Below are 115,343 nucleotides of genomic sequence, written 5' to 3'. Positions count from 1 at the left end.
TTGCGGAGATTTTCTTCCGAACTCTCCGGATATCCCTCCTGGTGACGTTGACCAGCATTCTCATCGGTGTGCCGGAGGCGTACATTCTCCGACGCATGCGTGAACCCTGGCGCTCCATGATGATTCTGGTCGTCATCGGGCCGCTGTTGGTTTCCGTCGTGGCTCGAACGCTTGGCTGGGCGCTGATCCTAGCTGGTAACGGTATCCTTTCACAAAGTCTGCAAAAGCTGGGGCTCGTCAACGCGCCTGTCTCGCTGATGTTCACGGAAACGGGGGTCGTCATAGCGCTGACACACGTTCTCGTGCCGTTTATGGTCCTCGCCGTATGGGCCTCGCTCGGGCGCATGGATCCGTCGACCGAGCGGGCGGCCTCGTCACTTGGGGCCGGACCGGCGACTATTTTCAGGCGTATTGTTCTACCCCAAGCAATGCCCGGTATTTTATCAGGCAGTATCGTCGTCTTCACGCTTTCCGCCAGCGCCTTTGCAACGCCTGCGATTATCGGGGGCAGGCGGCTCAAGGTGGCTGCAACGCTCGCCTATGACGAGTTCCTGAATACGCTGAACTGGCCGCTTGGTGCCGCGATCGCCGTCCTATTGCTGATCGGCATCGTGTTCCTTGTCATCGGATGGAATCGTCTCGTGGAACGTCGCTACTCACAGGTATTTTCGTCATGAAAAATGGGCCCATCGCACTTCTGTTCAACACCCTCTTTGTAATTTTCCTTCTGGCACCGATGGTGCTCGTTTGCCTGATCGCGTTTACGCCGGAGAACTATCTCGCATTGCCAACCAACGGTTTCTCATTGCGTTGGTTTCAACGGCTAACCGAACGACCGGAGTTCTTCGAGTCGTTTAAAACGAGCGTCGGAATTGCACTTGCATCAACTGTCATAGCACTGCTGTTCGCTGTCCCGGCTGGCCTCGCGATCGCCCGCTATCGTTTCCTCGGTCGCGCAGCCTTGAATGCGCTGTTTCTGTCACCGTTGATGCTCCCGCATGTGGTTCTTGGTATTGCCTTTCTTCGCTTCCTGACCGAAATCGGCATTTCCGGTACCACGACAGGCCTAATCATCGGGCACATCGTGATCGTGTTCCCGTTCGCAATGCGTATGATCCTTGCAAGCGCCTCGGGGATGGATATGCGGATCGAAGACGCGGCCGCTTCCCTCGGCGCCGGTCGACTGACGATATACAAGCGGATCATTCTGCCGCTGATCGTACCGGGAATTGCAAGTGGCTTTGCATTATCGTTCATTCAAAGTTTTGACGAAACCACGATGACCATCTTCGTCGCATCGCCGACGACAACCACGTTGCCGGTCCAGATGTTCAACTACATTCAGGATAATATCGACCCACTCATCTGCGCCGTCTCCGCGCTGCTTATTCTTTTCACCGTTATCCTCATGGTGATCTTGGATCGGTTGTACGGACTTGAGCGCCTCTTCGTTGGTGAGGGTCAGGCGTGATATCTGCAGCCATGAATTCTAATCGCGACGAGAGTGACGTCGTCGTCATCGGCGGGGGCGTCGTAGGGATGACCCTCGCTTATGGTCTGAGCCAGCGAAACCAGTCCGTCATAGTTCTTGATGAGGGCGATGATGCCTTTCGGGCCTCGCGCGGCAACTTTGCCTTAATTTGGGTTCATGGCAAAGGTCTGGAGAACCCCGCTTATGCCCGATGGAGCGCAACGTCTGCAAACCTTTGGGAGAGCTTTGCAAGTGAGCTTTCGGACGAGGCAGAGATGCCTCTTTTTTACTCCCGGCCTGGCGGTTTCATCGTGTGTCTTAGCGAAGACGAGCTTGAGCAACGGGCCTTTGCTCTTCGGAGGTTGCACAATATCGCTCCTGATACCGCTAGCTTCGAAATCCTCGACCATGCTCAGATGAAAAAGATGATGCCGGGCATCGGCCCGGACGTGGTAGGTGGCACTTACAGCGCCGCAGACGGACACATCAATGCGCTCCGGCTGCTCGGAGCGCTTCACAAGGTAGCGAACCAGCGTGGTGTCTCGTACCGGGCTGGTGAGCATGTCGCGACAATCACGCCCTCGAGCAGTGGATTCCGTGTCCGTAGCGCAAGCGGCGAGGTCTCGTGCAACAAGATTGTCCTCGCCGCGGGGCTTGGCAATAAAGATCTTGCGCCGATGGTCGGACTTACCGCCCCGGTCGCACCTGAACGGGGACAGATCATCGTCACCGAAAAGCTCGAACATTTTCTCGACTATCCGACCGGGTCCGTCCGTCAGACGAACGAAGGGGGAGTTTTGATTGGAGACTCGAAGGAAGATGCAGGATTCGACAAGAGCACTGACAGCAGAACGCTGGCAACGATCGCCAAACGCGCTGTTCAAACGTTTCCGCGGTTGGCATCGGCTCAGATCGTTCGAACCTGGGGTGCTTTGCGAGTGATGAGTCCTGATGGATATCCGATCTACGATGAGTCGATAACCTGTCCAGGCGCTTACGTCGTCACCTGTCATAGCGGCATAACATTGGCGGCCGCTCACACCCGAATTATAGCCGAAGCGATTGCCGCTGGCGATTGGCCGGCGGTTCTCGACCCCTTTAGCGCACGGAGACTTGCCCATGTTCCGGCATCTGAGTGAAGCAAAGGTGACCGTCTGCCTCACCGTCGACGGCCATTTGGTTGCCGCCTCACCTGACGATACAGTCGCCACGGCGCTGCTTATTGCAGGCGTAACCCCTTTTCGGAAGACCCCGGTAAGCGGCGCGCCCAGGGCGCCTTACTGCGGCATGGGCGTGTGTTTCGACTGTCTCGTTACGATCGATGGTGAAGCAAACCGACAGGCATGTCTGACGCCTGTTCGCGAAGGAATGACGGTTACGACCGGCGTTCCCGGCCCAAGCCACAAACGGAATACGCGCGCATGACCCGGGAACTCATTGATATTGTCATCATCGGTGCTGGCCCGGCCGGTATGTCTGCCGCAGTCGAGGCTCGCAATGCCGGACTATCCGTAACTTTGATCGACGAAGGCATTGGAGCCGGTGGCCAGATATATCGATCTGTCTTGAACGAGCGTCCGGACCTGGGGACCATCCTGGGCCCTGATTACCTAGCTGGCCGGCAACTGGCCGAAGATTTCCACGCATGCGGGGCAACCTATTTGCCCCGCACAACAGCATTCATGATCGAGCAAACAAGCGAGCAACTTTCTATTGGCATATCCGCCGCCGGTCGAGCACGCTTCATCGGAGCGCGGTTCGTAATTATCGCAACTGGTGCGCTGGAGCGCCCATTTCCAATCAAGGGATGGACACTGCCTGGCGTCATGACCGCAGGCGCTGCTCAGACGATGTTGAAGGCAAGCGGGACTGTCCCTGGCGGCAGCACGTGCCTCGCAGGCTGCGGCCCGCTCCTGTATCTGCTCGCGGCACAATATATTCGGGCTGGCGTGAATGTCTCAGCTGTTCTGGATACGACGCCATGGTCAAATGCTATCAGGGCTTTGCCATTTGCCCCAGCGTTCCTTGCCACTCCTTACTTCCGGAAGGGCATCAAGCTGATGCGCGAAGTCCAAGCGAAGGTGAGGGTAGTCCGCGGCGTCTCAACGCTCGAGGCGGTAGGCGAAAATGATCTTACCAGTGTAAAATATACGCTGCGTGGCAAGAGCCACACGGTAGAGGCTGAAACACTTCTTCTACACCAGGGTGTCGTACCGCAAGTTAATCTCGCGATGTCGGTCGGTGTCAGGCACGACTGGAACGACGAGCGATTGGCTTTTGAACCTGTCCTCGATGACTGCGGTCAGACTTCGGTGCGAAACCTTTTCATTGCCGGGGATAGTGCCAGCATCAGCGGGGCCGAGGCAGCATCTTGCAGGGGTCAACTTGTGGTGGCGGGCATTCTCAAGATGCTCGACAACAAGTCGCGAGATGCCAGTAAAAGCGAAGCTGCGGCACGGAAACAGCTCCGTAAAGCCAGCCGCGGACGCCTGTTTCTCGAAAAGCTCTATCGGCCCGCGCCTCAGTTCCGAATGCCGGCAGACGACGTGATCGTTTGTCGGTGTGAGGAGGTACGGGCGGGGGAGATCCGCGCAATTGCAGCTCGCGGCGCGAAGGGCCCGAACCAGGCAAAGGCTTTCAGTCGCGCTGGAATGGGGCCGTGCCAGGGTCGATCGTGCGGCCTAACAGTATGTGAGTTGATAGGAGATGCGACCGCTCAACCGCCCGGCCAAGTGGGATACATGAATATTCGAGCACCTGTTAAACCTGTTACCTTGGGTGAAATGGCCCGCAGCCAAGACTATCCGTCTGATTGACCGATGTATCTGGTGCATATCCATAAAGAAAGGATTGTATCGCAAAGGACTTTTTTGTCGTTGTGGAAGAATTGGTAGCCTTCTCTTCCTATCTCCATGCCTTAACTTGCAACGGTTTGCTTAACCGTCCTCTATTTATTTCATTCTGTATATCGCCCTAAGGGAGGGACAATGCTCAACTGTTCCATCTGACAAAATACGGAGATGAATAATGCAGCACTAGCTGGACAAGCTGACTGATCTTGCCGCGATCGAAGGCGATGAGTGCATCCTGAAGACCGGGTTGGCGGACATCGCCGATCATTTCGGCTTCACCGGCTATGCCTACCTCCATATCCAGCACAGGCACATCACCGCCGTCACCAACTATCATCCCGAGTGGCAGTCGGTCTATTTCGACAAGAAGTTCGACGCTCTCGACCCGGTCGTCAAGCGCGCAAGATCCCGGAAGCACATCTTCACCTGGTCTGGCGAGCACGAGCGACCGACACTGTCGAAGGACGAGCGTGCCTTCTATGCCCACGCAGCCGATTTCGGCATCCGCTCCGGCATCACCATACCCATCAAGACTGCCAACGGCTCGATGTCGATGTTCACGCTGGCATCAGAGAAGCCGGTGATTGATCTCGATCGGGAAATCGATGCAGTGGCAGCCGCGGGAACCATCGGGCAGATCCATGCCCGTATCTCATTCCTCCGCACCACCCCTACCGCGGAAGATGCCGCATGGCTCGATCCGAAGGAGGCCACCTATCTGAGATGGATTGCCGTCGGCAAGACGATGGAGGAGATCGCCGACGTCGAAGGGGTCAAGTACAACAGCGTCCGCGTCAAGCTTCGCGAAGCCATGAAGCGCTTCGACGTCCGCTCCAAGGCTCACCTAACCGCGCTGGCAATCCGACGAAGACTCATTTGAGGGGGGTTAACCATCCAAGTTTTGCGAAGCGCCGATCCGAGCGCTTCCATCGCATGGATGGTACGCTCGCTCCTCTCGTTTTCCAAACCCGAGTTCACCTTCTATTTGCACGTGGTCGAAATAGCTTACAAGGCCAAACCGATCGAGCTTTCATCGCTGAATATCGGCGGCTCCATTTGTCACCAATCCGAAACGTATCCCCATTTGTTGAAACGCCAGCATGGTCGTCACTGCCTCGTCTACGAGTTGGATGCTCGCGCTTCTCGCTCTTGTAAAGAGGTCGCTGAACGTAGTCCCCTCGTGCTGCGATCCGAGAGCGGCTATGCTAGCCCGAGCCTCCGTTGTCATAATTTCACGGGCCTGGTTGATCCCGCCGAACGATCCAAGGCGAACTTCTTTCGCTTGCTCGGATGACGTCCAAAATTCGTGCAGCGCGGTTTCGACGCGGAACGCAGCACCAACTAACTTGTGTAGCTGAGATGTTCCAACTCGGTGGCCACACCGAGAATGATTGCCCTCCGATTCCTGCCAGGATAGTATCATCCAGATCAAAAAGGATCGTTTCAGGTCTACGGAGGGTCATAACAACAGACCATGCTTCAGACGTATCCGGAAGAGCCAAAACGCTATTTCGATCGTATGACTGCAACTCTCGGCCGGCTGCAGGAGGGGGAGATCTTCTGCGTTGTCGGTACGAGGCTCAATGCCAAGCGCATACACACCTGATTGGTAGGGCTCGCCGTATCGCCAGCTTGTTGAGGTGCCTGCGGCAGAAGAACAACCCTACCGATATGTCGAGCAACGGGTTTGACAGTAGGATGGGATCGGACTTCGGGATACCACGGTTATCAATGGCATCCACACGTCCGCCGTACCTTTTATGGGGCACAGGTGGATGAACCAGCAGCTTCGCCGCCAGGAGTTTAGGTAAACCTGTTAACTCCGGAGGCCTGAGGCTGTCCGAAACAACGTGCGCCTTCACCTCGTCCGGCCAGTGCCGGGGAACCTCGTGTCCTGGCTTCCTAGGGGTGAGAATCTCCAATGGACTCTCCATGGAGAAACTCCTGTTGCGCGTCCTTTGGAAAAGCGATCACAGATTTGGATGGGGAGGACGACGTTGGGGCAGAACATCGGTTATAGAGTCTTGAAATTATGAACGAATTTACCAATGCACAAACTAATAAAGATGACTTAGCAATAAATCCTGCCAACAAAAGACGTCAGGGCTTACGTGAACCACGAATTCTGCTTGCAATAATTGGTCATTTGAATGTGCTGCTTTTTCTGCTTCTCCCGACCCCACATAAAGATGATTTAGGCCAATAAAGTCATGCGTCTGACGTATGCAGTGATCTATTTTACCGCTAAGTCGCGAAAGTTGGGCCGGCAAATTGGACTTTCCCGCCCCGATCCTTCTATTTAATGGCCAACTTACCGGGGGTCCATACCACAAAATCCTTCCAATTTTACAATGACCAAGATAGCTATTCTCGGCGCAGGGAACCTTGCTCTCACCCTTGCCGGCGATATCGCTCTGAGGCTCAGCGGTCGAGTCCATGCCGTTATCTGGGCACCACCTTCCAACCGAAGCAATTACACTCAAGTCAGAAGCATAGTCACGCTGCAACTGGTAGGCCCGACCTATGGAGGCAGCTTCGAGCCGCAGTTGGAGGATGATCTCCAAGCCATAATCTCGGACGCAGAGTTCGTCTTTCTGACAGTTCCAACGTTGGGACATGAGGGTATTCTACGGCAGTTGCTGAATCCGACCTGAGTCACTCTGTGCTCGTAGCTTTGCCGGGCAGTGCAACGTCTTTGACTTGCAAGAAAATCCTATCCCCCAGTTTGTCGCCTGCTGCAATCATTGAGTCAACCACATCCCCATATGCCTGCCGCCGTGTGGGTAAACGCGTTAATATGCTTGGCGTGAAAACCTGTTTCGAGGTTGCGGCAACACGGCCTCTCAGCGAGGATCTCACAAGTCGCTTTGAGGCGCTTTTCCCAAACCGACTGCAGTGGTACAAAAATACTGCCTCCATATTTTTATCGAATACCAACCCGGTTGCACATCCTCCTGGCATACTAGCGGCAAGAGTCGCGATGAATGCGGGCTGAGCCCTCTCCCGAAATTCTACCGGGGGTTTGTGCCGCAAGCGATCGAGCGTGTTCTCGCATTAGACAATGAACGCCTTGAGATTGTTCGCGCGCTCGGTCAACACTCTGAAACAGATTTCGAATACTCGAAAAAATGGTATGGAGGGCAGGCCCCAGCAATGAACTCTGTTATCGAGGAGGCCGGCCTTGTTCTCGAGGAGAACCTCTTTGAAACTGGCCGAACTCTTGCTTCGCTGGGGTTAGCTCGCGCGCCCCTGAATCGCATCGTTGAGGCACTCAATGGAAACTGAAATCCGTCTCTCAGCTTGATCTGATGTAATATATTGTGATGCATAGAAGCATCCAGGGTGTGTTTTAATTTTCTGTTTTGCGAGAGGTTTGAATAATGTCTGGCACGTTCGATACAATTGGCCAGCACTACTGTATAATATATTATATTGTGAAATATTACGCATTTTCTTATTATAGATTCACAAATAAATTTAGTTTTAAACAAATAATCTACAAACAAAACGAAAACACAATATAATAACAAACTATATCGACAATTCCGATATTTAACATTGCGAATAAACACCAAAAACGCAAATAGGAACATAAAAGCGTTTATTCAAACATACATATTACATTAACGACAATAGAATGTCGCCCTTATACCGGGAAACTTAGCAACAAAGTCCCCGTCAGGTCGCATCATAATAAACACACTGCGTACAATTTTATTAGCTATATAACAGTAGTATTGTACGCCTTAGAAGTAGGGAGCAACGGTATTTTGGAGAATTGCGCAGATAGGCAAGCCTACTGCTACTGAAATGGAGGTCCCTCCCCACCAGCAAGCGAGGGCAAGGGAAGTTCTTGTTCCTGTTGACGGGCGTAGCAGAGATATTCATGCGCCATACCGTGCACCAACTGCTCAAGTTGACGACGGTTCAGGCTTGTAAGTGCATCCATCTCCAGACCCTGCTTCCCAGCAAATTCTATAGCATAACGATAGCCACATATTCCCTCAAGTGTGGCTCTCAGCGCAGTTGTCTTCCAGACAGAGACCAGTTCTCCCAAAAATGAATTTCCCTGCTCATCCGGTTGCATCATCTGATTGATCCTCTTCTTCGCCGCTGCCAGAAAAATCTCTTCACCGCCGAGGTGAAGTCGGGTGACATGCCATGTAAAGCCACAATTCCAATAGCTGCTTTGAGCCATACGTTTGAACAGTGAGATTGAGCCCCCCTCAAGTATCACCCCACCCTCGGGCTTGTGAGCTTCGACTGCTGCGACGAGACATTCATGAGCTCGTTCAGCGCTGATTACACCTTCATCAAGCGATCCTTCAATCAGGTAAATACGCCTGGTTCCTTGAAATTCTGCAGCAGAAGGTCGCCCACCTCCAACAGAAAGCTGGGAGTAGCATTGGATTCGGTCCAGTACTATCACAGGAAAACCAGTTCTTTTAGCAAGAGCTATTGCAACTGAAGTTTTTCCCGTAGATGTCGGCCCGAAGATCAAGTGTGCTTCCATATTTTGTCTGCTCAATATCTTGTAGTTTTGAGCGCTTGGGTTTGGATTTGCAAAATGGCCAATTTATAGAGCGATATCTCATATGGTAACATTCAGTATAACTGATTGACGGTCAAATCGATTAGCTCTCTCAACAACTGGTGGGGACACCATTCGACTTTTGGTAAGGCGCGCCGCATTTGTTGAAATCTCAAAGGTGAACTGAGCAAGTGGCCCAGACAATGAACTGCTGACCTTTATAGTCTGTACAGCGACGATCTGTAAGAAGCAACAATAGTGAAGCGATGACGGAAGTGCTTACGTCTTCCCTACAACGACAAACTTTTTCCAATTAAGTCTTCGGAGGTGGCCCACCCTTCGCATACAGCCGCCCCGCACTAAGAAGGAATATTGACTAATTGCTCCAGAGCGCCAGCAAGCGGGGTCAATCATTCTGTCGTTTTGCAATCACCTACAGACAAAGGCGAGGCATTTGATGTTTCGGCAGGTGGGAAGCACTCGATTGACACTTACACTTTGATATATCCTGCCATCAGCCACTCGATCATATAGGAGGCGAGCAATGATGGTTCTGGCTCAACGATGAACCAGTTGGAAAACGGCGAAGCTGTTCGTCGGATACGCAGTCACCACGACGGGCGAGCCAGGAAAAGCTTCAAGCGCGACGAGAGGAGATGAAAGCTTTCGGAATAATGTTTCACCTCCTTATGTCGATGGCGGATGACGCTTTTTTTCCAATAGAATCAACTACGTGGACTTGGTAGGCACACTTGGCAATATCGAGATCAACAACACTAACTTGAGCATCATGAACCTCCGGGTTGACACGTCTCCATCATTTCTCGCGGCTGCCTCCGGCGGAAGGGGGCCATACCATCATACAAGACGACCGTTCTTCTCCCTGGCGGATCTGGAAGCCAACGCGCCGAAAGGCGGGGCAAAAGCGGCGCCGCGATCTCACCGGCTGCCATCGAGATAGCACGGCGGTTCGATGCACCGTTTACGATCGAGCGTATTAATGTGTCGGCCACGGTAGCGGCGGAATAGTCCAGCCGCGGGTGAAGTAAAAATCGGCGACCTATTTCCTTCTGCAATGAGCGCAGGAGGAACAAGGGATCTACAACTTGGAAATATATCTCAAGGTTCGTCTGGCGGTCTGAGAAGGGATGACGCAGCGTCAGGCAGCGAAGCGTTTCAACGTACCGCCCGACAGCGTGGCTAAGATGGTAGCCTATTCGACGCCCCCTGACTATCAGGGGCGTTCACCGATCCTGCGTCCGAAGCTGGATGCGTTTGTTTCGACGATCGAGCATTGGCCTGATGAGGATCTGAAGGTTCCGCGCAAGCAGCAATGTACGACCAAGTTGGTGTTTGACCGGCTGTATGAGAAGTGCGGGTTAACCGACGGCGCCACGATCATCAAGGATTACATGCGCGAGCGGGATCAGCGCCGTCACGAGGTGTTCGCGCCGCTGTCGCATCCGCCCCGCCATCCGCAGGCCGACTTCGGTGAGGCGACTGGGGACATGCTTCAGCCTGATGTGCTGGTGGCGATGTTGCGGCTAAATGATCTTGGCCGGAGCGCCAAACGCCTTTCGAAGGAGTTCGGATGCGGTCATCAGGACCTCTGGCTCAGAGGATATGTCGACTTATACCAGCCTGCGTTGAGGCTGACTCAGGTTGTGGATTCCCAAAGCGATGAAAGTGTGAATCAATGGCGTCCTGCATCGAAAGGACGTGGCGATGGGACAAGCGATCGGCTTGCGGGAAGATTTTGACGGAGCGTCGCTCCGGCGACTGGCGCGATTATCAAAGAGCGCGCCGCAGGCCCGGCGACTGCTGGCCCTGGCGCAGATCTACGAGGGGAGCAGCAGGAGCGAGGCCGCAAGGATTGGCGGGGTGACCCTTCAGATCGTGCGGGACTGGGTGATCCGGTTCAATGCCCGTGGCCCCGACGGTCTTCTGGACGGCAAGGCGCCGGGCAAGCCGTCGATCCTCAACGATGCCCAGCGTCGTGCGCTGGTCGAGGCGGTCGAGCGCGGGCCGATCCCGGCGATCCATGGTGTCGTGCGTTGGCGGTTGATCGACCTTGTGTATTTGCTGCACGAGGAGTTCGCGGTGTCGCTCGACGAAACCACCGTGAGCCGCGAGTTGAAAAAGCTGGGCTATGTGAAGCTGACCGCGCGACCACGTCATCATGCGCAGAACGAGCTGGCCATGGAGACATTCAAAAAGGGGGCTTTGCTGCCGAAGTGGCAAAGGTCCGGACAAGCCTCCCGAAGGGCACGTCCATAGAAGTCTGGTTCCAAGACGAGGCCCGCGTCGGTCAGAAGAACACCATCACACGGCGCTGGGCCAGACGCGGAACACGACCCTCGGCGCCCAAGGACCAGCGCACGAAATCGGCCTACATCTTCGGAGCCATCTGCCCCGAACAGGGCAAGGGTGCCGGGCTGATCCTGCCCTTTTGCAACACAGAAACGATGTCGCTACATCTCGCTGAGATCGCGCTCGCCGTAGCGCCGGGCGCGCACGCCGTGGTGTTGATGGACCAGGCCGGATGGCACATGACCGACAAGCTCGAGGTCCCCGACAACATCAGCATCATCGCGCTACCCGCCAAGTGTCCCGAGCTGAACCCGGTCGAGAACGTTTGGCAATTCATGCGCGATAACTGGCTTTCCAATCGCGTTTTTACCTCCCACGACAATATTCTCGACCACTGCTGCGAGGCTTGGAACAAGCTGGTCGATCAGCCTTGGCGCATCATGACCATCGGCCGCCGAAAATGGGCTCGTCAGTTCTGATCAATGCAGGTTGGTATTAGTCGTGATCGACTGCCGCGGCGAGATCATTACCCGCCATCCGCACTTCTGAGGAAAATTCGCGGCGTTGACATACCTGCCGCTGGTCGAGCAGAAAATCTCGGCTGAAATGCGCGATTTTAAAACTGTCGATCCAAGTTCTGCCGCCTGTCGGCAAGAAGAAGCGATATCCTGCCTTGGACCTTACCGTCATCCACGCGGTGGAGCCTAACCCTCCAGCCAGCCGCAAGCGTATAAATTGCAAGCTACTGACCGATCTTGAGGTGAATAGCTGCGAGGACATAGTCGGAAAAATAAAATGGTACGCGATGCGCTGGAAGATTGAGGTCTTCTATAAGATCCTCAAGTTCGGTTGCCGGGCCGAAGACGCGAGACTACGAACGACCGACAGATTGGCAAACCTCTTTGCCGTATTTTGCATCATGAGCTGGTCAGTGCTCTGGTTGACGATGCTCGCGCGCACTTGCGCCAGAAACACCACCAACCGCGCCTCTCATCGAATAGGAAATCGATATCCTCGATCAAATGGTCAGCAACGCAGGCAACAGGCAGGCGACGCTGAGATCGTTAAACTTCTATCTCATCAAACTCGCTCGTTTGGGCGGTTACCTTGCAAGAACATCAGATCCGCATCCGGGAAATACGGTTGTCTGGCGCGGCCTCAGTCGGCTGACAGATATTCGCCTTGGAACCGAAATGCGGCGACACTCAAATGTGGGTAATTGCAAGCAACGCCGGAGGGGTGCGACGGATGCACGGATGCACGGATGCACGGATGCACGGATGCACGGATGCACGGATGCACGGATGCACGGATGCACGTGACATCACCATATATCCTGTCAAGACTTACACAATAAGGGCGCCGTTGTCTTCCAGGAGAATTCAACGTTGTAATTGTTTGCTATTGCCCTGTTTCAACATTTGACTTTGGAGCAGGTAGACAGGCGACCTTTGACCAAATTCTTTCTCGCTAAATAGCTGACGCTAGCATTAATCAACCCAAATTTTAAAAAAAATTCCATAATATAAATACATTTCGAAGTATTGCTAGAAGATGTATTAATGCTTTAATAAGCATTCCATTATCGCTCTGAAATACTTTTGCAATTAAATTTGCGTTTGGTACCATCCATTATAATACTTACTACTCTAATTTGCAATTATTTTCGCTATTTTTCACATATACACATAACTAGAATATTTTATTACATTATACGAAATAAAAAACGTAACGTTATGCGTTATAGCATCCTTTTTATGTCTACAGGTAGACACTACTCTAGTAATGATAGTTAACGAACTCGTTTGTCAGGGGGTTATCGCCGCTAATTAAGCCGCCAGCATCTCTAATCGTTGCCATCGCAGCGTTACATGCAGTCTGGATAGCGCCCTCCACCCATCCGCCAGAAAAGGAACAACTGCACCCGGCCAAACAGACACGTCCATCAGGCTCTCCGTTCAGTCGAAGCGGCTGAAAGAAAAGCCTTTTTGAATAGACGTCTTCGCATCGGCGATTTAACTTGAAAGCACCGCCTGCATATGGGTCCAGAATCCAGTCGTGCTGGATGATGTTGTTATCGTAATCCCCATCAGCCGGCTCAAGCAAATCCGCAAATCTAGGATATGATTTTGCGAGATCGCGCTTCAAGATTTGAAATCTTTCTCCTTTATCGAATGTCAGGAGTTTATGGGAATCGTCTTCCCAAGTGTAGCTCAAAAGTACAAGGCCTTTTCCGCTCGGTTTATCAGGCTCGTAATCCAGACAGTAAACTGCTTTGGCAACACCGGTTGTCAGTATGCAGGAAGGGAGTTCTTCAGCTTTCCAGAACTTATTCTGCGTGAGAACAAACAGCTTTGATGAGCCTGTCATGTGGCTGTTCTCGATCGCTTGGTTAACGTCGTAAGAAAAAAAGCTGTCATCATTGGTTAAGAGATGCCTCAACTGAATATTCGTAAAGCCAGATGTTACGATCACGCGATCAAAGGTTGCATGCATTCCTTCGCCAATAGCTAGCGAGATTCCTGACTCGGTCCTAATTATCTCCTTCACCTCTTTGTGGATTATCCGATCCCGGATTGAATATGACCCAACTTTCTGCTGAGATAGCCTTCGTGGGATTTCCTCTATTCCATCAAGCAGCAACATTACATTGTCTTCATAGCCATTCACTATCAACCGCAATATCTCGATGAAGCCGCACCCAAATACCGGACCGAATCCGCCCGACCCCACTCCGAGCTCTTTGAATAGCTCCATGTCGACATCTCTGGTCCATTTCTCCCCACCTGGTGGGTGAGCACCCCTAAAGATTCTCTCTATTCCGGACGAAAATGTTTCGCTGCTGAAGGCATCCAGCCACTTCTGCCAAAGCGAGGAAGCGAACTCATAGTTACGAAGCCGGAGACACTCAGTTAGTGTAAACGGGGACGCGAATGCTGCAACACCATCTACAAAACCCGCGTGCAAGAATGTACGCCAGCCTTTATGAACTCGATTGAAAATTGCTGGGGGGAGGCTATGAGCTTTCCAGTTGTAGCTTCTCCCGCGGTAGTACAAGCCGGTATCAACCGTTCCTGGATTTGGAAATTTAGTCATTGCATTGATTCCTAGATATTCCAGCAGGTAGAACAAGCAAGCTTGGCTGCGAGGAAACCTCATTGCACCAAGTTCCGCGCAGACCGACGGTTCGCCTTTGAAGAAGTGTGTGTGGGCTCTACCTCCCACCACGTTTTTGGCTTCGAATATGGTAACGTCGTCGATACCGTTTCGCAGCAAAAGTGTTGCGGAAACCAATCCTGAAATACCGGCTCCAATGACGGCAACTTTTGGTTTTTTAGTTTCTTTAGGGAAAGAGGTGACCCCTTCGCTAAAAGCTCCTCCCTCGAGAAATCCGCGATAGTCGTAGAGAACATCGATTTGAGGAAACTCACAACTGACGCCCCTAGGCATCAAATTTCTTCCAAACGCGACAGGAGAGTGCACACTGTCTTTTGTGATCGAATAACCAGAAATTACCGGAAAATCCTTCCCAAGACTTGGAGACTTTTGCATTAGAGCCATCTGCAGCGGTAGGACCAAGAAATATGCTAAATCTTCAAAGGAATATTCGTAGCTTGTGACTAGTGCTGCAGCTTGCATCAGCAGGACTTGAGGGACTTGCTCATCATAGGGCGGCAAATCCGTTACGAAGATTTTCCCAAGCGGGGCGTCATCATGAGGCATTGTCGAAAGTAAACCTTCCAGCACGGTTTTGCTTGTGTAAGCGAACCCCATCAATATTTGTCGACAGACGCTTGCTCTGTGCCCCCTAGGATGCAAGCAAATCTCGCAAATGTTGGTTTGCCGCGTCTTCTCGAGCTCATCTTTCAAGCGACCTTTATCTTCAATGTTGAGCAAGTTCTTGGTGGAGTAGCTTCTGTTTGTGATTCTAGAATAGAAAAAATTAGCCATTGAAAATAAGAAATATTTCGATGCTGTTTCTGCTCTGTGCTTAAAGCATCTTTTATAGAAGTAACTTTTAACCGAAAAATCATTTTGATTAATAGTGTAGGTCCCACGAAGACAATTTGCAGAGCTGGTCTGGAGGGTTGTGCGGAAGAAAAGTCTTCAATCTGCAACAGTATCCTTGCACGCCTATTCAAAATTGAAGGGACCCACTGTCGGGCAAAGTCAACTCATTGAATTTAACCCCGTAATTGGCGGTGTAATTGTATTACAAAATTATAATTAAGGGTACTCGTCATATAATATCAAAAAAATAGAGCCGGTCTTGCTAGTAAAATGGTTGAAATATCATCAATTTCGCAGACGTTGAGAGCTCTAAGGAGGAAACAGTATTCATGTCGGGACCTAGTTGAGTCTTTGGTCTCCCGTTCGGAATCTGCAACCCACTTGAACGCCTTCGCTGCAACTGACTGGCTTCATCTAAGAAATGAGGCAGATCGTGTGGATAGGAACGGATCCGGCGGGGTGGGCCTTATGGGTATCCCCCTTTGTTTCAAAGCAAACATAGCGACTGGAATATTCCCGACGTCCGCTGGCACACAGGGACTGCTTCGGCACAAGCCAGCTATTCCGGCAAAGATAGTAGAGCGACTTCATTCAGCCGGTGCACTGATTGGGGCGTCTGGAAATATGCACGAGTTATCTTTTGGTATAACAAATGACAACAAGACGTTTGGTCCCGCACGAAACCCTTGGAACCAGGCTCTGATCTCTGGTGGATCGAGTGGGGGCGTTGCTGTCTCGGTAGCAGCCAATTTGATGTTGGGCGGCATAGGAACTGACACCGGCGCTTCTGTTAGGCTTCCGGCGGCACTATGTGGGGTTGTTGGTTTTCGTCCAACATTTGGCAACTATCCAACCGATGGCATTGTGCCGGTGAGTCCGTCGAGAGACACTCCTGGCCTCATTGTCCGCTCGGTTGAAGATGCGGTTCTATTGGATCGGATCATTCGCAACAAGTGTCCTACTCAAAATATGTCACTCAAGGGGCTTCGGTTGGGTCTGCCTCGATCCCACTTCTTTGATAATCTCGAACCGCATGTTGCGGCAGCCTCGGAACGAGCAATTCGACGTCTGGCTACCAACCAAATGACGTTCGTGGAAGCGGACATTCCGAATGTTGCGGAGCTAACCCGCAAAGTGAGCTTGCCAGTTGCTATTTATGAGTTTCCCCGAGCGCTCATGGCCTATCTCTCGTTTCACGGGATTGGAAACACGTTTGATGAGTTGATACAGAATATTCAGGATCCACAGGTCTATGACCTCGTGCAATCTCAACTATCAAAAGGACTTATTTCAGAGTCGGTCTACCGGAGGGCGCTTCGGTGCTACAAGCCCAGGCTAAAAGCAACATATGAGAATTATTACTCCTCCAACGGCCTTGACGCTGTTTTATTTCCTTCAGTTCCCCTAACCGCCAAACCAGTAGGGCTGCAGACTACGCTTGTACACAACGGCGTCGAGACTGATACCTTTGGAATTTTCGTTCGAAACCTAGATCCTAGCAGTAACATCGGGCTGCCAAGCTTGAGCGTCCCAGTGTCGTTGACACCCGACAGGCTACCGGTTGGAATACAGATCGAGGGCCCGTTTGGGTCGGACGATATGGTGTTAGCGATCGGGCGTGCTGTAGAGGAAATGGTCAAATTCGGTCAAGAATATTAGTAATATTTAATTTCAGTAAGTTTCCTTTGCCCATTAGTGGGGTATGTAGCAAACATATATTATTTATTTTTATGTTTTTGCAATTCATTTTCTATATTATATAAATACCGCTCCAATTAAACCTCGCAGAACCCTAACTAAATATTAGCATCATTAACATCCATCGCATTTTCAATAACGGGAATTCTCAATATATTGTAAAAATCGTGATTTTAATTAATAAAGTATAACGCGTCATACTTACGTTTGTATTATTAGAAATATTGAACAAACAATTATATTAAAGACGGACACCGAAACTTACGACATTTGACGGCTTGGGGTCCAATCTTGCTTCTCAATGAACTACGGAATCAATTATTTTATCACAATTTTTTCTTCTTATGACGACGAGCTTAATTGAACAATAAGAATGCTACGGCTAGGATTATTTGATTGCGGGTACTCATCACAAATTACAGCATTTTGTTTACATGACAATACATCCTGCCACCAGCCACTTGGTCGTGTAGGGGGGCGATGCTGTTTATGGCTCAACGATGCACCGTAAGCGGCAAGGCGACCCCGTCTGGCGAAGAGGGTTAGCGGTCGGATATCGGTAGCGGACGTTGTCAGCCGAAGTGAGCTTCTATGTCTGCGCCTAGGCTGTGGTGACGATTTACGTTTTTGGGATTCCCGCGGGGCGTCAAATCAGGTTCAACACTGGCTTTTGGAGTTCGGTGATGGATTGCGATGCACTGCGGGATGATGATCAGTGGGAGCGGATCAAGGGTTGGACTTGCCCGGAAGAAGTGGAGAGCGAATCCCTAACCTTTGATAGGATTTCGCCCTATGACGAACACGAAGAAGAATTCACCCGGCCGCCACGCCAAGTTCACAGATGCTTTCAAAGCTGAGGCTGTCCGACTTGCGCGCACCAGCGGCAGGCCGTTGCGTGCAATATCCGATGATCTTGGCGTTGGGCTCTCGACGCTTGGGAAATGGGTGAGCGCCCACAAGGAAGCCGACCTGCTTTCTGGACCACACGAAGATACTGCCAAGGAACTGGCGCGTCTTCGCAAGGAAAATGAAATTCTGCGTCAGGAGCGCGATTTATTAAAAAAAGCAGCCGCCTTCTTTGCAAAGGAAACCATGAAATGAAATTCAAGGTCATTGCGGCAGAGAAGGCCAATGTTCCTGTTCAGCGTGCCTGCACGCTTCTGGGTGTCAGTGAAAGCGGATATTACGCTTGGGACATATGCAAACCAAGCCTGCGGCAAAGGACGGACATGGTTCTTTTGGCTCATATCCGGGCTCAGTTCACCACCTCACATGAAACCTATGAAAGCCCACGCATGACGGTGGAACTGAAGGAAGACGGGGTTTGCGTCGGTCGCCACAGGGTTGCTCGCATCATGCATGACAATGGTTTGAAGGCATTGCAGATGCTTGAGCCAGGGCCAGCGCTTGCTCACGCTATCGAGCATCAACTGCGCCCCGGCGCTGTCGGAGATGTCGGCGGGTGTGAGATTGACCATCAGCAAGCGGCCATCGGTATCGACCGCGATGTGGCGCTTGCGTCCAACGATCTTCTTGCCGGCGTCGTAACCTCTTTTCTTTGCTGCTGGAGCCTTGACCGACTGGCTATCGATAACCCCGCCCGTCGGGCTCGCTTCGCGTCCCGAGCGCTGGCGGTCGAGCATCAGCGCGACATCATGGATCGTCTGGAACATGAAACGCCGGACGAAGCGACGAAACCACCAATAGACGGTCTGCCATGGCGGGAAATCCTTGGGCAGCATCCGCCAACCGCCGCCCGAGCGCGCCAAATAACGGATCGCGTTCAAAACCTCGCGCAAATTCGTCTCAACTGGACGACCGTTCCTACGCGCGCCGGGTAGGAAAGGCTGTATGCAGGCCCATTCCTCATCGGTCAGATCCGTCGGGTAGCGTTTCGTCTTCTTGGCAATGTCGGCCATTCGGCCACGCGTCGTTGAGGTCCACATCCCAAGCTTGAATCACATGACACAAAGCCGTTCAAGGGGTTCTCAAACAGTCTCTCACCGAGATGCTCGCCGTTCTTGCCCGTGAGTCCGATCTGGAATGGCTGATGATCGACAGTACCATTGTGCGGGCGCATCACCATGCCGCCGGTGCACGACAGTCAAAAGGGGGGCGGATGCCCAAGGCATGGGTCGGTCGGGAGTGTCAGGAATTTCGTGTACGGGCGTGCATAATGGGTACAAAGGAGATCACCCATGGCACGACGGAAAGAGCCTATTATCCCGGATAGTATTTTGGACCAGCTTCTGGCGGGTTCGGACGCGAAGACAGCTTTCGAGAGCAATGGACTGCTCGATCAACTGAAGAAGGCGCTGGCAGAGCGGGCTTTGAATGCAGAGATGGATCATCACCTCTCTGGCGAAACGACCCCCGGCAACAGCCGGAATGGCTACGGCCGCAAGACGGTGCTGACGGATAGCGGCTCGCTTGAGCTTTCCATCCCGCGCGACCGGCAGTCGAGTTTCGATCCTCAATTGCTTGCCAAATATCAGCGCCGCTTCCCAGGCTTCGATGAGAAGATCGTATCGATGTACGCGCGAGGCATGAGCACGCGCGAGATCGTCGGGCATGTCCAGGAGCTTTACGGCATCGACGTGTCGCCAGACTTGATCTCGGCCGTCACCGACGCGGTGCTGGACGAGGTGGCGATATGGCAAGCGCGGCCACTAGAGCCGGTCTATCCGCTGGTATTCTTCGATGCGCTGCGGGTCAAGATCAGGGATGAAGGCCACGTTCGCAACAAGGCGGTGCATATTGCGCTCGGCGTACGAGGCGATGGCACGAAAGAAATTCTCGGCCTCTGGATCGAAACCAACGAGGGCGCGAAATTCTGGCTGCGGGTGATGAACGAGCTAAAGAACCGTGGCGTCGAGGACATCTTGATCGCCGTCGTTGACGGCCTGAAGGGCTTTCCCGAGGCCATCAATGCAGTCTTCGCAGAAACGACGGTGCAAACTTGCATCGTACACCTGCTACGAAACTCGCTGGATTTTGCCTCTTGGAAAGACCGCAAGGACCTGGCCCGAGAGCTGAAATCCATCTACGGCGCTATCGACGACAAGGCGGCGGAGGCGGCCCTGACGACGTTCGAGGGTGGCTTCTGGGGCCGAAAATTCCCCGCCGTCGCCCAGATTTGGCGGCGAGCCTGGCAGGAGGTCATCCCCTTCTTTGCCTTTCCCAAGGACGTGCGCCGGATCATTTACACCACGAACGCCATCGAAGCGCTGAACTCCAAGCTGCGCCGCGCTGTCCGGGCAAGAGGCCATTTCCCAAATGACGACGGTGCGACCAAACTTCTCTATCTGGTCTTGAACAGATCGGAGAAAGAGTGGAAGATGCCACCCAGGGAATGGGCGATGGCAAAATCGCAGTTCTCAATTCTCTTTGCGGACCGCTTTCAGGCCGCAAGGGCGTAGACGCGAATGTTCAACCGCACGCCCGTACACGAAATTCCTGACACTCCCCGTTGGCCTGACGAAGCTCGCGGTTCTCCCGCTCAAGAGCCTTCATCTTCTCAACCACATCGCTCCGCAATCCAGCCCGCTTACCAGTATCCACCTCAGCCTTTTTGACCCACTCATGGAGTGTATGCGGCGCACAGCCTATTTTGGCCGCTATCGATGAGATCGCGGCCCAACGGGACGGATGTTCGGCTTCATGGTCCAAAACAAGCCGCACCGCTCGGGCCCGAACTTCAGATGAAAATTTGTTTGTTGTCTTGCTTGTCATGGCTCCACTTTCTCACGAGTTGGAGCCTCCGGTAAACACGGGGCGGTTCACACGGGCAAAATCAGTCGACATTTACTCGCGTGTGACATATGACTTCAAAATCCTCAGTGGTCGCTTCGACGTAAGCCTCCGTTGAATCTTGCAATTACCCATAAGTAGCTGACTCCTTTGGGAAAACTTTCGTTGAAATCTTGAATTGAAAGAATCACTTGTGATTCTGTGTCGAGCACCTGATTCTTTTGAGGCGGTGCTTTATGTCGGTTCGTGACGATGTGATGGCTGATAGTGACGGCCATTGGAGCAAGCAGGAAATAGACGCGGGGTGTTTCAAGGATGTTCGCCTTGGCCGACGCTGCACAGAACTTTTACGACAGCTCGGGGAGCACATGGGCGGCTCTATTCCTTTCGCCTGCCAGGATTGGGCCAACACGAAAGCGGCTTATCGGTTTTTCTCCAACCCGAATGTTGAGGAAGGCGATATCCTCAACGGTCATTTCGCCGCGACCGCTCAGCGCTACGATGCTTCCCAAGGTCCGATCCTGGTGCTGCGGGACACAACTGAGTTCACCTATCAGCGCCGTAATCCGCATGCCGTTGGCTTTACCAAGAGCGTCAACAGTGGCCGAGACAAACAGGAGCGGCTGCGCCACCACACGGTCTGCGGAATATTGATGCATTCGAGCCTTGCTGTAACTTTGGATGGGCTACCCTTGGGGTTGGCGGCCGTCAAATTCTGGAGCCGCGACAAGTTCAAGGGCACGGCCCAGCTCAAGCGCAAGATTAATCCGACGCGTGTTCCGATCGAAACCAAGGAAAGCATCCGTTGGCTTGAAAATCTGCGGCAATCCGTCGGCCTGCTTGGCCAACCTGACCGATGCATTCATGTAGGCGATCGCGAAAGTGATATCTACGAACTCTACTGCCTGACCAAGGAGCTTGGCACGCACTTCGTCGTGCGCACGGTCGTCGACAGGTTGGCTGGCAACGGGGATCACACGATATCGGCTGAAATGCGCGATGTTGAAACTGCCGGACGGCACCTTATCGAAGTTCGCGCCGATACCGACGAGGTCACTAAAGTCCACCTGGATATCCGATTCAAACGGATCCGGGTGTTGCCGCCCATCGGCAAGATGAAACGATATCCTGCTTTAGACCTGACCGTCATCCACGCGGTGGAGCCCAACCCTCCGCCCGGCAGCAAGCGCATCGAGTGGAAGCTACTGACCGATCTTGAGGTACATAGCTGCGAGGATGCCGTCGAAAAAATCAAATGGTACGCGATGCGCTGGAAGATTGAGGTCTTCCATAAGATCCTGAAGTCGGGTTGCCGGGCTGAAGATGCAAGATTACGAACGGCCGATCGACTGGCAAACCTCGTCGCCATGTTCTGCATTATGAGCTGGAGGGTGCTCTGGTTGACAATGCTCGCGCGCAGTGCGCCCGAAATACCGCCAACTGCGGCCCTCACCGAACAGGAAATTGAAATTCTTGATCAAATGGTCAGCAACGCAGGTAACCGGCAGGCGACGCCGGGATCGCTAAACTTCTATCTCACCAAACTCGCTCGTTTAGGTGGTTACCTCGCAAGAACATCAGATCCGCCACCAGGAAATACGGTCGTCTGGCGCGGTCTCAGCCGGCTGACGGACATTCGCCTCGGAACCGAAATCGCAGCGACACTCAGATGTGGGTAATTGCAAGCCGTTGAATGCCGCAGTTCAGACCCTTACCGTCCATGTATGCTTCTGGCGTAAAACCGGGGGCGTTCATCGACTACTGGCAAATCTGACGACATCCGCTTTCAGCCCTAATCCTCTCTGCATGCGCAGTAATTTCAATGTAATTGTAAATGTGAATTTAGTATTATCAGCACATCAGGCGCAGTTCTTCTTCTCTATATAGGTTTCAAGTCTATTAATTCCTCAATATCGTCGAGAATGTGAGTGGGATTGCTGTACGCCAAAGCTTCTCTTTTGGCATAACCCCACGTTACTGCTGCGGAGGCAATATTTTGGCTCGTCGCCGCCTCAATATCACGTACCTCATCTCCGACAAGAAGGACTTCATTCCGAGACTTATTACACCGACGAAGTATCTTATTGATCCTTTTGCCCTTCCCAAATATCGGCGAGCTACCCTCTATATGAGCAAAGTATCCCTCCAATGGCCCGAGCACGCGCTGAATATTTTCAATGCTGTTCGAACTTAAGATTGCAAGCTCCACCCCTTGATCTTGGAGGAGAAATAAGACCTTTTCTGTCCTAGGGAATATATGGAACGTGGCCTCGCGAGCCAGTTCACGCAAATCTTTCACGATCAGAGGAATGCGCCAAATCGGAACTCTCAGCCATTTCAAAACCTGGCAGACTGAAAGGCCACGCAGATATTCAATCTGAGTGTCGTTGGGCGTTATAAATCGGTGACGTTCGGACATTTCCCTCAGAGCGCTTATCATCCAGCCGCCGCTGTCGGCCAATGTACCATCAAAATCAAATATTATTAGCTTATAGGCGTCCATTTTTCAGCCCTTCCATATTTCGTATATCTTCCCAATCATCATCATAAATAACGTTCTAATATTGTAGATATATTTATATATCGCACATTAATACATAGTTATAATGGACGCCTCTTAGGATTACCGCTTTTTGTATCAATATTTTCATAGATATATCGAGTTTTCATTTTTGACCGCGATCTTACTTGACGACTATCATTCCCTGACAGCTCGTTAAACAGAAACTGTGTTTCAATAGTAACGTCCGCGATCGGTTTGCTGCCGAGGCATGCTGGGGAGCCCCGTCAGTCGTTATTCAGCGCTACCGAATTCAATCAAAACGGCTAGTCACCGGAATCTGAAGTTCGGCTCATTGTTTTTTGGCAGAATCGCTTGACGGAGGCGAGGATTTGGCCGGCGGATTTCACCCATCTGTATGGCTTGGGATTCTCGTTGTGCGTTGCGATAAACGCGTCGATGTCGGCTTCCAGTTCGGCGGTGGAACGATGACACCGCGTTGCAATTGCTTGCGCGTCAGCTCTGCAAACCACCGCTCGACTTGATTGATCCAGGAGGCTGACTGACGTTGGCGTGAAGTGAACATGCCAATGCGGGCGGCGTGCGAGCCAGGCCTTGATCCTCGGCGTCTTGTGGGTCGCATGGCAATGTAAACTTAGCGCTTCGCAGTCATGATTTGGGGTTGAGGTTCTGGTTTAGGCGGCTTGAATGCCAGCGATTTGGTACCATGTTTGCATGGCTGTTTCTCGCAATTCGCGATGATGGGTGGATGGAATGTCGTGGCGGGGAACGTGAAAGAGGTTGGCAATCGGATCGTGGATGGAAACGAACCGTTGGCAGTTATCAAAAAGCGCATGCAGGACTGGTCACCGGAGATGGTGTCCGATCCTATTCAAGAAAGCTTGCTGAAGCTCATCGCCGATAAGAAGAAGGCAAAGAAACCGAGCAAAGCGAAGGCTTCGAAATCCACAAAGGGCGACGACGAGGAAAAGAGCAACGTCGTCAACATCATGGATGCCTTGAAAAAGTCGGTTGCCAAAGAACTCAAATCCCGCAAAGCCGGATGATCTCTGCCTATCTTGAGCGGCGGCGACGCCACCTAATGGCTTCTTGAAGCGGGCAATGTATGGTCACGCAGCCCGCCTCATAAGTTTCTCCAAGCGCTTGATCGCCTGCTCTAGCGGCCTTTGACCATCGCAATAGTCCTGCCACGCCGTATTATCCTTCAGAAGTCCAGGCACCGTGCGAATTGTGAACCGCTTCGGATCGAGACCTTTTTTTACTTGAGCCCAGTTCAAGGGCATCGAGACGGTTGCTCCCGGCCGGGCACGGGGCGACAGGGGAGCCACCGCCGTCGAGGTGCGGTCGTTTCTCAGATAATCCAGGAAGATACGGCCTTCACGCTGCGCCTTGGACATCTTGGTCAGGTAAAGCTCGGGATTGTCGCGGGCCATCTGCAGACACACGTCGTGCGCGAAAGCCTTGCCTTCGTCCCAGCTCAGCTTCTTGCCCTTCGGAACAGCGAGCGGCGTTACAACATGGAGCCCTTTGCCGCCCGTCGTCTTGCAGAAGCTGACCAGACCCAGCTCTTCAAGCCGATCCCTGATTTCTCGTGCACCTTCTACCACTGTCGCGAAGTCGACATCCGGGCCTGGGTCCAGATCGAAGACGAGACGACCGGGGACTTCAGGCTGATAGGGTTCGCAGTTCCACGGATGTAGCTCGGCGCCGCCGATCTGTGCGATCGCGGCCAAACCCTCGACGCGGCCGATCTGGAGGTACGGCTGCTTGTCGCCTGAGACTTTCACCTGTTCGATCAGGTTTGATGTCCCCTGCATCGCATGCCTTTGGAAGAACTGCTCCCCGCCAATACCGTCAGGCGTGCGAATGATTGAGCACGGCCGGCCCTTGATATGATCGATGAGCCAAGGCCCGACTGCCTCATAATAGTGAGCGAGGTCCACTTTCGTTACGGGTTCGCCATCAAGTGCGTCAGGCCACAACTCCTTGTCCGGGCTGGAGACCAGGACGCCCATGACGTCGACCTTTGCACCCTTGCGAAGACGGGAAGATGTCGTCGGCGTCGGGGCCGGCTTGCGAGCAGTTTCCGGGTCGGGCGTATCGACTTCGGCAGGTTCTGCCGGCTTCTCGGCCTCGACTTCTTTTGCGGGCTTATCCTCTCGCAGCCCCTTGAACGCAGCCTGGCGCACTTGCCCATCAGCCGTTTGAGCGTCTACATCGACGATGGCCGGGTCGAAATCGACACGGATGTTGTTGAACAGCCCCTTTATCAGCCCTTTTGTGGTTTAGGTGGCCTATCTCTCCAGGCTTCGACCATGGCCGCGTAGGCTGCCTCCGCCTGTGCAACAAGCTCCATCTCTCGATGGCGGATTTCCTTGATCCAGTAATCGCGGGCGGGACCAGCTGGCCCATGTGCTTTGGCTGCGCCGGCACGCAGCTCAAGCTTGCGCATCTTCATAGCAACAAAGGCGGGCCGAGCCCATCTGTAGGGGGCCTTCTTGGTCAGCAACTGCCAGATCAGATTTGCGATCTTGCGCGCCGTAGCGACCGCCGCGACGTTGAGGCCTTTGCGGTCCTTGATCCGGAGAAAGAAGGCACGCAGCGGCCCCGGAACCGACGCGGCCGACCAGGCAGCTTCAATCAGCATCGTTCTGGCAATCGCGTTTCCCTGTTTCGAGATGCGGCCATGGACTGCCCCGCGGTCGCCGGACTGGCGCACCCGCGGGGTCAAGCCGAAGTAGCTCGCAAGCCGGTCGGGCGTCGGGAACCGGGAGATGTCGCCAATGGCGGCCATCACCGCCGTGGAAACCACGGAATTTATCCCGGCGATCGTCATCAGCTTGCGCGTGCGAGTGTCGTCGAGCGCAATTCGCGCCATGGCGCCATCCAGCTTTTCAAGCTTGCCCTTCAGCCAGTCCAGTTCATCGAGATGGCGAGGAGGTCGCGCTCTGCATTGGGCAACGGGGCCGTCGAGAGCCAGTCCCTGCCGCCTTTTCCGAACAGATGTCCCGAGTATTTCGGCACGAGATTGGCGTGGAGAACGGCCTGGACCCGGCTCTTCACCCGTCGCACTGATCGCACGAGCGCCGCGCGCTCCGACACGAGACGACGCAGGTTCAGGGTATCGTCATCCGCGGCCCAGACCTCTGGCAAAAAGCCGGCGGCATGAAGCTGCGCCAGAATCCTCGCGTCGACTTTGTCTGTCTTCACGCGCGCGTGGGCGATGGCCTTCACCTGAAGCGGGTTCGCGATAACGACCTTGGCCACGAAAGGCGTTAGCAACCTTACGATGGCCGAGGTGTTCCCGGTCGCTTCCAGTCTGACTTCGTCATCTTTTCGAAGCTTCTGCCCAAAGGCCACCACAGCGTCGTAATCCAGTTCCACCCGGAATTCTTCCATGACCTTGCCCCGGTCAAGAAACGCGACCTGCGCAAAACTTCGATGCACATCCATTCCGATCGACCGCATGTAAAATCCTCCATGTTGTTGATGGGGGAGTGCGCGGGCTGTGCGACATCTACGGATACGCGCTCGCAGCGCAGACGGGATAGTCGCAGGGGCGGCCAGATAACAACGCGAGCTCGCAGCTCAAAGTCAATTCGGCCTGCCCGCATCTTCGCACTCCGACGCCCCTGTCCCGACACGACAATTCTAACATGACAGGATCGAATCTGCCGAGCGTTCGTGGGGCGCCGATGGCAACATGCCCGATAACAACAGCGTCGAGCGGACCATCAGGCCCCTTGGCGGACCTGAGTCATTGTGCAATCCTTCTCTAGGTATCTGTAAACATTGGAAGCGTCTCCGCATCAGCAATGCGACACGGGCGACCCTTTCGCACTATCGCGGCTCGGACGTTCGCAGAATTGAGGTCACTGGCCCGGATTTGATACGGTGCGCCGGGAACCACCTGCTCGGCAGACAACACCCTCGTCTTGATCAAGTGTCGTATCCGGTGGTTGGTCACGCCCAAAGCCGCCGCAGCCTCGGTCATGGCCAGCCAGTCGCCGTCTTTGTCGGCTGATTTGTATGCGTGGATGGCGCGTACGCGCCTCACCGAAGCGACACGGTGCGCGGTCCAGGTTTTTCCTTGCCCGGTCGGCATGCCCATTCGATTGAGCGACGCGGCGATATGTTCATCGGACCAGCGTCCAGCCATGCTCCGCATCACTGCCAAGGCGTCTTCCGTTGTGGCGCACCCGTGTTCACCGCTCTGAGGCTTGCGAACTCTCAGCTCCGAGTGCTGACCGCCCTTCCAATGGATCGTGAGCACCACGTCGCGCACCGCATCGTCAACAGCTTAGATACATGCAAACTATTATATGAATGCACGAATTAACGAACATGACATAACGATAAATCCTGTCATACGTCACTGCTTACAGCCAAATAACGTAACGGTAAACGTGCGTAGGCGCTTACGTACATCTAAGCACCTAACCCGTAATGATAGGTAGTTAAGGACGCCGCGTGTCCAACATCGCTTTCTCGGGTCCATTTTTTCATCAACTGCGCTCAGCAGATAAATAATTGAAGGCATGAAATTCAAGCTTCCTACGTACGCAGTGACCTATCTATCCGAGAAATTCAACACAGCTGTGCTGGCAACTTGAAGGGACCCACCCCCCTTCTCCCTATTTAAGGGCCAAAGAACGAGGGAACCCTCACCTCAAAACTTCTTCAAAACCAATCTCACAATGTCCAAAGTAGCAATTCTCGGTGCGGGGAACCTTGCTCTAACGTTTGCTGGAGACATCGCTCGAAGGCTCAACGAGGAAGTCACAGCTGTTATCTGGGCACCAACCACCAACCGAAGAAATTTCAATGAAGTCAGGGGTATCGGAACCTTGGAGCTGGTCGGCCCCGACTATGAAGGCGCTTTTACTCCCCAGTTGGAGGATGATCTTGAAGCGGCAATCTTGGACGCTGAGTTCATTTTTCTAACGGTACCGACTCTGGCGCAGGAGGGAATTCTGCGCGAGTTGGTGAAGTTCGATCTGAGCGAAACTGTGCTCATCGCGTTGCCAGGTAGTGCAACTTCCCTGACTTGTAAGAATATCTTGTTCCCAAGCCATTCACCCGTTGCTGTTATTGAATCAACAACGTCGCCCTACGCCTGCCGCCGTATCGGCGAACGCGTTCATATGCTTGGCGTGAAAGCCTGCTTCGAGGTTGCCGCAACAAGCCTTCTGAGCAACGATCTCACAAGTCGTTTTGAGGCCCTTTTCCCAAACCGACTGCAGTGGTACAAGGATGCTGCCTCCATATTTTTCTCAAATACCAATCCGGTTGTGCATCCTCCAGGGATCCTGGTGGCGAAAGATGCGATTGAAAATGGTATGAGCCCTCTACCTAAATTCTACAGGGAGTTTGTTCCGGCAGCCATCGAGCGTGTTCAGGAATTAGACAATGAACGCCTCGAGATTATTGCGGCGCTCGGCCTCGAGTCCGAAACAGGTTTCACATATTCTAAAAAGTGGTATGGCGGCCAGGCCACCGAGTGGAAGGAATTCTTTGAGACCTACGAAGGTTATGCTGAAGTCGGGACACCCACAACAATGCATCACCGCTACTTAACTGAAGATGTCAAACACATCATGGTGCTCTGGGTTCAGATAGCAGAAGTGGCCGGAGTGCAGGTTCCAGCGATGAAGTCTGTCATAAAGGAGGCCGGGAACGTTCTCTACGAGGACCTCTTTATGACTGGCAGGACTCTTGCCTCAATGAACTTAGGTGGCGCTAACCCATATCGTATTGTCGACGCGCTCAATGGAAACTGAAACCCGTCTTCCAGCTTGATCTGATGTAATATATTATGATGCACTGAAGCATCCAGCGTGTGTTTTTATTTCTTGTCTTGTGAGAGGCTTGAATAAGGTCTGGCATGCCCGGCGCCACTGTATAATATGTGATATTGTAAAATATGCTGTATTTCCTTAGTTGAAATTCACGGAAAAATTTGTTTTTAAATAACTTAAAAAATAAATAAACGAAAAAATACACCAACAATCGATATTAATGCTTCTAAATTTCACTTAGCGCGAATAAATATCAGATACGCCAACAAGAACATAATAACGTTTATAAAACATGCATATTAAATTACTGGCAACAATAATATGTCGCACTTACACCAGAAAACTACATGACACAACCAACCGAAATCACAATTGACACACTGCGTACAAGTTTTATTTAACTATATAAAAGTGATGTTGTACGCTTTAATAGTAGAGAGCAGTAAATATTCTTGGCAAATTTTGCAGATAGGCAGGCCTACGGCAACTGAAATGGAGGCCCATCCCCACCAAGCGAGAGGTTAAGCAGAATTAGGACATGAGCCCCAAGCGATGATCGGATAGCTGACTAGATTGCCCAACTGAAACTCTCGGTCTAGCACTTCTTCCTCTTCCTCTTCCTCTTCCTCTTCCTCTTCCTCTTCTGCTTGTTCGGTGTAGTTGCCACTTCTTGCAAAGAAGTCGTAAGATACACCATTGATCTCATCAGCGCCAGGACGTACGAATATGCAGCTTCGCATGATAGCGAGAAAGAATGCGTTTTTATGTGGGCCCTCATAGTAATTGACTAGGCCCCCTTCGTCAGTTCCCTCTCGAAGGAGGCGGTTCAACCGCGGCGGATCCAACAGCCACGGGGGGATGGCTGTTGCCGCAGCGCCGAAATTACTTGAACTGGAGGGTAGAAGGCGGTTCATAGCGCAGCTTTGGGCAGTCACTCCATCAGCATAAACGTAAGTCAAAGATTGATCGGTCATTATATATTCATCGTCAAATTGACCAGGAGTACGCGCCGAAGCGTTGAAGTAACAGATTGATCCTACCGTGGCCCGGAAATCGTTGCGGGCCTGCTCCAAGCGAAGTGAGAGTTCCCGAGCACTCGATATTTGAGTTAGGTCACGAACAGCCCATCTCGGTACCGCCATAGCAATGTCGAAATGCCTTGAGATAGCACCACGGTTCATCCGACGTATTTATAGAAGTGTGCCAACGCAAGAGTTGGGCATTTCGCAAGAAGACTACGGAGCAGTGTGACTTTCCATGATACTAGCTCAATCATCGCCCTGATTTCATGCATCGCCGTCCTAGTTGACAATGTCTCAGCGCACTTTTGATTCTTTTGGATACGCCCTTACCCAAAGACTTTGACGGCGTCAGTTGAGAAAGCGACGTGTTGCTCAAGACAATTCTTCGGGGGCCACGCGGTTCGAATGTCAGTGACAGCGTCAGCACCGCCCTTTGGCAAAAGGCTCAAATCAAGCACGCCGCAGTGTGAACAGATTCGGCCGCCCGCTAGTAAAGTCAAAAATGTGCAGCAATTAGGTCCAAGGGACACCCAATCAATCAGCGGAAATCATGGAGTGATCAGAATTCTTCAGAGAACTGACAAGCAATTTCAAAAATTGCGTGCTTGATCTTGGAAAATTGCGCAAGTCGATTGTAATATACACTGACATTGGGCATCATTCAGTAAGTGATAATCTTAGAAGCAGGTATGTTTTTTCAAAATCAAATTTCTGAGGGCGGTAGCAACTACTGAAAGTACGTCTGATTTTTTTACAACTAAATATATCCTGCCGCCGCCGTTGTCACCGCGGCAATGACGATCGCTCGCGTGCCAATCGCGTCGGCGCGAGAGTGCCGGATAAAAGCGCTCGCCTATTCTCCGGCATTGAGTGTCACATCGGGCTGAGCGTTTAAAGTAAGCGTCCGGTCAGGCCATTTCTAACGGATCTTGCACGTTCCACGTTAAGAGCCCGTCAATCCGGTTGATGTTATGATCGGCGAGCGGTTGAGGACCTCCTGCAGGTAGGCTTCCGGATCAAGGCCCTTGAGCTTTTCGGCCTCGATCCACAACAGGATTACACCGTATGCGGCGTCTGCGCCCCATTGATTTTTCAGTTGCAGCGGCTTGATAGTTTTGCCTTTGGGGCCTCACGATGAGCTCACCGACGAGTATCTGACGAGCTCATTGTGAGGCCTTTATGCGGGCGGCATAGGCCCAAGGCATTGAACCGCCCCGTGTTTACCGGAGGCTCCAACTCGTGAGAAAGTGGAGCCATGACAAGCAAGACAACAAACAAATTTTCATCTGAAGTTCGGGCCCGAGCGGTGCGGCTTGTTTTGGACCATGAAGCCGAACATCCGTCCCGTTGGGCCGCGATCTCATCGATAGCGGCCAAAATAGGCTGTGCGCCGCATACACTCCATGAGTGGGTCAAAAAGGCTGAGGTGGATACTGGTAAGCGGGCTGGATTGCGGAGCGATGTGGTTGAGAAGATGAAGGCTCTTGAGCGGGAGAACCGCGAGCTTCGTCAGGCCAACGAGATTTTGCGCAAGGCATCTGCTTATTTCGCCCAGGCGGAGCTCGACCGCCCACTGAAGCGATGATTTCCTTCATCGATGAACATCGTTCGGTGCTCGGGGTCGAGCCGATCTGCAAACTGCTGCCGATTGCCCCATCCACCTATTACGACACCGTCGCCAAGCGCACAAACGTGGATCGCCTGCCGGTCCGCGTTCGCAGCGACATGAGCATGAAGATCGAGATACACCGCGTGTTTGACGAGAACTTCAGGGTATATGGTGTGCGGAAAATCTGGCGGCAGTTACAGCGAGAAGGCTTCGATGTCGCTCGATGCACCGTCGCTCGGCTGATGAGAACGATGGGCTTGCAAGGCATCATTCGCGGCAAGCCTGTCAAAACCACCGTGTCCGACAAGGGCGCTCCATGCCCGCTCGATCACGTCAACCGTCAGTTCAAGGCTCCCGCGCCAAACAGGCTGTGGCTTTCCGATTTTACGTATGGTGCGCCTCGCCCCAATCGGGGAGGCATATGACTGGAATGCAAAGAGAAAGGAGGTTTCGAAGATTTGCCTGCTGTATGGGGGCATGAGCCCAAGCGGCGGTGACCTGCTGTCAACTGGCAGGGTGACGTAGCCCGCAGGTAAAGGGGATTGAGGCGAAGTCGTTACGCCGAGATGGTTCCCGAGGCTATAGTATTGGAAGGTTGAGGAACACGAACCGGTAACCCGCATCTGAGGGCTGAAATGTCGCCTCCGCCTACACGGCTTAACAGGTGGAATGCTGATGAAGCTGCCTGACACGTAAGTCGGCGGCATCCGAATACGGTCGTATATGTAGGTCGCCCGTATGGGGTCATGGGGAGAATGCAGCCAGACCATGACATCGGCATCGACTTGCGGAACGCAAGGGAAAAGACTGCGACCGGCAGCCTCACCAATACGCTGACGTCCAGCATATGAACGAGGGAAGGCATGATGGAATGACAACGAAAGTATTGCGTCGCAAGGGAGTTGACCCTGATGTCCATCATGTTGGCGGAGTTCTCGTAGTAGTCCGTGGCAGGGAAAGCCTGCCACGTGGCGAAGGGGAACAGTTCAAACTGCTTGAAGTGCAAACCATCTGACCAAGCGAGGTGAAGACCTTTGATAATCAGCGAAATGCAGCACAAGCTCGCAACATGGGCCGAGAGCGATCCGAACCGGAGGTTTGATCGGCTTCTTCGGTTGATTGCCAATCGGGAATGGCTTGCCGAGACCGCTCGGATGGTTCTTGCGTCGAGTGGCGCACGAACGCCGGGTATCGACGGAATGGATAAGCAACGACTGCAGGTCAAACTGGACCAGCATCTGGACGACCTGCGGACAAGCCTGCTGGAGGAGAGTTATCGCCCCCAGCCGGTCAAGCGCATCTATATCCCGAAACCAAACGGCAAGCTACGACCACTGGATATTCCGACCCTGACGGATCGCATCGTTCAACGCGCCATGTTGATGGCCATGGGGCCGATCTGGGAGAGCGATTTCCATCGCTTATCCTACGGCTTCCGGTCGGAACGGAACGTGCATCATGCCGTCCGCACCGTAAGGATACAGCTTCAGGATGGAGCCGACACGACGAGGGGCCGCTGGATCATCGAAGGTGATCTGGCCAGCTACTTCGACACGGTCCATCATCGGCTGCTTCTGAGATGTGTGCGGCGACGGGTGCAAGACGGGCGGTTCGTCGATCTTCTCTGGCGGTTCCTGAAGGCAGGGCACATTGATCGTGGCCTGTTCACGGCCTCCAGCGAGGGTGTTCCGCAAGGGGGTTTATGGTCCGCTGACCATAAACCCCCTTATGACCAGCGCTGTAAAATGCACAGTGCTTGGTTGCAGGGGCGGTTTTGTTGGGCTCCTGCACGTAAACACTGCGCATAATCACCGATAAATTGATCACCTGGCCTGGCACGGTGTCGGGCCTGTGATTGGAGATATTGGTGATGGTGGCTTTATCTGCATTGGTTGTTGACCTGGATCGCGAGTTGCTGCGTCTTGGGTATAAAGACTCGACGATGATCTGGTATCGCCAGTGTTGGCGTCGCTTGGAAACATTTTTCGCGGATCTGGGAGTCGAGGAGTTCAGCCTGGAGATCGCGATGGCGTGGGTCGACGCCGCATGCGATTTTTTTGCGAAGGAGCAATCAGGCACGCTCCCGGCAGACGGACGTCTATTTGTTTCGGGTCGCTCAGATGCTGGGAGACTTTGTGGCTCACGGCGCTGTGTTGCGTCGCTATGATCGCCGGGGCGATAAGCTCGCAGCCCATCAGGCTGAGCTGATCGGTAAATTCCAGGCCGCGTTACGTGCCGAGGGTTGTGCAGTTTCGACGGTGCGCACGTATGGGACGCTGGCCGGAGAGTTTCTTTCGTTTGTGGACACGCGCGGCCGACTTACTGAATGCGATGCCAGAACAGTCGAGGCGTTTGTTGCCACCTTGTCCGGATACCAAGCAAAGACGGTCGAACAAAAGCTGTGCGCGGTCCGCTCTTTTCTCAGATACGCGGAGCGCCAGGGGCAGGTCAATGCCGACGTATTGAAGGCTGTCCCGGCGGTGAAGTCCAGCAAGCATGCCAGAGTTCCATCGGTGTGGGATCCCGCCGATGTGGCCAGGATTTTGGATGCCATCGATCAAGGCAATCCCAGCGGCAAAAGGGACTACGCGATTATTACGTTGGTCACGCGGCTCGGTCTGCGGAGCATCGACGTCAAGCGTCTGGAATTGGATGATTTCGACTGGCCGGGCAATCGGCTCTGGGTGAGGCAGACCAAGACCGGGCACCGCATACAACTGCCGCTATTGAAAGACGTTGGCTGGGCGATAATCAACTACATCCGTCATGGCCGACCGTCTACCGATTGTCGGCAGGTGTTCTTGCGCCATACCACGCCGGTTGGGCCGTTTTCTGACCAGGATCATCTGCACCAGATCCTGTGCAAACACGCACGAGTGGCGCGTGTGACACTAAGCGACCACCGTCGCCACGGCATGCATTCGCTGCGGCACACGTTGGCGACCCGATTGATGGAAGGTGGAACGCCGATCGAAGAGATCGCCGACATTCTTGGACATCAGTCGGTGGGCACGACGGGCGTTTATTTGAAGACATCACTGGGGCTGCTGCGTCAGTGCGCACTCAACCCTGACGCCACTTCCGAGGAGGTTCTGTGATGAGCGCGCCTCTGACAATGATCGATGCCGTCGAGGCGATGGTCGCCCAGAAGCGTACGGTCGGTTATAAATACGAAGTCGAGGAGGCTGTTCTCTACCGGTTTGTTGCGTTCACACGCAACCAGTTTCCCGGATTGGAGACCATCACCGAAGTTTCTGCCAATGCTTGGATCGAGGCGGCGCAAAAGCGAGCAGTCACGCCAGCAACCCTGCAGGGGCTGACTTCGCCGGTGAGGCATTTAGCTCGATGGCTGATACTCCACGACGTTGCAGCCTATGTGCTTCCGACAGGCGTGTTACGTCGGCCTGCGGCCTACATTCCGCACATTTATTCCGACGAGGAACTGGCCGCCTTCTTCGCCCAGACGGATCGCTGCCATTACTGCAGCGATGTGCCGCTGCGGCACCTGGTAATGCCGGTCCTGTTCAGGACGATCTACGCCTGCGGTCTGCGCTGCTCCGAAGCCCGCTTGTTGCGCGTCGAGGATGTTGATCTGGCGACAGGGGTTTTGCTGATCCGCGACGCCAAGGGCGGCAAAGACCGTCAGATTCCTGTGTCCGAGCCGATTCGTGTTCGGTTGGCGCACTATCATGCCCAGTTCGACTGGATGGGGCATGAGTGGTTCTTCCCTGGCAGACGCGGTCAGCGCCTGAGGCTTTCAAACGTTTACAATAATTTCCGCCGGTTTCTATGGCAGGCACGCATCAGTCACGGTGGTCGCGGCCACGGACCGCGCGTCCACGATTTTAGGCACTCATTTGCGGTCCATAACCTGCGGAATTGGTTCGCTACCGGCAAGGACGTCGGCGCGATGTTGCCGATCCTGCAGACCTACATGGGGCACTACTCCATCGCAGACACCGCCTACTATTTGAGGCTGACCGCCGAGTCGTATCCGCACATTGTCAGGCGACTGGATGAGGCGATCGGTCACGTCGTTCCCTGCCTGAAGGGAGACCTGCACCATGGCAACTGATTTTGCGCTGCTATTGCAGCGGTTCCTTACAAGCCACCTGGCAGGACTACGTGGCGCTTCGCCCAACACGGTCGCCTCCTATCGCGACACGTTCAAGCTTCTGGTCATCTATTTGCGCGATCAGAAAGCGATACCGCCTGAGAAGCTTACCCTAAACCGCATCGACGTCGAGATGATTACAGGGTTCCTGAACTGGCTTGAGAGCCGCCGCCAGAACAGTGTCTCGACACGGAACCAGCGCCTGGCGGCGATCAGTTCGTTTTACAACTGGATGCAATCGCAGGAGCCCGCACTGATGGCGCGTTGCCAGGACATCATGGCAATCCCGGTCAAAAAGGGAGCTCAAGCCTGCGTGCATCATCTGACAGTTGAGCAGACGCGATGCTTGCTAAACGCACCGGATCGCACCACGCGCAGCGGCAGGCGCGATGCGACAATACTGGCCACTCTTTACGATACCGGTGCCAGAGTCCAGGAACTGGTTGACCTGACCGTTCGGGATGTCCGTCTGCAAAAGCCGGCAGTCATCACGTTGACGGGCAAGGGTCGCAAGACCCGTCATGTCCCTCTTGGCGCCAACACGGCAGCGCTCCTGGCCAGCTACTTGACCGAGTTTCGCCTCGATATGCCTGGTCGCGATGGCTATCCGGTATTCTTCAACCAACAACACGCAAAGCTTATACCAGCCTGCGTTGAGGCTGACTCAGGTTGTGGATTCCCAAAGCGATGAAAGTGTGAATCAATGGCGTCCTGCATCGAAAGGACGTGGCGATGGGACAAGCGATCGGCTTGCGGGAAGATTTTGACGGAGCGTCGCTCCGGCGACTGGCGCGATTATCAAAGAGCGCGCCGCAGGCCCGGCGACTGCTGGCCCTGGCGCAGATCTACGAGGGGAGCAGCAGGAGCGAGGCCGCAAGGATTGGCGGGGTGACCCTTCAGATCGTGCGGGACTGGGTGATCCGGTTCAATGCCCGTGGCCCCGACGGTCTTCTGGACGGCAAGGCGCCGGGCAAGCCGTCGATCCTCAACGATGCCCAGCGTCGTGCGCTGGTCGAGGCGGTCGAGCGCGGGCCGATCCCGGCGATCCATGGTGTCGTGCGTTGGCGGTTGATCGACCTTGTGTATTTGCTGCACGAGGAGTTCGCGGTGTCGCTCGACGAAACCACCGTGAGCCGCGAGTTGAAAAAGCTGGGCTATGTGAAGCTGACCGCGCGACCACGTCATCATGCGCAGAACGAGCTGGCCATGGAGACATTCAAAAAGGGGGCTTTGCTGCCGAAGTGGCAAAGGTCCGGACAAGCCTCCCGAAGGGCACGTCCATAGAAGTCTGGTTCCAAGACGAGGCCCGCGTCGGTCAGAAGAACACCATCACACGGCGCTGGGCCAGACGCGGAACACGACCCTCGGCGCCCAAGGACCAGCGCACGAAATCGGCCTACATCTTCGGAGCCATCTGCCCCGAACAGGGCAAGGGTGCCGGGCTGATCCTGCCCTTTTGCAACACAGAAACGATGTCGCTACATCTCGCTGAGATCGCGCTCGCCGTAGCGCCGGGCGCGCACGCCGTGGTGTTGATGGACCAGGCCGGATGGCACATGACCGACAAGCTCGAGGTCCCCGACAACATCAGCATCATCGCGCTACCCGCCAAGTGTCCCGAGCTGAACCCGGTCGAGAACGTTTGGCAATTCATGCGCGATAACTGGCTTTCCAATCGCGTTTTTACCTCCCACGACAATATTCTCGACCACTGCTGCGAGGCTTGGAACAAGCTGGTCGATCAGCCTTGGCGCATCATGACCATCGGCCGCCGAAAATGGGCTCGTCAGTTCTGATCAATGCAGGTTGGTATTAATCGTGGCGGAGTTGCGTGGATCATCGACAAGTACCGAGCACTCGCGGACACACAAGAGCTTGCCCGAGCCAGAATAAGCCCCCATATTCTGAGGCATAGCAAGGCCATGCATCTATATGAGGCTGGTATCCCGCTGCCCTACATCCGAGATATTCTGGGCCATGTGGATCTATCGACCACCGAGATCTACGCGCGTGCTTCCACCGAAGCCAAACGGAAGGCTCTGGAGGCCGCATATGTCGACGTCATCTCCGAGGACATGCCGGAGTGGAGTCAGGACGCGGGACTGCTTGCCTGGCTGACATCTTTATAGTCATCGATTATGCGCAGTGTTTACGTGCAGGAGCCCAGCAAAACCGCCCCTGCAACCAAGCACTGTGCATTTTACAGCGCTGGTCATAAGGTGGCGTTCTGTCACCGCTCCTGTCCAACATCATGCTCCACGAGTTTGATATGTGGCTGGAGGCGAAATACCTGAACAAGAAGGCCCGCAAGGATCGCTGGGCATGGAACTTCGGCATCCAGCAAGGCAGGCCCATTACGGTTCGAGAAAACCGGCAATGGAAACCGGCCGTTGCCTATTGCCGATACGCTGACGACTTTGTCGTGATCGTGAAAGGAACCAGGGCTCAGGCAGAGGAAATCCGTGAGGAATGCCGGACGTTTCTGGAAGGCGAGTTGAAGCTGACGCTGAACATGGAGAAGACCCATGTCACCCACGTTAATGACGGCTTTGTGTTTCTGGGACACCGGATCATTCGCAAGCGAGGGACGCATGGACGGATGTCCATCGTCACGACGATACCCAAGGAAAAGGCAAAGGGGTTTGTTCGCAGGCTCACCGAAACCTTATCCGGCAATCATAGTGTCAGTACGGTCGACATGATCGCCAGCCTGAATCGCCAGTTGGTGGGATGGGCGGCGTTCTACAAGTTCACCGACTTCACGGCGTACGTCTTCCGGCGCATCGACCATGTCGTGTTCTGGAAAATGGCGCATTGGCTGGGACACAAGTACCGATCCCGCATCAAACCCTTGATGCGGAAATGGTTCAGGGTCCCGGAACCGGGCAAGGCGAAAACCTGGCTCGTGTTTGGTCGCAATGAACGCGGTGACCCTGTCGGAAAAGCGCTACACCGGCTTGTCTCAAGCCCCAAAGCGCAATTCCGGTGGCGTAATCCGGAAGAAAACCCATACATCTTCCGGATCGAAAACCGCAGTACCGTCACGTCGCATTACCACGAAGTTGCTATGGCCATGGGCCAAGCTTGAATGGAGAGCCGTATGCGCTGAAAGGTGCACGTACGGTTCGGGGAGGAGAAGCGCATCTGCGCTTCTCCTCCACTGGCCACCTGGCAGGGCTTCGTTTACGTGGCTTTTGTGATCGATGCATTTGCTCGCCGCATCGTTGGCTGGAGAGCAAGTAGAACCACACACACACACCAGTTTTGTCCTTGATGCTCTGGAGCAGGCGCTTCATGATCGGCGGCCCGTCAAACGCGGCGGACTCGTCCACCACTCGGACAGGGGTGTTCAATACGTGTCGATCAAGTATTCCGAGCGGCTGGCGGAAGCCGGTATCGAGCCCTCCGTCGGCAGCGTTGGAGATAGTTACGACAACGCTCTCGCAGAAACGATAAACGGTCTTTACAAGGCTGAGGTCGACGAGGGCCGTGGCGAAACTTCGAAGCCGTTGAGTTCGCAACACTCGAATGGGTGGACTGGTTCAACCATCGAAGGCTTCTGGAGCCCATAGGAAATATCCCAACAGCCGAAGCCGAGGAACGATACTATGCCATGCTGGACGAACCAGCTATGGCAGCATAACTTAAACCAAACGGCCTCCGGTAAACACGGCGCGTGTATGGATGGCCCCGGTTTGGCAAGAAGATTTTTTGACGGCTGTCCGCGAACGAGGAATTCTATCGGTCGTGTGTCAGGCCTCTTGATGTGGCCTGATTAGCCACGGGCCGGGATGCAGTTCGAAGAACAGGTGCCACATCGGTTCAGAGAGCTTTTTGCTCGAGCGCCGGGACTGGTTTACCCCATTCTGAACATTGAAGTCCTTTCCGCATCGTTCCGTCAGTCGATCTTCTTACCGGGGCTGTTGGCCCCAGGCATCACCGCATTGCCTTTCGAGAAAGGCAGCGGATCACGCCATTCTGTAATTCTGCTCCCTGGTCATCATTGCCCAAATGATGCGCGCCATCTTATTGGCGAGCGCGACAGCAGCCACCATTCGAGGCTTTCGGTCCAGAATGCTTCCCAACCAGTTATCCGGTAACACGCCCTTGCGCACGATCCAGCGGATCATGCTCATGGCTCCGACAATGAGGAGCTTTCGAATATCGGTCTGCCCCATCTTGCTGACACCGCCCAGTCGTGTCTTGCCACCCGTTGAGTGCTGCCTGGGCACAAGGCCGAGCCAAGCAGCAAAGTTCCGGCCGCTCTTGAATGCACGAAGATCGGGAGCAAACGCGAGGATCGCGCCGGCGGTCACGGGGCCGACGCCGGGAACGGTGCAAAGTCGACGCATATCTTCATTCGCCTTGGTAGCTTCTCGAAGCTTCAGCATCAGGCCATCGATCTTCTCGGTCAGCAGCCTGACATGCGTTGCCGCCCATCGATCGATCATGGCGCTCAGCGGTTCGGCCTCCGGTCCCGGATGCAGCTGCAGGAACCGGTCGAACCGCAAGAGCAACAGAGGCTGCGAAGTGTATTTGTATCCCCTGCGCCGCATCATCCCGACATGCTCGGCCATCATTTCGCCCAGCACGCTGGCGAACGGCCTGGGCTGGCGCAGTTCGGCGAGAGCCTGTTCGGGATCCCGCGATGCCAATGCCCGCCAGATCGGCATGCACTGCTTGATATTGCACACATCGCGCAGAGCGGTGACGGGATTGTGTTCGATCGCGCCGATTTCCACCAGGCGTTCGAGGAAACGGTCAATGATACGGGTGCGGTGTAGCCGCGTCGTCGCTGCCCAGCATTCGGCCGATTTACGCAGCCACGCAATCAGCACTTCCTGACCAAGTGCATCGTAACGTTCGGCGACATCCTGGGAGTCATGCAGGACCTGCCGATAACAGGCTCGGCTTTTCATGCTGTGCAGATCAAGTATCGCAACATAGCGGTCAATGATCGCGCGGTCGGGATCGGGCCAGCGGGCGGTCATGCCAGCACCTCCATTCCCGGCACCTCAAGCGCAATGGCCCTGAGGTCCTCGGTGGCGAGCTTGAGATAGGGAGCCGTCGATCCTGTCGAACGGTGCCCCAGCACGTCGCCGATGACCTTTTGAGGTACCGCGACCCGCAACATCTCAACAGCGCGCGCATGGCGGAAGATATGGGGGCCACACTTACCAGGCGGTTGGACACCAGCGTCACGGAGCAACCGGCGAACCACGCTGTAAAGCTTGTCGAGCTTGCGATAGGGCGCGCGCGTGCGGAGGAAGATTTCCCTGGCATCCGTCACGGGCCGCCCGGAACGCAGATAAGCAAGCAACGCTTCGCCGACCGGCTCCATCAGGGGCAGCGATGTGCTGGCTCGCGTCTTGTGGTGGCGAACATGGATGGCTTCCGTCCGCCAGTCGATGTCCTCGATCCGCAGATTGCAAATCTCTCCAGACCGTAGCCCATATGTTGCAAGGAATTGCAGGATTGCATAGTCCCGCAGCCCCGCTGGCGTCTTGTCCGCCCTCGCGGTTTCCAGCACCGCGGCGATCTGGTCTCGCTCCAGGATTGAGGGCACTCCCTCATAGGCATAAAGCGTCGGAGCTATCACATGCCCTGACAGATCCGTTGTGACGCGACCCGTGATGTGGAGATATCGCAGCAGCGAGCGAAGCCGCTCCGCGACAGACTTCAGCGAGCAGCGCGTCAGTTTCGCCGCGCGCAGATCCATGTAACGGTCTACGGCAACGATGCTCAGCCCCGCCAAGCCGCCGCTTCCGCAATCGATCTGCCAGGCAAGAAAGTTCCGGGCTTCCCACATCAGCGCTGCGACGCTGGAGCGAGCCAACCCGCGTTCCTCACGCAGCCAGATTTCGTATTCGTCGCAAACTGCAAATCGGGCCACATCGGCCGCGCAGATAGGCTTGATTGCTGGCGGCCATTGACCGTGAGCAAGTCGCAACAGCGCATGAATCCCGGAACGCGGAACTTCGTGCCAGCGTGCGCTGGGACGTCGACCACGCTCCCTTTCGAACGTTACGATCGCGTGCCGCAGGTATTGCTCTACCTGCACGTCGATCACATCTGCGACCGGGATGCCCCGCTGTCCCAGATAATCGAGAAATCCAGATGCGTAGGTGCAGTAATTCCTCACCACGACCGGGCTGTATCGCTGACTGAGAAGCGAGGAAATGAGTGCGGCAATAAGTTGGTGACGGTTATCGAGCATTGGCGGGTCCTCTCTTGGTCGATTGACCCGCAGAGGTTCGGCACCGAATAATGCAAAGCAAGCCTATCCGAAAACGGCGAAAATCCGCCGATCAGGCTGCGCTCCTCCGCATTATGGGAACCTCGTGATTAGCTAAGGCGCGACATTTTGATTTCGTTTGTAACATGCGACTGTGCGTCGATTGAAATCGGTAGCGCGTTTAACATACAGATGGATGAAAGGCCTCATCTAAAGAAACACGCAATTTCTGCTCGTATTGCTCGCAAGAGCGAATCCTCCGGAGGTTATTTTATGATGGCAGAGTCACTCAACAATTGTCGGAAGGGTCGCAGCCTATGATATCGGAGCTCAATCCAGAAAACGTCAGTGTTGCGGCCTTGGATCGGTTCGGCCACGAGATTTTTAAAGAATGGCGACCAAAGCGGCCCTTTCTCCACAGGCAGGACGGTGTATACGTGGTCTTGAGGGCGGACGATGTTTTGGGCTTAAGTAGTGATCCGCGCACACGTCAGATAGAGACGGAGTTGATGCTCAATCGCGGCGTCAACGAGGGAGCGGTCTTCGACTTTGTTCGCTACAGCATGCTGTTTTCGAACAAGGAAACCCACCGCAGGCGTCGCTCTCCTTTCACTCGGACTTTCGCATTCCGGATGATTGAAAATCTACGGCCACAAATAAGACAATTGACGGAGATGCTTTTTCGAGATTTGAAGGAGCTTGGATCCTTTAATTTCGTGGCGGAATATTCTTCGAAGCTCCCAGCCGTCACGATAGCAAGCCTTTTAGGCCTCCCGTCAAGCGACATTCCCTATTTTACTCAACTCGTCTACCGCGTAGCTCGGTGCCTGAGCCCTTCATGGCGAGATGCTGACTTTCCGGACATCGAAAAATCAGCGGTCGAGTTTAAGAACTACGTGCAAGCAGTCATTAACGATCGCCGAACGGATCCGCGTGATAACTTCCTTTCATCCTACATAAATGCAACGCGAGAAGCGGAAGATCTCTCACCCGTTGAGGGCCTGACACAGCTGATGCTCATCATCTTGGCTGGAACTGACACGACCAAAACCGGCCTCACTGCATTGACGGGACAGCTTTTGCAACATCGACAGGCCTGGGATGCGCTACTGAAAGATGTTACTCTCGTGCCCGCCGCCGTCGAGGAGGGACTACGCTTTGAGCCTCCAGTCGGATCTTATCCCCGGTCAGCAAGGGTAGATATCGATCTTGACGGGTTCATATTACCAAAAGGTAGTCTTCTCGCACTTTGCACAATGTCGGCGCTAAGAGATGAAAAACATTATGCCCATCCCCAGCTCTTCGACATTCATCGCAAGCAAATGCGCTGGCATATGGTATTTGGCGCCGGTGAACATCGATGCCTTGGCGAAGCGTTGGCTCGTTTGGAAATGCAAGAAGGACTTGCTACGGTGCTTAGACATGCTCCCAATCTCTCGATTGAAGGCGAATGGCAAGGGATACAGGGTCATGGAGGTGTGCGCCGAATTGCAGAGATGAGGGTTGGTTTCATGCGAGAAAATTAAAAGCGCTATAGTTTTTCTAATTGGCTGAAAGAGCGCGCAAAGGAGTCGCCGCCATATTTTTGTCTGACCAGCTTGGCTTGTTTCGTCACCACCGAAATGCGGAGTAAACAGAAACTGCATCAAATCACCGGGCGTCGCCGGTTGCACGATGTCTGTGAGTTGGATTGGCTGTCAGAAGGCGAGGGGACCGCATGGTTTGGGATCATTTATCACCTTCCCGCAGGGTTCTGCTCGATATCAAATCATGGTCTGTATTGGTATTGGTAATGGCCGCGATATTTTTTGCGGTTCTGGCCATAGGATCTTGGCAAGACAACGAAAGCAACGAAGCAATCCTGACAGAGCTGCAATCGATCGAAGTGAATTGCGCAATGCTGCAGCGAAACGTGTTGCGTGCTCACGCCGGCCTTCTTCGAAATTACCATCCTCTCATCGTTCCTTTGGGACGAATGCGTACGAGCGTGGCGGATCTGCAGCAGCTTTTAAAGCAGGCGGGCCTTGGCGAGGCCGGCGAATTTTCTGAACTACTGGCGCGGATGAAGAGGTCAGTAGATGCGACCGGCGCAGCCGTTGCAGCGTTCGGTAGGCAAAATGTAATGTTTCAGGATTCGGTGGCGACCTTTAACCAGTCGATAGCTTCGCTGCAGAGTTCCTTGGATACGAGAGATTTGAATTCGCTAGAAGTCTCTGAACTGGGCTATCGGATGCTCCAGTTTTCGTCTCAGCCAAATTTCGAGCTTGCTCGGGAGATTAACCAACGTCTCGGCCGGCTTCAGGTTTCGGCGAGTCGGGATACGGCAGGCGTCCAAGAGATCGTCCGCAGCGCGAGGATTATTCTGACCCTACTGCCGCGATTGGAAGGCACCATTGGAGTGATCCAAGCTTCTGAAACAGTCGCTAACACGAAGAAATTGCAACGAGCATACTTGGAAGCTTACAGCTTGGCCAGTGCCGGTGAACAGCGGGTACGATTCTTCCTCGGCGCCGTTTCGGTTTTCTTTTGCTTTTGCATAATTTCCTTGGTCCGTAGGTTACATCTGCGAACCAAAGTGTTGACGAGGCGACTGGACTTCGAAGAAGTGATCAAAAGGATCGGGCTCTGCTTCGAAGATTCTGCAGCAGCAAAACCGTCGTTGGAATCCTCAACCAACGCCGCGCTGGGAATTATCCAATCATTCTTTGCAGCTCATCAATGTGTGCTGGGATTAGTAGACGTCAATGAGAATGATATTGCCGGCACCTTTTTTGGAAACAATCCTCCGCCAAAATGGAATGAACGACGGGTTCGCGATATTGCTTCCAAGGTAGAGTCTGAGGAGGGCGGGCGGGTCTTCCGAGACTATCCTCTACGAAAAACGAGCTGCTTTGGTGAGGATTCTCCTTGTCTGTGGGTGCAGCTTGCGTTCAAGGTATCCGATCGAATAGTCGCTATCTTCGGCCTAGGATTTGATCGAGAGTATCTACAGCCGCCGACCTCATGTGAAATGCAGCTTATGGAACTGGCGGCTGGGTGTGTTAGCCACTATACGGTCATTAGGCGCAAGCAATCCCAGCGAGATATTCTAGAACGTCGTTTAAAACATGCGGAACGGCTTGAAGCAGTTGGTACGCTCGCCGGCGGCATTGCCCATGAATTCAACAACATTTTAGGTGCAGTTCTCGGTTACGCTGAAATGGCGCACAACGTTCTGCGCCGCCGTACTCATGCTCGCGACTATATCGATCACATCATTTCCGAAGGCAATCGAGCGCGGTTAATCGTCAACCAGATCCTTGCCCTTAGTCGAAAGCGTGACCGAACAACAAAACCATTCGATCTTTCGGAATTGGTGACGGTAATCGCGCCGTCGTTACGGGTTGGGTTGCCTCCGGGCGTCGAGCTCGATTTTGAATTTCATGGCCATCCAATGGTTGTCGAAGCCAACCCACTTGAGATCGAGCAGATACTGATGAATTTGTGCAAAAATTCCGCTGAAGCATGCTTAGGATCAGGGCGTGTGGAGGTCAGCGCAAGAAGGTCTATCATAAGGAAGTACAAGGTGCTTGCGAGCGGAACCATTCCCACCGGTGAGTATGTCCTTCTTTCAGTCGAGGACAACGGCGCAGGCATAACAGAGGACGCACTACCGCACATTTTCGAGCCTTTCTTCACTACTCGCGCCCGCAGCGGTGGCACGGGCTTGGGATTATCCACGGTTCACGGTCACGTTAGCGCTATGGCTGGTTACATCGACGTGGTATCAATTGTCGGCAGGGGTACGCGCTTCGACCTCTACCTGCCACCTTCATCGAAGCAGCCTGTAAATTCACAGAGTTTTTTTGAGCCTGGAAGAATCCCGCTCGGGAACGGAGAGATTGTCGCGGTGGTCGAACCCGACATTGCGACGCTGGAAAGGTACGAGGAGATGATCGCGGCGCTCGGCTATGAACCAGTCGGCTTTAACACGTTGAATGGTCTAATCGACTGGGTGTTGGAAGGTAAAGAACCTGATCTTGTTCTAATTGACCAACCGTCTTTTCTGGATGAAGACGGTCCAGTGTCCTTACTCTCAAAGTTAGCAAAATCGCCTGTCATCATTGTTGGGGAGAACCCGAAAAATGTTCCCCTTTCGGCGGATCGGGAGGGATCTGCCCGTTTTTTGAAAAAGCCGATTTCAGCCAAGACGCTCGCCTACGTAGTTCGTGCGAATATCAGAACCCAACTACGGATAGCTCGAAAAGCACCGACATGGTGATCGCTTCGTAAGCCGTTATACCTTCTGACTGGCCGCGGTCTATCAGCCCGGCGCACGGTCTCGATCACCTTCCAATTGCGCGGGATCCATTCGAGCTCGGTAATGAGTTCGGGCTCTCCGTGGTATACCAAGCTCCAGTGTCGTAAAGTACCATGCCGTCATCCCGCCGTAAGCGGCGTCTGCGCCCCATTGATTTTTCATTTGCAGCGGCTTGATAGTTTTGCCTTTGGGGCCTCACGATGAGCTCACCGACGAGTATCTGACGAGCTCATTGTGAGGCCTTTATGCGGGCGGCATAGGCCCAAGGCATTAGGGCATCGATGTCTTTGGCGATGTGGCCGTTTGCGAGGCGGGTGAAGAGGTCGCACAGATAGGCGTAAGGCTCAATTCCATTCATTTTACATGTGCCGATCAAGCTGGCAAACCGAGCCCAATTTCGGCCCCCTTCATCGTGGCCCGCAAAGAGCGCATTGCGGCGGTTCATGGCCGGGCGGCGGATCGCGTTTTCCACCAGGTTGGAGTCAATATCGACATGGCTGTCGTCCAAGAACAGCCTGAAGCCGTCTTGCCGTGTCAGCATGTATGCCAAGGCTTTTCCAAGATCTGACTTGCGTGAGACACGTGCAGCCTGAGCCGCGATCCAGGTGAAGAACTTGTCCACCAACGGGAGCGACAGCTCCTGTCGGACTGCCCGACGATGTTCGGGCTCATTGCCTCGAATACTGTCTTCGATCTTGTAGAGCGCGGCGATGCGAATGAGCGCTTCATCAACGATGGGTGATCCGCTCTTTGGCGCAGCCTTGATCAGCTTTCTGCGCCCGTGTGCCCAACAGAAAGCCAGTTTCCAGGGATCGCCGCCCACACGGTCCGACGTGGCAAGGTGAGAGTAACCACCGTAGGCATTGACCTGGATCGTGCCGTTAAATCCTTCGAGGATTTCGGCGGCATAGTCGCCTTTACGCCCAGGCCGATAATGGAACACCACACCTGATGGCGCAGAACCGTTCCAGCCGCGGTCGTCACGCAGCACGGCCCGGAGATAGCCCGTCTTCGTCTTGCCTCGCCCCGGATCCAGCACCGGGGCGGTCGTCTCGTTGACATAGAGCCGCGTGCTTTCCCCCAGAAGCTGTTTAGCCATATGGTCAACCACCGACCGGATTTCGCTGCCCGTGCGCCCCATCCAATCGGCCAGGACCGGGCGGTCTATCGGCCCCCCGTGTCGCGCCATGACCTCAGCCTGCCGGTTGAGCGGCATATGTTCGGAATGCTTGGAGACGGCAATTTCCGCCAGAAGGGCTTCGGTCGGCCAGCTCCCTTCCAAAAGATGTGCCGGCGCTTTGGCCTGGACAACGCCCGTTCGCCCCTTGGGGCATGCGTATTTCGGGCGGATCGTGACGATCACCTCGTAGCGCGCCGGGACCCGGTCGAGCCGTTCCTCGCCGATCCGCACCATGTTGCCGCAACCGCAGGGGCAAACGATGCTCTCGGGCTCGATCACGCGCTCGACCCGCGGCAGGTGTTCAGGCAGTGCACGGGCCTTGCGCTCCTTGCGAGAAACGGCCTTGTCCGGATCGCCAACCTCTCCAGGATTGATTGCACTGGCTTCGATCTTTTTCTCAACGGCGGCAATCCGCGCCTGTGTTTCGGCAATCGCCGTTTCAAGCTCTTCCAACGCCAGTTCCATCTGCGCCGGATCGAGCTTTTCCGATTTCGGCCCGAACTTCGCGCGCCGATATTCATGAACCTGACCCTCAAGCGTCTCGATCAGCTCCTTCAACTCGGCGATGAACAAATCCTTTTCGGCCACCACAGCCTGCTCATGCTGACGTGCTGCACGCTCGACCGACAGCTCGAACTGCATCTCCGCGAAGGCTTTGGCGACCTCTGATGGAAGGTCCGGATACAAGCTGAGATCAATAGGTTGCGACATGCCGCTTTATAGCAAAATGGCATCAAAAATCCAAATAAAACAATGCGATAGCCGCCAGAATTTACCCCGCCGCAGACGGCGCAGTCACCCGTTGCGCCATCACCCGTCGCCAGTCCAGACCTTCGAACATGGCCTCATACTGACCCCTGGAAAGACGCATCGTTCCATCCTGAACCTTGGGCCAAGCAAAGCTGCCTTGTTCCAGAATTTTATAAATTAGCACCATTCCGCGGCCATCCCACACCAGGATTTTAAGGCGATCTCCGCGCTTCGACCGGAAGATGACCGTAATCCCGGAATGCGGATCGAGCTTCAACTCGGTCTGCACCATCAGAGCCAGCGCCTGATGCCCACAGCGGAAGTCCACCGGACGCGTTGCGATCAGGATCGGCAGTCGTTGGCCCGCGACAATCATGGCGCTCCTCGCACAGCGCGAACCAGAGCGGCGACCCGTTCAACGGATACATCGTTCGGAACCCGCATCACAACGTCTGAGCCAATCTCCAACGTCAAAACCTGCACCTTCGGCCTGTCGGAGGCCAGCTTCGGCAGCGGCAACCGATTGACAGGCTCAGGCGCATCCGCAGCGATTGCCAGAGGCACGAATGCCGGCTCGATACCATCGTGCTCCGACGGCGTCGTTGCCGCCGCAAACGGCAGAACCAGAATGCCGTCGCGCACCTGACGTCGCCAATCGGAAAGCTGGTTTGCTATAACGCCGTGACGGCGCGCGACATCAACAACGCGAACACCAGGCTCAAAGCTTTCCGCCACGATCCCCTGTTCGTTGATAAGGTGCAAGACATAGTCGGCCTTTACATGTCGCCACCTGATCGGGCAGTCGTGCTATGCGTGGATGAGAAATCGCAAATCCAGGCACTGGATCGCGAGCAGCCGGTTCTGCCCATGGCGCCGGGCATCGCCGAGCAGCGGCGCACCCATACCTATGTCCGCAACGGCACGACATCCCTGTTCGCCGCGCTCGACGTTGCGACTGGCGCGGTAATCGGCCAGTGCTACAAACGTCACAGGGCGACCGAATTTCTCGACTTCTTGAAGCGGATTGACGCCGAGATGCCCAAGGGGCCGGACGTGCATTTGGTGATGGACAACTATGCGACCCACAAGACGCCGAGGATCAAGGCCTGGCTCGCACGCCGCCCGCATTGGCATGTTCACTTCACGCCAACGTCAGCCTCCTGGATCAATCAAGTCGAGCGGTGGTTTGCAGAGCTGATGCGCAAGCAATTGCAACGCGGTGTCATCGTTCCACCGCCGAACTGGAAGCCGACATCGACGCGTTTATCGCAACGCACAACGAGAATCCCAAGCCATACAGATGGGTGAAATCCGCCGGCCAAATCCTCGCCTCCGTCAAGCGATTCTGCCAAAACAATGAGCCGAACTTCAGATTCCGGTGACTAGTCTACCGGTTACGCTGAAAATAAGCTGTAGTTACTGTCACATTACACGTATTTGTCCAAGCGACCGCTTCCAGGGTGCTCTTTGAATTACAGAATCAGTCAGACTGTAGTCTCAAGTCCCGGCACGCAGACAGACTGCATTCACAGGGGCACCGCTTATGATCGTGTTGCATGGAGTGGTGTAGCTGGATTTCATAGCCATGGCTGATCTCCAATAGGTTCGGGTTGCTTAGAGCTACCTTGCTGCCGGTCTTTACATGCGCCTGCGCGATCGCTTTTACCTGTAGGGGATTAGGCGGTGTGGACGGATTGCCGCAAGTTTAATTTCTGCGATTCCCAAATCCGTATTTGAATGATTCATGGGTTGCCGGTTTCAGAGGAGATCGGCGATGCTGACGAAGATGACAGAAGCGGACTGGGCGGTCGCACTTGAGGTTTTCCGCGCCTCGCTTCCGCGGCGGGGCGACAAGGGTCGAGATGACCGGCTGTTTTTGGAGGCCCTGCACTATTTCTCCGTCAACAATATCACCTGGCGCGGTCTGCCGGAGCGCTATGGACATTGGAACAGTGTCTGGAAGCGCTTTTCCCGATTGAGCAAGGCGGGTGTTTTTGAGATTTTCTTCGAGCACCTTGGCAGCCTGAGCACGTCGGCCGATCTGGTTCAGATGTTCGACAGCACCGTGGTGCGCGCGCATGTTTCGGCAGCAGGAGCAAAAGGGGGCAATATGGCCAAGCGCTTGGCCGCTCGCAAGGCGGCTTCTCGACCAAAATCCACCTGAAGACCGATTTCGACGGACATCCCATCGCCTTTGATCTGACCGGGGGCGAGAAAGGTGACGCTCCGCACTTTCCAATCCTGCTTGGCCTTGGCCCCGATGTAGATCCCCGCGCCGCCATGGGCGACAAGGGCTATGACAGCAAGGCTAACCGCCAGGCCGCAAGAAGGCGGGGTGCGGTTCCCGTCATTCCTTATCGTTCAACGGCAAAATCAAAGCCGACGTTCTTTCCCAAAGCGCTCTACAAAGGTCGCGCCCGCATCGAGCAAGCAGCCGGAAAACTCAAGCCCTTCAAGCGCGTTGCGCTACGATGCGAGAAGACCAAACAAAATTTCTCCTCCATCGTCGCAATCGCCGCAGGCTTCATCTTGATCAAATCCGTCCACACTGCCTAGCAATCACGCCCCGTCGCACTGATACAGTTTGAAGGGTTCGGATCAGATAGAGCCATATCAACTATGTGACTCATCAAGAATTACATATGAAACGCTATATGCGTTTAATGACGGAGGTTCGGATGATATACTTCCTAAATACTCAATTCTATTCGCAGCCCGGATTTTGCGCGAAATGTGGCCGCTGCAGAAGCCCGCAAATATCGTGCACGGTAATGAAGTTGATCGGACGGCTTGCGTCCCCGCGCAGGCTACCGGCTGAAGGCGCTTACCGTCGATAGTCAGGTTGACTTAGCGGGCAGTTTGGCAATTTCGGTGCTTTGAGCGATCTTTGTTTGTAGAAGCAAGTTGGACACCGTGCGCCAGGATAGCCTGCTCTGGGCTTTTCGGGCTGTAACGATGGAGGAGTACTCTAATGTGCACCGATAATTTCCATTCGATGTGTCTGGGGTGGATTTAGAATCAGAATAGCAGGAACCGAAAAAGTTGTAATTTCTGCAGGAGAAACAAAGAAATGGCGATCAGCGAACTAAATGTGAATAAAAATATGCCTGTCTTGTCAGGCGAGGAGCCGCAAAAATTTCACATGGAGGAGTTGAGCGACAATTATCAGCCAAATGGTTTTACGAGTTTGGATCTCGACATGATTGAACTGGAGAATTTCGTCCTCCAGTGCCCACTCCCCGAAGACAACCTAGCTGGCTAAAAGGAGTTATATGATGGATCCGAAGGCCTATGGCGATGGTAAATATATTAATGTGACAGACGGAAACGACGCCCAAAATGCTGGTGTCGACGATCCAAAACGCCAGAAGACGGAAGGCGCAAATTCGAACACGCTCTTCGATGTTCATATGACGGGTAGCCATGAAACTCTCGAACACAATATGCACGAGAGCCCTACGCATACAGAAGATCTCGAATCGCATTTCGATGAGGGAACGCTTGGTTATCAGTCAGGCCATGATTCAACCAGTGTCCACGGCTACCAGTCTGAGGGTGAAAATGATTTATCCAGCTTGTTCGCGAATATGGCATTACCAGGCCATGACCGACGGCCAGACGAGTATATTCTTGTACGGCAGACTGGGCAGGACAGGTTCGCAGGTACTATTAAAGGTAACCTCAATCATCTGCCCACCAAGGCGGAATTCAATGCGAGTTGCCGGCTATATAGGGACGGGGTCGGTAACTACTATCCCCCACCCCTCGCGTTCGACAAGATCGATCTCCCGGAGCAATTGGGTGCAAGCCTGCATAAACTGGAGCCAAAAGAACGGAGCAAGCCGCGCTTTCAATACAAGTTGGAAGTCTGGAATCGTGCTCACGCCGAGATGGGTATTACTGGCACCGCCATTTTTTATCAAACTAACAAGAATATCAAGCTCGACCGCAATAATAAATTGAGGCCTGAGGATAGATATATACAAACAGAAAAATACGGGCGCAGAGAAATTCAAAAACGCTATGAGCACGAGTTTCAAGCTGGTTCACTGCTGCCGGATATTCTAATCAAGACTCCGCAAAATGACATACATTTTGCTTACAGGTTTGCCGGCGACGCCTACGCTAATAAGCGATTTGAGGAATTCGAACGCGCCATCAAAAATAAGTACGGCAGCAATACCGAGATCAAGCTGAAATCCAGGTCTGGCATTATGCATGACTCAAAATATTTGGAATCATGGGAGCGAGGCAGTGCGGATATCCGTTTCGCTGAGTTCGCAGGCGAGAATCGAGCTCACAACAGACAGTTCCCCGCTGCGACTGTGAATATGGGAAGGCAGCCGGACGGGCAGGAAGGGACGACCAGTGATCGTCACGTGAGCGTTGACTACCTATTTCAAAATGCGCCCAATTCCCCTTGGACGCAAGCCTTGAAAGAGGGAAAGTTGTGGGATCGCGTTCAGGTCCTGGCTCGCGACGGCAACGGTTACATGTCACCTGCAAGACTGGAATATTCTGACCCCGAACACTTCACCCAGCTGATGAACCGAGTCGGTCTGCCTGTTTCGATGGGTCGGCAAAGCCACGCGAATAGTGTCAAGTTTGAGCAGTTTGACCTACAGGCGTCGGTTATTGTTGCGGATGGCCCGAACTTACGTGATGTTCGAGATCTGTCCCAGGAAAAGCGGCAACAACTGACTCAAAAAGATGTCCTGATATCGGATCGCAATGAAAAGGGTCAGAGAACTGGCACTTACACCAGTGTTGCGGAATATGAGCGCCTGATGATGAAATTGCCCGACGACGCAGCGCAGCTTCTCGCTGTACCAACCGATAAATATTCGCGTGAGTTTGTCCGGCCAGAGGCAGCATTGCCGCCGATTAGTGACAGTCGGCGCGGTTACGAAAGCCGACCTCGTGGCACGACCGTAAACAGTCTGTAGAATTCCCGCTACCGCGTCGGTGACAAAGCCCATTAGCTCGAGACATGCCAATGAAAGGGTTCAACAATGGTCGACACGACGAAAAAAAGTGTCGCGAAGTCGCTTACGGCCGACATGCGACGTTCTGCTAGGCGGCTTTATGAGCAAATGCGTAAAGCGTTGCTTACAGAGGAAGAGGCTTCAAGGAAACGAGCCCGGTTCGAAACCCTTGAACAGAAGCAAAAATATGCCGCCGATATGCAGATAGTCGACAAGCTGGGCGCCGACTTCCGAGGCGAAATAAGCTATAAAAGGCTTGGAAATAAACGGGTTCGCGTCGGCAACTCAAAAGAATTAACACGGGAGCATGGTATCCTAAGAAAGACAAGGAAGGTTCTGAAACGTAGCGCAGAAACCGGCGATGTTTACCTTGGTTTACACGAAAAAAGGACTTGGAGGAGCGTTAGTAGCCATTTCTATGCCGAGGACGGGACACTTCGCGCGAAACATGTGAAATACAAAGACGGGCGCTTTGAGGAAAAATGGGAGCGAGACGAAAATGGCCTACTGATTCGGACGCAGTACGTCAACCGAAATAGGCTTTTTCAATCAATTTCCGAGAGGCTGAGCGCGCCCTATCGGAGTGGCGCAGAAAACCGGCTTTTTCGAGAACTAACCCGCCAAAAAGGTTCCACGCAGGAAACATTTGAGCGGGACGACAAAGGCAATCTAGAGCTGATCGGCAGGAAACGGCTCGGATTTTCCAAGACATTGACGAAAACCGCAGACCGTCAAACCTCTCGGACAACGATACGAAAACTTGGTGGCGCATTTAGCAAATCTTATAGCTCCCTCCTAGATAAGGAGGGGAACGAACTCGGCCGGGATATATCTAGTCACCGCCGGCTGTTAAACAAGCGATCGGCCGTCTACGATGATGCTAGCGGGCAATTGAAGAGCACGAAGCATACCTTCGGTAAGATCTACAAGAGTGAAACAGCCTATCTGAACTCCGATGTCAAAAAAGTCTCAAAAAAGATACTGGGCGTGACAGTTCGTCGGAAACTGACGGCGCTAACTGGACAAGAACGTGAGGCTCAGAAGCTGCGCAATTTGGAATCCACTGAGCATAGGAAGGCTTGGCAAGAGCGCTCAATTATCCCCATATCACTTCTACCGACGACGCGGTCGCATTCGGTCAGTTTTGTTGGAGACGGCCGTCGTAACGAGGCCGAAAGTAAGGTTGTGCCTGCAAAAGACCAACGAACTGATGCCGTTGTACCAACGTCATCCTTGTTTCGCCAACCGCACTCCGAGCGACAGGCCGTTTCCCAAACACTACCTCCGTCGTCGAATGGGCATCTCTCATATCCAGCTTTTAAAGCCGAAGAGGCTAAGCCGTACAAAAGGCCGGTCGCGATCAATCTCCAGCGCGATAATGAAAGGAAAACGCAAGAAGAGAAAAACCTCGGTGAGTGGCGAGGACATCTCTTTCGACCAACCGGGTCAACAAAAGGGGTGTTTTTTACCGCATCGCCGGAAAGAACAACAGTGTTTGGTTCGCCGGAGCCCTCACTAAACCGATCTGCCGATCCGCAATTGTCGGTGGACAGAACGGTTTCCCAAGGGCCGTCGGTGCCATTATCTCCGATCAATAATCACCAGTCAGATCCAAACGAACAAGAGCTCTTGAGTTTTCTGCACAACGCGCCGGTCCCGCCGTCGTTGGGCGTGCATAGTGGACCGGTAGGGCGTGCTGAGGAAAGCCTCCAGGGAGCTTTTGAAGATAGCCCGGTGCGAAAGAGTTTAGTGTCGGAAAGTGTAGTAGAAGAACATTTGCAAGGGCCTTTGGAACGCGATCATTCGATCAATACAATAAGCGAGCGCTTTGATCCGCAGTCATTGTTTGGCGAATCGGGGTTGTCGCACGTCTCAGAAGGCCGGCAAGAACCTTCGATGCAAGGAGACCATCTTACGGATCCGGAACAGCAAGCGTTGCTGAATGAACTGCTTAGTGTTCCATTGCCGAAGGCGGATAACGAGCGATCGAGGGTTTTGGAAAGCTCACGGAACCGAGAGCGCTCCATGTCAGCAGGGCTTTCACTTTAGAATAGATATGCCGATCCACATACGTCTAGCATCCGCCCATTTGGCTTGATTGAAACAGACCATTCGTCGAAAGGCAGATTGCTGCTGATCAGGGCGGCACCTCGCTCATAACGTGAGCGTCCGGTGAGCCGGTTTTGGTCGGGCGCATAATTGGCGCACGTTACGTCACAGATGATTCATTTGTGACGTAACAGGGTATGAATGGCCAAGGTTGAGATCCTGACGGGTGCCGAGCGACAGCGGCGGTGGTCGACAGAAAAGAAGCTTTCAATATTGCGCGAAGCGTTCAGCGCGGATGGCAGCGTTTCGGATGTAGCACGTCGGCACGACGTTCTTCCGCAGCAGATTTACGCCCGGCGAAGGAAGCTCTTGCCACCCGAATTGAAAGTGAGCGTCCGGTGAGCGGATTTTGCTGATTAGGCAAAACGGGCGATGTTCTGGCATTAGAAGCAGCATTAGTGCTGACATTAATACCAGAACGAAGAGGTTGCATGGCTCGCATGGAGATCATGTCCGGCAGTGAGCGTCGGCGACGCTGGTCTGACGCGGCGAAACTGAAGATATTGGCGGAAGCTGATCAACCTGGTGTTCGCATTGGTGATGTGGCTCGCCGGCATGATATTTACCCATCCCAGATCCGTTTGTGGCGGCAGTCCTTCAGCTATGTCGGTCGACCGGCGATGTTCCTTCCGGTGGAAATCACCGAGGAGGTGAGCGCTACACCGGGACCTGACACGCCACCGACGCCAGCGGTTATTGAGATCTCGCTACGAAACGGTCGATGCTTGAGGGTTCCGGCTGACATAGAGCTGAGGATGCTCGGGTCGTTGATCGCGTGCGTGGAGGCGGCATGATCGAGCCTTCTGGGAATGTGCGGGTCTATCTAGCCTGCGGAGTGACCGACATGCGGCGTGGCATTGATGGGCTTTCGGCGCTGGTTGAGACGGTCGTAAAGGAGGCACCGGGCTCGGGTGCGATCTTCGGCTTCCGCGGAAAACGCGCCGATCGGATCAAGCTTCTCTGGTGGGATGGCCAAGGGTTTTGCCTATTTTACAAGGTTCTTGAACGCGGATACTTTCCCTGGCCGAGGGCGAAAGAAGGCGTTGCGCCCCTGACGCAGGCGCAGCTCTCGATGCTTGTGGAAGGGATCGACTGGCGCCGGCCAGCGTGGACTTCGGCTCCGGCGAGAACGGGCTAAAGCGCTTATTTTGCAGCGAAATCCGCGCGAAGCACTGGCGTTTTGGCGCAAATCGGCTACGTTTACGGGCATGGAAACAGGACCGCTGGACGGTCAGGAAGAGCTCACTGCTTTGCGCCCACTCGTCGCCGAACAGGCGGCGAAACTTGAGAGCCAGGAAGCCGAGGTCATCAAGCGAGACTCCATAATCGGGCTTCTTCGCGCGCAACTGGAACTGCTCCGCCATCGACAGCATGGCGCCTCTTCGGAAAAGATTGACAGGAAGATAGAGCAGTTCGAGCTGATGCTGGAGGAGATCGAGGCCTCTCGTGCCGAGGCTGAGATGCGCTCCGGGAAAGCGCCTTTGCCGGAGTTGGGCGACGCATCCGAAAAGCCGAAGCGCAAGCCTCTGCCCGATGGTCTTGCCACCGAAGAACTGGTCTATGCGGCTCCCTGCAATTGCCCGACCTGCGGTGGCACCTCGTTCTTGAAGGCTGCCGACAAGGTGGTCCAGATTCTGGAGCACGTGCCCGCGTCGGTCAAGATTGTCCGCCATGTCGAAAAACGCATGATCTGCAGGGAGTGCGATACGATGGTGGCAGGAGAAATGCCGACCTTGCCGATCGAGCGCGGCAAACCAGGGCCGGGACTGCTCGCCCATATCATGATCGCAAAATTCGACGATCACATTCCCCTCTACCGCCTGTCCGAGATGTACGACCGGTTAGGGATAGACATCTCCCGATCCGTGATGGCCGACTGGGTCGGCCGCGTATCCGCTTTGCTGACACCACTCACCCGGATCCAGGATCACCCCAAAGACCGACTTGAAGACCTGTTGCCATGGAACTGGACGCCAGCAACCGCTCGATGCGAGGCCCCCTAATGGCACGCGCGAGGTTCATCTACACACTCAGGCAAGTCGCCAGCATGATCGGCGAAAATCTCGAACTGATCGAAGAGGTGACGGCCAACTCGGACAACATCTCCGATGGCGAACTGGTTTACGTCAGCGATGGCAGTGAAGATGGCACGAAGGGTCTGACCGAGAATGGCATTGAAGAACTTCAAAGTCTCCTCGCCGACATCAGGACGTGGGATGGTGGTATCCGCCAGTTCCTCGTCGACGAACAATGCGATCCCAAGATCATTGAGCGCGTCATGGCCGATGAAATGAAACGCGTCCTATAGCATCGCCAGATCGAACCACCAAAAATCCGTTCGCCGGACGCTCACTTCATAACGATGGGAGATCAGCTCGAACAGCGATTCCGCACCGGTTTTCGACAGCGGCACGAAACCCAACTCATTGATGATCAGCAGCTTGTTGGCTGCCATCTGCTTCTGGAACCGGAGCAGTCGCCGCTCGTCTCGCGCCTCCATCATCTCGCTGATCTGTAAGCGGCGTCTGCGCCCCATTGATTTTTCATTTGCAGCGGCTTGATAGTTTTGCCTTTGGGGCCTCACGATGAGCTCACCGACGAGTATCTGACGAGCTCATTGTGAGGCCTTTATGCGGGCGGCATAGGCCCAAGGCATTAGGGCATCGATGTCTTTGGCGATGTGGCCGTTTGCGAGGCGGGTGAAGAGGTCGCACAGATAGGCGTAAGGCTCAATTCCATTCATTTTACATGTGCCGATCAAGCTGGCAAACCGAGCCCAATTTCGGCCCCCTTCATCGTGGCCCGCAAAGAGCGCATTGCGGCGGTTCATGGCCGGGCGGCGGATCGCGTTTTCCACCAGGTTGGAGTCAATATCGACATGGCTGTCGTCCAAGAACAGCCTGAAGCCGTCTTGCCGTGTCAGCATGTATGCCAAGGCTTTTCCAAGATCTGACTTGCGTGAGACACGTGCAGCCTGAGCCGCGATCCAGGTGAAGAACTTGTCCACCAACGGGAGCGACAGCTCCTGTCGGACTGCCCGACGATGTTCGGGCTCATTGCCTCGAATACTGTCTTCGATCTTGTAGAGCGCGGCGATGCGAATGAGCGCTTCATCAACGATGGGTGATCCGCTCTTTGGCGCAGCCTTGATCAGCTTTCTGCGCCCGTGTGCCCAACAGAAAGCCAGTTTCCAGGGATCGCCGCCCACACGGTCCGACGTGGCAAGGTGAGAGTAACCACCGTAGGCATTGACCTGGATCGTGCCGTTAAATCCTTCGAGGATTTCGGCGGCATAGTCGCCTTTACGCCCAGGCCGATAATGGAACACCACACCTGATGGCGCAGAACCGTTCCAGCCGCGGTCGTCACGCAGCACGGCCCGGAGATAGCCCGTCTTCGTCTTGCCTCGCCCCGGATCCAGCACCGGGGCGGTCGTCTCGTTGACATAGAGCCGCGTGCTTTCCCCCAGAAGCTGTTTAGCCATATGGTCAACCACCGACCGGATTTCGCTGCCCGTGCGCCCCATCCAATCGGCCAGGACCGGGCGGTCTATCGGCCCCCCGTGTCGCGCCATGACCTCAGCCTGCCGGTTGAGCGGCATATGTTCGGAATGCTTGGAGACGGCAATTTCCGCCAGAAGGGCTTCGGTCGGCCAGCTCCCTTCCAAAAGATGTGCCGGCGCTTTGGCCTGGACAACGCCCGTTCGCCCCTTGGGGCATGCGTATTTCGGGCGGATCGTGACGATCACCTCGTAGCGCGCCGGGACCCGGTCGAGCCGTTCCTCGCCGATCCGCACCATGTTGCCGCAACCGCAGGGGCAAACGATGCTCTCGGGCTCGATCACGCGCTCGACCCGCGGCAGGTGTTCAGGCAGTGCACGGGCCTTGCGCTCCTTGCGAGAAACGGCCTTGTCCGGATCGCCAACCTCTCCAGGATTGATTGCACTGGCTTCGATCTTTTTCTCAACGGCGGCAATCCGCGCCTGTGTTTCGGCAATCGCCGTTTCAAGCTCTTCCAACGCCAGTTCCATCTGCGCCGGATCGAGCTTTTCCGATTTCGGCCCGAACTTCGCGCGCCGATATTCATGAACCTGACCCTCAAGCGTCTCGATCAGCTCCTTCAACTCGGCGATGAACAAATCCTTTTCGGCCACCACAGCCTGCTCATGCTGACGTGCTGCACGCTCGACCGACAGCTCGAACTGCATCTCCGCGAAGGCTTTGGCGACCTCTGATGGAAGGTCCGGATACAAGCTGAGATCAATAGGTTGCGACATGCCGCTTTATAGCAAAATGGCATCAAAAATCCAAATAAAACAATGCGATAGCCGCCAGAATTTACCCCGCCGCAGACGGCGCAGTCACCCGTTGCGCCATCACCCGTCGCCAGTCCAGACCTTCGAACATGGCCTCATACTGACCCCTGGAAAGACGCATCGTTCCATCCTGAACCTTGGGCCAAGCAAAGCTGCCTTGTTCCAGAATTTTATAAATTAGCACCATTCCGCGGCCATCCCACACCAGGATTTTAAGGCGATCTCCGCGCTTCGACCGGAAGATGACCGTAATCCCGGAATGCGGATCGAGCTTCAACTCGGTCTGCACCATCAGAGCCAGCGCCTGATGCCCACAGCGGAAGTCCACCGGACGCGTTGCGATCAGGATCGGCAGTCGTTGGCCCGCGACAATCATGGCGCTCCTCGCACAGCGCGAACCAGAGCGGCGACCCGTTCAACGGATACATCGTTCGGAACCCGCATCACAACGTCTGAGCCAATCTCCAACGTCAAAACCTGCACCTTCGGCCTGTCGGAGGCCAGCTTCGGCAGCGGCAACCGATTGACAGGCTCAGGCGCATCCGCAGCGATTGCCAGAGGCACGAATGCCGGCTCGATACCATCGTGCTCCGACGGCGTCGTTGCCGCCGCAAACGGCAGAACCAGAATGCCGTCGCGCACCTGACGTCGCCAATCGGAAAGCTGGTTTGCTATAACGCCGTGACGGCGCGCGACATCAACAACGCGAACACCAGGCTCAAAGCTTTCCGCCACGATCCCCTGTTCGTTGATAAGGTGCAAGACATAGTCGGCCTTTACATGTCGCCACCTGATCGGGCAGTCGTGCTATGCGTGGATGAGAAATCGCAAATCCAGGCACTGGATCGCGAGCAGCCGGTTCTGCCCATGGCGCCGGGCATCGCCGAGCAGCGGCGCACCCATACCTATGTCCGCAACGGCACGACATCCCTGTTCGCCGCGCTCGACGTTGCGACTGGCGCGGTAATCGGCCAGTGCTACAAACGTCACAGGGCGACCGAATTTCTCGACTTCTTGAAGCGGATTGACGCCGAGATGCCCAAGGGGCCGGACGTGCATTTGGTGATGGACAACTATGCGACCCACAAGACGCCGAGGATCAAGGCCTGGCTCGCACGCCGCCCGCATTGGCATGTTCACTTCACGCCAACGTCAGCCTCCTGGATCAATCAAGTCGAGCGGTGGTTTGCAGAGCTGATGCGCAAGCAATTGCAACGCGGTGTCATCGTTCCACCGCCGAACTGGAAGCCGACATCGACGCGTTTATCGCAACGCACAACGAGAATCCCAAGCCATACAGATGGGTGAAATCCGCCGGCCAAATCCTCGCCTCCGTCAAGCGATTCTGCCAAAACAATGAGCCGAACTTCAGATTCCGGTGACTAGGGCTAGCCATAGGCGTAGACATAGATCCTCACAATCAGAGAAAATCAGATCCCTGATGCCATAACGTGATCACCATCAGACTTGCCAGATGGGGTCTGCTTGTCGCTTACAGAAGTCTCCAATCACGAAATCGAACGGATTTGCTTCAATGCTTCAAATGAAACCAAGAGTAAGGGCAATAAAATCAGAGAGTAACAGATCCCTAACATCATCGCGACTGTTAACGGTTGAGTCATCTCATGGCTCATCAGGATTAGTGCGGTACCGAGGGGAATAAACGAATGCTGAAGGCGGCGGGATCTTTCGGGATCATTCTTCTGATGATCCAGCCAAGCAAAGCTGCGCCGCTGTCTTTCGCCGAATTCAACCAGCTCGCTCGCGAATGCGCGCCTTCAGTCGCTCCATCTACACTCGGAGCGATTGCGAAGGTCGAAAGCCAGTTTGATCCACTCGTGCTGCATGACAATACGACCGGTGAAACTCTTCATTGCAGGAACCATGCGGATGCTACGCAAAGCGTAGACCATCGTCTCGTAGCCGGGCATTCAGTTGATGTAGGCCTAATGCAAGTAAACTCCAAGAATTTCGCGAACTTGGGCCTGACTCCCGGCACTGCAATCGAGCCATGCGCGTCCTTGTCCGCCGCGGCGCATCTGCTTGTACGGCATTATCGTGGCGGCAACACTGTAGAGTCAAAACAACTCGCCCTCAGGCGGGCAATCTCGGCTTACAATACCGGCGACCCAACACGCGGGTTCGCAAACGGTTATGTGCGAAGGGTCGAAGTGGCGGCTCAGCAACTCGTGCCGCCGCTGGCTCAGTCGGCGAAAAAATCCGATCGTGGTGAGCCAAACTCAGAAGAACCCTGGAACGTCTGGGAGTCATACGAGCGCTCCCACTCAGCAATTGGAGCGGACGGCTCATCCGCGCCGCCGGAGGCGCAGGAACTGAATGACCGCGCGCCCTCCGAACAAGATCAAGTTTTTCGAACTGACTGATGGAGATGCACTATAATGGCATGCTTTGAGAAATACCCCGAGCTCTCGAAAATCCGTGACCTCAGGGACAGAGTTGTGAGCCTGCTGGTTCCGCACTTGCCGAGCGTCAGTGGCGCGATCGGCTGGAGTTTGTTTTTCCGCGAGCCAGCTGCCGCGCAGGCCGCTGGAGGCACTGACCCGGCCACTATGGTCAACAATATCTGCACGTTTATTCTCGGTCCATTTGGTCAATCGCTCGCCGTTCTTGGTATCGTAGCCATCGGCGTTTCGTGGATGTTCGGCCGCGCTTCCCTTGGTCTTGTGGCAGGTGTTGTTGGCGGAATCGTTATCATGTTTGGAGCCAGCTTTCTCGGCCAGACACTTACCGGGGGCGGGGGATGATTAAGGATCTTGAAGAAGCCACACTCTATCTGGCGGCGACGAGACCTGCATTGTTCTTCGGGGTACCGCTGACGCTTGCTGGAGTTTTTATGATGTTGGCAGGGTTTCTCATCGTTATTGTGCAGAACCCCCTCTATGAAATTGTTCTCTTGCCGCTGTGGCTTGGAGCGCGGCTCGTCGTAGAGCGTGACTATAACGCGGCAAGCGTGGTCTTGCTGTTTCTCCAGACGGCAGGGAGAAGCGTTGATGGCCACACGTGGGGCGGGGCGAGCGTCAGTCCCAATCCCATCAGAGTGGCGTCGCGAGGAAGAGGAATGACGTAATGTTCGGAGCAAATGGACGGACCGAGAGATCTGGGGAAATCTACCTGCCTTACGTGGGGCACCTTAGCGACCATATCGTTCTTCTGGAGGACGGTTCCATCTTGACCATGGCGCATATCAGTGGCCTTCCCTTCGAACTAGAGGAAGTAGAGGTCCGTAATGCGCGCTGCCGTGCCTTTAACACGCTCTTTCGCAATATCGCCGATGATAACGTCTCAGTATATGCCCATCTCGTCCGTCACAGCGATGTGCCAGCACCGCCGGTACGCCATTTTCGCAGCGCCTTCGCGTCAAGCCTAAGCGAAACGTTCGAGCAGCGTGTTCTCTCCGGTAAGCTGTTTCGAAATGACCACTTCCTAACACTCATTGTTTCTCCTCGCACCGCTCTCGGCAAAGTGAGAAGCAGATTCACCACGCGCTATGGGAAAAACCTAGGCGATCTTGCGCATCAGATCCGGCATCTGGAGGATCTTTGGAATATTGTCGCTGGCGCGCTTGACGGGTATGGACTTCGTCGCCTTGGCATCCGAGAAAAAAATCAGGTGCTTTTCACGGAAATTGGTGAAGCCCTCCGCCTGATAATGACTTGCCGTTTTCTACCAGTGCCGGTTGTTAGCGGCTCCCTCGGCGCCGCCGTTTATACAGACCGAGTCATCTGCGGTAAGCGTGCCCTAGAGATTAGAGCGCCAAAAGATCGTTACGTTGGATCAATCTTTTCATTCCGCGAATATCCGGCAAAGACGCGGCCCGGAATGCTTAACATACTCCTGTTATCAAGTTTTCCACTCGTTTTGAGCCAGAGTTTCTCTTTCTTAACACGTGCACAGTCTCACGCCAAACTCAGCCTTAAATCTAACCAGATGACCAGCTCGGGTGACAAAGCAGTCACCCAGATCGGTGAGCTCGCCCAAGCAGAAGATTCATTGGCCAGTAGCGAATTCGTTATGGGTTCTCATCATCTCAGCCTTTGCGTCTATGCCGATGATCTCGATACCCTTGCCGACTACGGTGCGCGAGCCCGCACAAGCTTGTCGGACGCGGGGGCTGTAATCGTGCAGGAAAGCATTGGAATGGAGGCTGCATACTGGTCTCAGTTTCCAGGAAACCATAGATGGCGTACCCGTCCTGGAGCTATCACGTCACGTAACTTTGCTGGATTGGTTTCATTCGAAAACTTCCCTATCGGCAGAAAGTCGGGCCATTGGGGCGGTGCGGTTGCTCGTTTCCGTACAAACGGCGGGACACCCTTCGATTATATTCCGCACGAAAACGACGTTGGTATGACCGCGATCTTCGGGCCGATTGGCAGAGGAAAAACAACACTTATGACCTTCATCCTGGCAATGCTCGAGCAGAGCATGGCTGGCCGCAGCGGGACGATCGTTTTTTTCGATAAGGATCGTGGCGGTGAACTGCTTGTGCGTGCCACGGGGGGCACTTACCTAACGCTACGAAGAGGTGTCCCAAGCGGTCTTGCACCTTTGCGCGGCCTAGAGGATACGGCAGCGGCGAGGGACTTTCTCCGCGAGTGGATCGTGGCACTGATTGAAAGCGACGGCAGGGGAGGGATTTCACCGGAAGAAAATCGCCGCTTAGAGCGCGGTATTCAACGGCAACTCTCATTTGAGCCAAACATGAGATCCCTTGCGGGCCTAAGGGAGTTCTTATTGCACGGCCCCTCCGAAGGAGCGGGAGCTAGGTTGCAGCGGTGGTGCCGAGGCAATGCTCTCGGCTGGGCGTTTGACGGGGAATCGGACGAAGTGAAGTTAGATCCTTCGATTACGGGCTTCGATATGACGCATCTCCTCGACTATGAGGAGGTATGTGCGCCAGCCGCAGCATATCTTTTGCATCGAATAGGAGCGATGGTAGATGGTCGGCGCTTCGTTATGAGCTGCGATGAGTTTCGTGCCTACCTGCTTAATCAGAAATTTGCAGCAGTCGTTGACAAGTTCCTGCTGACCGTCCGGAAGAACAACGGAATGTTGATTCTTGCGACACAACAGCCCGAGCACGTACTCGATTCACCGTTGGGCGCAAGCCTTGTAGCACAATGTATGACCAAAATTTTCTACCCATCACCCACTGCAGACCGCTCTGCTTACATAGACGGGTTGAAGTGCACCGAACGAGAATTTCAGGCTATTCGCGAGGACATGGCGATCGGCAGCCGCAAGTTCTTGCTTAAGCGCGAGAGCGGAAGTGTCGTCTGCGAATTTGATCTGCGCGATATGTCAGAATACGTCGCCGTTCTCTCCGGACGCGCCAACACTGTGCGTTTTGCTCAACAGTTGCGCGAGACCTGTGGAGAGGATCCCTCTGCCTGGCTGGACGAATTTATGACGCGCTACCGCGAGGCACAGGATTGATACAGGATTGATATGGAGATCCAAGTTATGAAAACAGCAAAGCTCGCGATAAACGCACTTTTCATATGCCTAGCTCTGTCGGGTTCTGCCAAGGCACAGTTTGTCGTCAGCGACCCCGTGACGGAGACGGAGACGCTTACTACGGCGCTGAATACTGCGGCGAATCTCGAACAGCTGATAACGATGGTGACAATGTTGACAGCGCCCTTTGCTGTTACCGGTATACTGTCAGCGCTTGACCAAAAAAACCAATACCCATCCGCCGGCGAGCTCGACAAGGAGATGTTTTCGCCCAAGACGCCTGCTTCGACGAATGCGCGCACAATTACCTTGGATGCCGATCGCGCAGTCGTGGGTGACGACGCAGAAGCAAATCTTTTGCGCCGGCAGATCGCAGGAGCCGCAAACGCGGCCGGTGTCGCAGCTGATAATCTGGATGCAATGGACAAGCGCCTTAAGGCAAACTCGGAAACATCGGCCCAGCTCTCCCGCTCACGCAATATCATGGCGGCCACCGTCACCAACGGCTTGCTTCTCAAACAGATCCATGACGCAATTATTCAAAACATTCAGGCGACCAGCCTTTTGACGATGACCACCGCACAGACCGGGCTGCACGAGACGGAGGAGGCGGCGACCCAACGAAAGGAACATCAGGCAACTGCGCTTATATTTGGCGCCGCTCAATTGCATTGATCCCCCTGTTCGGGCAGGCCCCTCTCCGAAGAAAACCAAGACTAATCCAGGTAAGGGCAATGAATTTTAGCATTCCTGCGCCTTTTACGGCGATACATACGATCTTCGACCTTGCCTTTACCGTCGGGCTGGATACGCTGCTTGGGGACATTCAACGGGCAGTCAGCGCGCCTCTTGTGGCCTGCGTGACGCTATGGATCATTGTCCAGGGCATCCTTGTAATGCGTGGAGAAATGGACGCACGGGGCGGAATCACCCGCGTAATCATGATATCGGTCGTTGTTGCTCTTGTCGTTGAGCAGGCGGAATATCATGATTACGTTGTTTCGGTGTTCGAGGATACAATTCCGAATTTCATTCAACAGTTCGGTATTAGTGGCCTTCCTTTGCAGACGATTCCTGCTCAGCTCGACACGATGTTTTCACTCACTCAAGTAGCCTTTCAGAAGATTGCTTCTGAAATTGGGCCGATGAACGACCAAGACATCCTCGCCTTTCAGGGCGCACAATGGATTTTCTATGGAACGCTTTGGACTGCGTTTGGAATATATGATGCCGTCGGGATCCTCACCAAAGTGCTATTGGCGATCGGTCCATTGATCCTCATTGGCTATCTCTTTGATCGTACTAGAGATATGGCCGCGAAATGGATCGGTCAGCTTCTCACTTATGGGATACTTCTGCTTCTATTAAACGTAGTGGCAACGATCGTTGTTCTGACGGAAGCGACAGCGCTCGTGCTAATACTCGCGGCCGTCACTTCTGCTGGCACAACGGCAGCCAAGATCATTGGTCTCTATGAACTCGACATGTTCTTCCTAACCGGCGACGCCCTGATCGTCGCTCTTCCGGCAATCGCCGGGAATATTGGAGGTAGCTATTGGAGCGGCGGGACGCAAACTGTCGGTAGTCTAAATCGTCATCTCGCCCGGACAATCCGCCGTTAGTTCCAGCTTCACAAATGGAGGGTTTCCTTGAAGTACTTTCTATTGTTTCTGATCCTCGGTTTGGCGTCCTGTCAGACAAGCGATCAGTTGGCGACTAGTAAGGGGCCTGTTTTTCCGCTGAACGTCGGGCGCTGGCAGCCTACTCAGTCGGACCTTCAGCTTACCAACGCAGGAGAGGCTAATGATCGACTCTGAATACGCGCTATTGGTAGAGCGGGAAGCATTGGCGGACCACTATAAGGAAGTAGAAGCATTTCAGTCCGCACGTGCTCGATCAGCTCGGCGAATCTCCAGAGCCTTGGCTGCTTTGGCAATCATTGCAGTCGCAGGAAACCTGGCGCAGGCCTTCGCCATCGCCGTTATGGTTCCGTTGAACAAACTTGTGCCCGTATATCTGTGGGTGCGCCCGGACGGTACAGTTGACAGTGAAGTATCTGTTTCGCGGTTGCCGGCCACGCAGGAGCAGGCGGTCGTGAATGCGTCTCTATGGGAGTATGTCCGTCTGCGTGAGAGCTACACATCGGATACAGCTCAATACGCCTATGATCTGGTCTCGAGCTTTAGTGCCCCAACGGTGCGCCAAGATTATCAGCAGTTCTTCAATTATCCCAGTCCTAGCTCCCCCCAAACCATCATTGGTAAGCGCGGAAAACTGGAATCTGAGCACATCTCTTCAAACGAACTTATGCCCGGCGTTCAGCAGATCCGCTACAAACGCACTCTCACCATGGAAGGGCAAGCTCCAATAGTAACGACATGGACCGCAACGGTACACTATGAAACGGTAGCTAACTTGCCAGGCCGACTGAGGCTGACAAATCCGGGCGGTTTAATCGTTACCTCCTATCAAACTTCGGAAGATTCCGTTTCGAACACGACGCGGAGCCAGCAATGACCAAGAATTTGTTTCTGGGCTTGGTTTGCATCCTCTTTGTAACTAGTGGCGCGAAGGCGGAAGACACGCCGGCGGCAGGCAAAATGGATCCACGGATGCGCTATCTCGCCTACAATCCCGATGAGGTTGTGCACCTTTCAACCGCTGTTGGAGCCACATTAGTCGTGACATTTGGGCCCAATGAAACGGTGACAGCCGTCGCCGTTTCCAATAGCAAAGATCTCGCTGCGCTCCCACGCGGCAATTATCTATTTTTCAAGGCCAGCAAAGTGCTGCAGCCGCAGCCTGTGATCGTCCTTACCGCAAGCGACGCGGGAATGCGGCGCTATGTTTTCAGCCTAGCGACCAAAACGATGTCTCGGCTCGATAAAGAGCAGTCTGACCTCTACTACAGCGTGCAGTTCACTTATCCTGCCGACATTGCCGCTGCTCGCCGAAAAGAAGCCGAACAGAGAGATCTTGCGGGTCTGATGCGGGCGCAAGCACAATATCAGCGTCGAGCCGAGGACTTGCTGGGACGCCCGGCAGAAGGTGGCGACTCAGGCGCGAAAAACTGGAGTTATGTCGCGCAAGGAGACCGGTCGCTATTGCCGATCGAGGTTTTCGACAACGGGTTTTCCACGACATTTCGTTTTCCCGGAAACGTACGTGTGCCTTCAATCTACGTGATCAATCCAGATGGCAAGGAAGCCACTGCCAATTATTCAGTGAAGGGAGATTACGTCGAGGTCGCATCAGTTTCCAGGGAATGGCGCCTGCGGGACGGTCATACAGTACTGTGCATTTGGAATAAATCATTTGACGTTGTCGGACGGAAGCCGGGGACTGGCACAGTCAGACCCGATGTAGTGCGCGTGTTGAAGGAGCCGAGGTGATGGAGGAGGTGAGTGCCCAATCCAGAGAGGGTATCGACGCCCCCGGATCCCTCGTTACCGATCTTCACGGCCGGCGCCTTTCAGGATCGCAAAAGCTCCTTGTTGCTGGCTTGGTTCTGGTACTGTCGTTGGGCCTTATTTGGCTTGGTGCGCGTCCAAAGAAAAAGACCGAGCCGTCACCACCAAATACAGTGATTGATGCCAACACGAAGCCCTTTCGTCCGGCCCCGATTGATATTCCCACAACGCCCCCGCCAACTTCAGAAGCAACGGTCTTGCCGTCGGATCAACATCAGCGAGAACACAACGAACTGAGGCCCGAAGAAACACCGATCTTTGCTTACAGCGGAGGTACTCAGAATGGCGTCAAATCTGTGGCGAATGCTGAAATCAAGAACGGCGACGACGACGATAGAAACCCCGACTCCCTAGCAGTGTCTGAGCATTCGGCTGAAAACGATCTTTCGGCCCGCTTGAAACCGACAGTGGTGCAGCCTAGTCTCGCTACACTTTTGCCGCACCCAGATTTCACTGTTACGCAAGGAACGATCATTCCCTGCATACTGCAAACCGCCATTGATACACATCTCGCGGGGTATGTGAAATGTGTATTGCCACAAGACATACGCGGAGCAACCGGAAATGTTGTACTTCTGGATCGTGGAACGACCGTCGTCGGTGAGATCCAGCGTGGACTGCAGCAGGGAGATGCCCGCGTTTTCGTTCTCTGGAATCGCGCGGAGACGCCCTCACACGCCGTCGTCTCTCTTTCGTCTCCGGGGGCCGACGAACTCGGCCGTTCCGGACTGCGCGGTACGGTCGACAATCATTTCTGGAAACGCTTCAGCGGGGCAATGCTACTGAGTGTCGTTCAGGGCGCAGTCCAGGCGGCAAGTAGCTACGCAGGGAATTCGGCCGGCGGGACCAGCTTCAATAGCTTCCAAAACAACGGCGAACAAGCGGCCGATACGGCCTTGAGAGCGACCATAAACATTCCCCCAACCCTGACAAAAAATCAGGGTGACACGGTCTCTATCTTCGTCGCGCGGGATTTGGATTTCTCAGGAATTTACCAGCTTTATGTGACTGGTGGATCGGTGAAACGCCGGCGTCTGCCCTAACGCACAGATAGCCAAAGCTGCGAGGTGCATCCAATGGAAGTAAATCCGCAATTGCGCGTCCTTCTTAAACCAGTCTTGCAATGGCTCGATGACCCGAGAACTGAAGAAGTCGCCATAAACGGACCGGGAGAAGCCTTTGTACGCCAAAGTGGCGTCTTCACGAGGTTCGCTGCACCGTTCTCTTGTGATGACCTTGAAGACATCGCCATTCTAGCAGGGGCGTTGCGAAAACAAGATGTCGGCCCCCGGAACCCTCTTTGCGCCACCGAACTCCCTGGCGGCGAGCGGATGCAAATCTGCTTGCCGCCAACTGTACCCTCTGGCACCGTTAGCTTGACAATTCGACGGCCGAGCAATCGTGTCTCGGAATTGGGAGAAGTCTCCGCTCGCTACGATGCCCGTCGATGGAATCAGTGGCAAATCAGGACGCAGCGACGAGATCAACTAGACGAAGCGATCCTGCGCGACTACGACAACGGCGATCTAGAATCATTTTTACGTGCATGTGTTATCGGTAAGCGGACGATGTTGCTTTGTGGTCCGACCGGTAGTGGCAAAACCACGATGAGCAAGACCTTGATCAGCGCTATTCCACGGGAGGAAAGGCTGATAACCATTGAAGATACGCTCGAACTGGTCATTCCACACGAGAATCATGTCAGACTGCTGTACTCCAAGAGTGGGGGCGGGCTAGGTGCGGTAACGGCGGAACAATTGCTTCAGGCAAGCCTTAGGATGCGTCCTGACCGAATATTACTCGGTGAGATGCGCGACGACGCTGCGTGGGCTTACCTGAGTGAGGTTGTCTCAGGTCATCCTGGATCAATTTCAACGATACATGGTGCGAACCCCGTCCAAGGCTTCAAGAAGCTGTTCTCACTTGTGAAGAGCAGTGCCCAAGGTGCGAGTTTGGAAGATCGCACATTGATTGATATGTTAGCCACGGCTATCGATGTGATTGTTCCCTTTCGTGCGTATGGCGATGTTTACGAAGTGGGCGAGGTTTGGCTCGCCGCCGATGCCCGCCGGCGCGGTGAAACGATAGGGGATCTTCTAAACCAGCACTAGAGATCCATGGATTTTGCTCACGTAGATTTTTCAGGGTTACAGTTGTAGCAAGCCGTAACACCTCCTGTAATCAAATTGAAATATTCCATTAGCATGTTTGTCATGCCCGCTCGGCCGAAATTTTGCCGAACTACCCGGATAGTGGGAGAAAAAACGAGTTGAGGCTGGCGCATACAGCCTTTACTTGCAAGAATCTATGGTTCTGCAGAATCCTGAATGGAGGCGAACTGGTGAAACACGTTCTTGTCATTGATGACGATGCCGCGATGCGCCATCTTATCACGGAGTATCTAACGATCCACGCGTTGAGGGTGACCGCCGTATCCGATAGTCAGCAATTCAACCGCGTACTCGCATCCGAGACAGTCGATGTCGTTGTCGTGGATCTCAACCTGGGACGTGAGGACGGACTTGAGATCGTGCGCGGTCTGGCCACGAAATCCGATATCCCTATAATAATCATCAGTGGAGACCGCCTCGAAGAGGCGGATAAAGTTGTCGCGCTCGAGCTGGGGGCCACGGATTTCATAGCAAAACCTTTTGGGACACGCGAGTTCCTGGCACGCATCCGTGTGGCATTACGCGTGCGACCGAATGTCATGCGAACCAAAGACCGGCGCTCATTTTGTTTCGCTGGCTGGACACTTAGTCTCAGACAACGGCGGTTGACATCCACAGACAATGGCGAGGTGAAACTGACTGCTGGGGAATTTAACCTGCTCGTCGCGTTCTTGGAAAAGCCTCGCGACGTCCTTTCTCGAGAGCAGCTGCTCATCGCGAGCCGCGTGCGTGACGAGGAAGTATATGACAGAAGCATCGATGTTCTCATTTTGAGACTGCGCCGAAAGCTTGAAGAGGATTCAGCCAGCCCACACTTGATTAAAACGGCCAGGGGTGCCGGCTATTTCTTCGACGCCGATGTGAATGTCTCCTTCGGCGGCATGATGGCGGCTTAATGCAACGACGCATATTCCTTTTCAATTTGATCCCGTAGTGAACAGGCTATTCTTTTTGTTGGAACGGGCCGCCTAACTCCGGGCCCATTTGGATCATCACCACCATCACGTGATCGGACGATCATTTACCTTCTTTTCTTGTCTTCTCTGTTGCAAAGAAAGATGCAAGGGCGGCCGTAGCCAGTTTGTGACCAAAAGCGCGAGCAGTTTCCAGTCTCAACGGATCAAAGTGATTGCGTGCGAGCTCTAAAAGCGACACCGGGAACATGCGGGAGGTCTGAACAATGATAGGCTTATTGACGACATGCGAGATCGGGTAGCTTTTTGGGGCCGTGCTGAACGATCCGTCCTCTAACATGCTCTCAAAATCGGCGAGCGCACGGCGCAAGATCATCTGCAGCGACTTGGAAGCGCTGTACTGCAGAATCAAGGTGTCATATATTTTTGATACCTCAGGAGCTGGCGGCCGCGCCGAGAGGAAGATCTGGATTTTTTCGGGCGCAGCTGCAGAACTCAAGGCGTCCGCCGTTAGCACTAATTGCCGATCAAAGTTGTCGCGACGCTTGGCGGCGGTAGGAAGAGGTCGATCTAACGGTCTGCCTCTTTCAGGTAGCCGAGGAGGCTGCGCGCCTTGCGAGAAACGGGTTGGAACTGTTTGCACGATCTCCGGTCGCGCGGCAGCAAGCCGTTTTGCTTCACCGACAGACAAAGCTGGTTTGTGGATCCCCATCTTCAATTTCCCAAGGTTTTGCCAATTAGCTCTGAAATTGTCACGAGTTCCTCCATCGCAATTCTGAGGTTCCGCTCAAGGAGGCGCATCGTCGGATCATTTGTTGTGTTTAACAATGTGAGATGCAACATGCCACGTTCCTTCATTGCGGCGAATGCGTCTCTCTCATGCATTGGAGATTGCACGACAGGCAGGTTCGCCAGCATGTTGGACATCGCGCGCTGCGACGTGGTTAATCGCCCCACTGGGACTCGCTGGCGCAACACTGCGGTCGGAATGACCAAGTTCTCGCTCAGCAGCAGTTCGATGACATAGCGGTATGTCGAAAGTGCCTCATCGATATCGAGTGGAGTTAACATTGTGGGGATCAAAAGCAGGTTTGAGCTAGCGATGATAGTGTTGTTGAGCTCGCTCGAACCACCATGCGTATCGGCCAACGCATAATCAAATTCCCGAAGCTCGGCGTCCTCATAAGCCGCTTCAAGTAGCGACATTTCTTCTGCAGCGTACACCTCGCAGGATCTATCCCAGGTATTGCTGCGTATGGCGTTTTCTTTCCAGCGCGTTAAAGGCCGGTTCTCATCGGCGTCGAGAAGAGCCACTCGTTTGCCGTCTCTTGCAAAAGCAGTACAAAGGCCCATGAGCGCCGTCGTCTTGCCGGCGCCTCCTTTAAACGAGCAAAAAGCCAGAAGTTTCATGTGTTTGTCCTGTAGACTTTGTGAGCGCGAGTGCGTTGTTATTTTTATTCGTATGTGCAACTGTGTATTAAAACGAAAGTTACCAGATTTATATTTCATATATATTGTTAGATAATTGCAAATGTAACCTCTTAGATCCAAAAATATGCAAATTATTATTGATTTTATTCTGCTCGAGGCTAGGCTTCGCCACTCTTGACTGGAGAAATCCGCTACCAGCGAATCCAGGTCATTCCGCTTTCTATGGAGCATAGCGATGTCCCAAAGCGCAAAATCACCCTCAGATAACATTGTCGACCGGCGCGAAGGCTCGACGATTGAAGGTTTCAAGGTTGTTAGTACCCGTTTGCGATCGGCCGAATATGAGAGCTTCTCCCGCCAAGCCCGCCGGCTGGGGCTTTCCGATAGCATGGCCATAAGAATTGCGGTCCGCCGGATCGCCGGCTTTCTCGAGATCGATGCAGAGACTCGTCATGAAATGGAAGCCATACTTCATTCCATAGGAACACTCTCAAACAACATTGCCGCGCTGCTAAACTCCTACGCTGAAAATCCGACGACGGATTTGGGTGCTCTTCAAGCTGAACGTAACGCTTTCGGTAAAGCGTTCGCCGATCTCGATGGCTTACTCCGTTCAATTTTGTCCGTATCACGGCGAAGGATTGACGGTTGCTCCATGCTGGCGGACGCCTCGAAGCACTGACATGCTATTGGCAGGAAATTTGATAGATGCCCGATCGATCTCAAGTCATCATCCGCATTGTGCCAGGAGGTGGGACGAAGACCCTCCAACAAATTATTAATCAATTGGAATATCTGTCCCGGAAGGGCACCTTGGAGCTGCAGCGTTCAGCACGGCATCTCGATATTTTCGTACCACCGGATAATATCCGCGATCTCGCCCGAAGTTGGATTCAAGAAACCGGGACCTACGACGAAAGTCAGCCCGACGAGGAAAGGCAAAAGGAATTGACCACCCATATTATTGTAAGCTTCCCTGCTGGTACAAGTCAGCCAGCGGCTTATGCAGCGAGCCGCGAGTGGGCAGCCGAGACGTTCGGGTCAGGCGAAGGGGGAGGTCAATACAACTATCTTACGGCCTTCCACACTGATCGCGATCACCCACATTTGCATGTCGTCGTTAATCGTCGCGAACTCTTGGGACACAAGTGGCTGAAAATATCCCGGCGCCACCCTCAACTGAATTACGATGCCCTGCGCACTAGAATGGCCAAGGTTTCGTTTCGTCATGGCATCGTCCTGGAAGCGACCAGGCGAGCTGAGCGCGGCATCACCGAGCGGCCAATGACTTTTGCCCAGTATAGGCGCCTTGAGCGGCAGCAGGCCAATCAAATTCGTTTCGACGATCCTGATTTCGAACATTTCACGCCCGGCGAAAACGATCGCGAACCGGAACAATTCTTCGATTCGTCGTACGGTGAGCGACCGCAAAACCTGCCAGAAAGTCCGGAACGAAACGAGCATCTGCAACCGATGTCCGAAGGGCGTTCCCGGGCACGAATCGGATCGAACGGCGATGGCCGGGATGTTGAAGGCGCTTCCGGTACTGGTTTGGCGATCGAATCCGTCACGCACCCAACAAGCGAGGACGACGTTCAGCAACGACTTCATCGAAAACGCCCTCGTGGTGATGAGGATGAGGACAGAGGCGCAAAACTGACTAGGGTAAACAGAGTTCGGGCGGGAGTGGCAATCACGGACGTACCGGTTACCGGGGACGGTCCGACATCGTCAATACAGGCTCCTGGATCAAACCCGTCGCAGACCGACATCGCTACGGATGGATTGCCTGCCACAGCCGATCGCCCGCAGCAGGGGGGCCCAAATTCTAAGCGTCCCCGTGATGAGGAAGCCGAGCCGAGCATTCGCAAGCGTTCAAGGGACGGACGCAGCCAAGAAGATGAGGGAAATAGAAGATAGTAAAGGATTGATTATGGCAGACGAAGAACCTCGTAGAGACTTCAGCCGCTCCGCTACGGTGAACTCAAATCACGGAGGTGCCAGAAGCGCACCGATCCAGGTCACACCGCTATCGACTGCTGTCCGAGACAACCGAACAGAACCCTCGATAAGGACCGGTTTCTTACGACCGTTAGTTCCTGCTGGGACCGATCTTTCAGGTATTTCCCTCGGAAATCAACAGCCTGAAACCCATGCCCAAAATGCCTCAGAGATACTTCCGGTGAGATCAGCGGAGGTCCCGGCAGGCCCAAGGGTTATGACGAGGAGCATGGGGTACTTTCGTACCGCCATGCAATACCTTCGGGAGCTGGAAATGCAGTCCATTTCTAGGGCGGACCACGAGGTGATGTCGTCGTCACGTTTTGGCAACGGGGAATTAAATCGGCTGCGCGAACACGAGCAAACCAGTGATCAAAGTAAATCAATGGTGAAGCGAAATATCAGTTCGGAATTGCAGGTGGGAACTATTGCCGCGTCTTTGACTATGGAAGATGGCTTGACCGCGACGCCGGCTATGCAAGGGGCGCACCGGTCTGTCATGGGGCTGGATGATATCGAGACGGGAGAGAGTGATATGCAATCTCAGCACGAAATTGCGACGCTACCCATCGACACAAGCACTTTTGGCTCAACTCAAGATGCAATCATTCCTGGAGAGGGTCAGCCCGAAGAAACATTCGACGGCGCACCGTATTGGATCGAAGACACCGGTGATAGCGAGACCAACAATATTCAGTCGGCGCAACAAGGCTTCTCTGGGCCAGGGCTAGATGACATTGATTTGCTCGCTGACAACAGTTCGCCGCTCAGCACTCCCGTTGCTCCTACTGAAATAGCTGCCGCGAATTCAAGCACAGAGGCAGGGTCCACCAACATCGAAAGCATCCAAATCTGCGGCGACAGTGCCTATTCCGATGACGCGACCGAAATCGGTAGCCAAACAGTCGCATTGATCGATTACAGTTCAGTTCGATCGCTTGGCTCGCCAGAGGAACGCTTCGACGACTTCCCCGAGTTGACCGACGAGGATCTGGCGCGGATCGACGCACTCTCCGAAATCCGCCCGACTGCCAGACGGGAAGTTGCGAACACTATTCATACGGTCAGGTTGGACGACGCTTTCTCATCGGAGGATTTTACCGAACGCCTCGGTGGGGGGCTCACGAATCCTGCGGTCCGCCAGGAAGGTTCGCGGCAGGAGCCGAGCCCATCAGACCCGAAGTCCGACGACTTCCCCGAGTTGACCGACGAGGATCTGGCAAGGATTGACGCACTTTCTGAAGCCCGCCCGACTACCAGGCGCGAAGTTGCGAACACTATTCATGCGGTCAGGTCGGATGGCGCTTTCTCACCCGTGGGTTTTCCCGTAGGCCGCGGAGGGGGGCTCACGAATGCTGCGGTCCGCCGGGAAAGTTCGCGGCAGGAGCCGAGCCCATCAGAACCGAAGTCCGACGACTGCCCCGAGTTGACCGACGAGGATCTGGCAAGGATTGACGCAATCTCGGAACCACATTCCAAGAGATATCGTTTTGAGCAGGGTGTTGGGGAAAATTCTCATAAACTCAGTGTGAAGGAGGCTATCCGAGAGGTGGGCTGGCCCAATGCTGTTTCGGGAACAAAAGCCGCCCGGGCGGCACCCGTCGCTCTCGAAAGCGGAGTACCTAGGTTACCGCAGGCAAACGAGACGGAGCCTACCGCTTCGGACGTTGCGCGTCCGCTGCAAATCGACAACCCGCCGTCTGCCGATACACGGCGAGATGTTTCGGATAAAGGCAAACGAAAAATCTCGCTTCATTATGAGGTTCAGCAAAATCCTGGGGCGACCTGTGCTTACCGGCCGCACCCGTCAACACGAGCGGCTTTTGATGCTGAACAGCTTGGTGACAACCTGCTCATTGGGCATGAGCCAGTTCCTCGGTGGCCCCACCCTTTGGACCAAGTTGTTCTTTTTGAAACCGGAAAGCAACTATTTGAAAGATTAAGGAGGTGGCCCGCTGCAGAGGAGCTGGAAAAGAGTGTTATCCTCGTCAAAGCGGATGGCGCGCAAAGATCCTATATGCCGCGAAATCAGCTCCTTTTGCATCTCGGACCCGAACAGTATCTCGAACGAATGAAAGCGCTCGGTCTCCCCGGTAACACCTTCAGCGGATTAAAGTCCGATAGCAAATATTTCTATGATACACCTGCTGGACTACGGGTCAGCGAACATGATTATGAGTTCCCGCGGCAGGCTGGCGTTCATAATCCGGAGGTGATGGTCCAGCATCCAAGCGGAATGTTCTTCGCGTTTTGGCCAAAACTTCTCAGGTTGGAGAGGCTTGCCACCGTAACGAATACGTATGGGGCGGAAAATGTTTGGCTTAAATCGCCAACCAACGCTTACATGACGCCGGAAACCTATAATTCCAAGGCTGCAAATGGCGCCGAAAACCTTTTCATCGAGTTCCTACGTCCCGATCCTGTCCACGACCACTCGGACCCTGGAACTTCAAACACAAAAACTGTTGACGGCCGGAACGAAGGTCGCGCGCAACAGGCCGAGCAGCTAGCAGATCGGCCGATGGGCCGGAACGGGGATGGCCGTGACGCGCAGGGCGGCAAGAGGACGCTGGAACCGCGCGTGCGCGAAACGTATGGGCTGTAGATCCAGCTCCCGTAAAACAAGCAACCGCGTCCAATAGGATGAACGGAGCATGGTCATGTGATGAATTCAGGCAAGTACACGCCAATAGGCCTAGCTGCGATCATTGCATGTTCACTGGCCGTTGGTTTTTGTGCAGCAAGTCTCTATGTCACATTTCGCCATGGATTTACGGGCGAAAAGATGATGACTTTCAGCGTTTTTACGTTCCTGTACGAGACACCACCTTACTTGGGGTACGCAAGCCCTACGTTCTACCGCGGACTTGCCATCATCGTGGTGACGTCGACAGTTGTGTTGCTAGGCCAACTGTTGTTATCGATGCGCGATCGCCAACATCACGGCACCGCTCGCTGGGCCGGTTCAAGCGAGATGCGGCACGCCAAATACCTCCAGCGCTACAGTCACGTCACGGGTCCCATATTCGGCAAAACATGCGGACCGCGCTGGTTCGGTAGCTACCTGAGTAATGGAGAACAACCTCACAGTCTTGTTGTTGCCCCAACCCGCGCTGGTAAGGGCGTAGGCGTCGTTATCCCGACGTTGCTAACCTTTAAGGGCTCAGTAATCGCTTTGGATGTGAAAGGCGAGCTATTTGAACTCACATCGAGGGCGCGCAGATCAAGCGGCGACGCCGTTTTCAAGTTCTCGCCCCTAGATCCAGAGCGGCGAACCCACTGTTACAACCCCGTGCTTGATATTGCCGCGTTGCCGGCCGAACGGCGCTTTACAGAAACGCGTCGCCTTGCTGCGAATCTCATCACAGCCAAAGGAAAGGGAGCGGAGGGTTTCATCGACGGCGCACGGGATCTTTTCGTAGCAGGCATATTGAGTTGTATTGAGCGCGGCACACCAACGATCGGCGCGGTTTACGACCTGTTCGCTCAGCCGGGCGAAAAATACAAGCTATTTGCGCAACTGGCGGAGGAAACACAAAACAAAGAGGCTCAGCGAATCTTCGACAATATGGCCGGAAATGACACCAAAATACTGACGTCCTACACATCGGTGCTCGGCGACGGCGGCCTCAATCTTTGGGCCGATCCACTCGTTAAGGCGGCTACAAGCCGCTCGGATTTTTCCGTCTACGATTTGCGGCGGAAAAAGACTTGCATTTATCTTTGTGTCAGCCCGAATGATCTCGAAGTCGTAGCGCCGTTGATGCGTCTTCTCTTCCAGCAGGTTGTATCAATCCTGCAGCGATCGCTGCCCCTTGGGGATGAACGGCACGATGTTCTATTTCTCCTCGATGAGTTCAAGCACCTGGGCAAGCTGGAAGCCGTAGAGACGGCGATTACTACGATCGCCGGCTACAAGGGCCGCTTCATGTTCATCATACAGAGCCTGTCGGCTTTGACCGGAACCTATGATGAAGCTGGTAAGCAAAATTTCCTCAGCAATACTGGTGTGCAGGTATTCATGGCGACCGCTGATGACGAGACGCCAACCTACATTTCTAAAGCTATCGGCGACTACACGTTCCAAGCTCGCTCGACTTCGTACAGCCAAGCGCGCATGTTTGATCACAACATCCAAATCTCCGAACAAGGAGCGCCGCTTCTGCGTGCCGAACAGGTCCGCCTACTCGACGATGACCATGAAATAGTCCTTATCAAGGGCCAACCTCCCCTTAAACTGCGAAAAGTGCGATATTATTCGGATCTCATATTGAAGCGGCTCTTCGAAAGCCAACAGGGTTCCCTTCCCGAGCCCGCATCTTTGAGGCTGCCGGAAGATACGAACATCTTCGAAGGCAAGCTTGACCAGAAAGCAGTCGATCCAATATCGCAAAAACCGGTGCAGATTGAAGAGAGCGACTACGGGAAAGTCGTTACCCCCGTAAGCAGACCTGTGGCCGAGGGAGAGCACAGCGCGGTGATAGAAGTTCGCACCGGTTCAAACGAAGTTGATGACAAACATGAATACAGGGGCGCGGACGCCGCAACCTCCGAGGAGCTTCTGGACATTGCTCCAGCTCTTCTGGCGCAACGCGAACTCCTTGAACAGATCATTTCTCTCCAGCAACGAGGTGGAACAGATTCCGGCACTTGAAGCTCAGTGTTATACCGCTTCGGATCAAGTCTTGTTGGCGCCGTCAGAAGTCCCGCTTCGTGAATGCACTAACAACGCTGAAGGTTGCCGATTGATGAGACATCGCCATGAAAACATCGGGAAGCTCGCAAAGCGGATACGGTGAGTCGGCTAGATCCTCGGCAGAGGTTAACACCGGGATTACGCCTGTCCTACATCCCAAAGTGCCTTCGAACCGTTTCGCTGGATCCACATCCGACGGCCAAACGGATCATTGGGAAAATTCGTGTTCGCCATTCTTTTATGACGGAATGAGACTTGGCGCCGCCGAGCGGTCCGCGTACGAGACATGGGACAGAGCGGACAGGCCGGGTTGGAAAGATCCGATAATAAACGCTCGCATGAGCGCGATAGACAGTTCCGATTGGAATCTCGATTTCAGAGAAAGTACCTCATCGACGTTTGTTTATGAGGGTGTGCCCCTGGTGGAAGGGGAACGGCGCGCCTACGAAGAATGGATGGAGCCGGGACAACCCAGTTGGGAACAACTCGTTGTAAACGCGCGTATTGAACAGCTACACGCCGCTTCTTCGATTCCGAACGAGTGTGATTTCGTTCAGCAGGAATTCCGGTCCGATGCCTCCAAGCGCAGGCGGACAAGCTCGATCGATCAAAAAATCGGTTTCCCTCACGCATTCGAATTTGATGGGATGAGACTCGGCTCACCTGAGCGCGAGGTATATGAGAATTGGAGTAAATTACAGGCACCATCCTGGAAAGACCTAATAATCGACGCGCGTCTTGAAGCGATCGACAGCTCTGGCTGGCTCAACGAATCAAATAACAGCTCGGTCTTCGAGTACGAAGGCCTCCCACTTGGGGAGGGTGAACGGCTAGCATACGAAAAATGGCTCGGGCCCGCGCAGCCAGGATGGGAAGATCTCGTTGTTGACGCACGCATTGCTGAATTGGACCGGGTTGCTTCGATGTCGTGCTCACATGAAAGAGGCAAGGAAACTCCTTCCAACGAATGCGAGCGCGTGCCCCGCGTCCCAATTGATGACGATGAGGTGTCGTGTGCGTCCTTTGTGTACGATGGAGTGGCGGAGCGCGCTGCGCATAATCGCGGGAGCAAGCCGTACCAGCCCACCTGGGAAGATCTTATCATAGACGCACGCCAAGCTGTAATCGAAGGTGACGCCGAATCGAATCCGGTGATCGGGACGACACCTTCCTCAGTCTTCTCATATGAGGGAATGTCGCTTGGCGATGCGGAACGTCGGGCGTACGGACATTGGAAGCAGCCAGCCCAGCCGCGTTGGCAAAATCTGGTCGTGAACGCGCGCCTGGCAGAGCTCGACCCCGCGGCCTGGATTCCCGATGAACATGATCCGTTTGAGGATGGCAAGGTGACTGGTCTTCTGTCGGAAGCAAGTACGAACAGTAAGTCCCGTCTCAGTTTGGTTGAACAACTTGAAGCACGCCCACTTTGTCTCACACGGGATGCAGCACAAGAGCAGACTAACGTGCAAAATCTCGCATGCACGCAATTGGAAGCAAGACGCGTACTCAATTTCGGGCCCTCTGGAAGTGACACAGATCAAACCGGAAGCATCGCCAAAAGTAGTCCCCTGGACGACGTCACCAAAGTTAAACGGCTGGGCAGTAGGAGCCGTCGAGGCGCCAGAGCAGCGGCCAATGACGAAATTTTCCACACGAAAGGGTCGCCGTCCCACGGGACGGGGTTGACGCCCCAGTCCACTCAGCCAGAAAAAGCCGCTAGCACGAGAAGCGACAATATTGGCACTTATGGAAGTCGTAAAAACGAACGAGCGCGGCTTGCGACCGAGACCGGAAAATACGAGTCGGAGCATATTTTTGGGTTCAAGGTTGTCCACCATACCCTGCGCTCGACAAAAGAGGGCCGGCGTTTGGAGAGGCCGATGCCCGCTTACCTCGAATGCAAGGAGCTTCATCGCCAACATGTTGGTACCGGAAGGGGGCGGACCGGACTGGTGGGGCGCGGGTGGCCAGATGACGCGAGCTACCGGTCTGATCAAAGGGCAACCCTGTCTGACCCTGTTGCGTCCACGGAAAGTGTAACGGCTTCAAATGGGTATCAATTAAACCAGCTTGGCTACGCGCACCAACTCGCTAACGACGGGTTGCAATGTGAAACGCCAGATGGGGTGATCATGCCACTTCAGGTTGCGACTACCAGCTACAACTATACAGTAAGCCGCGATCCGGTCCTTTCCTCACCTTGTAAAGATCAGACTTCTGAATTGCTGCATCTTGGGCCCCGTGGCCAGACAGAAGCTGTACTCGCCCGCGAAACGGCATTGACAGGAAAATGGCCTACTCGCGAGCGTGAGCAGAAAGTATATCGAGAGTTTTTAGCCCTTTATGACGTTAAGAAGGACCTAGAGACCATGCCACTTGGATTGAGGAAGAAAAAAGCTTTGCTTGTTTCCGCGTTGAACCGTACCGCGGCCTCGATAGGCGCATCAAAAGCTGAAAATGCTTTTGACGAGTTTTATGAACGACGGATTTATGATCCGCGCGATCGGGCACGAGATAATATCAGTGCCCGATGAAGTTGACTCACGGGATTCCGTTTTGAGACAAATCATGCTTCAACATGGCGGAAGGAGATTTCGCGATGGGAACGGCACTCGATATCCGTCGGGACTACACGGCTGAAGACCTGCGTCAGCTTGCCAGAAAGAGCCGGGACACGGACTGGTCCCGGCGATTGCTTGCTTTGTCAGTGATCTACGAAGGCGGCTCGCGGAGCCAAGCCGCCTCTATGGGCGGGGTCGGTTTGCAAATCGTCCGCGATTGGGTCGAGCGCTTCAATCAACACGGTCCAGACGGCCTGAAGACCAGAAAGGCCAAGGGCCGTGAGCCGCTGTTGAACGACAAGCAGCGCAAAGCGCTCATTGAGATCGTCGAGAAAGGTCCCGTTCCCTATCTCGATGGTGCCGTGCGCTGGAGACTTGTCGATCTGGTGCAATGGCTTTGTGAACCGCCCCGTGTTTACCGGAGGCTCCAACTCGTGAGAAAGTGGAGCCATGACAAGCAAGACAACAAACAAATTTTCATCTGAAGTTCGGGCCCGAGCGGTGCGGCTTGTTTTGGACCATGAAGCCGAACATCCGTCCCGTTGGGCCGCGATCTCATCGATAGCGGCCAAAATAGGCTGTGCGCCGCATACACTCCATGAGTGGGTCAAAAAGGCTGAGGTGGATACTGGTAAACACGGCGCAGTTCAATCTAGGCAGTGTGGACGGATTTGATCAAGATGAAGCCTGCGGCGATTGCGACGATGGAGGAGAAATTTTGTTTGGTCTTCTCGCATCGTAGCGCAACGCGCTTGAAGGGCTTGAGTTTTCCGGCTGCTTGCTCGATGCGGGCGCGACCTTTGTAGAGCGCTTTGGGAAAGAACGTCGGCTTTGATTTTGCCGTTGAACGATAAGGAATGACGGGAACCGCACCCCGCCTTCTTGCGGCCTGGCGGTTAGCCTTGCTGTCATAGCCCTTGTCGCCCATGGCGGCGCGGGGATCTACATCGGGGCCAAGGCCAAGCAGGATTGGAAAGTGCGGAGCGTCACCTTTCTCGCCCCCGGTCAGATCAAAGGCGATGGGATGTCCGTCGAAATCGGTCTTCAGGTGGATTTTGGTCGAGAAGCCGCCTTGCGAGCGGCCAAGCGCTTGGCCATATTGCCCCCTTTTGCTCCTGCTGCCGAAACATGCGCGCGCACCACGGTGCTGTCGAACATCTGAACCAGATCGGCCGACGTGCTCAGGCTGCCAAGGTGCTCGAAGAAAATCTCAAAAACACCCGCCTTGCTCAATCGGGAAAAGCGCTTCCAGACACTGTTCCAATGTCCATAGCGCTCCGGCAGACCGCGCCAGGTGATATTGTTGACGGAGAAATAGTGCAGGGCCTCCAAAAACAGCCGGTCATCTCGACCCTTGTCGCCCCGCCGCGGAAGCGAGGCGCGGAAAACCTCAAGTGCGACCGCCCAGTCCGCTTCTGTCATCTTCGTCAGCATCGCCGATCTCCTCTGAAACCGGCAACCCATGAATCATTCAAATACGGATTTGGGAATCGCAGAAATTAAACTTGCGGCAATCCGTCCACACCGCCTATTAACGTGGAACTAAAGTAGGCATCATTTTATTTTGCTTCTGTTGTAACAGCGGGAGTTTGATTGATGGTCGGCAGGCAAGCGGGCTTTGTCGCTCTGAGCGACGAGGATAGAAATTTTCTTGAGTCTCAGGTGCGTCGGCACAAGGCGCCGCGCTCGCTGTCGGATCGATGCCGGATAGTTTTGCTGTGCGCGCAGGGCTTGCAGAGCAAAGATGTTGCCGAACGCCTTGGCGTCCACGAGCACACGGTTGGCAAGTGGCGCCGCAGGTTCGTGCAGGGTGGCATTGACGGGCTGACCGACGAATATCGCGCAGGTCGGCCACGAACCGTCTCTGACGTCCAGGTAGCTGAGGTCGTCGAACGGACATTGAACACCACCCCGAAGGATGCCACGCACTGGTCTATCCGTTCGATGGCAGCCGACCGCGGGCTGTCGCACACCATCATCCGTCGGATATGGACCGCGTTTGGTTTGCAGCCGCATCGTTCGGAGACATTCAAGCTGTCTTCCGATCCCCTGTTCGTTGATAAGGTGCAAGACATAGTCGGCCTTTACATGTCGCCACCTGATCGGGCAGTCGTGCTATGCGTGGATGAGAAATCGCAAATCCAGGCACTGGATCGCGAGCAGCCGGTTCTGCCCATGGCGCCGGGCATCGCCGAGCAGCGGCGCACCCATACCTATGTCCGCAACGGCACGACATCCCTGTTCGCCGCGCTCGACGTTGCGACTGGCGCGGTAATCGGCCAGTGCTACAAACGTCACAGGGCGACCGAATTTCTCGACTTCTTGAAGCGGATTGACGCCGAGATGCCCAAGGGGCCGGACGTGCATTTGGTGATGGACAACTATGCGACCCACAAGACGCCGAGGATCAAGGCCTGGCTCGCACGCCGCCCGCATTGGCATGTTCACTTCACGCCAACGTCAGCCTCCTGGATCAATCAAGTCGAGCGGTGGTTTGCAGAGCTGATGCGCAAGCAATTGCAACGCGGTGTCCATCGTTCCACCGCCGAACTGGAAGCCGACATCGACGCGTTTATCGCAACGCACAACGAGAATCCCAAGCCATACAGATGGGTGAAATCCGCCGGCCAAATCCTCGCCTCCGTCAAGCGATTCTGCCAAAAAACAATGAGCCGAACTTCAGATTCCGGTGACTAGGGATTACCATACCCGCGGTCGGCAAGCCCAAAAAGACTGCGCTCCAAATTCAGTCGACCATCAATGGCTCGATCAATCATTGCTCGGAAATAGCCGCCAGGTTTAGAAATCTGCTCAGGGTCACGAATTGACTTTTCAAGTACTGTCGCCAAGATCGCCGCGGCAGCGTAAGGGCCAACTTTCTTCTGACCATCAGCCCAGCCCGCTTCGGACAGACCTATCATCCGGCGAAGCCTCTCCCCAGATCGACCGAGTGCAGACCAGCTGTCAAACTGCTGTGCAATCATCGCCTGGGCCCCTGGACAGGCTGCCTGGAGGAGCCCCACAGACACGGAGCCCAAAACCTCACCCTGGACTGTGTCTGCATCACGATCCTCGCCGTCAGTCTTATCTTGCATCGCAACCGTGGCATTCGTAGGATTTTTTTCAAAAGCCCCTTCGGCCGCGTAGCGGCCGTTTTCTTGAAAAATGCCCCGCTCGTTAGAGCGGGTCGGCATTTTATTACTTTCAGAGAGAGATTCTGGGTTTGTATCGATATCTGGAGTGACGCCGGTGTCACCCTCGCATGTCATATCGAACGGAACGTATTCTGGGGCCAGCCTAGCTAACGTCTGTAGGTGTAGTTGCCTTATCCGCTCCGCCCGCTCAATAACGCCGTCGCTATCCCCCAATATCGCCTGGAGTTCCAATTTTTCAGTCGTGACACCTGATGGATTACAGGTGCAAAGGTCTTCGATTGCACGTGACAACCGGCTGATGTCGCGCTTGGCTGCCAGTTCGATGTTCAGTCGTTGTTGGTACTGATCAACGGCCTGCTTTAGTTCGTCAGCCCTCACTCGGGCTGGTGTGAAATCGATTCCAAAGCCGGCCATCACCTCACCAGCTTTATTGCGGTATACAAACCGTCGGCCCGTTGAGCTGTCTCGATAAGCCGCGATACCAGCTTCAACTAGCCGTCGGATACATCTATTTACCGTGCGTTCTGAACGCATTATATATTCCGCCAGCTTCGCATTCGATATCGCCACAATCGGACGACCAGAGCCCCTCCAGTCATCGGCCCGAGAAAGGCCAAGAAGGATATCCATGACGTGATAGGTGGGGCCGTCGATGCCTAAAATTGGAGCTGCCTTCTTCAAAAGCAGCGCTATTTCGGACTTGGTTGTATCAGGAACATTGTTTGCCATTGCAAGACGCGCGCTTGCAGCAATTCCGGGAGTGACGCGTCGAAATGACGCGACTGACGATAATTCAGTCATGGCTATCCTGCTGCGGATCACAAGATCGCAGTCCCAATCAATCAATTTTCAGGAAGCCCACGGATCGCTACGCGCAAAAATCCGTCCCTGGCAGTTACAGAGACTTGATTAACACCCTCGTCCGTCTTATAATCTGTTCGCTATAGCTGATGTTGATGGTGCATAGACGCTCCGTTGGCCGCTAGTTCAAGGGTCTATCGATTGCAGTCGATGGGCCCTTTCCGGTTCTGGCGACTAGTTCATTCTAAAACCTTTCGTTGTCCCATTGAAACTCTTCAAAAAGATCGGGTAGCCGTTGCAGCAGCCAGTCCGAAAGCCCGGGAAAGCGATTGTCAGGAATTGAAATATGTGTCGGCTTATCGGTTTGTTTTGCTACAATGATAATACCATCGTCCAGCGACACTTCGACCAAGTCTGGCCCGCATTTAGTAGAACGATTGAAGGCAGTCATGATCAATGCGAACCGCCGGGCGCTTCCGATTTTCTCCCATGCAGGAGAGGCAGTGACATCTGCGAGGATTTTCTTCCGCCGAGCGCTCAGATTTCGATTATTAATGAAAGCCCCCAGCTTTTCCCATTTTGGACGCCCCATGGAGGGCGGCGATCCCATCGGCCGGATGAGCTCTTCAGGAATCAGCGCAGCCGTATTTATAAGGATCGAGATATAGGCGCGGCGCTGGCCCTGATTGCGACCTAGCGCGTCTGATATCAGCTCCCGCGAGTATTTCCGCTCTTTTAGGTTCAAGGCAAATAGCGCCTGCTCATTGAAAGATAGATTGAGACGCTCCGAGTTCTCGATCCCTTGTGAAACAACGGGTTCCTCGTCGCTCAACTCACGTACGATCGCCTTGGCGGAACGCTTCAATATCTGGCACGCGGGGAGGCGTCGGTGGCCGTAGGCAGCTCGATAGTGAGCCAGCTTCCCCGCCAAGGGACGCACGAGAATGGGAAGCTTCTGTCCAGCCTCTTTGATACCTTCGACGAACGTATGAAAGCTCTCATCGCCTTCGATGTCCAAGCGATTATTAATGAACGATGGAGCGACGCGATCAGGGTCGAGTTCAACGGCTGATCCTGATGAAAGCAACTGATTATGAAGACGCCTATTCTCATCTTCGATTGAAACGAACGCACGATCCATTGACTTGACGACCGCCGAGCCAACACGCAGCTTTTCCTGCCCGAAACGTAAGGGCGACGATTGTTTCGCGAGACCGTCAGTATCGATGTGCCCGAACAAGCTGTTCATCTGCTGGCTTCGTTCCTCGGGATTGACCATCATCTACCCCACACGTTCTTAACATAGAGGAAGATTTCTCGGTTGACCGAATCTACCGACTCGAGTGCACGGGAAAGTGTATCGCGCCCAACGCTTCCTCTCGACAATTCATAAAGACTTTTCTTTTCGAGGCCCGCGATCGCGATCGCGGTGGTTTCAACGACAACGGGGGCCAAAACATCTTCTTTGAAAAGGGATCGCAACAAAGTGACGACATTAACTTGAGGACCGTCGTTTGGGTTATGTCGCGTGATCAAGTAGCGAATGAAATCGTGACTGAGCGTGCCGCCACGTGCCTCGATCACGCCCATGAGATCGCTCATCGTAGCCAGAAACTGGTTCATACTCGCGACGTCGATCATCGCCGGATGAATGGTGATAAGAAGCGCCGTGGCAGCGCATAGGGCGCCAAGAGTAAGATAACCCAGCTGAGGTGGGGCGTCGATAAGTACTATGTCGTAGTCAGCCTCAACTTCACTGATGACCGCAGACAACCTGCGAAAGAAAATCTCTTCTCCCCGTCCGTAGCCGTCTGCAATCGCCTGCGGAGTTTCGTGTTCATACTCCATAAGTTCCAGGTTCGCCGGGATCAAATCAATCCCGGCGAAATAGGTCTTTCGGATCACATCTTGGACAGCCTTGCGACGTCGATCATAGCGAATTCCTGCATAGACGGTCTCGTTCTGGTCAACGTCGAACTCCGGCTGGTATCCAAATATTGCTGACAGTGATGCTTGCGTATCGAGGTCGATCGCAAGAACCCGGAGCCCCTGGATTGCCAAATAATGCGCCAAATGGACCGTTGTCGTCGTTTTTGCTGAGCCTCCCTTAAAGTTTGCAACAGCAATGACCTGTAATTTTTCACCGTCTCGGCGGCGTGGGAAAAACTCAAGTGCTTCATTCGGGCGCTTTTGAGCGAGATGCTGGCGTATCTGATTTACTTGGTGAAGCGTATAAATTCGTCGCCCATTATCCCGGCGATCGGGTATTGCGCTCTCTCCATCGAGCGACATCTGACGAAGTGTTGATTCCGCAATCCCCAGCAGCATCGCGGCTTCGCGCGACGTGAAGGTCTTCAGAGTCTTTGCTGCTACGGGTTCGTAGAGGCGCTCGCGAATCGACCTCAGCTGTGCAGACAACAATCGAGACTGCCGGCTGATTTTTGCCGCCGATGATTCTGCGGGTTCGACTTGCTGCTGGCTCGCTATCATTTTTCCTCACGACGGATTTTTCGTGATCGTCAGTGATTTTCCGTCGATCGACAGTTGACCGGTCATAGTTTTGCGTCAAACGTTACTTCGTTAACCCAATGTTACGAGCCGGAAGAAAACCCTTTCAAGGGAAGTCAGTTTTTACTAGTAAATCCATCGGTTTATCCGCTTAAAATCAAGCTAATTGTTCGTATTTTGTTCTACTGGAATTCCTACAGACGTAACACTTCTTGGCTAATCATCATCAGCACGGCCTAAGAGTTTTATTCAACTCCTTTGCCGACTCACGGTGATTTGTGCGTCAAAGCGCGGGTTTAACAAAGTCGCGGACAGTCATAGCGGCGGATACATATCGATTTTCGTGAGCGCAGATCTGTTCATCATAGTCCGCCCATGAATGAGCGCCAACGCTAGTCACCGGAATCTGAAGTTCGGCTCATTGTTTTTTGGCAGAATCGCTTGACGGAGGCGAGGATTTGGCCGGCGGATTTCACCCATCTGTATGGCTTGGGATTCTCGTTGTGCGTTGCGATAAACGCGTCGATGTCGGCTTCCAGTTCGGCGGTGGAACGATGACACCGCGTTGCAATTGCTTGCGCATCAGCTCTGCAAACCACCGCTCGACTTGATTGATCCAGGAGGCTGACGTTGGCGTGAAGTGAACATGCCAATGCGGGCGGCGTGCGAGCCAGGCCTTGATCCTCGGCGTCTTGTGGGTCGCATAGTTGTCCATCACCAAATGCACGTCCGGCCCCTTGGGCATCTCGGCGTCAATCCGCTTCAAGAAGTCGAGAAATTCGGTCGCCCTGTGACGTTTGTAGCACTGGCCGATTACCGCGCCAGTCGCAACGTCGAGCGCGGCGAACAGGGATGTCGTGCCGTTGCGGACATAGGTATGGGTGCGCCGCTGCTCGGCGATGCCCGGCGCCATGGGCAGAACCGGCTGCTCGCGATCCAGTGCCTGGATTTGCGATTTCTCATCCACGCATAGCACGACTGCCCGATCAGGTGGCGACATGTAAAGGCCGACTATGTCTTGCACCTTATCAACGAACAGGGGATCGGAAGACAGCTTGAATGTCTCCGAACGATGCGGCTGCAAACCAAACGCGGTCCATATCCGACGGATGGTGGTGTGCGACAGCCCGCGGTCGGCTGCCATCAAACGGATAGACCAGTGCGTGGCATCCTTCGGGGTGGTGTTCAATGTCCGTTCGACGACCTCAGCTACCTGGGCGTCAGAGACGGTTCGTGGCCGACCTGCGCGATATTCGTCGGTCAGCCCGTCAATGCCACCCTGCACGCACCTGCGGCGCCACTTGCCAACCGTGTGCTCGTGGACGCCAAGGCGTTCGGCAACATCTTTGCTCTGCAAGCCCTGCGCGCACAGCAAAACTATCCGGCATCGATCCGACAGCGAGCGCGGCGCCTTGTGCCGACGCACCTGAGACTCAAGAAAATTTCTATCCTCGTCGCTCAGAGCGACAAAGCCCGCTTGCCTGCCGACCATCAATCAAACTCCCGCTGTTACAACAGAAGCAAAATAAAATGATGCCTACTTTAGTTCCACGTTACTAGCGGCCGCTGACGTTGCCCTGAGTTTTATCCAATTTTAAGTTCGCTCCAACGGTTTTTTGAGGTGACGAACAAACGCTCATTCGAACAATCTATTGAACATGACCAAACAATATATCCTGCCAGTCTGTCATTTTTTACAGATTGATCTAAGTTCGCAAGCCCATTTCATTAGAACTTTTTCTTGACTAACTAATCGATCTTAAGCGCAGCACAAGCTCGCTGCATCTGCGAACGTGAAATACGTTTGCATATTTTTGTATCACCCCCTCCACGTTAGCTAATTTATTTTCACTCCAATATTTCTTTATTTTTTTAAAAATCTAATATATAAATATAATATCACTGCCGATAATGTTACTATTATAACATTTATTTCTAGGCTCACCAATATTGATAAAGTAATCTTAATCGTTATTCTAGGTCAATAATAAAATTGTGATCCGTTTACATATTCAATCCCATGCTTTGAGCTTGATAATCCGCATTTTACGGTGGAGAGCATCTTGTACGACGCGGCATATGATCTAATTGCATTCTGGAAATAACAGCATGAATATTGCTATGCGTAACTTTCGTGCCACTCAAGCGAATGCACTTTATTCGTTACTTTCAAATTATTTAACGAATATTATTAACGTGATACGTGTAAATTTCTTTATCATTGCTTTGATTGCTGTCTGGAGGATGTTGTTTGCTTAAGCCCGAGGGGAAGCGCCTCTATAAATGAGCTTGGAAGAACCTTCTCTCCACTGCAATCAACTAAGCATTACATTGCATTCCAATAAAATACTTAAACAATGGCGTCTGAGCTTTCGGTTGGAGTCATTGGAGGCGGTCACGCTGGAACGGCTTTAGCGGCCTGGTTTTCAAGCCAGAAAATTCAAACAGCCATGTGGGCTCCAGCAAATCATCCTGGTTCATTGCTTTCAATTCGCCAACATGGTGGGATAACCGCCAGCGGCGTGGTCGAAGGTAAGCATGAGATCACTATACACGAGGAATTGGCTGATCTGCTTGCTTCAGCGAAGTTTCTGGTTCTTGCAACCCGAGCTGACGTGCACGAAGCCTTCGTTCAAGATCTCGAAAAGTTCGTCCTGAAAAGGCCATTGCTCGTAATATGCGGGCACGGGTTCACTGTCAATTACGCAGCTCGCTTGATGTGCGAACGAATTCTAGAAACTGACGATTCCCCCGTAACAGCAAAGCTGGTCGGCGGACAGGGGAACGAAGTTCACATCAAAGCGATACTGCCTTCGTTTGGTGTGTCGTGCTATCCAGTGAAACGCGATGGCGGGGGCAATTTAAAACTGCCGAAGTCAGTTAGCGAGACACTGGCAAAGATTTTTGGCTCCTCGATAACCGTTATCTCGCCACTCCACTCGCTTTTTTTCTCTAACTATATAATCCATGCAGTTTCAGCGACGCTCAATATTGGCCGGCTGCGCGATCCAGAAGGCTCGCTTACCGAGCGCGCTGAGCGTTGGCGCATGGAATTGGAATCCCGTGTGGGTGCCGATTATCGATTTTATTTTTATGGCCAAGGCACCAATAGCTACGTGTGTTCTGTGATAGATGCTGCAGACAAGGAGCGTCTTAAAGTTGCAGGCGCTTTGGGGATAACGCTAGATACTGTCCTGGCAGAGTGCAATACTCAGTCAAAGACAGACTATGTGAATATGAGGGAATTCAGTCTGGCACCGTTCCCCTACAACGTCAACTTTGCTTGTCCCGACAACTTGCAGCACCGCTATTTCTCAGAAGAAATCCGTACTCTGGAAATGATATGTTCGATTGCCGAATCGCATCGTGTGAAAATTCCAGTTACGAAAAGCATCATGTTGCTGATAAAGGCTGCAAGAGGCGAAGCTCTACACGCACTTTCACTGCCGTTCGATCCAACTAAACTGTCAATCTTTGGAGCGCGCACCGTCTAGTATCGGACATCCGTTGCAAAAATCCAAAAAATACATATGATGCCATATTTATAAAATTTTAATAAACGGCAGGGCGCTCATGTGAAGCGAATGCCTTTGTATTGTGTGCAACGTTTTCATTTTTATGGTGTGTAATAAATCATACTTATATTGCGTGTGCATTGCTGCAAGGTTCCCATGTTAAATATTTGCGCTTGGTATTCCTGGGAAATAATATAAATTTATTTTCAATACATAACCTTCACACCACAGAGTTACTAGCTTTTTAACAAACAAAATTAACAATAAACTCAATTGCTATTAAAGCAAGATAGGAACTTTTTAAGCTTTTTAGTTTTGGGCTCTGCCTCTTCAATTGCTCTTAGGGGACTACGTAGGTTGAACAGACTGTCGTCATTCGGAGAACTGTTGCGAAAGTGAGAGCGGCCGAAAGCAATGATATCGTATTTGACTCTCTCACCATCTGCGTGGAAAAATCCACAATATTCGCCGCTGCTTTGAAGTAAAAAGCTAGGCCCCTTAGTAAACGTCTGGTTTGGCAGAATAGCTACATAGTACTCCACATCAGCATCAGTATTGTATGAAACGAAAGATAAACTATTGTGCAAGCGGAGGATCTCTCGCTTGCATATCTCTTCTCTAAAAGGCGGCATTGTACAAGCTAAGATGTCTTGCCTCCTGGGACGCCAGAGCGTTTGAGTTTTGATGTAGTTAGCAATAAAGTTTCTCGGCCCGTATATATACAGCAAAGCTCTATCAAGTTGGACTTCACGGAATACGTGCCCTTTAGCTGGGCAATCAAGAAGAGGTTTTGTGAAGAACTCACCAGCTACCACTCTCCAGTAGAAGTCTGCTGTGAGCGGTACCGTCCGCGCCCATTCCCTTTGCCGCTCCATCAAATCGAATTCGACGAATTTCCTATATAAGTTGAGGGCGATCTCGATAGCTATCGCCACCTGCTCAGGGCAAAAGACCAAACAAAGATTAGATGGAATAAAAATTGGCCTGTTAAACTCCATGATAAAACGTTGAATATTAATGCCAACCGTTCTGATCAACGCATAAGCTTTAATAAGCGAAAATGCGATAATTGCGTCCGCTGATTGGGCCGCAAATTATGGCTTTAATAAAAGCTTTACATAAAGGAAAAGCATTTTAATAACTTTTAATTTTTATCAACAAATGTGCTTTAGCATAATAATATCAACTTTCCAACGAAACTATAGGAGGCTTTATGAAAAAAATCTGCTCGAACATAATCAAACAATATTTAATTATAATTCAATATTGTTTGATAATATACTAAAAGCACAATAGGTATTTGGCTGGTGATAAAAGTTTAGAGAAACTATTAACAAGTTTCACCTATCAAATCCAAGTCGATTCATTATGGCACAAATGTTTACACACCAATATATCCTGCCAACTTTCAATTACGTTAAACAGCCGTTTGGACTTTTCGCCGGCTGAAATTATTAGAGCGTTTCCGCGGTGTCCAGAATCAGCTGGGATTGAACGAAGCCGCTTGCGGGGCATTTTGAGCGTAGATTTGCTTAGCACTACTTTGGCAGATTCGGGCAAGCCTGGTTTGAGATGATTTGCGCTCTCACTTTTGGGGCGCGATATGGTGGATTGGGATACGGAGCTTTCAGCTTTTCTGCAGCCGTTTCTGGAGAAGCTTGGACACAAGAAACGACGACAGATGTGTCCACTTTATGTGGCGGGGCTTATCGGTCCCGGTGACCGCAAAAGTATGGAGCCGATGGCGGAACGGTTCGCTCCAGGCCAGTACGACCGACTCCATCATTTCATTTCGGATGGCCTTTGGGATGCTGTTCCTCTTGAGACCGAGCTTGCGCTGCAGGCGGACAGGATCGTTGGCGCATCCGATGCGTTTCTGGTGATCGATGACACCGGCCTGCCGAAGAAGGGCGATCACTCGGTCGGAGTCGCGCCGCAATACGCCTCGATGCTGGGCAAGAGAGCAAATTGCCAGACGCTGGTATCGGTGACGCTTGCGCGAGACGAGGTGCCGGTCCCGGTTGGCCTGCGTCTGTTCCTGCCGGATAGCTGAGGTCGTCGAACGGACATTGAACACCACCCCGAAGGATGCCACGCACTGGTCTATCCGTTTGATGGCAGCCGACCGCGGGCTGTCGCACACCACCATCCGTCGGATATGGACCGCGTTTGGTTTGCAGCCGCATCGTTCGGAGACATTCAAGCTGTCTTCCGATCCCCTGTTCGTTGATAAGGTGCAAGACATAGTCGGCCTTTACATGTCGCCACCTGATCGGGCAGTCGTGCTATGCGTGGATGAGAAATCGCAAATCCAGGCACTGGATCGCGAGCAGCCGGTTCTGCCCATGGCGCCGGGCATCGCCGAGCAGCGGCGCACCCATACCTATGTCCGCAACGGCACGACATCCCTGTTCGCCGCGCTCGACGTTGCGACTGGCGCGGTAATCGGCCAGTGCTACAAACGTCACAGGGCGACCGAATTTCTCGACTTCTTGAAGCGGATTGACGCCGAGATGCCCAAGGGGCCGGACGTGCATTTGGTGATGGACAACTATGCGACCCACAAGACGCCGAGGATCAAGGCCTGGCTCGCACGCCGCCCGCATTGGCATGTTCACTTCACGCCAACGTCAGCCTCCTGGATCAATCAAGTCGAGCGGTGGTTTGCAGAGCTGATGCGCAAGCAATTGCAACGCGGTGTCATCGTTCCACCGCCGAACTGGAAGCCGACATCGACGCGTTTATCGCAACGCACAACGAGAATCCCAAGCCATACAGATGGGTGAAATCCGCCGGCCAAATCCTCGCCTCCGTCAAGCGATTCTGCCAAAAAACAATGAGCCGAACTTCAGATTCCGGTGACTAGGGTCAGGACCTATTAATTTGGATTGAGATGTGGTTCACAGTTTCCGGAAGGAGACCGTGATGAGTGATTTGTCTTTGCTGAGCGAAAGCCAGATGGCTCGTATTGCACCACATTTCCCGCCGGCACATGGTGTTCCCCGCGTCGATGATCGTCGTGTCGTCAGCGGGATTGTCTACGTTATCAAGGGCTTGCAGTGGAAGGACCCGCCGAAGGACTACGGGCCGCACAAGACACTCTATAACCGTTTCATCCGCTGGAGCCGCCTCGGCGTGTTCGAGCGCATCATGATCGACGCCACACACCTGAAAGCACATCGCACGGCAGCGAGCTTGCTCAAAAAGGGGATGTTCCCCGTCGTATCGGGCGGACCAAAGGCGGACTGAACTCCAAACTGCACACCGTCTGCGATGGTGAGGGACGCCCGATCATCATGCTGCTCAGCGAAGGTCAGATGAGCGACCACAAGGGCGCGCGTCTCGTTCTGGATGCCTTGCCACCAGACAGGCGAGAGCGCTTGTGTCGAATTCTCAGGCGAACGTGTCATGGTAAGAGCCTTATTCGTCGTCGAGAGACCGAATTCCCGGACGGCTGAGCGGAGATTCTGTCCGCGGGCTTGCTGGCCGAGCTTTAGCAGAGGTGCCCGCTGCACACGCGGCCGCCACAGCCTTAATTCCAATAGGACCATAATTATCAATCAGCTCCGATTGCTCGGACGACGCCTTATCTATCGGTTTCATGAATCGACCTTCCAGTTCGAGCATTGGCAGATGGGGATAGGCGTCTCAGGATCGGACGACATCCTTCCCTCGCCTGAAAGGTCTCGCGGTGCGATCTCATTCAGGCGGGGATTTTCAATAAGTGCTCGGGCTCAGCCCGCAACGAGCTTCGTCTCGAGGAATTCCTCGATGCCCCAACGCCCGCCTTCGCGGCCATTGCCGGACTGCTTGTAGCCGCCGAAGGGTGTGCCAGGCGCGCGCGCGGACCCGTTGAGCTGAACCATGCCGGCCCGGACGCTCCTGGCCACGCGCTTGCCTTTCGCGGCGTCTTCCGTGTGAATGTAGGCGGAAAGGCCATACACGGTGTCGTTTGCGAGCTCGATCGCCTCCTCCTCGCTATCGAAAGGTGTGATGGCGAGAACAGGTCCGAACACTTCATCGCGGAATAGCGAATGTTCTGGGGTCACGCCCGCAAATACGGTCGGGCTGACGAAGTATCCGCGTTTGTGGTGCTCGGGCCGGCCGCGACCTCCGGTGATCAGGTTGACGCCTTCGCTAACAGCCTGGTCGATGCAGCTCAGGACCTTGTCGTACTGGACCTTGGAAGAAAGCGGCCCGATATGGGTTCCGGGAAGATCGGCTCTCTCGACGACGATGCCCTCTGCGACTTCGGTGGCGAGCTTCACCGCCCGGTCGTAGACGCTGCGCTCGACCAGCATACGAGTCGAAGCATTGCAGGACTGCCCAGTGTTGTTGAAGCAGAAGTTTGCGGTCCAGCGAACGGCCTTTTCGACGTCAGCGTCAGCGAAGACGATGCTGGGAGACTTCCCGCCGAGTTCGAGCGATACACGCTTGATGCTCGGCGCAGCGGCGTACGAAATCGCGATACCGGCGCGCGTCGAACCTGTGAAGGAGACGACATCGACGTCTGGATGGGCAACCATGGCAGCCCCGGTCACGGCGCCGGTGCCCTGCACGAGGTTGAAAACCCCCTTCGGCAGATTGGCAGCCTCGACGATCTCGGCGAAGATCTGACCGGACACCGGTGATACCTCCGAGGGCTTAAGGACCACAGTGCAACCTGCAGCCAAGGCTGCGCCGACCTTCAGGGTGATCTGATTAAGCGGCCAGTTCCATGGCGTGATCAGCGCTGCCACGCCAACGGCTTCACGCAAAATTTCCTGATTTTCGCTCCCGACGAGAGCGGGCTCGGCAAAATGGAACTCCTGCAGGGCCTTGATGAAGGCGCGCAGATGGTTCGCGCCCGCCCCGATCTGGCTTGTACGAGCGAAATCGATCGGAGCACCCATTTCGGCTGCCAACGCCCTTGCCAGGTCTTCGGTCCGAGCAACGTAAGCCTTGAGAAGCCGACTAAGTGCATCGACACGCATGCTCGCTTCGGAGGCGCTCCATGCCGGCAGAGCGTTTTTCGCGGCCTTCACGGCGCGGTCGACGTCCTCTGCGGACGCAATCTGAAACTCGGCAAATGCTTCTTCGGTGGACGGGTTCACCGCCCAGAACGTATCGCCTCCGGTGGCCGGCTGCCAAGTATTGTCGATATAGATGCTAGGACGAGGTGCCATTGCAGTACCCTTTCGTTTGATTGTAGTGGCCGGCCGTCCCGAAATCAGGGGTAGGCCGTCGATCGTAAAAATTTGGATTCCAGCCTTCCGACCACTCTCCTCTTCGCTCGGATGGCGAAGCATGAAAGAAGCCGCGGGCCGCTGCGTTCGAAGCTGCGGTCAGTTAATCAGTACGATCCGGCCGTCGACCCGGCCCTGCTCAAGACGCGACATCGCTTCATTGACTTGAGCCATAGCCATCCGTGTCAAAGGGATCGGCTTCAGAACGCCCTCTTCAGCCAGTCTGATGACATCTTTGAGGTCTTCCGGCGTTCCAGTGATGCTGCCGATAATCGAAAGCCCGGTCACAGCCAATGTGTAGAGCGGGACGACCAGTTCACCGCCGTAAAGGCCGACCTGGATAGTCCGTCCGCCCTTGCGCAGGATACTTAAGGCCAGCCCGGATGTTTCCGAGTTGTTGACGAAATCGAGCACGGAGCTGACCTTGCCACCATTGATCTCGATAACCCTGGCTGCGGTGTCCTCGTCGGCGAGAACCACGAAATGATCCGCGCCTTCCCCCAACACGAGATCGCGCTTAGCCTCAGATTTATCGAGGACGAGGATCTTGTTATTCGTCAGCGCCCTCAGCATGGCGACGGCTTGCAGGCCGAGCCCGCCCGCACCGATCACGACGACGAGCTCTTCAGGCGCGAGTGGCATTATCTTGCGAATTGCCGACCGTACGGTCAGGCCGGAGCAAGCGTATGTTGCCGCCAAAGCCGGGTCGATGTTGCCGGTCGAGGCGAGGTATTTTGAGTGAGGCACTATAACCTTATCGGCAAAGCCGCCGTGTTGCATGAAGCCAAGGCTACGGCTACCGATTGCACAAATATTGTCGCGACCGTTGAGGCAATCGTTGCATTTCCCGCAGCCAAGCCATGGGTAGACAATTACCTGATCGCCTATCTTCACGCCCTGTGCGTCCGGCCCAAGGGCGGAAACCTTGCCCACGATTTCATGGCCCATGGCAATAGGGGTTTCAGGCTGCGGTCGCTGCAGAACGCCACGGCTTCCGTAGTCAGTCACTCCTTGCCAAGTGTGGAGGTCCGAATGGCAAACTGCGCAGTGCGTCACATCAACGACGACCTGTGTCCCGGTCGCGTCAGGCGTTGCGATCTCGACGGCTTCCAACCTGCTGTGATGTGTTTTGTTCAGCCAGGCCCTCATCTCTTCCTCCGTAGTTTCCTGTGGTGATTGCCGCGTGTCGAACCTGCCGGCCTTCTCATGCAATACCCTTGCCCGACAGAGCGACCGGCCTGCGCAGACGGTTGAGCCAACCGCTCAAGTCGATAAAGCGACCTCACAGGAAGTCGCCTCATCGCCGAAAATTTTCAAAATCCGCCGTCTCGGTGACAAGCGGACAAAGAGAAATGGAGCCATTGAACTGAAAGCCCGAGTCGTGCTTGGTTCTGCGCGCCGATACGTCGCGGTTTGATGTTCACGCGAGTTCCCTCGTTTCCCCTAACTGGAGTGATTGGAAAGTGCGACAAGACTGTCGAACAACGGCTTGAAGCCTCTGACAGGCAATTGATCAAGTGCTGCCAGGATCCGGGCGCGCCGCTCTTCGTCCAGCACCTGCGAACCGAGCTGTTCGAATTTCTCTTTCACCTGCTCGTAGGACATTGGATTGGCAACATCACCAAGCGGGTGGAGAACAGTGAGGACTTCTTCACCATGGCCCTGATCCATGATGACTCGACAAGGTGTTCCTTTGGGAAAGCTTGACGCGAAATCCGGATGGGCCTGCAAAACAGTACGCGCTGATAGCTCAAGAACGGCCTGGTCCGTGAGGTAAACGGGATCGACCGGCTGCAGAGCGCGTCCACCGTGGATCGCTGCAAGGGCACAACTGAAGTGATAGCTATACTGCGCACCTTCCAGGCCCGCAGGGTTACGCTCGTTCGACAGTTTCAGCCCTTCAGCGAATGTCTCGATGCGAAGGCTTACTATAGGAGCACTTGGACGGCGTAGTTCAAGTATGGCGTCGATGGCCGCGTGCATGTAGCGGCAGCATGCGTAGGGCTTCAAATAACAATCTTCGAGCCACCAATGAATGCCGAGATCGCCGGTAAGAACCGCGCGCGTGTAGCGCTTCCCATCATCCAGAAGGTCAAGCGGACCGGTCGCTCCAGCCTGAGCGCGGAAGGCCGCTGTCAGCCCTGTCACGACAGCTGGCGGAATGCATTCCTTGACGGTGTTGCCGTCGGCCTTAGAGACCTCTTCGTTGATACCTATCGGGCCTTCGGCGCCGGCGATCCCAATTGCATTGGCCATCTGGGAAGTGGTCAGTTTCAGGAGACGCCCTGCGCCTACCGCGACACCGAAGTTCACCCAACGACCGCTGATATAAGTGTCGATCGTTTCCGTCGGGCGAGCAGTGGCAACGCGCAATGCGATGTCATAGCCAACCGCAATTGCCTCGAAGATCTCCTCGTCGCTCGCGCCTATCTGTTGTGCGACGGCCAGAACAGCCGGAATAATCCCGGCCCCGGGATGCCCGGCTGCGCCACGGTGACCGTCATCGAGATCGAGAGCACTTGCTGCTGCGGAATTCGCCATAGCAGCACCGACGATAGAGAGGCTTCGATCGGTCAACCAGACATCGGCCGTACCTTGACCATAGGCGGCGTAAGCCGCCTTTCTGGCCGCGATAGCCAGGTCTGAGTTGAATCCCGCCGCACTCGCTGCGAGAAGGTCTGTTATGAGTACCGCGCAAGCTTGCCGTGCGGATTGTGGAAGGCTACCAGCCGGAAGGGTAGCCGCGAAGTTTGCGAGTTCCTGAATAGCGTGCATGAGTGGCATCACCGAGGGCTGAGCAATGGCGCGGTGCGGCGGACGAAATGCCCGTCGCTTTTCATATTCCAAAGCGCTGGTTCCGGTGCGAAACCGATGGGCTTCATCGGGCTGCGTGGTGGCGGCGCCTCGCGCTTTGCCGCCGGTCGATCCAGCCGTTGATCCGGATGGGTAATCGGAATGGCGGAAAGCAAGCGCTGGGTATAGGCATGGCCAGGGCGCCCGATTACGTCATCCCTGCTGCCGATTTCAACCAGTTCACCAAAGTACATAACGGCAACCCGATCACAGATTTTCTCTACGGCGGCCATGTCGTGGCTGATGAACAGATACGAAATGTCGAATTCCTTCTGCAGGTTCATCATAAGCTCGATGATCTGCGCTTTGACGGCAACATCGAGAGCAGAAACAGCTTCGTCGGCGATAATCAGCTTCGGTGCCATTGCGAGCGCCCGCGCGATGCAGATGCGCTGGCGCTGGCCGCCGGAGAATTCATGGGGCAGGCTCTTGGCGCGATCGGGAGAGATACCGACTTTGTCGAGCAGCCACTCCATTTTCTCGGTCAGCGCTTTGCCGGTTGCAATCCCGTGTACTTTCATCGGCTCGATAATCGCCGAGCCAATAGTCTGTCGACTGTCGAGCGACCCAAATGGATCCTGGAAGATCATCTGGACGTCACGGCGCAAGCGCGCCAGACTTTTAGGATTGGAATAGTCGATCACGTTGCCGTCGACCGTGATCGTGCCGCCATGCCGCGATACGAGATCGATGATAGCCTTGCCGATCGTTGACTTCCCGGAGCCCGACTCCCCGACAAGGCCGAGCGTCTCACCCTTACCGATCGCGAACGAGACACCTTCCACAGCATGGACATGGCCCAGTCTGCGGCCAAGCAACCCGCCGGTATGGACAAATCTAACCGAGAGATCACGCACCTCAAGAAGGGGCTTGTCACCTTTGCAGTTGAGCGGAAGGACGTCGAGTTCTGACGCTGCCGCATTTTCGATATCGATTTTACCCGCAATCGAGGGTGCTGCTTCGATCAGAATCCGGGTATATTCGCTTTCCGGCTCGGTGAAGATTTTGTTGACCGAATCTGCTTCGATTTGGTGACCGCCTCGCATGACCAGGACCTGATCGGCGACTTCGGCGACAACGCCCATATCATGCGTGATGAACAAGACGGCGGTCTTCGTGTCCTGCTGTAGATCTTTCAAAAGTTGAAGGATCTGCGCCTGAACGGTAACGTCAAGTGCGGTGGTCGGCTCGTCGGCTATGATCAATGCGGGATCGCAAGCCAGAGCCATGGCAATCATCACGCGCTGGCGCATCCCGCCGGAGAACATGTGCGGATAGTTGTCAATCCGGCGTTCCGGGTCGGGGATACCGACCTTTTTAAGCATTTCCAGAACCGCGTCGCGAAGGCCCCGCCCCTTCAATCCCCGGTGAATCCGGATGGCTTCGGCGATTTGATCTCCGACGCGCTGGACAGGATTGAGTGACGTCATCGGTTCCTGGAAGATCATGCTGATCTTGCCACCCCTGATCTGGCGCATCTCTGCTTCAGGCAGATCGAGCAATTCTTTGCCATTAAGGCGGATCGACCCGCTCACCTTGGCGGTGCCTTCGGGCAGAAGGCCCATAATCGCCAGTGAGGTGACGCTCTTTCCCGATCCGGATTCACCGACAACCGCCAGGGTCGAGCCGGCGGCAATATCGAAGCTGAGATCGTGGACGATCGGCTTGCTGCCGAATGAGATCTTGAGATTTTTGACTGAAAGTACAGCGTGCTCGGACATCAGGAAGCATCCTTCAAACGCGGATCGATGAGATCGCGAAGACCATCGCCCATGAGGTTGAAAGCCAGGACGAGGAGAAGGATGCCAAGGCTAGGAAACAGAGCAAGGTGCGGCGAGCTGAGAATGTTTTCAAAGCCGTCGCGCACCATTCCGCCCCATGTCGGAGCCGGCGGAGCGATTCCAAGGCCGACAAAGGCCAAAGAGGCTTCCGTTCTGACCGCGTTGGCCATCCAGAGAGAAGCCATAACCATAATTTCGGGAAGTATGGCTGGAAGGATATGCCGATAGAGTGTTCGGTTTGAAGAAAAGCCCATCGCGCGGCAGGCTTGCACATATTCGCGGTCGCGCTGGGTAATGACCGCAGCGCGGGCGACGCGGGCAAAGGCCGGGATCGAAGTAAAGGCAATCGCGGCAACGATATTGGTCGTTGTCGCACCCATAAGCGCAACGAGTGCGATGCCCAGAATGAGCGAAGGGAATGCCAGAACGACGTCCATGATTTGCATCAAGACGATGTCGAGACGGCCGCCCCTGAAACCTGCAATCATTCCGATGAACGTGCCAATGACCATGGCAACCACAACGGCCAGGAAGCCGATGATCAGCGAGTAGCGCGCCCCGTAGAGCATGCGGGTCCAGATATCTCGGCCGAATTGGTCGGTACCAAAGATGTGGGCAGCACTCGGCGAAGCGAGCTGGTCGACGATGTTCTGTTTTGCGGGCGGATAAGGCGACAGTTGTGGAGCGAATATCGCACCCAGAACGAGGAGAACGACGATGAGCAAACCTGCCCAGGTGGAGAAGTTGACCCGGCGAATGACGGCTTGGGTCTTTTCGAGCCGGCTCTCGGAGCGCTTTAGCGTTACGTTGGAGCTTGTCATTTGTATTGAACCCTGGGATCGAGGAAGCCATAGGTAAGGTCGGTCGCAAGGTTCACGACAACCACGATAAAGGTGTAGACAACGATCATCCCCTGCAGCAGCGTATAGTCGCGCTGGCTCAGGGCGGTCAGGATCAGTTTTCCAAGGCCTGGCCGGGAGAAGACGATTTCGGTCAGTACCGAGTTACCGATCAGGATGCCCAGATAAAGGCCGACAATTGTCGTGATCGGAACAAGGCAGTTTCCAAGACCATGGCGCCAGATGACGGCGCTGTGGTGCACACCCTTGGCTCGTGCCGTTCTCACGAAGTCCTGACTCAAGACTTCAAGCATCGCCGACCGCGTAACGCGCGTGACATAGGCCATCATGATCAGAGCAAGAGATACGGCAGGCAGCACCATTTGCCAAAGACGGTCGCCGATACCCTCGCCAGTCCCTGCACTAATGACAGGGAACCAGCGGAGCTTAATCGCAAATGCGATCAGCAGTACGATCGCCGATACGAAGCCGGGAAGTGACAAGCCAAGCAGTGAAACGAAGCGGATAATGTAATCCGCGGGTCTGTTTCGATACACGGCTGCCCATACGCCTGCCGGAACACCGAAGACGACGCCGAGCGACAGTCCGGCAAATGTCAGCTCCAATGTATATGGCAACACCGACATGACTTCTTCGGTCACAGGGCGTCCTGAGACCATCGATGTGCCAAGGTCACCCTTGAGCGCATTCAGCAGGAAATGGCCGTACTGAACGAGCAACGGTTGATCGAGCCCAAGTCGCGTACGCATCGCGGCGATGCTCTCGGGGCTGGCCTGATCGCCGAGTATCATCTGAACCGGATCGCCGGGCAGCACTCGGACCATGAGAAAGACGAGCGTCAGAACGCTTATCAAAGTGAAAACGGCAAAGCACATTCGCTTCGCGAGATACAATAACATTAAGACCTGCTCCCCTGACACGCTTTAGGCCTTGGCCTATGCGAGTTCTGATACGCATCTAGCTTCAGCTACTGCGAGCGAGATCAGAATTAACAAGATTCAAGTCGCTGTCAATAAATTCTCTTATTTAATATTTTTGGCTCTCAAATATTACGATATTTAGAATTTAAAATTGAGGCACGGTCTTCGGGTTAACGACATGAGAGGCGCGGGTGCGGGACCAAACGCTCAGCTTCGAACAATCTTCTCGATGCTGTCCACCTCTGCTTTCAACAATTCGACGATGTGGGTCCGGCGCGAGGCGGTCAGGAAGTCCGTCGGCAGGTTCACACTTAACGCTGTTGTGGAAACGCCGTTGAAGTTTCTCACAGGAATGGAAAGAGCGGAAAGACCGGCAATCAGAGTTGACTGGGTCTCGGCGTAACCACGCTCTCTGGCATCGGACACTGTGGCAGCGATCACGGCTCGCGTGAGGTCGTAACGCTCGTAGGAAGGTTCGTTCGCCCTGGTGAGCGCTTCAACGTCGCCTTGGTCCAGTGTGGACATGATCGCGATAGAGGCCGCGCCCACCCCCATGGGCACCATGCTCCCGACGTTATCTGTGAGGGTGGAGATATTCTGGCCGGCCCATACGCGATCAACCACGATGACATGATGATCGTTGCGGCACATCAGGAAGACGGTAGCTCCCACCTCCTCGCTGATGCGAACCAGCGCAGGACGGGCTATAGACCGGATGCCTGCAGCGTCTGCGGCTTTGACGCCGAGAGCAAAGAGTTCAATGCCGAGTCTGAGACTCATCTTATGATCGAGCCGCTCGAGCCATCCGTTTTTCTCGAATGCTCTCGCGAGGCGGTAGATCGTCGGCACGCTCATATTCAAGGCGGCCGCGATGTCTTTCACCTTGGCGCCATCTGATCCCGCCGCGGAAATGAACTTCAGCAATGCGATCGACTTGCCGATAACCTGTGCGCCCTCGACGCTTTTCTCACTCATAAATCATCTCCCGGCCTGCGCGTCGTATCTGTTATCATAATGTGATACGATTTTTATTTTATAAATCATATTGTAATTCTGGTTTTCGATGATAGCCTCCTTTCCAAGGAAGAAAAACTAATCTCTGTCTGAGGGGACAGAGCTGATCGTCACAGTTTTTGTCGAGGATTTCGTTGCAACATGATCGAGCTACATGGGCAGGTCACAGAGCGCCTTCGAAGGCAATCCGTGATTTTCTTAGAGCTTGAGAATGACGGCGGTTACGAGGTGACCGCTAGAGAAGCCGAATCCGCGGCGCCGATCTGAGCTTTCCCTTTCGCGAATACACCGTTCGGGCTGGGTCTTTGTGACCACTGGTCCAGCCGGAACATTTACGAGGTTGGGCCACACCAGCCTCCCCCGACAGCAGACTGGCGGCTGCAAGCCGCCACAACAAGTGTCAACGGAGAAGTAGATGGGCATTCGTATAGGTTCCGATACTGGCGGCACGCACACAGACCTTGTGCTGCTCGACGATGATCAGGCGAAGATCGTCACATTGAAGGTTCCGACCACGCCGGAAGATCTCAGCAATGGTATCGCCAAGGGGATCGAAACAATTGTCGAGCGCGCCGGCAGCCAGATGAGCGAGGTTGATCGCTTCGTCTATGGTACGACACTCGTCACCAACCTCATCGTCGAAGAGCAGCAAGTCGATATCGGCCTCATCACGACCGGTGGCTTCCGCGATGTTCTGGAAATCGGCAGGGCATCGCGCCGCCCGAATGTCTACGATATCCACTGGCGCCCGCCGACTGCTCTGATCTCGCGCGACCTGCGCGTGACCGTCAACGAGCGCATTTCAGCAGACGGATCGGTCATAACGCCGATCGACGACACCGATATCGCTGAACGCCTTTCCGAACTGAAGTCCAAAGGGGTTCGCTGCGTCGCCGTCTGCCTGATGAACTCCTACACCAACCCGGAACACGAACAGCGGATCGGTAAGGTCGCGGCAGAGAAGTTTCCGGATCTTGCGATCTCGCTGTCTTGCGAGGTTGCCCGCGAGTTTCGCGAATACGAGCGGACCAGCACCACAGCGATCAATGCATTCGTTGGTGGTCCTCTGACACGCCACCTCGACGGTCTGGCTGCCGCGCTTGCCGCAAAGGGGATAACGCCTGCTCCCTATATCATCCGGGGCAATGGTGGGGTGATGTCCTTCACCTCGGCCAAGAAGCTTCCCGCGGCACTGACGCATTCCGGTCCGATGGGCGGCATTATTGGCGGCGCCGCACTCGCGGAAAAGGCTGGCGTCAACAAGATCATCACATTGGACATGGGCGGCACGAGTGCCGACGTATCCCTGCTCACCGACGGCAAGGCAGAGATGACGACCCGATCGAGCGTCGGCCGTCACCCGCTCCTTCTCCCGATGCTCGACCTCATCACCATTGGCGCAGGCGGTGGCTCGATCGCCTGGGTCGATCAGGGCGGCGCGCTGCGTCTCGGCCCGCGCAGCGCGGGATCCGTTCCTGGTCCGGCCTGCTATGGTCAGGGCGGCGAAAACCCGACGGTCACCGACTCCAACCTTTACGGCGGTCGCCTCAATCCGGAATACTTCCTTGCCGGCGCCCGAAAGCTGCATCCTGCGAAGTCTCGCGAAGCCATCTTGCGCAAAGTCGCCGAACCGTGCGGCATCTCCCTTGATGCCGCAGCGAGCGGCATCATGGCCCTTGCCGAGGCGCATATGGTCAACGCGATCAAGCTCATCACCGTCCAACGTGGACTTGATCCGCGAGACTACACGCTTGTCGGCTTCGGTGGTGCCGGACCCCTTCACACCCTCCGCTTAGCTGAAGAACTCGGGATCCGCTCGGCTCTCATTCCCCCTGCACCGGGCAATCTCTCTGCACTCGGCATGTTGACGGCTCAGGTTCGTCACGATCTTGTCCGTACCAAGCTTGCCTATCTCGGCGAAGTGGATGCTGCGGAACTGTCGGCAGGGTTTGATGAGCTGATCGAGCAAGGTGAAAAGGCTCTCGCGGACGAAGACATCGCGGCTGGCACGTCTCAATACGTGACGAGCCTCGATCTGCGTTACAAGGGACAGAATTTCGAGCTCAATCTCGAACTTCCCGCCGGCGATATGCAGGCCGCGCTGGACGCACTTCAGGCGCGCTTCGCAGAACGTCACAAGCAGATGTACGGCTATGACAACCCCGGCAAGCCGATCCAGATCGTCAACATGCGCGTGGCTGCCATGTCGACGAAACCTGACTTCGTATGGCCGACATTCCCGACCGAGGCGGGTGGCAAAGCCACCGTCGTCAGCCGACGCAAGGTGCTGATCGACGCCGGTCACTGGGAAGAGCTGCCGATCTATCGGTTGGACGACCTGCGCGAGGGCTACATCTTCCCCGGCGCTTCGATCGTCGAATATCCCGGTTCCACACTTTTCGTTCCGCCTGGCTGGACAGCCCGCTGCGATGCCTACCGCATCCTCCATCTGGAACGCTGAGGAGATTTCACCATGGACACCACTACCGAGAACACCCCCGCCGCAAGCGTTGATCCAGTAACGCTTGAAATCGTTCGCAACGCACTGACCTCGATCGCCGAACGCAATGCCCATCGCATGATCCGCGCATCGACGTCGATCATCGTCAAGGAAATGGAAGATTGCTCCGCTGCCGTCTTCGACGGACAGGGACGCCTCTTGGCGGAATCTGCGACTATTCCAATCCACCTCAACTGCACCGGCGTTTGCCTGCGGACCATTCTTGAACAGTACCACCCGCCGGAAACATGGCGCCCGGGCGACATCGTCATTACCAACGACCCCTATGCGGGCGGTGCCTCGATGTCGACGGCCCATACGAACGACTATGTCGTGTTCATGCCCGTGTTTTTCGAGGACTTACTGGTCGGCTTCACAGGCCTGATGGTCCACCATCAGGAAATCGGCGCCATGAACATGGCGACCCGCGGCTGGAACCTGGAGATCTGGCAGGAGGGCCTGCGCGTTCCTCCGATGAAGATCGGCGAAAACGGGATCGTCGACGAAAGATGCATGCGCATCATCCTCAATAACACCCGCCTTCCCGACAACATGGAAAACGACCTCTTCGCGCAGGTCGCATCAGTGGCTGCGGCCGCCGAAGACATGAAAGCCATGTTCGACCGCTACGGCCGCGAAACGCTCTTGCGTTGCTTCGAAGCGCTGATCGACTATTCAGAGCAGCGTACCCGCGCAGAAATCTCGCAAATCCCGGACGGTGTCTACGAACACGAGGAACTCATCCTCGATGACGGCGCCAAGAGTGGACCGTACAAGCTGAAGCTCGCCATCCACAAGACTGGCTCCGACATCCTCTTCGACTTCACCGGCACCGATCCGCAGATCCGCGGACCGATCAACGCCCCGCTCGCCACGACCTGGGCGGCTATCTTCTACGCGATGCGTTGTGTGACCGACCCTTCGATTCCGTCGACAGAAGGGAACAAGCGCCCATTCAAAGTCATCGCACCGGAAGGCACGCTGGTAAACGCCAAGAAACCTGCGGCTGTCTACCAGCGCATGGTGGTGTGCCACAGCCTGGTGGACCTCGTGATGGGTGCGCTTTCGCAGATCGTGCCGGAACGCGTCATGGGCGACTCTTGTGGATGCCTTTATAACTTCACCTCAGCGAGGGAGCGCGACACGGGCAATCCGAGCGTATTCGGCGAAGTGGTACCGGGCGGACTTGGTGCAACGTCCAAGGCCGACGGCATCGACGTCATGTCTTGCCACGTCACCAATTGCCCGATCCCTCCGATTGAAGCGACCGAGGCCGAATGCCCGGTTCTTTATGTCCAGCGCGAGCTTCAGTCTGGAACTGGAGGCGCCGGCAAATGGCGCGGCGGCGTCGGTCAGGTCCTGGCCTATAAGGTGCTGGGCGACCTGGCGGAACTCCAGCATACCTCCCAGAAATCCGTCACACTCCCCCAGGGTGTGGCTGGCGGCTTCCCAGGTGGCGGCGGGCGTTGGGTGATTAACGAAGGAACACCGAACGCACGAGTGCTCGAGCATTCGATCGGCGAACTCGAAATGCTCGACTATGGCGACGTCGTGACCCACTACACGCCGGGCGGCGGTGGTTTCGGCAATCCTCTCGAGCGTGATCCAGCTTTGGTCCTGCGCGATGTCCGTCATGGCCTCGTGACCCGCGAGCAGGCCGAGAAAGTCTATGGCGTGAAGGTCGGCGTCGATCTCAAGGAATGGACCCCGACAAACGATCGAGCAGCTTGATTTCCTATCCGAACCACAAGGAGAATTGAAATGGCCTTCGCATTGCCGAAATACTTGGCAGCCATCGCTGCTGTCCTGAGCGTATCCTCTCCCTGTTTGGCTGATGTCAATATCATTGGGTATCAAAGCGTGTTCGCGGACAATTACCGCAAGGCGGTGATCGAGCCCTTTGAAAAGAAGACGGGCATCAAGGTCATCTACAACGAAATCAACCTTTCAGCGCAAAATCTCGGCCGTATCCGCGCCGAGAAGAACAATCCGACCCTCGATCTTTCGATCATGGACGCGATGGTCTCACGTGCCGGCAATACGGAAGGAATTTTCGATCAGGTCGATCTGACCAAGCTTTCCAACGGCCAGAATCTCTTCGACGAAGCCTATATCAACAAGGGTTTCGGTCCGGGCATTACCTTCGACTACCCCGTGTTGATGTATAGCAACTCGCTTGCCAATCCTCCCAAGGCGCTGGCTGATCTTGCCAAGCCAGAACTAAAGGGGCAGGTCGCCATGTGGCCTGCCCCCGAAATTGCGGCCTTGATGAACACGATCCTGCTCACCCGGGCAGCCGGCGGCGACGAGAAGAAATCTGTCGATCAGGGTGTCGAAAAGTTCGCGGAGATCGCCAAGAACGTACAGACCTGGGCACCGGCGCCGGACGCTTACGAGCTGGTGTCCAACGGTACGGTCAAGGCGGGCGCAGGCTGGAACGCGCGCGCCCAGTTCTTTGCAAAGGATCCAAAGAGCAATATGAGCGTCGTCATACCGACCGAAGGCTCGATGTTCCAAATCAACACGCTGAACCTCGTCAAGGGTGCACCGAACAAGGAAGAAGCGCTGAAGTTCATTGACTACGCTCTGAGCCCAGAAGCGCAGGCAGCCTTCGCCAACCTGATGTTCTACTCGCCGACCAACAAGGACGCGAAGCCGTCGCAGGATGCCCTGTCGAAGACTGCCTCGACCCCGGAAATTCGTGAAAAACTGAAGCCGCTCGACTGGGCGTTCTTTGTCTCGAAGCGCGAATCCTGGCTGCAGGAATGGCGCCGCAAAGTCATTACCGCGAACTGAGGGGACCTTTGTAAATGAAAAGTGGTGCCGAACTCAGTCTCCAAGACCTCTCAAAGTCGTATGACGATAAGAAGCTTGTGCTCAACAAGCTGAACATCACTGCTGCACCTGGCGAAATTGTCTCGCTCCTCGGACCGTCAGGCTGCGGCAAATCAACAGCTTTGAGGATTGTCGCAGGGTTGGTTGGAGCGACGTCCGGCCGTGTGATGCTGGCCGGCAAGGATGTGACATCCCTGCCGACCTACAAACGAAATATTGGTCTCGTCTTCCAGAACTACGCCTTGTTCCCGCACATGACGGTGCTGGACAATGTCGCGTTCGGCCTGGAAATGCGAAACGTCAACCGGAAGGAAGCCAGATCCAGGGCGGGCGAGATTCTGGAGATGGTCAGGCTCGGAGCGCTCGGTCAACGCCGCCCGCGCCAGCTTTCCGGCGGTCAGCAACAGCGCGTCGCACTGGCCCGCGCTCTGGTCATCCACCCCGATCTCCTCCTTCTCGACGAGCCACTTTCCAACCTCGACGCCAAGCTTCGCGAGCAAATGCAGGACGAAATTCGTGACCTGCAGCAACGCCTGGGAACGACTGCCATCTTCGTCACGCACGATCAGTCCGAAGCGATGGCAATCTCCGATCACGTTGCCATCATGAATGAAGGCGTGATCGTCCAGTACGGTCGACCCACGGAGATCTACGAGAACCCGGCAAGCAGTTTCGTCGCCAACTTCATCGGTCGCGTGAACAGTATCGACGGCATCAGCAATGCGGATGGCGATGCGAGTCAGCAGATCAAGACAGACACGGGGCTGTCCATCAAGCTTGCCAAGCCTTCGCTCAAGGGACCCGTTCAGTTTCTGATCAGGCCAAGTTCGATCGAAGTCCTGCCGAGCTCAACCCCGAGCGAGGCTGGGCGAAACCGCGTCCCCGCTTCGGTCCGCAAGGTCACCTATGCAGGAGATATCGTTTCAGTCGCTTGTGATACCCAAGGGATCGCGATGACAGCGGAAATACCGGGCTCGTCTTCGGCCTGGCGCAGCCTGGAACCCGGGCAACAGGTCACATTGGACTGGCCGGTGGCCAGCGGCTTTGTCTTCGAACGGAAGGCGAATTGATGGCTCACAACGACGAAACAACGTCGGCTGGCGCGGCAGTCGGATGGCTGCTCAGCCTCCCGATGCTCCTTGTGATCGGCTTCTTCTTTGTCTTGCCAATCCTCTCAGTTGCCCTGATCTCGTTTTATGGCTCCGCTGAAGGCGGCGTGCTGATCCCTGAACTCGGGATTTCCGCATACGAGAAATTCTTCACAGACCCCTTCTCGCGAGAGATCGTCATCCGATCGATCATATTGAGCCTGCTGGTCACGCTTCTCGCATGCATTTTGACCTACCCGATTGCGCTTTACCTGTACCGCACCACATCAAGGTGGAAAGGGACGCTCGTTCTGCTGACGGTCTCACCTCTCCTCCTCAGCGCAGTCGTGAGAACCTACAGCTGGATGCTAATCTTGCGCCCGCTGGAGGATTTCATTCATTGGATCGGTTTCGCCAATGTGCGCCTAGTCAACGACTATCCGGGCGTCGTGATCGGCCTGACCCATATCATGATGCCCTACATGGCTCTTTGCTTGCTGTCCGGCTTTGGAAAGATCGATCCGAATGTTGAGGACGCTGCCAGTTCGCTGGGCGCAACGCCGGCACGCCGGTTCTTCCGGATCACTTTACCGCTCAGCCTGCCGGGCGTCACGCTTGGCTGCATTCTGACATTCGTGTTGGCAATATCGGCTTTTGTGACGCCAGCCCTGCTTGGCGGGGGACGCGTCTTCCTGCTGCCGACAGAGATCTTCACCCAGGCCCTGGAAATTCTCGATTGGCCACTGGCATCGGCCATGTCGATGGTTCTCCTCGGGCTGTTCATTCTCACCATGGGACTTATCCGCGTCTGGGATATGCGGACGCGTGCTAAATCGGGGGTGTTGTCGTGACCCATATCTTAAGCCGCAGCCTCTTGGTCATTCTGTTCGGGCTGCTTTTGGCGCCGCTCTTGCCCGCGATCGTGATGTCATTCAGTGCCGACAACAACCTTGCATTTCCACCTTCCGGCTGGAGCTTTCGGTGGTACTCGGCGGTTTTGAGCAATGAGCGATTTCTCGCGGGCCTGAAACTTAGCGTGACGCTTGCGATCGCTGCGACAATCCTGTCATTGGCATTCGGGGTCGCAGCCTCCTACGCGCTGGTGCGTTCGAAGATCCCGTTTGCCAATTCGCTCATCGCGCTCTTCACGGCGCCGCTGATCGTACCCTCGATCATCTTGGGTCTTGGGCTTCTTCTGGTGTTCGTGCAACTCAAGCTCAACGGATCGTACTTCGCGCTCGTCTTTACCCATACCATGATCGTGACACCCTTCGTTATCCGGATATTGGTCACCGGTCTGCAGACGATGCCTGCCGACATTGAGTCGGCCGCAGCGAGCCTCGGCGCAAGGCCGCTTACGGTGTTTCGGCGGATTACCTTGCCTACTCTTACCCCTTCGATCACAGGTGCGGCCCTGCTGTCATTCCTCATCTCATTTGACGAGGTCGCGATCACCTTGTTCCTGGCTGGACAGTCCCTGTCGACACTACCGGTGGCAATCTATCGTTACACGACTGAGCGAACCGACCCACAGATCGCTGCGCTGTCGGTCCTCCTCATCCTCTTGAGTGTCTCCCTCATGGTCCTGCTCGAACGGGTCATCGGGCTCGCTCGCGCAATCGGAAAATAACGGCGCCAGATCGTGCCGGGACGAAAGCAGGCGAACCATCGGATCGCAGGTGCTCGGGTCTTCCTCGCCTCTCGCAGACGAAGAAGCCTGCGGGAAATGGCTCAAAGGCCCCGGTACGGTCAGTGCTCTAAAAAGAAACGGTGTTCTCATTATCATGCATGCAATCGAACAACTCGCCACCTTCGCCGCTACCCATCCTGCCGGTAGCCTGCCGCAAGCGACCAAGGATATTTGCGCGATCCTGATCGCGGATCTTCTTGCCGCGACCGCCGCAGGCCTGCACTCGAACCTTGCGCTCGCGGCCCGCCGTGCTGCCATCGCGAGCTACGGGAAGGGACCGTCCACAGTCTGGATGACTGATCAATCCCTGTCGATCGCTGGCGCGGCGATGGCGAACGCGGCGGCCGCGAGCGCGCTCGACATCGATGACGGCCATCGGGGCGCCGCTGGCCATCCAGGTGCAGGCATCATCCCGGCAGCCATCGCGGTCGGTCAAGCGATTGGGACCTCCGACGAGGACATTTTTGAAGCGATTGCGATCGGCTACGATGTTGCCCTGCGTGTCGCGACCGCCCGCCCGACGGAAACGATCGACAGCTATGCGAGTGGCCGCTGGGTCAACTTCGGCGTCGCTGCAGCAGTTGGTAGGCTTTTGAAGCTCTCGCCGTCCCAGATGGCGAACGCAATCGGGATCGCAGGCGCTGAAGGCCCGATCGGATACAAGAAGGGCACCTCGCGTTATCAGGGAAGCACCGTAAAGGAACTCATTCCGCCAGCGGTTGTCGCTGGATTGACTGCGGCATTCCGAGCCCAGGCTGGTGCTACCGGTCCGCTCGATCTACTCGACAACGAGACGCTCTATACCCGTTCCGTTTTGACAGGTGAACTTGGCGAACATTGGTGGATTGGCGACTGCTACCTCAAGCCATACGCCTGCTGCCGTTACATGCATGGCGCTGTCGACGCGATCCTCGAGTTGCGCCGGCCAGATGCACCGATCAAAAGTCTTCGGATCGAGACCTTTCAGCGAGGAACCGAGCTGTCGAACGAGCGCGCACCACGCTCGCTCGAGGGAGCGCAATACAGCTATTATTTCAGCTGCGCGCTGGCGGCTTTGCGGGGACGTCAGGCACTTCAGCCAATGGACCCCGCGAGCCTGCGGGACCCAGAAATCCTCGAACTTTCATCTCGCATCGAGATGGTCGCACACTCTGATTTCAATGACAGCTTTCCAAAAGGAACGCCGTCCCGAGTCATCATTGACCAGGGCAATGGGCCGGAGAGCCGCACGGTTCTCTTCCCTCTTGGCGATGTCGCAAATCCGATGAGCGCCGAACAGGTCATGGAGAAGTTTCGCCTGATCGGTGCGGAAAGCCTCACCGAAGACGGGAGGAACACCATTCTCGTCGCTATCTCAAAACTGACGACGGATGGTTTCACCCCATTGCTTTCCGCCCTTGCGGACCGCGCCGGCCAGATCTCAAGCCCAAGAGCAGATGAGGTCGCCTAACGACTGAACCCATCTGAAAACTGAAGCAGAGCAATCGCGATGCAGGGCCAAGGGTCCGCACCGCGTTTCGTCATGAAAGAATATCGGCTCACGCCACACCGGAGAACTTTAAATGCTTATGGATGTCAAATCGGGAGTGTTCACGCGCGTCGACCCAACAGTCCCTGCCGCACCTGTCCTGTTCGAAACCCCGAGAAGCGGAGGAAAATATCCTCACGATTTTCGCACGGTTGCTCTTCTGAAGGATCTGCAGCGCTCGATCTCGATGTATGTCGAAGAATGCTACCTGGATGTCGTCGACAGCGGCGCCACCTGGCTCTTCGCGGAATTTCCAAACATCTATATCGATCTCAACAGGAATGAACTCGATATCGACCCGAGTCAGCTGACCGGCGAATGGCCTGTGGCTCTGCAGCCCGGCCCTAAGACGAAGACGGGGATTGGTCTCATCCCCACGGTCTGCGCTGGAACAAAGCCTGTCTACGATGCGCCTCTCTCGGTCGCCGAGGTCGCAAGCCGTATCGACAACTACTACTGGCCCTACCACAACGAGGTGACCCGCCTTCTGAAGAAGTTCAAAGCCGAGCATGGTGTCGCCTATCATCTGAGCTGCCATTCGATGCCTGCCATGCCCTCGCCGAGCGCGCCGGACGCAGGCCAGCGCCGGTCGGACTTCGATCTGGGAGATCGCAACGGCCAGACCAGCGGCAAGGATCTCCTTGAACTTGCAACCGAAGTCTTGCGGAGCTTCGGGTATCGGGTGACGCACAACGCGCACTTCATCGGCGCGGAAGCTGTCCGCAAACACGGCAATCCAGCGGAAAACATTCATAGCCTGCAGATCGAGATGAACCGCAGCCTTTAC

85 protein-coding genes, 24 pseudogenes and 1 other annotated feature (2 of these 110 running past the window's edge) are annotated in these 115,343 nt (G+C 54.5%); of the genes and pseudogenes, 72 read left to right on the top strand and 37 right to left on the bottom strand.

Translation table 11 applies throughout. The features are described from left to right. From AVI_RS25555 to AVI_RS31305, 7 genes are all read left to right on the top strand, one after another. Positions 1-677, top strand: the 3' portion of a protein-coding gene (locus AVI_RS25555; protein WP_012649077.1) for an ABC transporter permease. Its footprint begins 181 nt before the window's first position; only the last 677 of its 858 coding nucleotides appear in the window; its start codon lies beyond the left edge, outside the window; the stop codon is at positions 675-677. Further along, positions 674-1,471: an ABC transporter permease gene (locus AVI_RS25550; RefSeq protein WP_012649076.1), complete on the top strand. Its 798-nt coding sequence runs from the start codon at positions 674-676 to the stop codon at positions 1,469-1,471. Before AVI_RS25555 ends, AVI_RS25550 begins: the two co-directional genes overlap by 4 nt. An 11-nt stretch (positions 1,472-1,482) precedes the next feature. Beyond that, entirely contained in the window at positions 1,483-2,610 is a 1,128-nt protein-coding gene (locus AVI_RS25545; RefSeq protein WP_041699620.1) for an NAD(P)/FAD-dependent oxidoreductase, read from the top strand. After that, on the top strand, positions 2,591-2,896 hold the full coding sequence (locus AVI_RS25540) for a (2Fe-2S)-binding protein (protein ID WP_041699529.1): 306 nt from the start codon (positions 2,591-2,593) through the stop codon (positions 2,894-2,896). The genes AVI_RS25545 and AVI_RS25540 overlap by 20 nt, the downstream gene beginning before the upstream one ends. Then, positions 2,893-4,287, top strand: coding sequence for an NAD(P)/FAD-dependent oxidoreductase (locus AVI_RS25535; protein ID WP_012649074.1), 1,395 nt, complete (start codon positions 2,893-2,895; stop codon positions 4,285-4,287). Before AVI_RS25540 ends, AVI_RS25535 begins: the two co-directional genes overlap by 4 nt. A 223-nt stretch (positions 4,288-4,510) precedes the next feature. Next, on the top strand, positions 4,511-5,203 hold the full coding sequence (gene traR, locus AVI_RS25530; protein WP_012649073.1) for an autoinducer-binding transcriptional regulator TraR: 693 nt from the start codon (positions 4,511-4,513) through the stop codon (positions 5,201-5,203). A gap of 1,152 nt (positions 5,204-6,355) precedes the next feature. Beyond that, a complete protein-coding gene (locus tag AVI_RS31305; RefSeq protein ID WP_156583134.1) occupies positions 6,356-6,529 on the top strand; it encodes a hypothetical protein in 174 nt (57 codons plus the stop codon). Between the two features lie 1,596 nt (positions 6,530-8,125). Here AVI_RS31305 and ipt read toward each other — a convergent pair. After that, positions 8,126-8,836 carry an adenylate dimethylallyltransferase Ipt gene (gene ipt, locus AVI_RS25515; RefSeq protein WP_012649069.1) on the bottom strand — a complete coding sequence of 237 codons (711 nt, stop codon included), beginning with the start codon at positions 8,834-8,836 and terminating at the stop codon, positions 8,126-8,128. A gap of 1,166 nt (positions 8,837-10,002) precedes the next feature. Here ipt and AVI_RS31610 point away from each other — a divergent pair. Continuing rightward, a complete protein-coding gene (locus AVI_RS31610) occupies positions 10,003-10,614 on the top strand; it encodes a transposase (RefSeq protein ID WP_012649068.1) in 612 nt (203 codons plus the stop codon). Beyond that, positions 10,580-11,643, top strand: a protein-coding gene (locus tag AVI_RS30055; protein WP_174083776.1) for an IS630 family transposase whose coding sequence is annotated in 2 segments (ribosomal slippage) — positions 10,580-11,071 and positions 11,074-11,643 — 1,062 coding nt in all. Because the reading frame shifts where the segments join, the coding sequence is not laid out codon by codon here. Before AVI_RS31610 ends, AVI_RS30055 begins: the two co-directional genes overlap by 35 nt. Positions 11,644-11,659: 16 nt before the next feature. Here the strand turns inward: AVI_RS30055 and AVI_RS25495 are convergent. Together AVI_RS25495 and AVI_RS25490 are read right to left on the bottom strand one after the other, a co-directional pair. Beyond that, entirely contained in the window at positions 11,660-11,905 is a 246-nt protein-coding gene (locus AVI_RS25495; RefSeq protein WP_139191521.1) for a hypothetical protein, read from the bottom strand. Positions 11,906-12,943: 1,038 nt separating this feature from the next. After that, the gene (locus tag AVI_RS25490) at positions 12,944-14,938 is read right to left on the bottom strand and encodes an FAD-dependent oxidoreductase (RefSeq protein ID WP_324611384.1); all 1,995 of its coding nucleotides are present in this window, start codon (positions 14,936-14,938) and stop codon (positions 12,944-12,946) included. 507 nt (positions 14,939-15,445) lie between these two features. Between AVI_RS25490 and iaaH the strand changes: the two genes are divergently transcribed. After that, positions 15,446-16,834 (top strand): indoleacetamide hydrolase, encoded by a 1,389-nt coding sequence (gene iaaH, locus AVI_RS25485; RefSeq protein ID WP_012649066.1) that lies wholly within the window; start codon positions 15,446-15,448, stop codon positions 16,832-16,834. A gap of 831 nt (positions 16,835-17,665) precedes the next feature. Next, positions 17,666-18,258: pseudogene (locus tag AVI_RS31605) on the top strand (transposase); the annotation flags it as partial. Here the strand turns inward: AVI_RS31605 and AVI_RS25475 are convergent. Further along, a pseudogene (locus tag AVI_RS25475) lies at positions 18,256-18,819 on the bottom strand (IS5 family transposase); the annotation flags it as partial. The pseudogenes AVI_RS31605 and AVI_RS25475 sit on opposite strands and share 3 nt — an antisense overlap. A 53-nt stretch (positions 18,820-18,872) precedes the next feature. On the opposite strand from AVI_RS25475, the pseudogene AVI_RS30040 reads away from it, so the two are divergent. Beyond that, positions 18,873-19,015: pseudogene (locus AVI_RS30040) on the top strand (IS5/IS1182 family transposase); the annotation flags it as partial. A gap of 56 nt (positions 19,016-19,071) precedes the next feature. Next, positions 19,072-20,292, top strand: coding sequence for an IS256 family transposase (locus AVI_RS25470; RefSeq protein ID WP_012649065.1), 1,221 nt, complete (start codon positions 19,072-19,074; stop codon positions 20,290-20,292). A gap of 49 nt (positions 20,293-20,341) precedes the next feature. On the opposite strand, the pseudogene AVI_RS25465 reads toward AVI_RS25470, so the two are convergent. Next, positions 20,342-20,605, bottom strand: a pseudogene (locus tag AVI_RS25465) (transposase); the annotation flags it as partial. Positions 20,606-20,859: 254 nt separating this feature from the next. Between AVI_RS25465 and AVI_RS25460 the strand changes: the two are divergent. Beyond that, positions 20,860-22,302, top strand: coding sequence for an IS4 family transposase (locus AVI_RS25460; RefSeq protein ID WP_234618232.1), 1,443 nt, complete (start codon positions 20,860-20,862; stop codon positions 22,300-22,302). A gap of 200 nt (positions 22,303-22,502) precedes the next feature. Here AVI_RS25460 and AVI_RS25455 read toward each other — a convergent pair whose 3' ends face one another. From AVI_RS25455 to AVI_RS31600, 3 genes and pseudogenes are all read right to left on the bottom strand, one after another. Further along, positions 22,503-23,126, bottom strand: coding sequence for an HAD family hydrolase (locus tag AVI_RS25455; protein ID WP_012649062.1), 624 nt, complete (start codon positions 23,124-23,126; stop codon positions 22,503-22,505). A 323-nt stretch (positions 23,127-23,449) separates the two neighbouring features. Next, positions 23,450-23,767, bottom strand: a pseudogene (locus tag AVI_RS30035) (IS630 family transposase); the annotation flags it as partial. Between the two features lie 51 nt (positions 23,768-23,818). Beyond that, positions 23,819-23,959 (bottom strand): annotated as a pseudogene (locus AVI_RS31600) (IS6 family transposase); the annotation flags it as partial. A gap of 3 nt (positions 23,960-23,962) precedes the next feature. On the opposite strand from AVI_RS31600, the pseudogene AVI_RS30790 reads away from it, so the two are divergent. Beyond that, positions 23,963-24,190, top strand: a pseudogene (locus AVI_RS30790) (hypothetical protein); the annotation flags it as partial. Positions 24,191-24,253: 63 nt separating this feature from the next. Here the strand turns inward: AVI_RS30790 and ligD are convergent. The 3 genes and pseudogenes from ligD to AVI_RS25435 all read right to left on the bottom strand — a co-directional run. Then, positions 24,254-25,414 carry a DNA ligase D gene (ligD, locus tag AVI_RS25445; protein ID WP_080517076.1) on the bottom strand — a complete coding sequence of 387 codons (1,161 nt, stop codon included), beginning with the start codon at positions 25,412-25,414 and terminating at the stop codon, positions 24,254-24,256. Next, positions 25,414-26,597 (bottom strand): annotated as a pseudogene (locus AVI_RS25440) (IS110 family RNA-guided transposase). The gene ligD and the pseudogene AVI_RS25440 overlap by 1 nt, the downstream one beginning before the upstream one ends. A 322-nt stretch (positions 26,598-26,919) precedes the next feature. Next, a pseudogene (locus AVI_RS25435) lies at positions 26,920-27,441 on the bottom strand (recombinase family protein); the annotation flags it as partial. A 400-nt stretch (positions 27,442-27,841) separates the two neighbouring features. Here AVI_RS25435 and vis point away from each other — a divergent pair. Continuing rightward, the gene (gene vis / locus AVI_RS25430) at positions 27,842-28,924 is read left to right on the top strand and encodes a vitopine synthase (protein ID WP_012649057.1); all 1,083 of its coding nucleotides are present in this window, start codon (positions 27,842-27,844) and stop codon (positions 28,922-28,924) included. A 539-nt stretch (positions 28,925-29,463) separates the two neighbouring features. On the opposite strand, the gene AVI_RS25425 is transcribed toward vis, so the two are convergent. Continuing rightward, on the bottom strand, positions 29,464-30,084 hold the full coding sequence (locus tag AVI_RS25425; protein WP_012649056.1) for a RolB family protein: 621 nt from the start codon (positions 30,082-30,084) through the stop codon (positions 29,464-29,466). Positions 30,085-31,219: 1,135 nt separating this feature from the next. Here AVI_RS25425 and AVI_RS30030 point away from each other — a divergent pair. From AVI_RS30030 to AVI_RS25370, 10 genes and pseudogenes are all read left to right on the top strand, one after another. After that, positions 31,220-31,971: pseudogene (locus AVI_RS30030) on the top strand (IS3 family transposase); the annotation flags it as partial. Further along, positions 31,504-31,620 (top strand) — a sequence feature (AL1L pseudoknot). (Overlaps the previous pseudogene by 117 nt.) A 636-nt stretch (positions 31,972-32,607) precedes the next feature. Then, positions 32,608-33,282 (top strand): annotated as a pseudogene (locus AVI_RS25410) (reverse transcriptase domain-containing protein); the annotation flags it as partial. A gap of 161 nt (positions 33,283-33,443) precedes the next feature. After that, positions 33,444-33,740 carry a hypothetical protein gene (locus AVI_RS31300; RefSeq protein ID WP_049777436.1) on the top strand — a complete coding sequence of 99 codons (297 nt, stop codon included), beginning with the start codon at positions 33,444-33,446 and terminating at the stop codon, positions 33,738-33,740. Then, positions 33,709-34,671: a site-specific integrase gene (locus AVI_RS25405; RefSeq protein ID WP_234665195.1), complete on the top strand. Its 963-nt coding sequence runs from the start codon at positions 33,709-33,711 to the stop codon at positions 34,669-34,671. The genes AVI_RS31300 and AVI_RS25405 overlap by 32 nt, the downstream gene beginning before the upstream one ends. Further along, positions 34,671-35,648 (top strand): tyrosine-type recombinase/integrase, encoded by a 978-nt coding sequence (locus AVI_RS25400; RefSeq protein WP_012649051.1) that lies wholly within the window; start codon positions 34,671-34,673, stop codon positions 35,646-35,648. The genes AVI_RS25405 and AVI_RS25400 overlap by 1 nt, the downstream gene beginning before the upstream one ends. Then, on the top strand, positions 35,638-36,378 hold the full coding sequence (locus AVI_RS25395) for a tyrosine-type recombinase/integrase (protein WP_012649050.1): 741 nt from the start codon (positions 35,638-35,640) through the stop codon (positions 36,376-36,378). The genes AVI_RS25400 and AVI_RS25395 overlap by 11 nt, the downstream gene beginning before the upstream one ends. Before the next feature lie 41 nt (positions 36,379-36,419). After that, positions 36,420-37,483 (top strand): IS630 family transposase gene (locus AVI_RS30025; protein WP_174083776.1). Its coding sequence is split into 2 segments (ribosomal slippage): positions 36,420-36,911 and positions 36,914-37,483, totalling 1,062 coding nucleotides; the frame shifts between segments, so codons are not numbered across the junction. Positions 37,484-37,486: 3 nt separating this feature from the next. After that, positions 37,487-37,816: a tyrosine-type recombinase/integrase gene (locus AVI_RS25380; RefSeq protein ID WP_012649049.1), complete on the top strand. Its 330-nt coding sequence runs from the start codon at positions 37,487-37,489 to the stop codon at positions 37,814-37,816. An 89-nt stretch (positions 37,817-37,905) separates the two neighbouring features. Further along, a pseudogene (locus AVI_RS25375) lies at positions 37,906-38,775 on the top strand (group II intron maturase-specific domain-containing protein); the annotation flags it as partial. 72 nt (positions 38,776-38,847) lie between these two features. After that, positions 38,848-39,330 (top strand): annotated as a pseudogene (locus tag AVI_RS25370) (DDE-type integrase/transposase/recombinase); the annotation flags it as partial. Positions 39,331-39,655: 325 nt separating this feature from the next. On the opposite strand, the gene AVI_RS31925 reads toward AVI_RS25370, so the two are convergent. Continuing rightward, positions 39,656-40,678, bottom strand: coding sequence for an IS110 family transposase (locus AVI_RS31925; RefSeq protein WP_012649046.1), 1,023 nt, complete (start codon positions 40,676-40,678; stop codon positions 39,656-39,658). After that, the gene (locus tag AVI_RS25355) at positions 40,675-41,904 is read right to left on the bottom strand and encodes a site-specific integrase (RefSeq protein ID WP_012649045.1); all 1,230 of its coding nucleotides are present in this window, start codon (positions 41,902-41,904) and stop codon (positions 40,675-40,677) included. The genes AVI_RS31925 and AVI_RS25355 overlap by 4 nt, the downstream gene beginning before the upstream one ends. 335 nt (positions 41,905-42,239) lie before the next feature. Here AVI_RS25355 and AVI_RS25350 point away from each other — a divergent pair, with 335 nt between their 5' ends. Both AVI_RS25350 and AVI_RS25345 read left to right on the top strand, forming a co-directional pair. Continuing rightward, the gene (locus AVI_RS25350; protein ID WP_012649044.1) at positions 42,240-43,448 is read left to right on the top strand and encodes a cytochrome P450; all 1,209 of its coding nucleotides are present in this window, start codon (positions 42,240-42,242) and stop codon (positions 43,446-43,448) included. Positions 43,449-43,639: 191 nt separating this feature from the next. After that, positions 43,640-46,183: a two-component system VirA-like sensor kinase gene (locus AVI_RS25345; RefSeq protein ID WP_012649043.1), complete on the top strand. Its 2,544-nt coding sequence runs from the start codon at positions 43,640-43,642 to the stop codon at positions 46,181-46,183. Positions 46,184-46,451: 268 nt separating this feature from the next. Here AVI_RS25345 and tnpC (AVI_RS25340) read toward each other — a convergent pair whose 3' ends face one another. From tnpC (AVI_RS25340) to tnpA (AVI_RS25330), 3 genes are all read right to left on the bottom strand, one after another. Continuing rightward, positions 46,452-48,113, bottom strand: coding sequence for an IS66 family transposase (tnpC, locus tag AVI_RS25340; protein ID WP_012649036.1), 1,662 nt, complete (start codon positions 48,111-48,113; stop codon positions 46,452-46,454). 61 nt (positions 48,114-48,174) lie between these two features. Beyond that, entirely contained in the window at positions 48,175-48,528 is a 354-nt protein-coding gene (gene tnpB, locus AVI_RS25335; RefSeq protein ID WP_012649035.1) for an IS66 family insertion sequence element accessory protein TnpB, read from the bottom strand. Further along, a complete protein-coding gene (gene tnpA, locus AVI_RS25330; protein WP_234618200.1) occupies positions 48,525-48,914 on the bottom strand; it encodes an IS66-like element accessory protein TnpA in 390 nt (129 codons plus the stop codon). The genes tnpB (AVI_RS25335) and tnpA (AVI_RS25330) overlap by 4 nt, the downstream gene beginning before the upstream one ends. Between tnpA (AVI_RS25330) and AVI_RS25325 the strand changes: the two are divergent. The 11 genes and pseudogenes from AVI_RS25325 to AVI_RS31785 form a co-directional block, all read left to right on the top strand. Continuing rightward, positions 48,888-49,534, top strand: a pseudogene (locus tag AVI_RS25325) (IS630 family transposase); the annotation flags it as partial. The gene tnpA (AVI_RS25330) and the pseudogene AVI_RS25325 overlap by 27 nt on opposite strands. A gap of 392 nt (positions 49,535-49,926) precedes the next feature. After that, the gene (locus AVI_RS25320) at positions 49,927-50,316 is read left to right on the top strand and encodes an IS5/IS1182 family transposase (RefSeq protein WP_041699590.1); all 390 of its coding nucleotides are present in this window, start codon (positions 49,927-49,929) and stop codon (positions 50,314-50,316) included. After that, positions 50,295-50,708: pseudogene (locus AVI_RS31295) on the top strand (transposase); the annotation flags it as partial. The gene AVI_RS25320 and the pseudogene AVI_RS31295, both read left to right, overlap by 22 nt. A 514-nt stretch (positions 50,709-51,222) precedes the next feature. Next, complete coding sequence (virE1, locus tag AVI_RS25310) at positions 51,223-51,414, top strand: type IV secretion system effector chaperone VirE1 (protein WP_012649042.1); 192 nt, start codon at positions 51,223-51,225, stop codon at positions 51,412-51,414. A gap of 10 nt (positions 51,415-51,424) precedes the next feature. After that, positions 51,425-53,098: a type IV secretion system single-stranded DNA binding effector VirE2 gene (locus AVI_RS25305; protein ID WP_234665192.1), complete on the top strand. Its 1,674-nt coding sequence runs from the start codon at positions 51,425-51,427 to the stop codon at positions 53,096-53,098. A 66-nt stretch (positions 53,099-53,164) separates the two neighbouring features. Then, entirely contained in the window at positions 53,165-55,186 is a 2,022-nt protein-coding gene (locus AVI_RS25300) for a virA/G regulated protein (protein ID WP_012649040.1), read from the top strand. A 201-nt stretch (positions 55,187-55,387) separates the two neighbouring features. Further along, complete coding sequence (locus AVI_RS31920) at positions 55,388-55,588, top strand: transposase (RefSeq protein ID WP_080517075.1); 201 nt, start codon at positions 55,388-55,390, stop codon at positions 55,586-55,588. Positions 55,589-55,677: 89 nt separating this feature from the next. After that, entirely contained in the window at positions 55,678-56,040 is a 363-nt protein-coding gene (gene tnpA / locus AVI_RS25295) for an IS66-like element accessory protein TnpA (protein ID WP_012649039.1), read from the top strand. Next, positions 56,037-56,384 carry an IS66 family insertion sequence element accessory protein TnpB gene (gene tnpB, locus AVI_RS25290; protein ID WP_041699516.1) on the top strand — a complete coding sequence of 116 codons (348 nt, stop codon included), beginning with the start codon at positions 56,037-56,039 and terminating at the stop codon, positions 56,382-56,384. The genes tnpA (AVI_RS25295) and tnpB (AVI_RS25290) overlap by 4 nt, the downstream gene beginning before the upstream one ends. A gap of 70 nt (positions 56,385-56,454) precedes the next feature. Next, a pseudogene (locus AVI_RS25285) lies at positions 56,455-57,159 on the top strand (transposase domain-containing protein); the annotation flags it as partial. 89 nt (positions 57,160-57,248) lie between these two features. Further along, complete coding sequence (locus AVI_RS31785; RefSeq protein WP_012649037.1) at positions 57,249-57,554, top strand: hypothetical protein; 306 nt, start codon at positions 57,249-57,251, stop codon at positions 57,552-57,554. 45 nt (positions 57,555-57,599) lie between these two features. Here the strand turns inward: AVI_RS31785 and AVI_RS25275 are convergent. From AVI_RS25275 to tnpA (AVI_RS25260), 4 genes and pseudogenes are all read right to left on the bottom strand, one after another. Further along, a pseudogene (locus tag AVI_RS25275) lies at positions 57,600-57,758 on the bottom strand (ATP-binding protein); the annotation flags it as partial. Between the two features lie 102 nt (positions 57,759-57,860). After that, positions 57,861-59,522 carry an IS66 family transposase gene (tnpC, locus tag AVI_RS25270; RefSeq protein WP_012649036.1) on the bottom strand — a complete coding sequence of 554 codons (1,662 nt, stop codon included), beginning with the start codon at positions 59,520-59,522 and terminating at the stop codon, positions 57,861-57,863. A gap of 61 nt (positions 59,523-59,583) precedes the next feature. After that, positions 59,584-59,937: an IS66 family insertion sequence element accessory protein TnpB gene (gene tnpB, locus AVI_RS25265; protein WP_012649035.1), complete on the bottom strand. Its 354-nt coding sequence runs from the start codon at positions 59,935-59,937 to the stop codon at positions 59,584-59,586. Continuing rightward, complete coding sequence (gene tnpA, locus AVI_RS25260) at positions 59,934-60,323, bottom strand: IS66-like element accessory protein TnpA (RefSeq protein ID WP_234618200.1); 390 nt, start codon at positions 60,321-60,323, stop codon at positions 59,934-59,936. The genes tnpB (AVI_RS25265) and tnpA (AVI_RS25260) overlap by 4 nt, the downstream gene beginning before the upstream one ends. On the opposite strand from tnpA (AVI_RS25260), the pseudogene AVI_RS25255 reads away from it, so the two are divergent. The 13 genes and pseudogenes from AVI_RS25255 to virG all read left to right on the top strand — a co-directional run. Then, positions 60,297-60,943 (top strand): annotated as a pseudogene (locus AVI_RS25255) (IS630 family transposase); the annotation flags it as partial. The gene tnpA (AVI_RS25260) and the pseudogene AVI_RS25255 overlap by 27 nt on opposite strands. A gap of 285 nt (positions 60,944-61,228) precedes the next feature. Further along, the gene (locus AVI_RS25250; RefSeq protein ID WP_012649034.1) at positions 61,229-61,945 is read left to right on the top strand and encodes a type IV secretion system lytic transglycosylase VirB1; all 717 of its coding nucleotides are present in this window, start codon (positions 61,229-61,231) and stop codon (positions 61,943-61,945) included. A 15-nt stretch (positions 61,946-61,960) separates the two neighbouring features. After that, positions 61,961-62,326 (top strand): pilin major subunit VirB2, encoded by a 366-nt coding sequence (gene virB2, locus AVI_RS25245; protein WP_012649033.1) that lies wholly within the window; start codon positions 61,961-61,963, stop codon positions 62,324-62,326. Continuing rightward, positions 62,323-62,649, top strand: coding sequence for a type IV secretion system protein VirB3 (locus tag AVI_RS25240; RefSeq protein WP_012649032.1), 327 nt, complete (start codon positions 62,323-62,325; stop codon positions 62,647-62,649). Before virB2 ends, AVI_RS25240 begins: the two co-directional genes overlap by 4 nt. Next, positions 62,649-65,018, top strand: coding sequence for a type IV secretion/conjugal transfer ATPase VirB4 (gene virB4, locus AVI_RS25235; protein WP_012649031.1), 2,370 nt, complete (start codon positions 62,649-62,651; stop codon positions 65,016-65,018). The genes AVI_RS25240 and virB4 overlap by 1 nt, the downstream gene beginning before the upstream one ends. 27 nt (positions 65,019-65,045) lie before the next feature. Further along, positions 65,046-65,714 carry a pilin minor subunit VirB5 gene (gene virB5 / locus AVI_RS25230; RefSeq protein ID WP_012649030.1) on the top strand — a complete coding sequence of 223 codons (669 nt, stop codon included), beginning with the start codon at positions 65,046-65,048 and terminating at the stop codon, positions 65,712-65,714. Between the two features lie 59 nt (positions 65,715-65,773). Then, positions 65,774-66,661, top strand: coding sequence for a type IV secretion system protein (locus AVI_RS25225; RefSeq protein WP_012649029.1), 888 nt, complete (start codon positions 65,774-65,776; stop codon positions 66,659-66,661). A 27-nt stretch (positions 66,662-66,688) separates the two neighbouring features. Further along, positions 66,689-66,856, top strand: a complete 168-nt coding sequence (locus tag AVI_RS30010) for a type IV secretion system lipoprotein VirB7 (RefSeq protein ID WP_012649104.1) — start codon at positions 66,689-66,691, stop codon at positions 66,854-66,856. Then, a complete protein-coding gene (locus tag AVI_RS25220; RefSeq protein ID WP_012649028.1) occupies positions 66,843-67,556 on the top strand; it encodes a type IV secretion system protein VirB8 in 714 nt (237 codons plus the stop codon). Before AVI_RS30010 ends, AVI_RS25220 begins: the two co-directional genes overlap by 14 nt. Next, positions 67,553-68,431 carry a P-type conjugative transfer protein VirB9 gene (gene virB9, locus AVI_RS25215; protein ID WP_012649027.1) on the top strand — a complete coding sequence of 293 codons (879 nt, stop codon included), beginning with the start codon at positions 67,553-67,555 and terminating at the stop codon, positions 68,429-68,431. The genes AVI_RS25220 and virB9 overlap by 4 nt, the downstream gene beginning before the upstream one ends. Continuing rightward, the gene (gene virB10, locus AVI_RS25210) at positions 68,431-69,552 is read left to right on the top strand and encodes a type IV secretion system protein VirB10 (RefSeq protein WP_012649026.1); all 1,122 of its coding nucleotides are present in this window, start codon (positions 68,431-68,433) and stop codon (positions 69,550-69,552) included. Before virB9 ends, virB10 begins: the two co-directional genes overlap by 1 nt. A gap of 33 nt (positions 69,553-69,585) precedes the next feature. Further along, positions 69,586-70,620 (top strand): P-type DNA transfer ATPase VirB11, encoded by a 1,035-nt coding sequence (gene virB11, locus AVI_RS25205; RefSeq protein WP_012649025.1) that lies wholly within the window; start codon positions 69,586-69,588, stop codon positions 70,618-70,620. A gap of 230 nt (positions 70,621-70,850) precedes the next feature. Further along, positions 70,851-71,576, top strand: coding sequence for a two-component system response regulator VirG (gene virG, locus AVI_RS25200; protein WP_012649024.1), 726 nt, complete (start codon positions 70,851-70,853; stop codon positions 71,574-71,576). A 121-nt stretch (positions 71,577-71,697) separates the two neighbouring features. Here virG and AVI_RS25195 read toward each other — a convergent pair whose 3' ends face one another. Together AVI_RS25195 and AVI_RS25190 are read right to left on the bottom strand one after the other, a co-directional pair. Beyond that, entirely contained in the window at positions 71,698-72,306 is a 609-nt protein-coding gene (locus tag AVI_RS25195; protein ID WP_041699509.1) for a conjugal transfer protein VirC2, read from the bottom strand. A 2-nt stretch (positions 72,307-72,308) separates the two neighbouring features. Beyond that, positions 72,309-73,004, bottom strand: coding sequence for a conjugal transfer ATPase VirC1 (locus tag AVI_RS25190; RefSeq protein WP_012649022.1), 696 nt, complete (start codon positions 73,002-73,004; stop codon positions 72,309-72,311). Between the two features lie 256 nt (positions 73,005-73,260). On the opposite strand from AVI_RS25190, the gene virD1 reads away from it, so the two are divergent. From virD1 to AVI_RS29995, 7 genes and pseudogenes are all read left to right on the top strand, one after another. Continuing rightward, positions 73,261-73,707 (top strand): T-DNA border endonuclease subunit VirD1, encoded by a 447-nt coding sequence (virD1, locus tag AVI_RS30005; protein WP_012649021.1) that lies wholly within the window; start codon positions 73,261-73,263, stop codon positions 73,705-73,707. A gap of 26 nt (positions 73,708-73,733) precedes the next feature. Further along, on the top strand, positions 73,734-74,945 hold the full coding sequence (locus AVI_RS30000; protein WP_012649020.1) for a T-DNA border endonuclease VirD2: 1,212 nt from the start codon (positions 73,734-73,736) through the stop codon (positions 74,943-74,945). A gap of 355 nt (positions 74,946-75,300) precedes the next feature. Next, complete coding sequence (locus tag AVI_RS25175) at positions 75,301-77,631, top strand: virA/G regulated protein (RefSeq protein WP_139191409.1); 2,331 nt, start codon at positions 75,301-75,303, stop codon at positions 77,629-77,631. 60 nt (positions 77,632-77,691) lie between these two features. Then, entirely contained in the window at positions 77,692-79,680 is a 1,989-nt protein-coding gene (virD4, locus tag AVI_RS25170; protein ID WP_041699501.1) for a type IV secretion system ATPase VirD4, read from the top strand. Positions 79,681-79,787: 107 nt separating this feature from the next. Next, on the top strand, positions 79,788-82,256 hold the full coding sequence (locus AVI_RS25165; RefSeq protein ID WP_012649017.1) for a virA/G regulated protein: 2,469 nt from the start codon (positions 79,788-79,790) through the stop codon (positions 82,254-82,256). A gap of 65 nt (positions 82,257-82,321) precedes the next feature. Further along, positions 82,322-82,768, top strand: coding sequence for a helix-turn-helix domain-containing protein (locus tag AVI_RS25160; protein ID WP_158212759.1), 447 nt, complete (start codon positions 82,322-82,324; stop codon positions 82,766-82,768). After that, a pseudogene (locus AVI_RS29995) lies at positions 82,734-82,937 on the top strand (transposase); the annotation flags it as partial. The gene AVI_RS25160 and the pseudogene AVI_RS29995, both read left to right, overlap by 35 nt. Here the strand turns inward: AVI_RS29995 and AVI_RS31285 are convergent. Together AVI_RS31285 and AVI_RS25150 are read right to left on the bottom strand one after the other, a co-directional pair. Beyond that, a pseudogene (locus AVI_RS31285) lies at positions 82,936-83,349 on the bottom strand (transposase); the annotation flags it as partial. The pseudogenes AVI_RS29995 and AVI_RS31285 overlap by 2 nt on opposite strands. Further along, positions 83,328-83,717, bottom strand: coding sequence for an IS5/IS1182 family transposase (locus AVI_RS25150; protein WP_041699590.1), 390 nt, complete (start codon positions 83,715-83,717; stop codon positions 83,328-83,330). The pseudogene AVI_RS31285 and the gene AVI_RS25150, both read right to left, overlap by 22 nt. 162 nt (positions 83,718-83,879) lie before the next feature. Here AVI_RS25150 and AVI_RS25145 point away from each other — a divergent pair, with 162 nt between their 5' ends. Continuing rightward, entirely contained in the window at positions 83,880-84,980 is a 1,101-nt protein-coding gene (locus AVI_RS25145) for an IS630 family transposase (protein WP_012649016.1), read from the top strand. On the opposite strand, the gene repC is transcribed toward AVI_RS25145, so the two are convergent. The 4 genes and pseudogenes from repC to AVI_RS25125 all read right to left on the bottom strand — a co-directional run bounded on the left by repC (position 84,977) and on the right by AVI_RS25125 (position 90,239). Further along, positions 84,977-86,284 carry a plasmid replication protein RepC gene (gene repC / locus AVI_RS25140; RefSeq protein WP_241868989.1) on the bottom strand — a complete coding sequence of 436 codons (1,308 nt, stop codon included), beginning with the start codon at positions 86,282-86,284 and terminating at the stop codon, positions 84,977-84,979. The genes AVI_RS25145 and repC overlap by 4 nt on opposite strands. A 199-nt stretch (positions 86,285-86,483) precedes the next feature. Continuing rightward, positions 86,484-87,521 (bottom strand): plasmid partitioning protein RepB, encoded by a 1,038-nt coding sequence (repB, locus tag AVI_RS25135; RefSeq protein WP_012649014.1) that lies wholly within the window; start codon positions 87,519-87,521, stop codon positions 86,484-86,486. Further along, entirely contained in the window at positions 87,518-88,729 is a 1,212-nt protein-coding gene (gene repA, locus AVI_RS25130; RefSeq protein WP_012649013.1) for a plasmid partitioning protein RepA, read from the bottom strand. Before repA ends, repB begins: the two co-directional genes overlap by 4 nt. A 410-nt stretch (positions 88,730-89,139) precedes the next feature. Then, positions 89,140-90,239, bottom strand: a pseudogene (locus AVI_RS25125) (IS630 family transposase). 865 nt (positions 90,240-91,104) lie between these two features. On the opposite strand from AVI_RS25125, the gene AVI_RS25120 reads away from it, so the two are divergent. After that, positions 91,105-92,241 (top strand): NAD/NADP octopine/nopaline dehydrogenase family protein, encoded by a 1,137-nt coding sequence (locus AVI_RS25120; RefSeq protein WP_012649012.1) that lies wholly within the window; start codon positions 91,105-91,107, stop codon positions 92,239-92,241. Positions 92,242-92,531: 290 nt separating this feature from the next. Here AVI_RS25120 and AVI_RS25115 read toward each other — a convergent pair whose 3' ends face one another. After that, positions 92,532-93,299: a RolB family protein gene (locus tag AVI_RS25115; protein WP_139191439.1), complete on the bottom strand. Its 768-nt coding sequence runs from the start codon at positions 93,297-93,299 to the stop codon at positions 92,532-92,534. A 566-nt stretch (positions 93,300-93,865) separates the two neighbouring features. On the opposite strand from AVI_RS25115, the pseudogene AVI_RS25110 reads away from it, so the two are divergent. From AVI_RS25110 to AVI_RS25100, 3 pseudogenes are all read left to right on the top strand, one after another. Beyond that, positions 93,866-94,312: pseudogene (locus AVI_RS25110) on the top strand (IS701 family transposase); the annotation flags it as partial. Next, a pseudogene (locus AVI_RS25105) lies at positions 94,305-95,128 on the top strand (IS630 family transposase); the annotation flags it as partial. The pseudogenes AVI_RS25110 and AVI_RS25105, both read left to right, overlap by 8 nt. Before the next feature lie 59 nt (positions 95,129-95,187). After that, a pseudogene (locus AVI_RS25100) lies at positions 95,188-95,624 on the top strand (IS5 family transposase); the annotation flags it as partial. 372 nt (positions 95,625-95,996) lie between these two features. Here AVI_RS25100 and AVI_RS25095 read toward each other — a convergent pair. The 7 genes from AVI_RS25095 to AVI_RS25065 form a co-directional block, all read right to left on the bottom strand. Continuing rightward, entirely contained in the window at positions 95,997-97,427 is a 1,431-nt protein-coding gene (locus AVI_RS25095) for an aldehyde dehydrogenase family protein (RefSeq protein ID WP_139191475.1), read from the bottom strand. Positions 97,428-97,586: 159 nt separating this feature from the next. Further along, positions 97,587-98,699 (bottom strand): alcohol dehydrogenase, encoded by a 1,113-nt coding sequence (locus tag AVI_RS25090; RefSeq protein WP_139191476.1) that lies wholly within the window; start codon positions 98,697-98,699, stop codon positions 97,587-97,589. A 231-nt stretch (positions 98,700-98,930) separates the two neighbouring features. Continuing rightward, positions 98,931-100,262 (bottom strand): MmgE/PrpD family protein, encoded by a 1,332-nt coding sequence (locus tag AVI_RS25085; protein ID WP_012649008.1) that lies wholly within the window; start codon positions 100,260-100,262, stop codon positions 98,931-98,933. An 8-nt stretch (positions 100,263-100,270) separates the two neighbouring features. Next, the gene (locus AVI_RS25080; protein ID WP_012649007.1) at positions 100,271-102,061 is read right to left on the bottom strand and encodes an ABC transporter ATP-binding protein; all 1,791 of its coding nucleotides are present in this window, start codon (positions 102,059-102,061) and stop codon (positions 100,271-100,273) included. Further along, positions 102,061-102,942 carry an ABC transporter permease gene (locus AVI_RS25075; protein ID WP_012649006.1) on the bottom strand — a complete coding sequence of 294 codons (882 nt, stop codon included), beginning with the start codon at positions 102,940-102,942 and terminating at the stop codon, positions 102,061-102,063. The genes AVI_RS25080 and AVI_RS25075 overlap by 1 nt, the downstream gene beginning before the upstream one ends. Next, complete coding sequence (locus tag AVI_RS25070) at positions 102,939-103,880, bottom strand: ABC transporter permease (RefSeq protein WP_012649005.1); 942 nt, start codon at positions 103,878-103,880, stop codon at positions 102,939-102,941. The genes AVI_RS25075 and AVI_RS25070 overlap by 4 nt, the downstream gene beginning before the upstream one ends. Before the next feature lie 228 nt (positions 103,881-104,108). Next, positions 104,109-104,876 (bottom strand): IclR family transcriptional regulator, encoded by a 768-nt coding sequence (locus tag AVI_RS25065; RefSeq protein WP_012649004.1) that lies wholly within the window; start codon positions 104,874-104,876, stop codon positions 104,109-104,111. A 454-nt stretch (positions 104,877-105,330) separates the two neighbouring features. Between AVI_RS25065 and AVI_RS25060 the strand changes: the two genes are divergently transcribed. The 8 genes from AVI_RS25060 to AVI_RS25025 all read left to right on the top strand — a co-directional run. Further along, the gene (locus AVI_RS25060; protein ID WP_012649003.1) at positions 105,331-107,376 is read left to right on the top strand and encodes a hydantoinase/oxoprolinase family protein; all 2,046 of its coding nucleotides are present in this window, start codon (positions 105,331-105,333) and stop codon (positions 107,374-107,376) included. Between the two features lie 12 nt (positions 107,377-107,388). Then, on the top strand, positions 107,389-109,146 hold the full coding sequence (locus AVI_RS25055; RefSeq protein ID WP_012649002.1) for a hydantoinase B/oxoprolinase family protein: 1,758 nt from the start codon (positions 107,389-107,391) through the stop codon (positions 109,144-109,146). Between the two features lie 30 nt (positions 109,147-109,176). Next, on the top strand, positions 109,177-110,211 hold the full coding sequence (locus AVI_RS25050; RefSeq protein WP_012649001.1) for an extracellular solute-binding protein: 1,035 nt from the start codon (positions 109,177-109,179) through the stop codon (positions 110,209-110,211). 14 nt (positions 110,212-110,225) lie between these two features. Next, positions 110,226-111,320, top strand: a complete 1,095-nt coding sequence (locus tag AVI_RS25045; protein ID WP_012649000.1) for an ABC transporter ATP-binding protein — start codon at positions 110,226-110,228, stop codon at positions 111,318-111,320. After that, positions 111,320-112,189: an ABC transporter permease gene (locus AVI_RS25040; RefSeq protein ID WP_012648999.1), complete on the top strand. Its 870-nt coding sequence runs from the start codon at positions 111,320-111,322 to the stop codon at positions 112,187-112,189. Before AVI_RS25045 ends, AVI_RS25040 begins: the two co-directional genes overlap by 1 nt. Continuing rightward, positions 112,186-112,968 carry an ABC transporter permease gene (locus tag AVI_RS25035; RefSeq protein WP_012648998.1) on the top strand — a complete coding sequence of 261 codons (783 nt, stop codon included), beginning with the start codon at positions 112,186-112,188 and terminating at the stop codon, positions 112,966-112,968. The genes AVI_RS25040 and AVI_RS25035 overlap by 4 nt, the downstream gene beginning before the upstream one ends. 154 nt (positions 112,969-113,122) lie before the next feature. Further along, on the top strand, positions 113,123-114,478 hold the full coding sequence (locus tag AVI_RS25030) for an MmgE/PrpD family protein (protein ID WP_012648997.1): 1,356 nt from the start codon (positions 113,123-113,125) through the stop codon (positions 114,476-114,478). Between the two features lie 112 nt (positions 114,479-114,590). Next, on the top strand, positions 114,591-115,343 hold the 5' portion of the coding sequence (locus AVI_RS25025; protein ID WP_012648996.1) for an N-formylglutamate amidohydrolase. It continues 105 nt past the right edge of the window; only the first 753 of its 858 coding nucleotides appear in the window; the start codon lies at positions 114,591-114,593; its stop codon lies beyond the right edge, outside the window.

It is taken from the genome of Allorhizobium ampelinum S4 (genome assembly GCF_000016285.1).
Classification (GTDB): Bacteria; Pseudomonadota; Alphaproteobacteria; order Rhizobiales; family Rhizobiaceae; genus Allorhizobium; species Allorhizobium ampelinum.
This window is presented reverse-complemented; position numbering and strand designations above follow the sequence as displayed.

Excerpts from the sequence above, each read along its gene's own strand:
- AVI_RS25305 (WP_234665192.1), top strand. The coding sequence starts at position 51,425 with ATGATGGATCCGAAGGCCTATGGCGATGGTAAATATATTAATGTGACA.
- AVI_RS25145 (WP_012649016.1), top strand. The coding sequence starts at position 83,880 with ATGGTCGGCAGGCAAGCGGGCTTTGTCGCTCTGAGCGACGAGGATAGA.
- AVI_RS25150 (WP_041699590.1), bottom strand. The coding sequence starts at position 83,717 with ATGCTGACGAAGATGACAGAAGCGGACTGGGCGGTCGCACTTGAGGTT.
- AVI_RS25470 (WP_012649065.1), top strand. The coding sequence starts at position 19,072 with ATGGCACGACGGAAAGAGCCTATTATCCCGGATAGTATTTTGGACCAG.
- AVI_RS25395 (WP_012649050.1), top strand. The coding sequence starts at position 35,638 with ATGGCAACTGATTTTGCGCTGCTATTGCAGCGGTTCCTTACAAGCCAC.
- AVI_RS25080 (WP_012649007.1), bottom strand. The coding sequence starts at position 102,061 with ATGTCCGAGCACGCTGTACTTTCAGTCAAAAATCTCAAGATCTCATTC.
- virB10 (WP_012649026.1), top strand. The coding sequence starts at position 68,431 with ATGGAGGAGGTGAGTGCCCAATCCAGAGAGGGTATCGACGCCCCCGGA.
- virB11 (WP_012649025.1), top strand. The coding sequence starts at position 69,586 with ATGGAAGTAAATCCGCAATTGCGCGTCCTTCTTAAACCAGTCTTGCAA.
- AVI_RS25345 (WP_012649043.1), top strand. The coding sequence starts at position 43,640 with ATGGTTTGGGATCATTTATCACCTTCCCGCAGGGTTCTGCTCGATATC.
- virB2 (WP_012649033.1), top strand. The coding sequence starts at position 61,961 with ATGGCATGCTTTGAGAAATACCCCGAGCTCTCGAAAATCCGTGACCTC.
- AVI_RS25095 (WP_139191475.1), bottom strand. The coding sequence starts at position 97,427 with ATGGCACCTCGTCCTAGCATCTATATCGACAATACTTGGCAGCCGGCC.
- vis (WP_012649057.1), top strand. The coding sequence starts at position 27,842 with ATGTCCAAAGTAGCAATTCTCGGTGCGGGGAACCTTGCTCTAACGTTT.
- AVI_RS25545 (WP_041699620.1), top strand. The coding sequence starts at position 1,483 with ATGAATTCTAATCGCGACGAGAGTGACGTCGTCGTCATCGGCGGGGGC.
- virB5 (WP_012649030.1), top strand. The coding sequence starts at position 65,046 with ATGAAAACAGCAAAGCTCGCGATAAACGCACTTTTCATATGCCTAGCT.
- AVI_RS31305 (WP_156583134.1), top strand. The coding sequence starts at position 6,356 with ATGAACGAATTTACCAATGCACAAACTAATAAAGATGACTTAGCAATA.
- AVI_RS25540 (WP_041699529.1), top strand. The coding sequence starts at position 2,591 with ATGTTCCGGCATCTGAGTGAAGCAAAGGTGACCGTCTGCCTCACCGTC.
- AVI_RS25460 (WP_234618232.1), top strand. The coding sequence starts at position 20,860 with ATGTCGGTTCGTGACGATGTGATGGCTGATAGTGACGGCCATTGGAGC.
- AVI_RS25220 (WP_012649028.1), top strand. The coding sequence starts at position 66,843 with ATGATCGACTCTGAATACGCGCTATTGGTAGAGCGGGAAGCATTGGCG.
- AVI_RS25050 (WP_012649001.1), top strand. The coding sequence starts at position 109,177 with ATGGCCTTCGCATTGCCGAAATACTTGGCAGCCATCGCTGCTGTCCTG.
- AVI_RS31920 (WP_080517075.1), top strand. The coding sequence starts at position 55,388 with ATGGCCAAGGTTGAGATCCTGACGGGTGCCGAGCGACAGCGGCGGTGG.
- AVI_RS25160 (WP_158212759.1), top strand. The coding sequence starts at position 82,322 with ATGGGAACGGCACTCGATATCCGTCGGGACTACACGGCTGAAGACCTG.
- AVI_RS25060 (WP_012649003.1), top strand. The coding sequence starts at position 105,331 with ATGGGCATTCGTATAGGTTCCGATACTGGCGGCACGCACACAGACCTT.
- AVI_RS25075 (WP_012649006.1), bottom strand. The coding sequence starts at position 102,942 with ATGACAAGCTCCAACGTAACGCTAAAGCGCTCCGAGAGCCGGCTCGAA.
- tnpA (WP_012649039.1), top strand. The coding sequence starts at position 55,678 with ATGGCTCGCATGGAGATCATGTCCGGCAGTGAGCGTCGGCGACGCTGG.
- virB9 (WP_012649027.1), top strand. The coding sequence starts at position 67,553 with ATGACCAAGAATTTGTTTCTGGGCTTGGTTTGCATCCTCTTTGTAACT.
- AVI_RS25085 (WP_012649008.1), bottom strand. The coding sequence starts at position 100,262 with ATGCACGCTATTCAGGAACTCGCAAACTTCGCGGCTACCCTTCCGGCT.
- AVI_RS25380 (WP_012649049.1), top strand. The coding sequence starts at position 37,487 with ATGCAGGTTGGTATTAATCGTGGCGGAGTTGCGTGGATCATCGACAAG.
- ipt (WP_012649069.1), bottom strand. The coding sequence starts at position 8,836 with ATGGAAGCACACTTGATCTTCGGGCCGACATCTACGGGAAAAACTTCA.
- virD4 (WP_041699501.1), top strand. The coding sequence starts at position 77,692 with ATGAATTCAGGCAAGTACACGCCAATAGGCCTAGCTGCGATCATTGCA.
- AVI_RS25355 (WP_012649045.1), bottom strand. The coding sequence starts at position 41,904 with ATGCTCGATAACCGTCACCAACTTATTGCCGCACTCATTTCCTCGCTT.
- AVI_RS25030 (WP_012648997.1), top strand. The coding sequence starts at position 113,123 with ATGCATGCAATCGAACAACTCGCCACCTTCGCCGCTACCCATCCTGCC.
- virE1 (WP_012649042.1), top strand. The coding sequence starts at position 51,223 with ATGGCGATCAGCGAACTAAATGTGAATAAAAATATGCCTGTCTTGTCA.
- AVI_RS25190 (WP_012649022.1), bottom strand. The coding sequence starts at position 73,004 with ATGAAACTTCTGGCTTTTTGCTCGTTTAAAGGAGGCGCCGGCAAGACG.
- AVI_RS25550 (WP_012649076.1), top strand. The coding sequence starts at position 674 with ATGAAAAATGGGCCCATCGCACTTCTGTTCAACACCCTCTTTGTAATT.
- AVI_RS25175 (WP_139191409.1), top strand. The coding sequence starts at position 75,301 with ATGCAGTCCATTTCTAGGGCGGACCACGAGGTGATGTCGTCGTCACGT.
- AVI_RS25250 (WP_012649034.1), top strand. The coding sequence starts at position 61,229 with ATGCTGAAGGCGGCGGGATCTTTCGGGATCATTCTTCTGATGATCCAG.
- AVI_RS25300 (WP_012649040.1), top strand. The coding sequence starts at position 53,165 with ATGGTCGACACGACGAAAAAAAGTGTCGCGAAGTCGCTTACGGCCGAC.
- AVI_RS25165 (WP_012649017.1), top strand. The coding sequence starts at position 79,788 with ATGAAAACATCGGGAAGCTCGCAAAGCGGATACGGTGAGTCGGCTAGA.
- AVI_RS25490 (WP_324611384.1), bottom strand. The coding sequence starts at position 14,938 with ATGGGGTTCGCTTACACAAGCAAAACCGTGCTGGAAGGTTTACTTTCG.
- AVI_RS25055 (WP_012649002.1), top strand. The coding sequence starts at position 107,389 with ATGGACACCACTACCGAGAACACCCCCGCCGCAAGCGTTGATCCAGTA.
- AVI_RS31785 (WP_012649037.1), top strand. The coding sequence starts at position 57,249 with ATGGCACGCGCGAGGTTCATCTACACACTCAGGCAAGTCGCCAGCATG.
- tnpB (WP_041699516.1), top strand. The coding sequence starts at position 56,037 with ATGATCGAGCCTTCTGGGAATGTGCGGGTCTATCTAGCCTGCGGAGTG.
- AVI_RS25425 (WP_012649056.1), bottom strand. The coding sequence starts at position 30,084 with ATGGCGGTACCGAGATGGGCTGTTCGTGACCTAACTCAAATATCGAGT.
- tnpB (WP_012649035.1), bottom strand. The coding sequence starts at position 48,528 with ATGATTGTCGCGGGCCAACGACTGCCGATCCTGATCGCAACGCGTCCG.
- AVI_RS25535 (WP_012649074.1), top strand. The coding sequence starts at position 2,893 with ATGACCCGGGAACTCATTGATATTGTCATCATCGGTGCTGGCCCGGCC.
- AVI_RS25045 (WP_012649000.1), top strand. The coding sequence starts at position 110,226 with ATGAAAAGTGGTGCCGAACTCAGTCTCCAAGACCTCTCAAAGTCGTAT.
- AVI_RS31925 (WP_012649046.1), bottom strand. The coding sequence starts at position 40,678 with ATGACCGCCCGCTGGCCCGATCCCGACCGCGCGATCATTGACCGCTAT.
- AVI_RS25070 (WP_012649005.1), bottom strand. The coding sequence starts at position 103,880 with ATGTTATTGTATCTCGCGAAGCGAATGTGCTTTGCCGTTTTCACTTTG.
- AVI_RS25455 (WP_012649062.1), bottom strand. The coding sequence starts at position 23,126 with ATGGACGCCTATAAGCTAATAATATTTGATTTTGATGGTACATTGGCC.
- virB4 (WP_012649031.1), top strand. The coding sequence starts at position 62,649 with ATGTTCGGAGCAAATGGACGGACCGAGAGATCTGGGGAAATCTACCTG.
- AVI_RS25320 (WP_041699590.1), top strand. The coding sequence starts at position 49,927 with ATGCTGACGAAGATGACAGAAGCGGACTGGGCGGTCGCACTTGAGGTT.
- iaaH (WP_012649066.1), top strand. The coding sequence starts at position 15,446 with ATGGTTGAAATATCATCAATTTCGCAGACGTTGAGAGCTCTAAGGAGG.
- repA (WP_012649013.1), bottom strand. The coding sequence starts at position 88,729 with ATGATAGCGAGCCAGCAGCAAGTCGAACCCGCAGAATCATCGGCGGCA.
- AVI_RS25065 (WP_012649004.1), bottom strand. The coding sequence starts at position 104,876 with ATGAGTGAGAAAAGCGTCGAGGGCGCACAGGTTATCGGCAAGTCGATC.
- AVI_RS31300 (WP_049777436.1), top strand. The coding sequence starts at position 33,444 with ATGGTGGCTTTATCTGCATTGGTTGTTGACCTGGATCGCGAGTTGCTG.
- AVI_RS25120 (WP_012649012.1), top strand. The coding sequence starts at position 91,105 with ATGGCGTCTGAGCTTTCGGTTGGAGTCATTGGAGGCGGTCACGCTGGA.
- tnpC (WP_012649036.1), bottom strand. The coding sequence starts at position 48,113 with ATGTCGCAACCTATTGATCTCAGCTTGTATCCGGACCTTCCATCAGAG.
- AVI_RS31610 (WP_012649068.1), top strand. The coding sequence starts at position 10,003 with ATGACGCAGCGTCAGGCAGCGAAGCGTTTCAACGTACCGCCCGACAGC.
- AVI_RS25350 (WP_012649044.1), top strand. The coding sequence starts at position 42,240 with ATGATATCGGAGCTCAATCCAGAAAACGTCAGTGTTGCGGCCTTGGAT.
- AVI_RS25240 (WP_012649032.1), top strand. The coding sequence starts at position 62,323 with ATGATTAAGGATCTTGAAGAAGCCACACTCTATCTGGCGGCGACGAGA.
- virD1 (WP_012649021.1), top strand. The coding sequence starts at position 73,261 with ATGTCCCAAAGCGCAAAATCACCCTCAGATAACATTGTCGACCGGCGC.
- AVI_RS25195 (WP_041699509.1), bottom strand. The coding sequence starts at position 72,306 with ATGGGGATCCACAAACCAGCTTTGTCTGTCGGTGAAGCAAAACGGCTT.
- tnpB (WP_012649035.1), bottom strand. The coding sequence starts at position 59,937 with ATGATTGTCGCGGGCCAACGACTGCCGATCCTGATCGCAACGCGTCCG.
- AVI_RS25040 (WP_012648999.1), top strand. The coding sequence starts at position 111,320 with ATGGCTCACAACGACGAAACAACGTCGGCTGGCGCGGCAGTCGGATGG.
- AVI_RS25225 (WP_012649029.1), top strand. The coding sequence starts at position 65,774 with ATGAATTTTAGCATTCCTGCGCCTTTTACGGCGATACATACGATCTTC.
- AVI_RS25400 (WP_012649051.1), top strand. The coding sequence starts at position 34,671 with ATGAGCGCGCCTCTGACAATGATCGATGCCGTCGAGGCGATGGTCGCC.
- repB (WP_012649014.1), bottom strand. The coding sequence starts at position 87,521 with ATGATGGTCAATCCCGAGGAACGAAGCCAGCAGATGAACAGCTTGTTC.
- AVI_RS30000 (WP_012649020.1), top strand. The coding sequence starts at position 73,734 with ATGCCCGATCGATCTCAAGTCATCATCCGCATTGTGCCAGGAGGTGGG.
- tnpC (WP_012649036.1), bottom strand. The coding sequence starts at position 59,522 with ATGTCGCAACCTATTGATCTCAGCTTGTATCCGGACCTTCCATCAGAG.